A 98,108-nucleotide genomic window follows, 5' to 3' on the forward strand; every position below is an offset into this window, starting at 1 on the left:
GTTGTTGGTGAGCTGTTGGCGGGTTGTCGCGGACAGTGGTTTTTTTATACTTTTTTCTTTCATTTTGTCAAGTATCTCCTTTTGATAATAGAATTATACATCAACTACTGCATTACATTGAATACCGTGGAGACCGTCCGTGTTAGCAGTGAATAATTGCTAGAAAATCCGCTGTAATTATGGGGGTACTTCACTTGTAGGATGCGCAGCAAGCAAACGCTTGCCAATAGAGAAATGCTGATATTATGAGTCCCCGTATCAGCTTTCTCTAATTAGGAATAAATACTATCATTTTATTATTAACTGTTCAAGGTACGGCGTACGAAAGTACAGCAATGCTATGAACAATGCACAAATCGAAAAATTGACATTCTGAATGATAACCGCTACAATAAAAAATCATTTACGAGGTAATCCATGGTGATATTTTTCCGTATTTGTACGGGACTGTCTTTTATTTTTTCACTTTTATTAGTTGTCAATAATATACACGGCTTAGCCATTACGGGGAGCATTGCCGGTATCGTTTTTTCTGCGGCGCTTGTGTATTCGCAATTGCAATTAAAGCGGAAAGGAACTTACATCTCGCTGGTTATCACAAGAAAGCTCTTTGATTACTGGCCGTTTGTTATGATTGCCTGTTTTATCTGCTCCCGTGCACTTGTAGAACATTCACCTTATATGTTGGATGCCATTCTTGCACTGCTGTGGTTCGGTATCGTTATTTTAAAAGCCGTTACCGTTCATTATCTGAAAAATAAAAATTTAAAAAAATATTTTCCGGATATTCAACCCATTCAATTAAAGAAAAAGATGTTTCCACGCAAGGGTAAAAAAGGCGGCGAAATACTAAAATCACTATTCATTGAATTACTCGAATGGGTCGATGCCGCTTTTTATGCAATCTTTTTTGTGCTGCTCGTCAATATCTTTATCTTTCAAGTATACCGCATTCCTTCGGAATCTATGGTGCCTGAATTTATGATCGGCGATACGGTGATCGGCGTTAAAACCCCTTCGGGGCCTGCTTTCCCGCTTTCTTCTTTTAGACTTCCTCAGTGGAAGCACTACAAACGCGGCGACATTGTTATCTTAAATAATCCGAATTATCCCAATACGCCCAAGGCGCGGCTTAAAACTTTTATGTCGCAGCTGGTATATATGCTCACCCTTGCGCAAGTTAATATCAATACTGATGATAATGGCAAACTGAAAGCGGATCCGCTGGTAAAGCGGGTTACGGGGCTTCCCGGCGAAAAGCTGATGCTGGTCGACGGGGTTTTGTACGTTAAACACCGCGGCGATACCGAATTTTTACCGGTAGAAGAAGATAGTCTCTATGCACATTGGGATTTAGCGAGTCTGCCTGAATCGGAGCGCCGTTTAATCAAAGACATATACATCGGCGCCGAAGAACTGCGTGTGCTGGAAGCGGTTGAATCGCAGCGGAAAGAACTCAACTTAGCCGATGCGGTACGGCAAACCGAATCGCTTATTAGACGTCTTGCTCTCTTAAAAGATAATAAGGATACGGCGGCAGCTGCAGATTTCTTGCGAGAATCCGAATATGAAATGAGTGCACTCTTCCGTGCCAACGATACGATAAGCCGCGAAATTTTAACCACCAACGGCGGGCTTGCATGGTTCCGCAGCTTTATGACAGGGTGGGTACCCTATTGGCAAAGCGGCGATACTCAGCACGCTTCATTATACGAAAAACGGTTTGCGCAATTAAATGCGCTTATCAAACTCTGCTTCGGTAAAATCGTTATCCGCAATATCGAGCTATTCCGCGCAAACGCTACGGCGGAGCAATTCATCAACGACGAAGTGCGAAATAGGCTTTTGCAAGAAGCGCAAAATTACGCCTTTTATCTTGTATGGACTAATCAGCGCAATATGAATGTCTTCCCTGCCGGAGCGGATGAGTACATTCCCGAAAACGCATATTTTATGATGGGCGACAACCGGTTCAATTCAACCGATATGCGCCATACCACTGTTTTTAAATTAACTTCTGTTGATAAAAACGATGCGCAATCAATTCGATTTTTAAGTAATATCGAACCGAAATATGTCCCTGCAGAAAAAATACTCGGCACAACAATACTGCGGGTATTTCCCTTCTCACGATTTGGAGCTTTATAAATGCAATTGGAACCCGCACAAGAACAGATTAACGCTTGGTTTAAAAACCTTGGTTTTCCTTCTTTATTGATGCATGAGCCGAAAGCTCATTTTGACTTTACTACTGCCTCTCGCCGTATTCTGGTGGTCGGCCCGATGGGTTCGGGAAAAACAGAATATGCGGGGAACGTATGGCGGGATGCGCAAGTTGCCCGTACCAAAAGCGGCGCCGTGCAAAAACTGACCAGCGGTGCAAACTCTCAAAAAGACTTGTTTGACCCTGCAAGCGGCATCGGTTCGGCGGATAGACGGTACACGTTTTTTGCGCGCTACAGCCTCGATAAAGAACGGTTCCCCGATTATCCTGATGACGCGCTTGCTTACCGCGGCGGTTATCAACGGTGTGGAGAAAATATCGCGACGGTCGGCAATTCGTTTGCGCTTGAAAAACTATTGCAGGAAAACCCGCACATCGGTACGTGGATTATCGACGAGGCGGCTTTCTACGACGAACGGCTTGCATACGTGATTAAAAAGGAAAGCGACCGGCGCGGGCTTGTGTTTGTTATGCCGACCTTGCTATTAAACTTCCGCGGCGAAATCTTCAATGCGACGGCGCGGCTCTTAGTGGAAACAGCGACGGAAATATATCCGTTCTCCGCCTATTGCGAACATCCCGATTGTCTGCAAAACGGCTACAACACCTATCGTTATTATATTGTAAACGGTGTTGAATGTCCCGCACTCTATTTTGATCCGCTGATTATCATCGGCGGAGACCGCAAAAAAGAAGATCCCTTCGAGCCGAATTACTGTACCCGCTGCGACCAGCATCATTTTCTACCCGGCAAGCAATACACGTTCTTTACGTTAAAGCCGCTCGGAATAGAAGCAAGCAGAGGAAATATGCAGCCGCTTATGCAGGAGCTGGCAGCAATTCAAAATGATATGGAGCATTCCGTATTATTCAATACATTTAAGGCTGAATACCTCGACTGTGCCAATCCTTCGCCGGAACGGATCAATGCTCTCCGCGTTCCCTGTATTGCGGAGCGGGCGCTCATCTTCCTTTTTGCCGAACAGAACCTGCTCTCCGCCGATCAAATGCGGACATTAGTAAAAGAGCTGCACTTAAATAAGGAATATCTTGATAAGCGGCTGTCCGATAACAAACGGCCGCTTGTGTGGAACTGAACAGACGGCTCTAAAATTGAAGTCAACCATGTAGATTAAGAGCCGCCTGTTATCCATGTGAAAGGGTTAGTACCTGACGTTTTACGGCTATACACTGCGTCAAGGATGCTGTTTTTATTTTTTGGGAAGGTCGCTGCGGGTTTTAATGACCTGTAAGATCAGCCCGTAAGAGACTGCTTCATCAGCCGAAAGCCAATAGTCACGGTCGGTATCCTTTGCAACGTCCGCTACATCCTTACCGGTTTCTTCGGCGATAAGCGCATTTATTTTTGCACGGATTTTTTCGATTTCTTTTGCATGGATTTCGATATCCGTCGCGACCCCTTTGATGCCGGATAACGGCTGATGGATGAGGTAGTGGCTGTTCGGGAGCCCGAGCCGGTAGTTTTTCGGCGCCGCTAAAAGAATAAGTGCGCCTGCACTGGCTACTAATCCCATACCGATCGTATAAACCGGCGGTTTGATAAACCGGATCATATCAAAAATCGCAAAACCGGCATCAACATCTCCTCCAGGAGAATCGATATACACATAAATCGGTTTTGAAGCGGAATCGGCTTCAAGTATCAACAGCTGACGGATAACCTTTTCTGCCAGTTCTTTATTCACTTCACCCGATAAGATAATTTGACGAGTGTTCAGGAATTTTTGCATCAGCTGCTCATTCGCGCTATCGTTTGTTTTTTCTTTTGATGTTTCTTCCGCGTTATAAAAAGTATTCATTCAGCCGCCCTTTATAAGTTTAAATAAAAATACGGTTACCATAAAAACCGTTGAGGTTCTAACATACTAAAAAAAATCGCTTTAGTACAGCGGCAAACCGGATTAGATTATTCTGCGGAGCTGTTAAAAAAACTCTGATGCGATTACTCTACATTAACTCAGTATTAACGATTTGACACGGCATTTCTATTGAGGTATACTTACTCAACTTATTTGAGGAGGCGCAAATATGCGAAAAATAAGCTTAAAAACAGTACTGGGAACAGCTCTACTGGTATTCAGTGCGTTTGTCATTTGCTCATGTACAAAGAGCGAAGAAACGGCAAAGAAAGCTATGAAAGTCGGTATGGTTACCGACGCGGGGACGATTGATGATAAATCATTCAATCAGGGAACATGGGAAGGTATTATCCGCGCAGAAAAAGAACTCGGCGTTGAAATTAAATACTTAAAGCCGGTCGGGACAACCGAAGCGGACTATGTAAAAGAAATTTCCAACCTTTATGATTCAGGATATAAATTCATCGTGTGCCCCGGCCTTAAGTTTGAAACCGCAATTTTCAAGGCCCAGACAAAATATCCTGATGCAAAGCTCGTTATCATCGACGGTAACGCTCACCCGGCCGATTCTTATGATGCTCAAAACGGACCGAATACCATCGGTATTCTCTTTGCCGAACAAGAAGCAGGCTTTGCCGCAGGACTTGCCGCAGCGCTCCAGTTGCAGGAAGGTCGTTTCGGCTTTATCGGCGGTATGGAAATCCCGGCTGTCCAGAAGTTTAACTGGGGATGGCAGCAGGGTATCAAATATGCCAATGAAAATCTCGGAACAAACATCGAAATGCATCCGGAAGACTTTGTATATCAGGGGACATTCAGCGATATCGCAGCGGGACAGCAGATTGCAGCTTCTATGTTTGACCGCGGCGTTACCTGTATCCACGCGGCGGCAGGCGGTGTCGGCGTTGGCGTTATCAACGAAGCAAAAGCACGTCGTCAGGTTGGAAAAGACGTATGGGTTGTCGGCGTTGACGTCAATCAGTATAACGAAGGATTACTCCCCGACGGAAAATCGATCATCCTGACCTCTGCAATGAAGTATGTCGATCGTGCGTCCTATGATATGATCAAAGATGAACTCGACGGAAAATTCAAGGGCGGAGCCACACTTGTATTGACTGCTAAAGAAGATGCGGTCGGTATTCCTCCTGAAAACCCCAATCTTTCCGATGATGTACAAAAGAAAGTAGATGAAATTTATCAGCAGATCAAATCGGGAGCCATCGTCGTTGCCGACAAGCAGGGCGATTTGTTCCGTTAATCGATAATCGTTTTTTGTGAATCCGAGGCTGTATGAGTGCATATACCTCGGATTTTTCTTTGTTCGTTAATTAGATAAAAGTTTACAGTGTAAATAAAGGAAGGCCTGATCTGTCTGAACAATATGCTATCGAAATGCGCCATATCCGCAAAGAATTCCCCGGTATTGTTGCAAATGATGATATAACATTGCAGGTAAAAAAAGGGGAAATCCACGCAATTCTCGGGGAAAACGGCGCAGGTAAATCCACCCTTATGAGTATCTTATTCGGTTTATATCACCCCGATGCGGGAGAAATCTTCGTAAACGGTAAGCCGGTAGTTATCAATAATCCGAATGATGCCAATGAACTCGGTATCGGTATGGTACACCAGCATTTCCAGCTTGTACATAACTTTACCGTTACCGAAAATATTATCCTCGGGAAAGAAGGCGGCTTTTTTCTTGACCTGCATAAGGCCGAAAAAAAGATTAAAGAATTAAGCGCCCGCTACGGATTACAAATCGATCCGAATGCACGCATTATGGATATAACGGTCGGTATGCAGCAGCGCGTAGAGATTTTAAAAATGCTGTACCGTGATGCGGAAGTGCTGATCTTTGACGAACCGACCGCTGTCTTAACTCCGCAAGAAATTGAAGAACTTATCCAAATAATGAGGAATCTGGTAAAAGAAGGAAAATCCATTATCCTCATCACCCATAAATTACAGGAAATTAAGGACGTTGCAGATCGCTGCACCATCATACGGAGAGGAAAACTTATCGACGTGATAGACGTTGCGACTACTTCCAAAAATGAGATGGCGGCAAAAATGGTCGGGCGTCCGGTTGAATTTAAAGTACAAAAAGCCCCCGCCCAACCCGGTGAAGTAGTGCTTGATATACAACACCTCAAAGTTATCGGGGCAAAAAAAGTACCTGCTGTCAACGATTTTTCGCTGCAAGTACGCAAGGGTGAAATCGTCGGTATCGCAGGTGTAGACGGGAACGGACAAAGCGAGCTTGTTCATGCACTTTCAGGCTTAATGCCGGTCGCGGAAGGATCTGTTCTGCTTTGCGGTAAGGATATTACCCAAACTTCAATCCGCGAACGTAACGAATCAGGTATGGGTTTGGTTCCCGAAGACCGCCAAAAGCACGGGTTGGTTATGCAGTATTCCATTGCCGAAAACACGATTATTAAATCGTACTACAAAGAACCTTTCCAAAAGCACGGCTTCCTGCATAAAAACAAGATGTTCTCATTTGCAGGCGATATCACCAAACAATTCGACGTCCGTTCGGGTGAAGGCGTTTATTCCGCAGCACGCAACTTGAGCGGTGGAAATCAACAAAAGGCTATCCTTGGCCGCGAAATTGCCCTTGACCCCGAATTACTGATTGCCGTGCAGCCTACCCGCGGGTTGGACGTCGGCGCTATTGAAGCAATCCATAAAGAATTGGTAAAGCACCGCGACAGAGGACGGGCAGTTTTACTCATTTCCTTTGAGTTGGACGAAATCTTCAACCTATCGGATCGAATTGCGGTCATGCACCGCGGCGCATTAACCGGTATTGTCCGCCCGGAAGAAACCACAGTCGAAGAAGTAGGCTTGATGATGGCTGGGGACAAGCACAAACATGGAGGCCAACAGTGATGATAAAAAAACACACGGCGCTTGCGGATAATACCCTCGTAATCAGCCTTTCTGCCGTATTGCTCGGTTTAATTGCAGGAGCAATTCTCATCGTTTGTATCGGTGAAAACCCTTTTATTGCCTTTAGCTATCTTTTTCGCGGCGGTTTGATGAACATCGAACGTATCGGGAATACGCTTGCAACGGCAACGACGCTTTTGTTGGTCGGCCTTTCCGTCTCATTTGCATTTAAAACCGGTCTCTTTAATATCGGAGGTTCGGGGCAAATGCTGATCGGCGGATTGCTCGGCAGTATGTTTGCGTTGTCGGCAACGTCCATGCCCCGCCCGCTCTTTTTTATTTTACTGATTCTTATCGGTGTCGCAGGCGGTGCGGTTTGGGGTCTCGTTCCCGGTCTATTAAAAGCTCTGTTCAATGTACACGAAGTCGTTTCCACCATTATGATGAACTGGATTGCCTATTGGTTGGTCTTTTATATCGTACCGGGTTACTTAAAAGCGGAATATCTGGAAACGGAAAGTAAATCCATTGCAGTTGCCCGTTCGCTTCGTACTCCATGGCTTACCAACTTGTTCAGCAGTGAATACGTCAACTACGGTATCTTTCTCGGCATTCTTGCAATGATTCTTCTTAAAATTATTTTGGACAAAACAACCCTCGGCTTTGAATTAAAAGCAGTCGGTTATAACCGCAACTGTGCGGAGTATGCAGGAATTAAAGTAAACCGGAATATCGTTATTTCGATGATGATAGCGGGAGCGCTTTCGGGCTTGGCAGGGCTTACCTACTACACCGGCTATGCGCTGAATATGCAGATCGGCGTAATGCCCTCGCAAGGGTTTGATGGCATCGCAGTTTCTTTGCTCGGCGCAGGGACACCGATTGGAGTTGCACTCAGTTCAATTTTCTTCGGTGTGCTGCACGTCGGCAAAGGCTTTATGAGCGCGAACACTATTGTTCCGCCGGAAATTGCGGATACCATCATTGCGGTTATCATCTACTTTACCGCAACTAGCCTGCTCTTTAAACGGTTCTGGGCCATGATTTCCAAAAAGATACGCACACGCCAAACAGCCGGGCTTTCTGCAGAGGAGGTATAACGTATGTGGCATATTTTAACCTTAATTTTTCCCTATGTAATTGCATACACAATTCCCCTTTTGATTACCTCCCTCGGAGGATTATACAGCGAACGGAGCGGTGTTACGAACCTCGGCCTTGAAGGTTTGATGCTGATCGGAAGTTTTTCCGCAGCGGTAGTCATCAATTTATTGCAGCACTCTGTTCCGGCAGGGATTGTTATTCCAATCGGATTGCTGGCAGCAGCTATAGCCGGTATCCTTTTTTCGTTGCTGCACGCTTTTGCATCGATTACGCTAAAAGCGGATCAGGTTATCAGCGGTACCGCTATCAATATGCTTGCCGCCGCATTGACGATTTATATTGCCCGTACCGTAACGGGATCAGGCAACGTGCGTGTTGCAAGCATCATCCGACAGGACATCCCCGGGCTTTCAAAGATTCCCATACTCGGTCCACTTTTCTTTTCGCAGGCATACTGGAGTACGTGGCTGGTATTGGCGATACTGATTTTATCGTGGATACTGCTGTATAAGACCTCATTCGGATTACGGCTGCGTGCCTGCGGGGAACACCCATCCGCCGTTGCGAGCGCCGGTATCAATGTACACCGGATGCGGTACTTCGCGGTATGTGCGAGCGGTGCGCTTTCCGCATTAGGCGGCGCCATTATCCTCGTAACCTATTCGGGAGAATTTAACGGCAGCGTAGACGGCCTCGGATTCTTGGCTATCGCCGCTTTGATCTTCGGTCAATGGAAACCGTTCGGTATCCTCGGTGCAACCTTCTTCTTTGGATTTGCCCGTACCGTCGCGAATGTTTCGCAGGTTATCCCCGCTTTAAGCGGCATACCGCCGGTGTGGCTCAAGATATTCCCTTATCTCGTTACGCTGATAGCCCTCGTGCTGTTCAGTAAAAACTCCGCCGCGCCTAAAGCAAACGGCGAACCGTATTAAAAAATTATCCCTTTACACCCCGGCGCTCTACGTCGGGGGTGTTGATTGATATAGATTTACAAAGGAATTCAAAATATTACATCTTTTTTCACTTATTGATAACCTCATTTTCTGCCTCTTGCTCGGTTATGGTTTACACCTACATCCTCAACCGCGATGCTCTCGAGGTGCAGATTCCCATAGATAGGCAGTAATTTTTCTTTAACCTGTTTAGTGAAGATAGGCCTAATCCGGCTGTTGATGATGTGTTCCGGTGGATACTATGGAAGAAAGATTAATTGCTTATCTTGTAGCAGTTTAGATTGCAAACGGGTAGTTTTTATGGTATTATGAGGAAAGGTCGAAAAGATGTTAGGTTGATGGCGCAGTGCGCCACTTGCTGTTAGTAAGATAAATCTTCCGACAGATTTTCTCCAAAAAAGGAAATAAAATCATAGGAGGATTTTATGAGAAAACTATTTTTATATCTTGCAATTTTAGCAAGTATTTTTTTTACAAGTTGTGCTACTAGATTAGGAACATTCACTGTTATATCGACCAAAAACATTGAGTGGAGTAGAGCAAATGAATATCAAAGAAATAGCAATAGAGTTCTTGGCGAAGATGTTTGCCATATAGTTGTATTCGTTCCAACAAAAGGGAATATAACTATTGAAGACGCAGTCGATAATGCTTTAGGAAAAGTGCCTGGAGCTGTTGCTTTGGTTGATGCAGTTTTGCGTTCACAGTCCTTTTATATTCCATATGTCTATGGGAAACAAGCATTTATAGTCGAGGGAAGTGCTTTAATTGATCCTAAGTTGGTCGCAAATGATGATAGTAATGAAACAATATACTATCATGGGTATTATGATAAAAACAAGGAGTTTAAGCTATCAAAAATTGAAAAAACTCAGTTTGATAGTATTCAAAAAGATATAGCCCAAAAAGCTTTAGATTAATATTTAGCCAAGTTAATCTTGGCTGAATATTTTGTACGGCGGGGCAATCCCGCCTTTTTTATAATATACTTGTAAACATACTTGATTTTTGCGATAAAATGTTATACTTTTATACTAAGAGGTGCGAAAATGCCGCAATTATCATTGTATGTTACGCAAGAGCAGTTTCTCAAAATTGAAAACGAAGCTCATGCAGAAAAAATGTCGCTTTCAAAATGGGTTGTAAGCAAAATTATGGAAAGGATAGAACCGCATTATCCGGAGGGCTGGGCTGATTTGTTCGGTTCTGTTTCAGATTCGTCATTTACCAGACCGGATCAACCAAAACTTGGAATGCGAGAGGCTTTTTAATGTATTTTGTAGACTCAAACACTTGCATTTACTTTATGAATGGAAAGTATCCGTCTGTTCGAGAAAAATTCTTGTCAGTTTCACCAAAAGAGATAAAAATTTCTTCAGTAGTAAAAGGAGAGCTTTTGCTGGGTGCATTTAAAAGCAAGACAAGAGAAAAGACTACAGAGAAAGTGGAAAAATTTTTAAAGCCGTTTGAAATTGTGGATTTTACAGACAAAATGTCTTACGACTATGCAGAAATCCGAAAAGATTTGGAGCATGCAGGTACACTGATAGGTGCAAATGATTTGCTTATTGCCGCCGCCGCACTGCATGAAAAAGCGACTCTTATTACTCACAATACGAATGAATTTTCAAGAGTAACCGATTTGAAAATTGAAGATTGGGTAGAAGAATGAAAACCTAACACCGTTTTCAAAGCCGACAGCGCAGGCAAGCTGCGTTGCGGTTTAAAACGCAAGTTAGAACGACATATTGCTGACATTTTTCTACAAATTCCTAGATATTATGATAAAATTATGATATTATCTTGATAATGGAGATTCGTATGATGCACATTAGACCTGTTTCAGATCTGCGTAATAAATTTTCAGAAATAGAAAATATAGTTTCAGCAAACAGAAGTCCTGTATTCCTTACAAAAAATGGTTATGGCTCTATGGTTGTGATGAGTCTTGATTTGTACGAAAGCCTTACACATACTATTGAAAGCCAACTTAATGAAGCGGATACTCAAGCGGCATCAACAAATGCTCGTCTTTCGCATGAAGAAGTTTTTTCTCATATCCGTTCCCAAATCAAAATAAGCTGATTGATGGGCAAATATACTTTATGCTACCTTCCTCTAGCCAAGCAGGATTTGAGCGAAATTGTGAATTATATTCAGAATAATTTGGAAAATCCGATTGCAGCAGAAAATACTCTTTCAAAAATTGAAGCAGCTATTCTTGAACGGCTTGAATCTCCTGAATCTTTTGCCGTATGGTAATCAAAAAAACAACGCCCATATCCGTATAGAAAGATTAATGTAGGCAATTATACGGTTTGGTATGTGGTAATTGATCATATAATGGAAGTGAGACGAATTTTATATTCACGGAGGGATGAAGAGACTTTGATTTAAAAATAGCGACTTTACACCGATTGAGGAATAAAATGGACAAGAAACTAATTGAGTTTTTAATAAAAGCTAAACAGAAAACGTATGCAGGAAAAGGATCTGAAACGGTTTCTTCAAGAGAAAAATCACATGACTTAGTATATCGTGAAAATAATTTTATGTATTATGATACCTATCTTGGCGGGGAAAAATTTGCCGGAGAAGAAGCTCTTTGGATTGCAGATAATCCGTATTGGAGCATGAATTATATTGGACGTGTGACTGGAGAAAATTTTAATGTAGATTTTTTGAAGGAAGCATTATTGAATGTTCCTTTTGAAAAACCGTTTAGAGGTCCGGAAAAATATGAAGACGGTAGTTATGAATATAAATGTTCTATAAATGGGAATTTTGATTGGTTTCAAGGGAAAGAAATAATAAGTTTCTGCGGAAAAGAAGTTTATGAATGTTATTTTCATGGCGGGTTGATAAAGTAGAAGCGTTCTAACACCCCCTTCAACGCTGACATTTGTTTTGTCACGAAACTTGCTTGGGCGGTCGCCTCTGGCTCCCTTTTTATGCAACTTTCGCGCCAACTTTGCCGCCGCTTTGCGCGACGGCAAAGGCACAAATGCAGGTTAAGCAGATTTCAAAACTTGTTCAGAGAATCAAAGAGTTATAAGTCCTTCGGACGGTCATAGAGATGTCTTTATTCACGAGTAGTAAAAAATATGAAATATAAATTGCAAGAGGTATTGCCCCAAAAAGGATTTTATGCTATCCGCTGATACGAGCGTTCTTTATACTGCTTTTCTAATATATCGATTGTTTTGACAATCGTTTCCGGTTTCTTATTGGGTATCTTAACTATCAGTTCTTTCCTTGTTACCCGTTCGGTAAGGACTTGCAGACAAGCTTTGCCTTTACCTACCACTTGCATCCATTTCCCAGTGCAAATGCTCACTGAAAAGGTCAGCCTCTGCGCTTTTATTTCTCCTATAGCCGCATCTGGAGAGAACTTATCGTCTGCAATACGCTTCTCTAAATGCTTCAACAGTGCCTGATCGCCTTTAATCTTTAAGTCACGTCCTTTCCATAGTTTCTTGCGCTCAGCATATTCTTGTCCTGTTTTTGCAGAATAAAAGACTTTTTCAAGATAATCGGGTACCTGAGGGTTGCGGCTGAGGTATGCATTTTCAATACGTTTGCGGACGGTGCCCTTTTTTATTTCCCGCTCGATAGTTCTTCTATCCCGCTGTAAGGTCTCTAGCTATTTGTTTTGGCTTGAACTCTTCTTTTAATAAGAGTTCAATACTGTAGCGCTCTCTTTCGCTCAAGTATGTCCGCGTTCTTCTTTTTGTACTACTATCAAGACGGTTCATCTGTTCCTCCTATTATCTTGTTTCACAAACTCATTATAATGGTTTTTCGGTTCAGGTGAACCGTTTTTTTTCTCCTTTTTTGGGCATTTTATTTTACAACTTACCGTAAAAGATACTATACTGTATTTTCCTTGCGATTACACACTATTATGTGTATAATATATGTGTGGAGGTTTAGTATGGCTACGAATCTTGCAATAAGCGAAACACTTCTCGAAACGGCCTATAAGATAGGCGGTTACCATTCAAAGAAAGAAACAGTGAATACAGCCTTAAAGGAGTTTATCCAAAGGCGGCAATCGGAAGAACTGATACAAATGTTTGGCCAGATAGAATATGATTCAGACTATGATTACAAAAAAATGAGAAGCAGATGAATTTTATACTTGTAGATACATCGGTGTGGTCATTGATTCTCAGAAAAAGAGAGCTTTGTCAAAAAGACAAAAATCTTGAATTGTATTTGATCAATCTGATACGAAATGGATGTGTGATAATGCTTGGCCCGATACGTCAAGAAATTTTAAGCGGCATTTCTGATTTAAATACCTTTATAGTTCTGAGGCAGAGGCTTGAAACATTTTCAGACTTTGAAATAACAACAAAGGATTATGAGACAGCTGCTGAATATTTTAATCTTTGCCGGAAACATGGGTTACAAGGTTCTCATATTGATTATTTAATTTGTAGCGTAGCAGTGAATAATAACTTTTCTATACTTTCTTTAGATAAGGATTTTTGGAATTATAAAAAATATATTGATATAGATATTATTAATGAAAATAAATGGGATATAGAAACGTTCTAACACCCGCTTCAACACTGACAAAAGCCTTTGTCATGTAAATTGCTTGTGTCGCTGCGCCGCTAAAGCGGCTACGCTTCTTTTATGCAATTTCCACGCCAAACCCTATACGGGCACGGCAATGCAGGTTCAACGGGCGGTGGAACATCCGCCCGTCGTCAAGCGCACAGCGCCGTCCAACACGCAAATTAAGCTGACGGCGAAGCTCAAAAGCCTTACGGCCTTCTCGCTTCTTGCAGCTTATCCGCCGCCCGTTATGCTCACACGCCTGAATGCGTTGCAGTAATATATGGAGGAATTTGTGTCTGAAAAATTTGATGAAAAGAAAAAAGTTAAAGCAAGTGAAAAATTTGAAGGCTTCAAATCATATCAATATACAGATAATGATTTTGAAAAAGTATTTAAAAATGAAGAAAAGATTAAAGAAAAAGTAAAAAAAGGAAATTTTGGAGAATATGCTGATTATATACCACTTTTCTTTGAAATGTTGAAAGATGTTTTTTCTGGAAAATATAAAGAAGTTCCTGTAGGTGCTATTGCTGCAATAATATGTACACTTTTGTATATTTTATCCCCAATTGATTTAATTTTAGATATTATCCCTGTAATTGGATGGCTTGATGATATTTTTATTTTAGGATTATGTATTCCATTTGTAAAAGGTGATTTGGATAAGTATAAAACATGGAAACAGAATTCGAAAATATTAGACGAAGAATATGCCGAGGAAAAATAGAAATATGGAAATGATCGGAAATAATACTTACCAACTTCCTACTATTCAAGTTTTACCTGATACTGAAGAACGCAAGAATCGAAAAGAAATAGGTTCTGCAAATATGCTTATTAATCAAATTCCCAATATGATTACAGCAGAGCAGTTATCAAAATCTTACAAAGTTATTTTTCCTAAAGGCGTTACAGGAACATTAATGGAAATTAAAAATGGAACAAATGCTGGCTTAAATACAACTAGTATAATTGATGGCTCTGGTAGAATTGTTGGACAAGAGGGATTGCAATCATTATCAAATTTAGTATCTCCGTTAGCAGTTTTTTCAGTGGTTTCAATGATTACCGGTCAATATTTTATGGCTCAAATCAATCAATCGATAAAAGCTCTTACGGAAAATATCGAAGAAGTCCAGCATCAGATTGATACAACACAAGAAGCTTTGATTTTTTCTTCAACAATATTTCTGCAAGAAATAAAAAATGATTAGACTATAATCTTAGAATTAGAGACTTATAGAAATTCTATTATTTCAAATATAATTACAACAATAAACAATCTAACTTCACAAATCTATTATTTTGAAAATAGATTAAATTCAAAAATAAATGAATTAAAAATATTGTTAGAAAGAAATAAAATAGCAGATGGTTCACTTAGAAATGAATTGGGAAGAAATAAAGATTTCTTGAAACTTGCATATGAAACTCGAAGTTGTTTAAAATTGATTGTTCTTTTCTTGTCTTCAAGTATTACAGAAAAAAATGCTGAAGATATAAAGTCTGTATTAAATACAGATGATGATGTTCTCTTTTTAAACACAGTAAAACAGTTAGACTACAAAATTGATATTATAATTCATCAATTAAAAAATGCTTCAAATATAAAAATGCAACAACAAGTAATTGAAATAAAATCAATAATTACAGGTATTAGAGAAATAACTCGGGACAGGTATAATAATTCTATAAAAGCTAATATTGAAAGTACAATCGAAAATATAAGAGAGTTAGATTCTAATGGAAAGATATTTTATATTGAACGTGACAAATTATATATTGAAGAATAGCATAACACCCCTCTTCAATACTGACATTTGTTTTGTCACGAAAGTTGCTTGCTGTGTCTATACGGCACCGCAACTTTCTCGCCAACTTTGTCTTACGCTTCGCGACAGCAAAGGCGCAAATGCAGCTTATCCGCCGCCCGTTATGTGACCAGCCTATCAGCAAGCAGTAATAGATCTATTCAGAATGCTATACCAAAGACGCGATCATGTAGATGATTTAAAAAACTCTATTTTTGCAAGAAAATGAATTATACATCTAAGGAAGTGCTGATTAAAGCGAGGAGCTCATTTACGGCTTATATGCATTCTGTTTGCGAAATTCACTCCATACGAACACTGGAGGAAAGCTCCCGCATCTGAAATATTCCAAGTGGCAGGATTCCTTTTTGACATTCCCCCGATTTCGCTATATACTGAAATCTCATAGGTGACAGAGGTCTCCTAAAAGGGAATCTCTATCGGCATTCTACATTTATTATACATAAATAGGAGTTTTTTATGGTTATTTTGACATTGAACTGTGGCAGTTCTTCGGTAAAGTATCAGGTGTATGATTGGGACAATAAAAGCGTCCTTGCATCGGGCGTTGTAGAGCGGGTAACACAGCCCGGCAGCGGTATTACCCACGAGGCAAAGGGAAAAGACAAATATGTGCTGGAAAGCCCCTGCCCCACCCATACCCATGCGGTTGAACTTATTATCAAAACACTGACGGATTCGTCCGTAGGTGTTATCACCGACATGAATGTGATTAAGGCTGTCGGACACCGTGTAACCCACGGCGGGGATAAGTTTATCAAGTCGGTTATCGTAACCCCCGAAATCCTTAACACGTTCCGTGAAGTACAGGACTTAGGGCCGCTGCATAACCCCGCCAATATTATGGGTATCGAAGCTGCTCAGAAAGTACTGCCGAATGTTCCGCACTGCGCGATTATCGACACAGCGTGGCATCAGACGATGCCCGAAACCAGCTTTATGTACGCCATCCCCCACGAATGGTACGAAAAATATTCCGCCCGCCGTTACGGCTTCCACGGCACCAGCTTCCTCTACACGGCCAAGCGCGCCGCCGTCATCCTCGGGAAAAAGCCGGAGGATACCAATATCGTCATTGCGCATATCGGGAACGGCGCATCGATGTGCTGCGTTAAGCAGGGCAAGTGCTTCGACACCTCGATGGGACTGACCCCATTGGAAGGCTTGGTTATGGGTACCCGCTCCGGCGACTGCGACCCTGCGCTTCCATTCTATATTATGCGCAAAACCGGCATGACGCCGGCGGAAATGGATACCGCCTTGAACAAGAAATCAGGCTTGCTCGGCGTTACCGGACAATATGTTGACCGCCGCGATGTTTCTAAGGCAATGGAAGAAGGCGATAAACGGGCACGGCTCGCCTTTAATATGGAAGTATATCGCTTGCAAAAATACTTCGGCGCCTATATCGCCGCGCTTGGTCAAAAACCGGATGCAATTGTCTTTACCGCCGGTGTCGGCGAATTCGGATTCGATGTACGGCTTGCTGTTTGCGAAGGCTTAACTCATCTCGGCATTAAGATTGATCCCAAGAAGAATGCGCTTGCCCGCACCCGCAACGCGGAAACCTGCATCAGCGCTGATGACTCGCCGGTAAAGATATTCGTTATCCCCACCGACGAAGAGCTCGTTATGACGGAAGATGCGTATGCATTGATGAAGGGTACCTACGACGTGCATACCAAGTTCACCTATTCATTCCAGTCGCCCGATTATGTCAACAAGGCTCGCGCGGAAGGCTTAAAAAAAGACCTTGAAAAGAAACCGGAGCTTGCAAACATCGTCGTAAAGATTCCGGGCACACGGTAAAAAATGTACCGCGCTTTTCCGCCCTATGGCGCAAAAGCGCGAGCAATTTTTATTTCAGAAAAAGCCAACCGTATCAGACAAGTAGATAAACAGCGCAAAATAAGTGAGGTTAGGCGACCATTTGAGCCGCAATGCGGCGAAATTCTGGTTGAATAGCCTCACTTATTTTGCGAGGATATACACAGCAGCCTGATACGGTTGGCTTTGCTAAAATTCGCCATCAGGCAGCGTTCTCCCCTCACTCCCCTTGTCTGTAACCATGGTTCTTTTTAAGCAACCAGAGTTCTTTTTTCATTAAAATTGCTTTATTAAGAAGATTTTTTCTATCATATATGGATAATTGTTAATTGATAATGCGTAATGGGTAATTTGTAATTAAGAATTAAGAATTCATAATTATGAATTACACATTACCCATTACACATTGAATATAGGAGGTTTATATGACAAAATTGAGAATCGGCAAAAAGGCGCACACCTTGAGAGGAGCCGCGGCGCTCATCATAGCTGCATTTTTTACGCTTGCAGCGATGGCTTTTACCGCTTGTAAACAGCCGACGGTGCAAACGGTAACGGCCAAATACAAGGTAACTTTCAACGTAGACGGGGGGGGGGGGGGTACCCTTACCGCAAAGATAGGTGAAACGGAAATAAAGAGCGGTAACGAAGTAGAAGCGAATAAAACCGTAACCTTTACTGCAACGCCTGACACGGGTTACAAAGTAAAGGGCTGGACGCTCGATGGAAAAGCCGTAAACGGAGCCAACGCGTCTTATGCGCTTAAAGTAAGCAAGGCGGCAAACGTAAAGGTGAGCTTTGAAAAGCTGCCTCCCGGCAAAGCCTCGTATACAGTAAAACACTATCAGGAAAAAATAGAAGGCGGCTATCCTGCAGAACCGGCAGAAAGCGAAAATCAAAACGGCACGGTAGGAGCCAACGTCGCATACACGGCAAAAAACTACACAGGCTTTACCTACAAGTCTGCGCTTACCAAAGTAAACAACACCGTACAGACAGAAGGTACGATAAATGCTGACAGCAGCACCGTCGTAGAACTCTATTACGAGCGCAATACGGTGAACGTAACCTTTAAACTTGCAGGCGGCAATGTCAGCGGCAATACGGCCGATATCATAAAAACAGGCAAATACGGAACAGCCTTGACCGCACCCGCTCCCGAACGAGAGGGTTACGCTTTTAAAGGATGGTCTCCCGCTCCGCCTTCCCCTTTAGCATTCCCCGCCATAAATACGGAATACACGGCACAGTGGAAGATAAACAAATACCCCGTAACCTTCAACGTAGACGGCGCCGGAGGCACGCTTAAAGCAAAGGCGGACGGCGTAGCGGAAACGGAAACGAGTCCCATAACCGTCGAGCACGGCAAAACCGTAACCTTTACCGCAGCGCCTGCTGCAGGCTATAGGATAAAAGAGTGGAAGCTCGGCGAAGAGGTCATCGCCGAAGCAGGCACAAACACGGAATACACGCTTACTGTAACAAAGCCTGCCGCCGTCACCGTAAGCTTTGAGCCAAAAAAAGCCCTCCTCACCCTTGCGGCGGGCAAGAACACCGTGAAGGTGAAGGCAAAGACGGCTGACGGCTCTGCGATAAAAGTGGAAGGCTGCACCGTGACCGAACTTGCAAATGACACAGAAACCACACTGACCGTAACAGCCCCAGACAGAAAGCTTACCCTCATAGGGGACATCATCGAGCTTAACTGTAGGGGTGAAGAAACGCCAGGAGGTAACAGACCGCTCATCGCCCTTGACGCCTCAGGCTGTACCGCCTTGCAAAAGCTTGACTGCCGGTTCAATTTTATTACTGAGCTTGACGTGCAAGGCTTAACTGAATTGCAAGAGCTTTACTGCAGAACCAATCAGATACCTGAGCTTAATGTGCACGGCTTAACTGCTTTGCAACAACTTCACTGCAAAGGCAATAAGCTTACCGCCCTTAACGTGTCAGGCTGCACTGCCTTGAAAGAGCTTATCTGCACCAACAATCAGATATCTGAGCTTAACGTGCAAGGCTGCACTGCCTTGTCAAAACTTAACTGTGGATACAATCAGCTCAAGACTCTTAACGTATCAGACTGCGTTGTCTTGAAAGAGCTTGACTGCTCAGACAATCAGCTAACCACCCTCAACGTGCAAGGCTTAACTGCATTGAAAGAGCTTAACTGCGATGAAAATCAGCTTAGCACCCTTAACGTGCAAGGTTGCTCCTCTTTGAAAAGGCTGACATGCTATAAAAATAAGCTTGATGCCGATGCGTTTACAAAGCTCTTTAACGATTTGCCGAAATGGGAAGAAAGCGACGGGGCAAAGGCTATGCTTTACATTGAGAAGACAGGCGTTCCCGAAGGCAACTGCAAAGATTTCACCACTCCCGAAAGCCTTAAAAAAGCCTTTGAGGACGCAAAAAACATAAAGCACTGGAAGATGCAAAAAATAGGTGGAATCGGATTCCCGGAAGACAATTAAGATAATGGGTAATTTGTAATGTGTAATGTGTAATGTGTAATTGATAATTGTGGATTATGGGGTCAGAGGGGAAGCTTTTTCTTTTTATGGAAAAAAAGAAAAAGCTTCCCCTATTCGCTCTCTTTGAACATCCGAGTAAGTTATGCTATACTGCAATAAGTGAGGGAAACTGCTATGAGTACGGCAAACAGAAAGTATAAAGATTCAGTATTCGTTGACCTATTCAGTGAAGATGAAAAGGCTAAAGAAAACTTTTTATCTCTTTACAATGCCTTGCATCATACTAATTTACCGCTTTCCTGTCCTGTAGAAAATATAAGGCTTGATAATATAATGTACATGAACATTGTTAATGATGTTTCCTGCCTTGTAGACGATAAGATTATTGTATTGGCAGAACATCAATCGACAATAAACGAGAATATGCCCTTACGCTTTTTACAATACATCGCAAGACTGTATGAAAAACTGCAAAAACCAACCGACAGGTATTTAAGAACACTATCAAAAATACCGACACCTGAGTTCTATGTATTTTACAATGGCATAGAAGATTATCCGGAAACGATAACGCTCAAACTATCCGATGCTTTTATTACAAAACCTGAACAGGTACCACTGGAGCTGACAGTACGGGTACTGAATATAAATAAAGATAAAGGTGGCGAAATACTCAAGACGTGTAAAACGCTCGACGAATACAGCCTGTTTGTAGAAGAAGTGAGAATCCAAACACAACTCGACCCTGAAAACGGCTTTACTAATGCAGTAAAGATATGTATAGGAAAAGGGATCCTAAAAGAATATTTACAAAGAAAAGCACGGGAGGTAATCAACATGTTAATAGCCGAATATGACTATGATACGGATATTGCAGTGCAGCGGGAAGAAGCAGGCAAAATAGCCTTTGCTCAAGGAATATCTCAAGGAATATCTCAAGGAATATCCCAAGGTTCCCGCCAAAAAGCGCTCGAAACAGCAAAACTGATGAAGCTTGAAGCTTTTGATATTGGTATGATTACAAAGATGACCGGACTCTCGCAAGAAGAGGTAGCAGCGATTAACTAATTGGGTCGTATATATGCGTTTCGCTAAGGAGTTAGGCAAAAAAGTACCGCATGCACGTTAAAAAATATACATCCGTGTATATTTTTTAACTGCGAGTTTAGCCTTACGTCTAAACTCGTTGCTGACTTACACCACGGACATCCGTGTCCGTTCTGATACGTTGAGGATGTTCAGTAGCGGCATCCATGACGGTCCTGAACCGCCTTTTGCAAATAGGCGGAGCAGATGCTAGGAACTTAGCCGAAATAAAGCGGAGACGTATCGGGTATACGTTGAGCATTTATTTCGGCGTAGTGACAACGCAGATGCCCGCATATTTGCGAAAGAGGAGGTAATAAATATTGTTAATAGCCGAATATGATTATGAAACAGATATTGCAGTACAGCGAGCCGAAGAACATGAAATCGCCTTTGCTGAAGGCATTGAACGAGGCATTGAGCAAGGCATTGAACAAGGAATTGAACAAGGTATTGAGCGAGGCTTTTCAGAAGGCTCATACCAAACAAAGCGTGAAACGGCCGTAGCATTTAAGCGCCTTGGAATCGACATTGCTAAAATAGCCGAAGGAACAGGTCTTTCTGTTGAAGAAATCGAAAAGCTTTAGAAGTGCGCAGTAATCAATCGGTGATAGGTAAACAATGGATAATGTGTAATGGAGAATTGTATTTAAGTTTGAAAATGGAGGTGCAGAAAACGTTAGAATCACAGATTATCACTGATGAAGATGAAAAATTACCCAATATTCATCCAGGGGAAATTCTTAAAGAAGATTTTTTAGATGCGATGAACATTTCTGCATATCGTCTGGCAAAAGAAATCAATGTTCCTGAAACAAGAATCTCAGAGATAATTCACGGGAAGCGTTCAATTACTGCGGATACCGCTATCAGATTTTCAAAATTCTTTGGGACGACAGCAGAATTCTGGCTCAATCTTCAGAATCTGTATGATTTAGAAGAAGAAAACAATTGGGAACCTCTAAAAACCTCAGTTTTTTAGAGGTTTTCCTTAGATTTTTTGCGATGTTTTTTGATAAGTCATAACGATGTAAAGACTTATCAAAAATACTCGTCGGGCATCTCTAAAAATCTAACCAAGTTTTTAGAGATGCCCAATAATCATTCCCGAGAATTTGAAACAATAAAAATGCACGCATATGCATAAATTGTCTAACATCCGCTTCAATGCTGACAAACGGGACTATGCCCATTTGCAGATTAAGCGAATGTTAGCAGCCGAATATGACTATGATACGTTGAGGATTTTCAGCAGTGGCACGGATAAATAAGCGCTTCTGAAAATAAACTTTCCGTAAGCCGTTTGAAAATAGACGATGCAGATACGAGGCGCGAGCACAAATTAACCGCAGGCGTATCTATGATACGTTGAGGATTAATTTGTGCGCAGCAACGAAGTAGATGCGCCGTATATTTTCAAACGGAGAAAAGGAGACTAGTATGTACATAAAAAAACTAGTAGGCACCCAATGCTACCTTTCGCCGCTCAATATCGAAGATGCCGAACAGTATGCCGTTTGGCTGAACGACGTAGAAGTCACCGAAAATCTGCAATTAATTTCATCGATTATTCCCGTCGATGGGGAAAGGGAGCTTCTAAAAAAACTCGCTCAAGATCACAATTACGGCATCATCGACAAAGAGACTAATGAGCTGCTCGGCAATGTCGGCTTTATCGATATCAATCACCTTCACCGGACGGCGGAAATCGGTATCTTCATCGGCAATAAGAGCTATTGGGGTAAGGGATACGGGCGAGAAGCGCTGTCGCTGCTGCTGGATTACGCTTTTAAAAAGCTCAACCTGCATAATATTCTGTTACGAGTGTATGACTTTAATCAACGTGCCATTGCCTGCTACGAAAAAGTCGGCTTTAAAAAAATAGGAGAAATCCGTGACGGCTTAATCAGGAATATGGAATATCACAACATTATACTGATGGATATTCTACCCGCAGATTTTTATGAAACAAATCCGCAGTATAAAATTGAAAAATAAGAAAACGCTTGCATAAAGCACAATAACTTCATACAATATCAACTATGCTTGACTATCGATTTATCAAAAATAATTTGGAAGCGGTTAAACAAAATATTATTAACCGCGCTATGCATGCCGATGCAGAGGCTGCCGTCCGCCTCTTTGACGAACGGACTGAAATGACAACTGCATTGCAAGGGCTTCAGGCAAAACGAAACGAAAACTCCCTTGCAATGAAAAAAGCAAAGGATGTCGCAGAACGCAATGCGCTCATCGAAACGGGCAAGGCGATTAAAGCCGAAATCGCGGCTGCCGAAGCAGCTTTAAAAGAAAAAGAAGCGGCACTTGAGGCAGCGATGATGCAGATCCCGAATATGGCGCATCCTGATGCTCCAATCGGCAAGGAAGATACGGAAAACTGCGAAGTAAAACAGGTCGGTACCGTTCCTCAGTTCGATTTTGAACCGAAAGATCACGTGCAGCTGGCGGAAGCGCTCGATTTAATCGACTTCGATGCTGCAACCAAGGTTTCCGGCGTAAAATTCTACTATCTTAAAAACGAGGCGGTGTTTTTGGAGCAGGCGCTGGTGCTGTACGGTTTGAATATTCTGCGCAAGCACGGGTTTACTCCATTTATTACCCCTGACGTTGCAAAAGAAGAAATCCTTCGCGGTATCGGTTTTAATCCGCGCGGAAGTGAATCGAACGTCTATACTATAGAAGACGAAGGCACCTGCCTTGTCGCCACGGCGGAAATTACGCTCGGCGGCTATCATGCGGATGAGATACTCGAAAAGGCAAAACTCCCGTTGATGTATTGCGGGCTTTCACATTGTTTCCGGCGCGAAGCGGGAGCGGCAGGTCAGTTCTCGAAGGGATTGTACCGCGTACACCAATTTACCAAGCTGGAAATGTTCGTATACTGCACCCCCGAAGAATCCGATGCAATCCACGAAAAACTCCGCCTTATCGAAGAAGAAATATTCACCGGTTTAGGCATTGCGTTCCGTGTTGTCGATACCTGCACCGGAGACCTCGGCGCTCCCGCCTACCGTAAATGGGACTTGGAAGCATGGATGCCCGGGCGCAACGGCGGAGAGTGGGGTGAGGTTACCTCCACATCGAATTGTACCGACTATCAGGCACGCCGCCTTAATGTACGGTTTAAAGACGATGACGGGAAAAACAAATACGTGCACATGCTGAACGGTACGGCGATTGCTGTGTCCCGTGCGCTTGTTGCTATTATCGAAAACTATCAGCAGAAGGACGGCAGCATCAAAATACCTGAAGCATTGGTACCCTACTGCGGATTTGATGTCATCAAAAAGAAATAATGCTTGCATAACCCTGTAATTATTTATATAATGAAGGATAATTTACTAAATCTGGAGTATTTATGAGCGGAATAAGTATCGCATTATTGGTGTTTTTTATTATAGTTGCGTTTTTGATTGTCGGACTGGTGTTATTGCAGAATGAAGAAGGAGACAGCTTAGGCGGTCTTTTTTCAGGCGGATCGAATTCCGCTTTCGGCTCACGTTCCGGCAACATATTGACAAGAGCAACGTATACACTGATAACGCTCTTTTTTGTTGTTACGTTCTTCCTTGCATGGTTAAACAAGAGTCCGGGGGATTCCGGTTTACAGCAGGATGCTCAAATACAGCAGGCAGAAACGGCAACAGAATGGTGGAAAGAGGCATCATCCGATGCTAATGGAACCGACAATGCGGAGGATACCGAAACTACTCTTCAATCTTCCGAAGGAACAGCTGCCGAAAACACATCTCATTAAGCAATGTTCTCATATTTAATAACTGTTTAATAACTGTTTCTTGGAATATGTATTCCAATAAGTTGCAACGAGATGAATATAGTGCCATCTCATGTTAGGATTGTTCCTCTGTAAAAGGAGCGTGCGAGTAGGCGTGAAATATTTTATTACATTCGTTAGCATACTTTTTTTAATGGCCGGCTTAGTATTTTGTACGGACTTGGCGCCGCTTTCATTTTATACCGAACCGGCTTTATTCCCCTTTAATGCAGTTGTCGGTGTTGCAGAAGACAGTCAAGATTGTCTGTATTTTGCTACCCGTTCGGGACTCATTAAGTATAACGGAATTACTTGCGAAAAATACGAACACCTTCCCTTTGACAATACCACTATGCGCTCAAGTCAAATTCAAACCATTTATATGGATACTGATGATGTACTTTGGCTTGGTACATACAGCGGATTAGAGCGTTTCGATACCAAAAGCGGAATACTCAAACATTTTCCTGTCAGCGATGATGTCATTACAGCGATTTTTCGCGATTCAAAACGGCAGCTATGGGTAGGGACAATCAACGGATTATACTTTTGCCGCGATGGAAGTTGCAAAAACTTTATACCTTTTAATAACCATCAATATCATTCTTTTATCGGGAACAATACTATCCGATCCATCAGCGAAGACTCTCATGGTATCATCTATGCCTCAACATATAACGGAGTATGGCAATACAACGAATCGGAAGGAGCTTTTGAACCGTGTAGCTTGATACCCGAAGGGTGCCCCGGAAAAAGCGGTGTCGTGTATCACTTTATAGAAGATAGCGATGGTGTGTACTGGCTTTCCGTCTGGGGTATCGGGCTTGTCCGGATTACGCCCGGCGACAACAGCTATGAGGTATACTCGCTGCCGGATGCACGGATATATACGCTCTATAATAATTTTCTTACCGACGAATACATTGCAGTGGGGACATGGGGCGGCGGAATATACATCATCAACAAAAAAACAAAAGAAGTAACCCCATATAAAGCGAATCAAAACCCGGAGGGCTCTTTAACCAATAATGTCGTATATTCATTCTTTATAAATAAATATAACATGCTGTTTGTCGGAACGGCGGATGCACTCAATATAGCGGATTTAAACCGCCTTTCGGGTGATATTGCAGTACCGCTCCATGCCGAATCTTACGCAAGCAAAAAAAAATTATTGCATCTTGATGATAGTATTGCTTGTTTAACCGCCAGTAATAACTATCTCTGGGCAGCCTCCAATAATATTCTCGTTCGATATAGTTTTTATCAGTGGGAAGCGGAAGAGTTCCCGTTCATAGTAGGCAAAAATCAAGTGAACGGCGCACTCATTTATTCTATCAGTGCCACCAGCGATACGGAAGCATGGGTCGGTACCAACAAAGGTCTGTTTTTCTTTGATTCAACCACTGCTTCATTTACGCCTATTTCATTATATAATAACCGGATATCCGATGCTTCAAGTTTTTTGATACGGTCTATCTATCAAGATTCAGATAATACCCTCTGGATAGGCACGTATGGCGCAGGGCTTATCCATTTTTCTCCCGAAAACGGTATTCTAGCACAGTACCGTCATTCCGATGCCCCGCGTTCGTTAAGTAATGACATTATCTTTTTTATCAACCGAGACAGTCGCGGTACGTTGTGGATCGGTACAAACAAAGGTCTATGCCGGTACGTCCCCGAAACACAGGATTTTATTTCGTATTTATATGATGTAAATAAACCGACCGGTATTTCCGCCAACCGTGTCGATTCTTTTTGTGAAGATTCAAAGGGATATCTATGGTTCGGTACAAACGATGGCGGTATTTGCCGGTTTGACCCAAAAACAGAACTTTTCCGTACCTATACAAAGGATATCGGACTCTCCTCCAATCAGATTATCGGTATAACCGATGCAGATGACGACTTTTTATGGATAGCGGGACTCAAATATTTAAATTTATTCGATACAGCCCATCAAACAGCCCAAGCGTATAATATCACGAACATACACCAATACGGTTATTTTTCTTGCCCCCCCATCGCTTTAAAAAATAAGGGGATGTTTTTCTTTGGTACCGATAAAGGCATATTAAAAATCTCTCAAGCAAAACTCTATGCATCCCGTCTCCAATTTATACCTATTAAGATACGGGGACTTACGGTAGACGGACAGTCGGTTAATCTCTATACAAAAAAGCAGCCGTTCATATTTGATTACAAAACAAATGATATTAAAATTTCATTTGCTGCACCCTATTCTTCCCGACGCAAGAAACCGGTCTACGCCTATAAATTAGTCGGCTTTGATAAAGACTGGATTGTTGCATCCGATCGAAATTATGTACAATATACACATCTGCCCCCCGGATCGTATACGTTTTTAGTAAAAAATGCGGCAGAGGATCGGAGTGTCGTACAAGACAGAGTCTCGTTCACCATACGACAAAGTTTTCTCATCTCACCCGTTATGATTTGGTTCTATATAGTAATTATAGCCATTATTATCTTCTTGGCTTACAAGATTCATAAGCTATATTGGCTGCAGCGGTATGCAGACCTGCTTGAGGAAAAACAGCTGGTATTGATTCAAGACAACTTTACCCTTAAAGAGCTTTCCTTGCTCGACCACTTAACCGGCATTGGGAACCGCCGGTATATCGATATGATCGGCTTAAAGATATGGCAAATGGCGGTAGAGCATAATGTTTCGATAGCGGTTATGATGTTTGATATCGACTTGTTTAAAAATTATAACGACTGCTTCGGTCATCAGGCAGGCGATGAACTGTTGCGTTTAATCGGAACGGATTTAAAGAAGCGCATCCGGACGGAAACAGACTTAATCGGTCGATACGGTGGCGAAGAATTTTTGATTGTGTTGTATAACTTGCTTCCCGAAAAGGCAATGCATATTGCGGAAGGAATCCGAAAAACAGTGGAAACGATGCATGAGCGGCATGCCAAAGAAATGGTAGGGCAAACGACCATCAGTATCGGAGTTTTTGCGGGGGAACCTACCGAAAAAGACACTTTTGAACAAATGATCCATAAAGCGGACTGTGCACTCTATCGTGCAAAACAGACGGGAAGAAATAAAGTTGTATTTTATGACACAACGATGGATCAAATAACCGACTGTCACTGATTAAAAAGGAGCAGCACGTGCTTAACACTATGCGAAATATCGGCATCATGGCGCATATCGATGCCGGAAAAACAACAACAACCGAACGTATTCTTTTTTATACCGGAAAAATTCACCGTATTGGAGAAATTGATGACGGAGCTGCGGCAATGGATTGGATGCAGCAAGAACAAGACAGGGGTATCACCATTCAGAGCGCTGCAACGACAACCTATTGGCGTGATCATCAAATCAACATTATCGACACGCCCGGGCACGTTGACTTTACCGCTGAGGTAGAGCGCTCGCTGCGTGTGCTCGACGGCGCGGTTGCCGTACTCTGTGCAGTAGGTTGGGTGCAACCGCAGACGGAAACAGTGTGGCGGCAGGCGGATCATTACAATGTACCGCGCATCTGTTTTGTGAACAAGATGGACAGAATCGGCGCCGATTTTTTTGCGGCGATGGAAGATGTTAAAGAGAAATTCGGCTGCACGGTAATGCCGCTTGAAATTCCTATCGGCAGTGCGGAAAGTTTTGAAGGTGTTATCGACCTGATTACAATGGAAGAAATCCGCTGGGATGCGGAAACGGAAGGGGAAAAATTTACCCGCAGCCCGCTTTCCGCCCAATACCGTGCGGAGGCGGAAAAATACCGCGAAAAAATGCTGGATGTTGTTTCCGCCTATTCCGATACGGTAACGGAGTTGATGCTTGAAGGAGAACCCATTCCGGCAGAACTTATCAAAAAAGAAATCCGTACCGCGGTACTTAAACGGCAGTATATTCCGTTTTTATGCGGAGCTTCGCGGCGCAATATCGGTATTCAGCCGCTCATCGACGCAATCGTAGACTATCTTCCGGCACCCGATGAAGTTGCGCCTGCCGAGGGGATTCAGCTGAAAAAAGGAACGCCTGTTTCCGTTCCCTGCAAAAGCGATGGCGTGCCGCTCGGCTTGGTCTTTAAGATTCAGTATGACCGGGAAGCGGGCGCACTTTGCTATGTTCGCATGTATTCGGGAAAAATAAAGGCAGGCGATCAGGTATATAATGTCGGCAAAAAAAAGCGTGAGCGGATCGGCCGTATCCTGCGGATGCACTCCAATAAATCCGAACCGATGGACAGTGTGGAAGCGGGCGATATTGCCGTATTTGTCGGGCTCAAATTAGCACAAACGGGCGACACGCTCGGCAGCGAGGGGATGCCGATACTCCTTGAATCTATGCAGTTCCCCGAACCGGTTATCTCCGTAGCTATCGAGCCGAAAAGCCTTTCGGAAAGCGATAAACTCAAAGAAACGCTCGCGATTCTATCACGGGAGGATCCTACTTTTATAAGCCGTGAGGATGCGGAAACGGGACAGCTGATTATCTCCGGTATGGGGGAGCTACACTTGGACGTTCTTACAACCCGTATGCTGCAGGACTTTAAGGTGGAAGCCCGTATCGGTAAGCCGCAGGTAACCTATCGCGAGTCCATTACTCAAACGGCGGAACATACCGAGCGATTCAGCAAGGTACTTGCCGGTAAAGAACAGACAGCACAGCTTACGCTCCGTGTAGAACCGCTTGAACGAGGTTCGGGAAACAGCTTTAAGAACACGGTTAAGGTTTCGACGGGCGGCACTCCGCAGGCGCATTCCCTGCCTGAAGATATTATCGAGGCGGTGGAGCACGCGATTCGCGGCGCCTTTAATTCGGGGATTCAATACGGCTATCCGTGCGTAGACATCGGCGTAACCCTCATCGATGCCGAATACGACGAGCTGACTGCGACAACCTTTGCGTTTGAAGCCGCCGCTGCGATGGGTTTTGATGAGGCGTGCCGAAAAGCCGCCCCCGAACTGCTTGAGCCGGTAATGAATGTCGATATTCTCTGTCCTAAGGAATTTGTTGGAGATGCGATGAGCCAGATGACGCAGCGCGGCGGCATAGTACTCGGTATGGATTCAAAGCCGAATATCGATGTTGTTCATGCACAAGCGCCGATGGCAAAACTCTTCGGCTTTTCCACCGATTTACGCTCCGTTACGCAGGGCCGAGCCTCTTTTACGATGAGCTTTAGCCATTTTGAAATTAAAAAAGGCTGTCTCGGCGGTTAATCGCATAGCCGACGAGCCGTTGACGGGTAAAACGGTGTGCGCTTTCCACCTGTCATTAGGTTAGAAAGCTGCGCCGGTCGGTTAACCGGCAAAACAGGTGCCGACATCCCACGCAGCGCGAATCATCGGGTGATCTTCCGGTACTTTTTTGACCTTATCGGCGACCTTACTGAGCGGTACGGCAGTGATACCCCCCTGTTGCAGAGCTGTCATAACGCCGTACCGTTCCTCGGCGGCAAACTCAGCCGCAACGGCGCCAAAGCGTGTTGCCAATATGCGGTCATAGCCTGAAGGAGTACCACCTCTCTGCAAATAACCGAGCACCGTAACCCGCGCATCGGCGCCGGTAGCCGCTTCTATCTCCCCTGCAACCCGATATCCGATCGAACCGACCATAGATTTGCGCGATTCCTTTAACGCTTTTTTGTTCATATCCTTTTCGTTAAACGATACGGCGCCTTCGGCAACTGCCACAACTGAAAAATTTTTTCCTTTTTTACGGCGTTCCAGTAAGTGCTCGGCTATGGCTTCAATCCGGTATGGTATTTCCGGAATGATAATGACATCACTACCCCCGGCAATACCCGCGTAGAGTGCAAGCCATCCCGCCTTATGCCCCATAATTTCTATCACCATAATTCGGTTATGACTTGCCGCTGTCGTATGCAGCCGGTCGATCGCATCCGTTGCAATATCAAGCGCGGTGTGAAATCCGAAGCTCATATCATTATGCACAATATCATTGTCGATGGTTTTAGGAATACCGATGATGTTTAAGCCTTCGTTTACGAGCATATCGGCAGTAGTCTGCGACCCATTGCCGCCGAGAACGGCAAGGCAGTCTAACCGTAAGTCTTTGTAATTTTTTTTGATACAATCCACCGCCCCGCTGCCGTCCGCATTACGCCAGCCGCGGTCTTTAAACGGTTTTTCACGGGAAGCCCCCAAAATAGTCCCCCCGCGCGCGAGGATGCCGGAAAGATCTTGCTCCGTTAATATGTGGTACTTGTTTTCGATGAGGCCGCGGTACCCTTGCTCAATACCGACCACTTCCATTCCGTAACGGTTCATCGCTGTTCGAGCTAAAGCCCTGATAGCAGCGTTTAATCCGGGAGCGTCTCCCCCCGATGTTAAAATGCCGAGGCGTTTATGTGCAGTCATATAAAAAGAATACCCTGCTTTCCCTGCTTATGCAAGCGAAAAAACACCGATAGTAATAGCCATAAAAAACAGCAGATATTAGAAAAAAGATGATGTGTTTATCTTCCTTTCGCACGAAATTTTAGGAAAATTTCGTGCACTTTTATTTCAAAAAAAGGGAAATCGTACCAGACAAATAAAGCAAGAACGCAGAATAATGAGGCTGTGAGACCATTTGAACCGCGAAGAGGTTCAACTCTGGTTGAACAGCCTCATTATTCTGCGGGAATATCAATATAAGCGTCTGGTACGATTTCCCTGTGTTTTACTTCTTCTTCAAATACTTCACGCTGTCGAGGGCGACGGCGGCGATGATGATAAAGCCTTTAAACACGAACTGTAAGTTGGTGTCGATGCCGAGGAAGGTTAAGCAGTACGTTAAACCGGTAAAGATGATAACGCCGAGCACCGCGCCTTCCAGCTTGCCGATACCGCCGTTAAACGAAATACCGCCGACTACGCAGGCTGCGATTGCGTCCAGCTCATACCCCTGACCGGTACCTGCGCTCGCATTCGCTTTAAACGCCTCGAAGAAGGCGCCGAAACCGTAGAAAATCCCCGCCATAATAAACACGCTCATCGTTACCTTGAATACGCTGATACCGCTCACGCTGGCGGCTTCGGCATTACCGCCGACCGCGTACATATTCTTGCCGAGTACGGTTTTATTCCAGATAAACCACGCAATCGCGATGGCGATAACCGCAGGGATAATCAGTTTGGGGAAGGTTACCAATTCGCCGCCCACAACGCCAAGCTCCCACCGGCCGCCGAAAAAGTCCTTAATACCGGCATCGATGGAACCGACCGGCGTACCGCTCGTCCCGAAGAATAAAAGACCGTAGATAATCAGCTGCGTCGCGAGCGTCGAAATAAAGGGATGAATTTTCAGCCATGCCGAAAAGAAGCCCGCAAAGGCGCTGAATATCACACAGAAAATGATGGAAATTCCGAGGGAAAGCACTACCCGTATCGGCATCGCCAGCGCGGTAAAATCCCACGGCCCCATACCGAAGAACGTTACGATGTTCGTTCCCGGATGGAGAATTAAACCGGTAACAACCGCGCCCATCGCGACCATGCGCCCGACGCTCAAGTCCGTACCGGCCAGCAAAATAATTCCCGCAACGCCCAGCGCGTAGAACATACGCACCGAAGATTGTTCCAAAATCGTCAGGATATTTGCAAGGCTCAAGAGATTCCCGCTGCCCGACAGCGGCGCAACGATAATACACACCACAAAGAAGATTACAATCGCAATGTACAATCCGTTTGCCAAAAAGAACTGCGCGGGAGTAAACTTATAGGCGTAATCCTTTAAGCCGAGTTTAAAGTCCTCGGAAAAATCGGTTTTACTGTTGCGCAGATGGATATTTTTCTGTACCCGATCGACATAGACTTGATGCTTTGCATTTTTGCACTTCCACAATGCCGTCTGATACTGATTTTTCGCATCGAAAAGCGCGGACTTAAACGCATTGTTCGCAGCGGTCAATTCCTGCTGCGCTTCCCGCCGTTCTTCCTCGGAGTTTTTCCCCGCAAAAGCGGCGGTAATTTCCTGCTTCTTTTTCTCCGCCGCTTCCGTAATGCTTTGCACCTTCTCCGCGTATTCCTGCTTATACCGCGCCGCCTTTGCATTTTCATTCTTTTTTACTTCCTGCTCAAAAGCATCGGAAAGCGCATTCACCCGCTGTATCGCCTTATGCGTCAGCTCTTTTTCTTCATCTTTATACCGCGCCGCAACGGTCTTAGCCTCTTCAATTTGCTTGCGATAGGTTGCAATCCGGGTGTTTTTTTCCTCGGCGCTTATCAATTTATTTTTGCGTACGGCGGCAATCTCCTGCGTCAGTGCGGAAACCTTGTTCACTCCGTTTTCGCGCAACGCATCAAGCCGTTCCGTATACTCGGCAAGAACGGCATCTTCGTCCAAGAGCTTTGCCGTATCCGCCTGCGCAATTTGTTCCTGCGAGAACGTGTACTGTGTGCTATGTTCAGGTGTATCTTTCATTCTATCCTCCGGTAAATATCCGTGTTCAATCGTATTCAATAGTAGGTGGTTCTAAAAATCCAATCTGAGTTTTTAGAATTACCTCGTTATAGGCTATACATCATAAGTACCGAGCGGAAAGCCGCAGCAACGCTTCCTGATCGGTGGTAGCGGTATCGACAATACCGGCAAGGCGGTAGTTCGACATAACGGCAATGCGATTCGTAATGCCTAAAATTTCCGGCATCTCACTCGAAACAACGATAATCGTTTTTCCCGCTTTCGCCATATTGATGATAAGCTGATAAATTTCGTACTTCGCCCCGACGTCGATACCGCGGGTCGGTTCATCCAGCAAAAGGATGTCGGGCTGGCGTTCAAGCCATTTGCCGATAATCACCTTCTGCTGATTCCCTCCGCTCAACGCGCTAATCAGCTCATCCGCAGAAACACACTTTGTGTGCATCGTCTTTATTTCACGGTCGGCAGCCTCCTGCATTTTGCGGTTTGACAGCACACCGAATGTTTTATAAGTTTCAATGTTCGCAATAACGGTATTAAATTTAATGGACGCTTTGGCGAACATCCCGTTGAACTTCCGCTCCTCGGTTACCAGCGCAAAGTTATAGTCCATTGCCTCTTTCGCATTGGAAAAATGAAGCTTCTTACCGTCCAAGAGCATCTCGCCTGATGCAATAGTGCGAAGGCCGAAGATACTTTCCAAAAGCTCGCTCCGTCCCGCGCCAACCAACCCATACAGCCCGAAAATTTCTCCCTTTTTTACCGTAAAAGAAATATCCTTTAGCTGAGGTTCATAGCGGGTCGTAATATTCCGCACCTCAAAATAATCCTCCCCAACTTCATTATCCACATCGGGGAAGCGCTTTTCCAATGAACGCCCGACCATCGCCGAGATCAATTCATTCATATTCGTATCATTGATATTTTTTGCCAGCGTCAGCCGTCCGTCGCGCAGTACCGCCACCTCGCTGCATATCTGAAAAATCTCATCCATTTTATGAGAGATATATACAAACGATACGCCCTTCTTGCTTAACGACCGTACAATAGAAAACAGTTTAATAACTTCCGGTTCCGTCAAAGAAGACGTCGGCTCATCCAGCACGATAACCTTCGCGTTATACGAAACAGCCTTCGCAATCTCTACCATCTGCCGCTGCGAAACGGACATCGTACGCATAATCGTGCGTGCATTCACATTCATTTTAAGAGACGCAAACAGCGCATCCGCATCCTTTTGCATCTTCACTTCATTCACCGCGCCGAACCGGACAGGATACCTTCCTAAAAAGAGGTTATCCATCACAGTACGGTCAAGGCATTGGTTCAGCTCCTGATGCACCATCGCCACACCGTTTTCCAGCGCATCCTTGGGAGACTTAAAATCGATCAATTTATTCTCAAGGAAAAAGCGTCCTTCGTCCTTCGCATAAATCCCGAACAGACACTTCATCATCGTCGATTTTCCGGCGCCGTTTTCTCCCATCAGTCCGACAACCGCCCCTCTTTTCACCGTCAAACTGATATTTTCCAACACCTTGTTTTTAGCAAAAGACTTTGAAAGATTTTTAATTTCAAGTACCGTGTCTTCCATAGCTATTCCTTACATGGTTTTTTTCAGTTTCGGAGCGCAAAGCCCCCAGTGCAGTACATTCAACAACTTTTTTCTTCTATATATTTATTAATCTTTACTATTATTTTGGGCGTTCCCTGCTTCAAACGGCAAACGAGGTCTGCCGTTTGAAGCAGGTCGGGCTATTCGCTTGTATCTTTTTAGCGCTTCTGCAAAATCCCGCAGCGCTTCTCCTCGCGTCGAAGGCTGCCGTTGCAATACACCGGCGCTAAAAAGGATACCGCTTCTATCCCTACCGCTGTCCAGATTTTGACATCCATGTCAAAATCTGGACGACAAGTTTTACCATTCGGCAAAAACATCGCTTTTCTGACAGGATGTCAGTGGTTCTATACAGAATCGAGTTTTTCATCAGAAAAACTCGAAGTTCAGAAATGAACACGGACGTTCATTTCTGAACGATGGCATCCGTGCCGCTACTGACAGGATGTCAGGAGTTTCCTATTTAATACTTCAGCTTGCCGGTGTAGTCTGCGCCGGAGTTGGTCTTTACCATATTGACTGCGAATGCGTCAAAGTTGTTCAGGTTGGTAAAGCGATCCAAGCAGCTGGACTCGTTTTGTCCGTCGCCCTGTACGATTGTCAGATCGATGTTCAAAAGCGGAGCGTAGTATTTCAGTGCCGGAACATACGAAGAAGAAAGGAAGTTATCGGCAGAGTTGTAGATTGTCAACAATACCTTTTTCTTATCGGCCTGTGTCTGCTTGATGCCCGTGTCGCGGCTGCCGCCGGAGTAGTTCTGCCAGTTTTCGGCATTTACGCCTGAGTTTTCCGCCATAACGGCTTTTACGTCTGCCCAGTACTGTACGGGCGCAGTGATCTTATTACCGTATTTGTCGGCAACGGAGATACCCTTGGTGTATACGTCCTCTCCTGTTAAACCGTCGAGCAAGTTGCGTAATACTTGCAGTGTCGCAGTTGCCTGTGCGTCTACGTTCTGAGAAACGGTTCCCGAAAGTTTGCCGTTTCCGATTGCTTCGATCGCGTCTGCGTTTGCATCATAACCGAAAATCGGAACGCCTGCCGGATAGTTTGAAGCCTGTAAACAGCCCATTGCCATACCGTCGTTGTTGGAAACAACCATGTCGATCTGATCTGCAAATTTGGTTGCCCAGCCGCCCATTGCTTCGGTTGCGGCGTTTGCATTCCATGTGGAACCGTCGGTTCCGGTCATTGCTTTTCCTTCAAGCTCTACGACTTTTAAGGTCTTTCCTGCGATGGTGATTGAACCTTCCTGAACTGCTCCCGGATCGGTGGAACCTGCCCATGTGCCGAGCGCTCGCCTGATACCTTCGGTTCTCGCCTTGGAATCGTTATGCCCGACGTCGCCGATGCACAGTACATAGCCTAACACGCCGTCGCCATTGCGGTCGATCGAAGCGTCAGCCTTGGCAAGGAACTCCACAATCAACGCCCCCTGAACGGCTCCCCCGCCTGCAGCGTCAAAACCGACATAGTAGGTCTTGTCGTTCCAGTTCATCGTCGTCATATCGATTTCACCGGTTGTCGGATCGGACGGCTGCCGGTTAAAGAATACGAGCGGCTTATCCTTGTTGAGCGTTGCGGTGCTTTTTTCTCCGCAGCTTGCAAGAACCAAAAGGCTGCATGCCAGTACAGCCAATACAACTTTGTGAGATACTTTTGAAACATAGTTCATAGATATCTGCCTCCTCAAAATAAGTCGGTATTTAACTTTAACTGTGCTCTTTGAGCGGTAGAAGTTAAATATCCGTACGACTGCATATTATACTATATAAGTGTAAAATTTTCAAAACCTTTTTTTTGAAAATAGGCGGGCATCTGCGTTGTCGCTTAACAAAAAACAGTCCTCGACGTACAAAAAGTACGCCTGCGGGTGTTTTTTGTACGCTCCTAGCATCTGCTCCACCTATTTTCAAAAAAGCTAACAGTGAAAGGCTTTTCAGAACCGACAAGGACGTCGGTGGTTCCATACAGAAGCGAGTTTGCTTGCAAACTCGTAGCCCACGAATGTACACGGATGTACATTCGTGGGCGAGGCATCTACGGCGTTGCTGCGCAAAAATAAATGCTCGACGTACAAAAAGTACGTCTCCGCTTTATTTTTGCTCGCGCCTTGTAGTTTTAGAACGGACACGGATGTCCGTGAAATTAAGCAGCAGCGAGTTTGCCCCGCAAACTCGACGTTGAACAGTGTACACGGAAGGACACTGTTCAACAGCGCCATGGATGGCGGTGGTTCCAAGCAGAATCGAGTTCGCACTGCGAACTCGCAGCTAAAGAATGAACACCGACGTTCATTCTTTAGCGTGCCTGCGGTTAATTTGTACTCGCGCCTTGTAGTTTTAGAACGGACACGGATGTCCGTGGTTATAAGCAGCAGCGATGTTTTTGCACAGCAAAAACTCGTCGTCAGAACGCCCAAGGACGGGCGGGATATTAATCAGAAGCGAGTTTTGTATAAAACTCGTCTTTTCCCGACATACACGGAAGTATGTCGGGAAAAAGTGTACACGGATGTACACTTCCGGACAGGCTATTTGCAAAAAAGCTAATGGTAAAAGGCTTTTCAGAACCGACAAGGACGTCGGTGGTTCCATACAGAAGCGAGTTTGCTTGCAAACTCGTAGCCCACGAATGCACAATGACGGACATTTCTGAACGATGGCATCCCTGCCGCTTCTGAAGATCCTCAACATATCAAAAGTACAAAAAAAGCGGCGGGGCTCTGGATGGTGAAATTACCCTTGTTGATGATGCAGCTGTGTACAAAAATATGTCAGGTAATGAAACAGGCTACGGTTTTTATCGTTTTATCGCTGTTAAACCGAAAAAACTGGTGATTGCTTCGAACGGAGCATGGGGTAAGGACGGACTCATTTCATCGCCTTCGGTGCTTAATAATAAAGATGCGGTCTTTGAATGTGATTTGTCGGACATGATACTCTCGAAACATCTCGCCGTAAGGCTTTTTCTTGTGGTATACTGCCATTATGCTGATTGGAGAAATTCAAACGCCTGTGTCAAATCTGTATGGGGCGGGAAAAACAACTGTTGAACAGCTGAGCCGGCTGGGGGTCTCGACGGTCGGTGATCTACTACGGCTCTGGCCGCGCACATGGGAAGACCGCAGCAGGTATAATACGCTCAGCGAATGGAATGCGTTTCATAAATTGAATGTTCCGGTAACGGTTATGGATCAGCAATGGTTCGGCTACGGGCGTATGAAAACGCTCAAGTTGATTGTCTGCGATTCGGAAGGCACCCGCGGCGAGTTGGCGTGCTTTAACCGGCCTTTTTTAGAAAAATCGTTTCCGGAAGGTACAAAGGCGCTGGTCTACGGAAGTTTTTCCGTTAAATACGGGGCTATCCAATCGAGTTCTTTCGATATAGAAAAATATGATACGGCGGAGCGCCGTATTTTGCCGGTATATCCGCTGACGCAGGGGCTTACCCAGACAAAACTGCGTAAACTCATCGATCAGGCGCTTAACTCGTATGCGCGGGGAATCGATTCCGAGCTTCCCGCCGACGTATTGAACAAATACGGCTACCCCGATAAAAGAACCGTGCTGTTTGCAATGCACCGCCCCGCTTCTATGCAGGAGGCGGAAAATGCCCGCACCGCGCTCATCTTTGAAGAGTTCTTCCTGTACGAGGCGGCTGTCGGTATGCGCGCACTCGAACGGCGCGGTATGCTGCCGCGTACGACGGGGGCAAAAGGGCAGGGGAGCGGCTTCCCTGCCCAGACGGCAAAGGGAGACAGTCAAGCGGTGCCGGAAGCTCATACCGGCGGTGATGGATGCGCCGGAGAGGAAACAGGCGGCCAATCGGCGACGGATACGCTCCAGTACCAGTACGCATACAGCCCGCTGCAAAAGGAGCTGCTTTCACGCCTGCCGTTTACGCTTACTGCAGACCAGCAAGCCGTTACCGCAGAGATTAACGCCGACCTCGATGGAACGGCGCCCGCCGCCCGCCTTATTCAGGGAGATGTCGGTTCCGGTAAGACATTGGTTGCATTTTTAGCCTGCTTAAAAGTGATAGAGGGCGGCGGACAGGCGGCGCTGATGGCGCCGACTGAGCTGCTGGCACGGCAGCATGCCGATAACGCAGCAAAGCTCTTGGAACCGCTCGGCGTACGGCTCGCTTTTTTAACCGGTAACCTCAAGGCGGCGGGACGCTCTCAGCTTTTGCAGCAGCTCGCCTCCGGTAATATCGACCTCATCATCGGTACGCACGCCCTTTTTTCCGCACAAACACTGTATAAAAACCTGCGTATGGTTGTCATCGACGAACAACATCGCTTCGGGGTACTCCAGCGTTCTGCAATTATCCAAAAGGGCATCGACAGCGGAAAAAAGGCTCCGCATTTTTTGATGATGAGTGCGACGCCTATTCCGCGGACACTTGCGCTGTCGATGTTCGGCGACCTCGATATTTCCGTCATCAAAACGATGCCTCCCGGGCGTAAGCCGGTGATTACCTATGTTGCTCCCGAGAGCAAGGCCGAAAAAGTGTATTATTTTATCGGGCAGGATATCCTTGCCGGAAAGCAAGCCTATTTTGTGTATCCGATTATCGAAGATTCGGATACACTCAGCCTAAAATCGGCGGAAGATATGTTCGCGGAGCTGACACGGGATTTCCCCCATCACCGGCTTGCGCTCCTGCATTCCAAGGTGCCGGAGGACGAAGCGCGGGCTATCATGCAGGAGTTTCGCTCAGGTACTATTCATATCCTCGTGGCTACTAGTGTTATTGAAGTCGGTGTCGATGTGCCGAACGCAACTTGTATGGTTATCGAACACGCCGACCGCTTCGGCCTTTCGGCGTTGCATCAGTTGCGGGGCAGAATCGGGCGAGGCAGCGAGCAATCCTATTGTTTTTTACTCTATGGAAAAAATATTACCGAAACCGGCATGGCGCGGCTCAAGGTGATGGCAAGCACGACTGACGGGTTTGTTATTGCGGAGGAAGATTTGAAGCTGCGGGGGCCGGGGGATATCGGCGGCGTTGAGCAGTCCGGCTATTGCGGTTTTGAGCTTGCCGATCCTATCCGCGACTTTGCGCTATTGGAAAAAGCCCGCATCGCCGCCTTCGAAATGCTTGCCGCACAGCGCGTTCAGCGAAGTACATGGACGTACTTCGCTGAACGAGCGACGCAGTAGATGATGTCCTCTCCGTAAGCCTTTTGAAAAGATGTGGCGTAGATCCGAGGCGCGAGAAAAAATTAACCGCAGGCATGTTGAAAAGCGTACTTCCGTGTACGCTTTTCAACGACAAGTTTTTCTAGCGAAAAACTTGCTGCTGCATGGAACCACGGACATCCTCGCCCAAGAATATACATCCGTGTATATTCTTGGGCTGCAAGTTTGCGGGGCAAACTTGTTACTGCGTAGTGCCACCGACATCCGTGTCGGAAATGATACGTTGAGGATTAATTTTTTCGCAGCAACGGCATATCGGAAAACATACTTTCCGTAAGCCTTTTGAAATAGACGATGCAGATGCTAGGAGCTTAGGAGAAATAAAGCGGAGACGTACTGATTGTACGTTGAGCATTTATTTCTCCGTAGCGACACCGCAGATGCGCCGTATATTTCAAAAGGTGCTAGACGTTGAATTTGAAGAACATTATATCCCCATCCTGCACGACGTATTCTTTGCCTTCTTGGCGGTAGCGGCCGGCTTCTTTGATTTTTTGTTCAGAGCCGTATTTAAGGAAGTCGTCAAAACTGTAAACTTCCGCTTTAATGAAGCCTCGCTCAAAATCGGTGTGGATAACGCCGGCTGCCTTGGGGGCGGTATCTCCTGCGTGGATAGTCCATGCGCGGCATTCGTCTTTTCCGGCGGTAAAGAAGGTACGCAGTCCGATTAAATGATACGCTGCGTGAGCAAGAACCGATAAGCCCGAAACCTTGAGCCCGATCTCTTCCAAAAAGGCGGTGCGTTCTTCCGCATCGTCGATATCGGCAAGCTCCGCTTCAAACTTTCCGCAGATAACAACGGTTTCGGCTCCTTCTTGCGCGGCGATTTTTTTAACCGTTTCGATATAAGCATTGCCATTCTTTATTCCGTCTTCATCGACGTTACAAACATACAGCTGCGGCTTCATGGTGATCAGGTGCGTGTCGTACATCACGGCTCGCTCTTCATCGGTCAAATCGGCATTGCGGGCGCCCTTTCCGTCTTGCAGCAACGGCTTGATTTTTGCAATAGCGCTCATCGCAATCGCCGCCTCTTTCTGCATATCTTTACCCATACGGGTTGCCTTATCCGCCCGTTCCGCCCGCTTTTCCAGCGAGGCAAGGTCGGCAAGTGCGAGTTCAATATTGATAGTTTCGATATCCGAGGCGGGATCAACTTTGTTATTTACGTGAACGATGTCGGGATTGTCAAAGCAGCGCACGACATGCGCAATAACTCCTACCTCACGGATATGAGAAAGAAACTGATTGCCGAGCCCTTCACCCTTTGAAGCGCCTTTTACGAGTCCTGCAATATCGACAAACTCGACGGCAGCGGGGATGGTCTTTTTCGGTTCAAAAAATTGCGATAGCTTTGCGAGCCGTTCATCAGGCAGATCGACGATACCGACATTCGGGTTAATGGTACAGAACGGATAGTTTGCCGCCTCCGCAGGGGCACGGGTCAATGCAGAAAAGATGGTCGACTTGCCGACATTCGGCAGTCCGACAATACCGCAGTTTATAGCCATAGGGGAACCTCTTTAATCGATTATATCACATAGAAAGACAGCTAAAATTCCTGTGATCTCACTTCATTTTATCTTATCGGATTGTATACCGAAGCGGGCGAAAAGTCAAAGGATCAGATAAATTCGAGCCATTTTTTGATTACCGGCAAATCGTACGAAGGCACATCTTTCAAAATACCCTGATCAACAAAATCGGTCAAAGAAAATTTGAATGCAATTTCAGGATGATAGGTATCTCTATACAGCTTAAAACTTTTAGCATGGTGATTAATTCCCGCCTTTACTTCGACAGGAATAACATGATCGTCATTCTGAAAAATAAAATCAACTTCTGCAGTGCCGTCTTTCGCCGACCAATAATACGGTGCTATTTCAAACTCACTTATCAATTGCTGGCACACAAATTGCTCGGTAAGGGTTCCCTTAAATTCCGTGAAGAGTCTATTTCCTTCAAGTAAAATCTTTGCACTTAAACCTGTCATACTGCAAAACAAACCTGTGTCTACAATAAAAATTTTGAACGTTCCATATCTTCATACGCTTTCAACGGAATTCCCTGCTTGTTTATGCGGTGCACTTTAAGCAAAAGCCCCGCATTTTTGAGCCAGTTGATAGCGCTTTCGTATTCACGGACTCTGGCACTTTCTTTTACAACAGAATAAAGAAATTTCTTGTTTTCTTTTGCAAGCTGACTTGGAACGGATGCCCATGAGAATGAGCTGTTCTGAGGAACTCCTTTTTCGGTTAGATTTAACGTGATTCAATGCGGGGGCTTGTCATAAATGTATCTATTTTATAAAATGGGAGTGTCAGTATTAAATAAAAAAATGGGAGTGTCAGTATTAAATAAATAGTTCTGTTTTTTCAGAAAAGTTTATGAATTTATTAAAGACGAAGTAAAATGGGATCGGATAATAAGCATTTTATTAAAGTAACTGAAAACGCACTCACTCCTCTCAGTTCTGAACAAAAGGTAGTATTAAATCGGCGCGGTAACCAGCTCTTTAACGAAGGCTTTATAAACGAAGCTCAACGTATTTTTATTACTACCGGCTATTCGGATGGTCTTACAAGAGTAGGCGATTATTATGCTGCAAAAAATAATACGTTAGAAGCGCTTCGTATGTATTGTCTTGCAAAAAATAAACGCAAATCGGAACCGATCATTGATTCGCTTGTTCGGCTTATTAGAGTGTTAATAGATACTGAACCAAAAGGAGTAGAAAATGTTTGAAAGTATTGAAAATGGTTATTCCGAGCAGACCGACTCGTTATTTCCTGCGTCATTAGATTCCGCTCAAGAACTTCATCATGCAGAAGGAACCGATGAGCTTACAAGACTTTCACGTGAGGGTTATCTTTTCTTGAAAGCAAATGAAATTGATCGGGCAGAAACTGAATTTAAAAAAATGTTAGAGCTTGATGAAAATAATAATTATGCTCTTGTCGGACTTGGGGACGCCGCTCGAAAACGGAATAAATGTAAAGAGGCTGCAGAATATTACAGCGAATGTTTACGGCACCATCCGGGGAATAATTATGCGTTGTTCGGGCTGGCGGATTGCTATAAGAATATGAATTTATATGCAAAGGCCATAGAGATTTGGGAACAATATTTGGAACATGATAATGCAAATATTACCGTCTTTACCCGCGTTGCCGATGCATATCGCAAGATACACGATTTTCAAAATTCAAAAAAGCTTTATTTAAAAGTGCTTGAGATCGAGGAGAATAACCCGTATGCACTTATCGGTTTGGGACATCTGCATTACGATTTTAAGAAGTATCGCGAAGCACTTGTTTATTGGCAAAAGATTTTTGATCAAAATCCTGACAATGTCGATATCCGTATCTTAACATCGATTGGAAATTGTTACCGAAAGATGAAGCAATTTGACCATGGCGTTTATTATTTTGAAAAAGCCCTTGAAAAAGATCCCGATAATTTTTACGGTTTGTTCGGTCTTGCGGACTGCTACCGCGGTATGAAGCAGCAGCAGCATTCAATAAAATATTGGGAGGCTATTCTTAATAAAGATCCGAATAATAAGGTTATTCTTACTCGTATGGGTGATGCATACCGGCATATCGGTGATTATGAAAAAGCCGAACATATTTATCAACGTGCACTTGATATCGATTACGATTCCTATGCAATACTCGGTCTTGCAATTCTGTGTAAGATTCAGGGGAAATACGATGAGGCGATAACCAGCTTAACGCATTTGATGCAGGCAGACCGGAAAAATTACCGTATTTATCTTGAGCTTGCAGACTGTTATATTCATACAAACGAGAAAGCAAAAGCGATTGAAGTGCTGCAAGCGTTCCAACAGTACGGCATCAAAAACCAAGCGGTAAGCGATACCCTTTTTTCATTACAAAATTAAGGCGTATTGATTGGAACAAAGCGACAACAACGTTGCAGAAAAAAACGCCCTTTCAGGAATGCTGCCGGAAGAAATTGCTGCGGTATGCAATTTACCGCAACGGTTTCAGTCTATGCAGATTTTCCAATGGATTGCACACGGGTGTTCATCTTTTAAAGAAATGACAAATCTCCCGCTTAAGGAGCGGGAACGGCTTGCCGGTGAATATACGCCGCGCAATACCGTATGCGAAACCGTACTGAAGGATCCTGACGGTACGGTAAAGCTCGGAATCGGCTTGCATGACGGCAGCAGTATAGAAACCGTGCTGTTGTTTGACAAAGCCATGCGGAGAACTGCCTGTGTTTCCTGTCAGGTCGGTTGCCCGATGGGCTGTACTTTCTGCCAAACAGGACAGCTCGGCTGTTTGCGTAATCTTGCTCCCAACGAAATTGTAGAGCAATTTTTACATCTGGAAAACATCTGCGGTAAGCTTGATAATATCGTGTTTATGGGTATGGGTGAACCGTTGTTGAACCTCGATAGTATCGCGAAAACCATTGCCGTTCTCACTCACCCTAAAGGCAGAAATCTTTCGCATCGACGGATAACGCTTTCTACATCCGGTATTTGCAAAGGTATTTATGAACTTGCGAACAGGCAGCTTGATATTCGCCTTGCTGTTTCGCTGACTACTGCGGATGAAGACTTGCGGACAATTTTGATGCCTGTTACAAAGGCTAATCCGCTCAGCGAATTAAAAAAGGCAATCCGCTATTTTAATGATAAAACCGATAAGCGGGTAACCCTAGAGCTTGCACTGCTCAAAGACGTCAATACCTCCTATAAGGCAGCGCAACAAGTGTGCGCTTTTGCCAAAGGTCTCAATGTGCATATCAATCTTATCCCGTGGAATCCAGTGCAGCAATTACCGTATAGCACCCCTTCGGATTCCGAAATACGGTCTTTTTATCAGCATTTAACGGCGGAAAACTTAAATGTAACGATTCGGCAAAAACGCGGAAGAACAATCGGAGGCGCTTGCGGGCAATTAGGGAAAAAGGGAAGCGCCAAATAATGCATAAAAAAGCGCCGACTAATCATTGAGATTAGCCGACGCTCCAATCAACTAAAGGTTTAACTGCAACAGCAAAATACCGTGCACCTTATTAAAACTTTAGCGTACCCGATTTATTGACCGTTTGCAGGAGCTTCCTCGGCAGAAACGGTTGCATTTTCAGCAGGAGTGGTTGCATCCTCAGCAGGAACATTCCATGTTGCAGGTTCGTTTCCATCTCTGTCGATAATCTCTACATCGGATGCAGGAGTAATCTTGTCTACATAGAATTTGTAGGAGACAGGCTCCGATACATTACCGACGTTATCGATTGCTTTTACATCGATATTGTAAACAGTGTCGGAAGAAAACTGAAGCGGCTCAATATATTTGACATAATCGGCATCATTAATTTTGACATACAGAGCGTCAACACCGGAAAGTTCGTCAGTTGCACCAAACGCAACCGATTCCTTTGTAGAAACGATAATGCGTCCTTCTTCATCAACAACATCGTCGCTCGGGAAAATCATGTATGCATCATCTTTATTGATAAGCCGGTCGCTGTTCTCAATGAAAACGGTAGGCGCCGTTGTATCAACAACAACAGAGACTACTTCAAGCGGAGCCAAGTTACCGACATTATCGACAGCCGTGTAATATATCTTTGCAGGACCTTCTTCGCTTACAGAATAATAAGCATCTTCATCTTCTTTTCCATTACCATGGAGCGTTAAAGCATCTAAATCCGTGCCGATATAGGCTCCGGCAGTTCCGGAACCGGTTAAATCGTCGTTCGCCGAAATGTACCATTTTGTTTCTGCAGAACAGTAAGCAGTCAAGCCCTTGTAAAATAACGGTTCAGTTGTATTCAGCTCGGTTTTGGGCGCTGTGTTATCAACAATGATGGAAATGGTTTTTGCAACTTCAAGGTTTCTGCTGTTATCGAAACCGCGATATGAGATATCGTGCTTACCTTCTTCCAAAATCTGGAAAGGATTGTGATATGTCATAAAGTTTGCACCGTCCAATGAGAATTCAACAAAGTCGAGACCCGTTTCTTTATCTGCCGAATTGAGCTTAAAGAATACATCGCTGTTGACAAAATGCTTATCATCGTTGCGGTATTGCATTGCCGCGCGTTGATAATCAGGGGTCATTGTTTCAGGCACTTGTGCCCAAACTGAGAAGCAAAGAGCCGCAAAAGCAGCGGCAAAGAGTGATTTCTTCATAAATCTTACCTCCAAAACTATAAAAGATGACTTAGGCATCTTTTTTAATAATAAATTTCGACTCTGCGGTTGTGTTTCCGTTCGGAAATTTCCGTGTGAGATCCTGCAGGGTGCTCAGCCCCTTCCGCCGATATGGTCATATTACCTGCTTTAAAGGCGCCGGTTCCTTCAAAATACCGTGCAACAGCAAGCGCACGTTGTAACGACAGTCTTTCTTCTTCTTTTGTGCTGTCTAATTTTGCACAATGTCCGATGATTTTTATCTGTGTTACATCCTTCGCTTTCAACAGCTCGGCAATACTGTCCAACTTATGCGCGGTAAACGTATCAATCCTATACATCTTCGGAGCAAAATAAACCGTTGTTTCGTTACCGGTATTATTTTTCTCGCTTTGCTGCGGTTCCGGTGCTTTTTCCGGTTCGGCAGGTTTTTCTTCCGCAGGAGCGGTTTTAACCGGTTGCTGCTTTACAACGGGTTTTTCTTCCTTCGGTTGCTGAGGCTGTGTGGCGCATCCCATCAGAATTGCCGCGATTAGCAACAGAAGAATACCTTTTAGCTTGCTCAAATTTTGACCTCCTTAAAATACACGATGTTTGCGGTACGCAAGCTCGCAGTGTTTTTAAGCGGTACTATCCGTGCCGCTTAAAATAAACCTTCTTTTTAGATTCACTAATACCGTTTCTATTTTAAATTGACGTTTTTTATTGAGATTCAAAGAATATCGGCCGATACTCTTGCCAAGGGATATGTTGTTATAGCGAAATACTCTCCTATCCGCTATTAAGCTTTCTATAAAACCGGTGCTCCTACACCGTAGCTGTCATACTATCATCATCATCATTTTTGTCAAGCCTCTTTACAGCCTCTTTATAGCAAAAGCTGTTCCTCTATGCAGATTTTTTGTGTATTATTTTTGTGTATTATTATTGTACAGAAAACCCGATAATGCGAGGCACTACGAATATGGAATATAAAAAAGAGGTAAAAAAGATTGCAGTGGTAACGGGAGGAACAAGCGGAATCGGCTTTGAAACGGTAAAAGCGTTGAGAGATAGAGACTATCGCGTGTATACCGTCAGCAGACGGATGCTTGATGTTCAAACACCTGAAGGTGAAGGTCATTTTTCAGCGGATGTGACGGATGAATATGCACTGACCAAGGTCTTTGCCGAGGTATGGGAACGGGAAGCTCGATTGGATGTCTGCGTTTGCGCTGCCGGCTTCGGTATTTCGGGGGCTGTTGAGTTTACGAAGCTTGAAGATGCAAAAAAACAACTGGAAGTAAATTTTTTCGGCGCTTTTTTAACGATGAAGATAGCTGCTTCATACATGAGGAAGCAAGGCTTCGGAAAGATTCTTGCGGTGAGTTCGGTCGCAGGAGAAATTGCTATTCCCTTTCAGGCTTTTTATTCCGCTTCCAAAGCAGCGCTTGGAAAATTATTGGAGGCATTTGCCGCGGAAATCTTTCCGTTTGGTATACAGTGTGCGCTTATTATGCCGGGAGATGTTGCGACTCCGTTTACGGATGTTCGTAACAAGTCGAATGCCGGTAATGATGTGTATTTCGGGAGAATTACAAAGAGTATTTCAAAAATGGAGCATGATGAACGGCACGGCATACCGGCTGAAAAGCTCGGTTCTTTTATTGCTTCGTTAGCGGATAAAAAGCGGATTGGCTTCTTTTATCCCTATAACGCTTCCTATGCTCTGTTGATAAGTCTGTATCGCTTACTGCCTCGTAGTTTAGCCCTCTTTATCGTTCGAAAACTCTATGCCTGCTGATAAAAAAATAAGAATTATTCTTGATTTTTCTATGGGAATGATTATATTATTACAACAATTGATGTATCAGCAATGATAAATCCATCATCAATAAGAGCAATAGGAGCTTTATATGAGCAAAACAGGAATTTTTTATGCAAGTAAAGGTGGTGTAACCGAAACTTTTGCAAAACAGATTGCAGAAAAACTGGGAGCCGATGTACACAATATGAAAGACACAACCGTAGATGCGATAGCAGGGTATCAGAACGTGGTGCTGATGTCTTCCAGCTATTTCTTCGGCGCCTTAATGGAAGACTGGGGCGGTAAAGTAAAGCTGCTGCACACCGTTGATTTTTCCGGCAAAAATGTAGCGATCGTCGGCGTCGGAAGCCAAGAGCGCCACCCCGACAGCTTCTGCTCCGGCGCAGCAGACTTCTATGATAAGCTCCGCTTTAGCGGCGCCCGCTTTGTCGGTGATGTATGCCCCTGCGGATATGAATTTAAGTTCTCCCGCATGGAAAGAGGCGGCAGAATGCTCGGTCTGTGCTTGGACAAGGGCGATGCTAAAGTTGCCGAAAAGATTGATGAATGGGTAAAAGCCGTTCAACCGGTATTCGCAAAATAACTTTTGTTTGGGAACCTCTAAAAACGGCAAGCCTATCGGCTTGTTCTGTAAGGAAATTCATTAAGTTATCCGCTTTGCGGACTGCGAATCAGTTTTTAGAGGTTCCTTAAAGTATCTCTATATAGGCTTTTAGATAATCTATTCTTTGATTGCGTATGCTTTCGCTTATTAAATAGTTTACGAGAATTTTTCCCGTTCTATGTCTTTTATGTATTATTTTTAGCTTTTCAGGGATATTGTTTAAAAAATTTCGATTTACAATTTCTTCTACAAGAAAAACAATATAACGCTGTTTTTCAGTTTTTTTCCAAAGAATTTTATCCGTTTTATCGGGATATTGCGTAATAATACCCCTCTCATCATCATTAATATCCGAGCTGTTAATGCAACGTACATAGAGGGAAGGATTATTCGCGTATTGTATTAGCTTTTGCTTGTCTCCGTAATCAAACTTTACAACATAGTTAAAGGGTATATCTTCATACGCATATTCTGTATTTTTTAGCTCTTTTATGTTTTTTATTTGTCGGTTTTTTAAAATAATTTTTTTCAACATTATTTTATAATTGTTTATTTTTGTTTCAAAGTCTGTATAGGCATCATTAAGTATTTTTTCGTAATCATTTAAATTTAACATATTAAACCGGCGCATCTCTTTTATAGGAATACCAAGATTGCGATAAAACGAGATTTCGGCAATATTGACTAAATCTGCAACCGAATATTTTCTATAATTATTCATACCATCTTGATTAACAGGAAAAATATTTTCCTTTTGCCAATACCGTAATGTCGGACAGGAGATATTTAAAAGCTCCGAAACTTCGCCGATTGTTAAGTCCTTATTCATAGAACGAAATAATAATAAAATTTTTGTTGACATTCAAGTTACTTTAAGCTTTATGATGAATCTAAAGAACCGGTTACCTTAAATAAATGGCTATTGGATTTTTTATAAGAGAGCTGCGGATTACCTGCGCTTCTCATTTTACAGGAGGTATTTGTATGTCTGACACTGTAGTAACAAAAAAATGGTTTGAACGTATTAAAGTTCCCCATACCTATGTAATTCTCATAAGTATTCTTATTATTATGACCATCCTTACCCACATCATACCGGCAGGGCAATATGAAAGAGTAAAGGAACCAATATCCGGAAAAATGGTCGTCGTTCCCGGCAGTTTTCAATTTATTGACACTAAAGCTCCAGGATTTTTTGATATATTTCTCTCTTTACAGAAAGGGTATGTCGATGCAGCCAATATTATGTTTTTAATTATATTTGCATACGGATTTGTATATGTACTGGTAAAAAATGGAACGATGGATGCTTCTCTTGGAGCACTCGTTAGACTTGTCGGTAAACATGTACAGCTTATGATTCCGATAGTCATGCTTGTTCTTGGAGTGTTAAGTTCAACAATGGGGATTTTTGAAGAGGTATATGGCCTTTTCCCTGTTTTCGTAGGAATAGCAATAGCGTTAGGTTACGATGCAATAGTCGGTGGTGCAATGGTGTATCTGGGGGTTACGATCGGATATGCCGCAGGTACTTTTAATCCGTATAATGTCGTTATTGCTCAAGACGTAGCAGGCGTTACCGCTTATTCGGGATTAGGATTAAGAATTGCGGTTTTTGTTGTATTTGAAGCTGCTGCAATATTTTATATAATGCACTATGCTGCAAAAATAAAAGCAACTCCTGAAAAATCGATACTATACGGTTCCGATCCTTATATCATAAAAGAGAAAAGTATTGAGGAACTGACAAGTATAAAAATGACCGGAAGGCAAAAAGTTTGTTTGCTTATCTTTTTTATTACCTTAGGTATATTATTATATTGCACGACTCAACTTGGTTGGTATATTGACGAAATAGCAGCCATGTTTCTAATGATGATGATATTTGCAGGCATTGCGAGCGGTTATTCCGCTACGGAAATATGTAAGACATTTATCGAATCTACAAAGTCTATGGTATCATCAATGTTAATTGTAGGATTTACCCGTGGGATTTTAATTGTTATGAAGGACGGAATGATTTCAGATACGATTGTCTATTATTTGGTATCCCTACTTTCGGAAACAAGTAAATATATATCTGCTTTTGGAATGCTCTTCTTGCAGAATATCATAAAATTTTTTATTACGGGTTCTTCCAGTCAAGCGACAATTACAATGCCGATTATGGCTCCTACTGCTGAACTAATCGGTTTAAGCAAGCAAATAGCCGTGTTGGCCTATCAATTCGGGAATGGGTTTGCGGAAATGTTTTGGCCTACCTCTTGTGCTTTAGGCTGCGGTTTAATGGGTGTGCCGATTGATAAATGGTATAAATTTGTTACGCCACTCTTTGTTATCGTGCTGTTGTTGGAAATAGTATTTATGACAATTGCGGTAACTATAGGGTATCATTAATGATAAGGAATTTCTAAAACGTCAGTTTTTAGAGATATTCAATAAGTAACGATATATTAAATAGAGGAGTGGAGTCATTATGCTTATAAAGAATGGAAATGTTTTAAACTTTCAAGCCGGCGGATTTGTTCGGCAAGATATTAGAATTATTGATGGAAAAATAACCGAAATTGCAGAAACATTGGATGCCGATAAAAATGAAGAAATTTGTGATGCTTCAAATAAATATATAACACCGGGACTGATTGACGCACATAGCCATATTTGTATTAGCGAAGAAGGGCGTGGCACAATCGGAGATGATTGCAATGATTATAGTGAAGCAGTTATGCCGTATCTTGATACAATCGATGCAATATATCCCTTCGATTCTGCTGTACAAGAAGCAACTGCTCACGGGGTAACATGCGCTTGTGTATGTCCCGGTAGCGATAGTGTAATTGGAGGAATGAATAGCGTTATCCAATTATATGGTAGAACAGTTGAAGAGATGTTGATAAAACGGAAAGCCGCAATAAAATGCAGTTTCGGCGAGAATCCGAAAAAGGCCGGATATGTTTTTAAGTCGAGAATGGGAAACGCGTACCTTTTGCGTAAATGTATCGAAGAGAGCCTTGATTATAAACATAGAAAGAACGAAGCTTTGAAACGGGGCGATTATTTTAAGCGGGATATAGGAAAAGAAAATATGCTTTTAGCAATAGATAAAAAGATTCCGTTCCATGCTCATGCGCACCGTTGTGACGATATATGTACAGCTATAAGAATATGTAAGGAATACGATATTGAGTTGGTTATCATTCATTGTACCGATGGAGAAGCTATAATCGATCATTTGGCTGCACATAAATATCCTGTTATTCTTGGCCCAACGATGTATCCTCGCTCAAAACTGGAAAGCATGTCCAGAAGTTTTAAAACGGCAGGGATTTTAAATAAAGCCGGCATAAAAATATGTATTACAGCTGATCACGATGTTACTCCGATATATTATTTATCGGTTTATGCAGCGCAGTCCGTTCGCGCAGGCTTGGATGAAATTGAAGGTTTAAAATCTATAACAAAGAATCCTGCTGAAGTATTGGGCATTGATGATAGAAAAGGCGAAATTCTTGTAGGAAAAGATGCAGATGTGGTAATTTGGTCAAAACATCCGTTTGATTATGATACGAATGTTGAAGCCGTATATATTGCAGGAAAAGCCATGGTTGTTTAATTATATTAAGGAGAGTTGCTATGGTACAATTAAAAAATAAACTTCTTAATATTAAAATGCCTCATACTTATGTGATATTAGGTATTATTCTGTTATCGGTTATAGTACTTGCATATATTATTCCGTCTGGAGAATTTGATAGAGTGCTGGATGAAAGTTCGGGGAAAATGATAATTATTCCCGATAGCTTTCATTATGCAGAGGGTATAAAGCCTCATTTCTTTGATATTTTTTTGACGCTTCAAAAAGGGTATGTCAGTGCAGCCGGAATAATGTTTTTAATGATTTTTGCTTATGGTTATGTATATCTGTTGATTGATAACGGAACATTAAACAGTGTGATAAATATTCTTATAAAAGCGTTGGGTAAAAAAACATATTTGATTATTCCTGTCGGTATGCTCATCTTTGGCGTCCTTGGTTCAACGATGGGAATTTATGAAGAAGTATACGGTATGGTGCCTGTCTTTATAGGGATTGTTACTGCCTTAGGATATGATGCCGTAGTAGGAGGCGCTATAGTGTTTGTCGGAGTTGCTACCGGATTTGCTGCAGCTACGACAAATCCGTTTTCAGTAGGTATTGCGCAAAGTATTGCCGGTATCAGTATGTATTCCGGGATTGAATATCGAATTTTAATTTTTATTGTATTTGAAGTAACGGTTATTTTATATCTACTGCAGTACGCAAGAAGAGTAAAAAAAGATCCTAAAAAGTCTATTTTATACGGCGAAGAACGGACGCTTATTTTCCCTTTTAAACAGAAAGAAGCCGTTATAACAGTAAGACAAAAAATTTGTTTGATGTTGTTTGTTTTTACAATCGCTATGTTGCTTTATGGGACAACCAAACTGGGATGGTATATTAATGAAATTGCGGCGATGTACCTTATGATGATGATTATAACCGGAATAACTTCAGGATATTCGACGGATAAAATATGTAAAACTTTTATTAAATCGACTCAAAGTATGGTAGGCTCTATGATGGTTGTAGGATTTACCAGAGGTATTGTATTGGTAATGCAAAATGCAAAAATATCCGACACAATTGTTTACTATTTATCGAGTATTTTATACGGACGAACAAAATATATATCCGCCATTGGGATGCTCTTTATTCAGAATATAATAAATTTTTTTATTACCGGTTCTTCAAGTCAAGCTGCAATTACAATGCCTATTATGACTCCCGTCGCCGATATTATACATTTAAGCCGTCAGACAGCCGTATTGGTTTATCAATTCGGAGACGGTTTCTCAAATATGTTTTGGCCTACAGCATGTGCCGTTGAATGTGGTCTTATGGGAATACCAATAAATAAGTGGTATAAATTTATGGCGCCTTTATTTTTGATTATGGTAGTATTGCAGATTATCTTTGCCGCTCTATCGGTTTTGGTGTACGTTTAAATCTATTGTATACTATTAAATACAACAGATATAAGTCTTATTCCTCGACAGCAAAAGTTGTTCTGCAAATAGTGTGAAAGGGACATCCCATACAATCCTGCCATTGTACGGCTGCCGGTTTTCTAAAGTCTTCCATATCGACCTGCTGTGCGTATTCTTGCGCGGTTTGTAAAAAAGCCTGAATCGACGGTTCGAATTCTTCCCTCGTTTTAGAACGGGAGCTGCCCTGCGGTATTGCCGCCTTATCGTTGACAATGTATTTTATTTCTTCCTTTGTGATACCGAGGAAAAAAGCGTGCTCCGTCTCCTGCTTAAAAAGTTCGTTTTCTACAAGGAACAGATACATCGGCATTTGAAAGTCGCGCATGGCTTCCGGCTGATAATCCGAAGCCGCCGGAATGCTGCCGCTTTTGTAATCAAGGATGACGGCGCGGTCTTCCGCTTCCTGATAGGCGATGCGGTCTACGAGTCCGTGATAGAGGATGTCTCCGCTCCGGTACTGCAGCTCGCCTTCCATCATATACGGCGTATAACCGTCCAGCTTTTCCGCATCGAACGTAAGCACAAAGTCAACGCTTTTTAAACTGCGCTTTTTAATCGATTCGATAAAAGGCGCGGCGAGCGGCCCTCGAAAATCGGTTTGGCTGTGAACGGTCTCATTAAATATCGATTCAGCCCACGTCCTATAATCGGCGAGATGCGCAGAGATAAACACCCTATCGGTTTCCCGTATACGCTGATAGAGCCGCTCCAAAATACGATGACAAATGATACCGATATAGCGCGGGTTGAAAAGTTCCGCATCAGTGTCTTCTTCGTTGATGGAAAGCGCCGACGACAAAAACCATTGAGCCGGACAGCCGGAAAAAAGATGTAAGCCGCTTTGACTGATGCGGAATGCCCCGTCCGTATAGTGTCCGACCTTGAGCTTTTCCGAAAGTACCGGTAGGCTGCCGTTAAAAGGTTCGGTTAAAAAGGAAAAGCCGCGCGCTTGTTTAATACCGGCGAATTGTTCAAATCCCGCTTTTTGAACGGAATACAGCGCTTCCGGCGCAGGTTCTTCCCGTTTAAAGAAGCGATATTCCTGCAAAAGAGAATCGCTGTCATTCAGGTCGGGGCGGGAGGCAAAGGCGGTAAAAATGCCATTGCTGACGGTAAAGCCCGAAAAGGTTTGTTCGGAAACGGAAAAGCGCACGGTGCCGTATATTGCATACACCGCAAAAAAGGCCTGCGTTGCATCTTTTTCGACAACGCCGAGGTCTTCCCGTTTGTCTTTCCGTAAGAAGGGAAGTTTTTGATAGATTACCCTGCTTGCTTTTTGGTTGCAGTTGAGCACAAAGTGATGCGCAAAAGGAGTAGCTGCCGCGACTCTAAACGGAAAGATGCTGACCGCTCTTCCGGTATTTTGCGGTACATAGATTTCGCGGGAAAGTTGAGCGGTAAAAAAGCGATAGGGTTGTGCAGGCAGACAGTCGGCAAAATCCTCTTCAAGCTGTACCAATTCCTGCATCAGTGTGATACAGCGGCCGATGACGGCATTGTCTTCGGCTGAGAAGCCGTCGGGATTCAGATACTGCGCTCTAAAGAGGATGTACTGCCGCCGCATTTCGGAAAAGCTTTGAGCCTGCACGAACCGCTCCGCAGCTTTCATAAAGGGAAGGAGCCATTCTTTTGCCTGCTCTTTTTCGGCTTGCTCCTCCTCAGCACTGCTATGAGGATTATACGGGATAGGGAGTTTAAACGCCTCCTTCCAGACATTTTTATAGTGACCTTCATCCTTCCACGAAACAAGACAGTTGTTTTTTATACCGAAATTGATGAGCGCTTGTATCTGCGCGGGATGCTTCCACGGAATATGAGGATTGAGCAGCAGCGGTTTAAGGCTTTCAAACGAGTAATGTTCCTGTACGCACTGTTCAAGCAACGGAAAGAGCTGCCCCGCCTGCTGTTCGCCGAGTTTAAACCCGAGCCGAAATTCCGCGGGGATATTCCGCAATGCAAACTCCCGCTTGAGATACGGTACGGTATCTTCAATACCGGCAATGCTGAGCGCAATATCATCGGCAGGAACTCCGGTTGCCAAGAGCTGCTCAACTGCGAGCGCCGTAGAGCGAATTTCTTCCCGCATGGTGCCGAATTGGATAAGCGGCGTTGTTTCAGCGTTAAAGGCTGGGGCGGGAAGTATCGACAGTTCAGGCCGTTTTTCCAATAGACTGCGATACTCGTCAAAGTCTTCCATTAATTCGGGATAGAGTAAAATGTACTGTTGTGTATGCGGGATAAATTCCGCCCCCGCCCAAGAAGGTTCAAAGAGCCGGTGTGCGTCCAAAAATTCCGTATATGCTTTTTTCAAAATCCGTAAATCGGAGAACTCGGCGTCTTTACCGGCTTTATGCTGCGCCGCGCGTTTTTCCCAATGATCCAACTGCGGCAAAATACCGGCAATCCATTGCGCAAATATGGCGCCGTCGGCTGCGTAGTCCGCCGGGATGATGTTCTGTAGAAAGGGTTTTTCCGCCGCAGCATTATCGGCTGCAATATGATGCGCAAAGAGCAGGCGGATAATCTGAGACGCCGGGTTTTTATTTTCCGCTTGAGCGATACAGCACTCCGCCTTAAAGGCATCCCATGCAATAAACAGTTCGGCAGGAACCGCTGCAAGGCCGGTCAACGCAAGCGCACGATGCATCCAAAGCCGAGCCGCAATCCGTGACGGAAACACAAAACAGGTGCGGGCGTCCGTACCGTAGCGGCGGATACAGTCTTCTATAGTGGAACAGCCGGATATGATGCGCATAATAACCTCTTAAATATGTGAAGCTTCTAAAAATCTAACCGACTTTTTAGAGATGCCTATGATCTGGTTTCTATCAGCGATGAAAGCTCAATAATGTATTATACACAAAAAAATCGGATTGAGCATCTCTCAAACTCAATAGGAAACCTCATAGATATCAGATAAGGGTAAATATCAGGAAATACAAGTAATGCCAAATTATAAAGCTACGAATGATAAAGCCATACTACAGCGCACTGGGAGATTAAACCGCACGCATAAAAACGCCCGCTAAAACAGATGCGCTTTAGCGGGCGTTCACACAAGAACTTCTTGTTTTCGACATCAGCTAACAGCCGAAACCGTTAGCCGGTCTTTTAGAACACAGTCTGCTCCGTGATGGGTGTTTGTAAGGCTTTTAAGGCTTTTTCGACAAGCGCACGGCGTAGTTCTTTTTCGTCCTTTGCGTTCATCGTGGGGTTTCCGAGCGGGTGAGGAATTGCTACCGCCGGTACAATTCTGTTCGCTCCTACTGTTTTTGAAATCGGGACTACGGTTGCAATATGCACAACCGGTAAAACTTTTTCAATTTCTTTAACCATCGTTGCACCGCAACGAGTACAGGTGCCTCACGTAGAGGTAAGAATGACCGCCTGCACTCCGGCGTTTACAAGCTTTCCGGCAATTTCGGAAGCAAAACGCTTTGCATTCGCAACGCTGGTACCGTTACCGACTGTCGTATAATACAGCTCATGCAGCTTTCCGATTTTGTGCTCGCGTTCCATATCACGCAATACATCGACCGGCAATACACGGTTGGGGTTAGCGTTACAATAGGTGGGATCATAACCGCCGTGCGCCGTTTCACTGTTTTCGGAAGTCAGTTCGGAGATGCCTTTTAGAGAATATTCTCCGTAGTGAGAAGCGGAAGATGCTTCGATATGATCGGGGTTCCCTTTCGGAACAACACCACCTGAAGTTACCAATGCGATAACCGCCTTGGAAATATCGGTGATAGGCGCATGCGGCGGTACGCGATCGAACACCGGCATCGGATATTCTGTAACAAAAGATTCACCCTTGAGTTTTTGTACGAGCATATCGACGGCGCGTTTTGCCCCGCGTTCTTTTGCAAAGTAGTTTTGACGGATTCCGCGCGGCAGTAAACCGTCGGTGGTAAGGTCGATTGCTTCACCGTTTAATACCTTCTTTGCAACTGCGGCAATTGCAGGTACTGCATGGCGCATATCGGCAGCAGAGTTCTTCGTTTTAACGGTATACATAAAGGCTTTGAATACATCGTATCCGGGATTCTCTTCGTATAAACCGGTGATAGCAGGGATACCAAGTGCAGCTGCCGCTTTTGCAGCGCCGCCGCATGCCATACCATAACGGCCGGCGTTAAAACCGGGACCGGCAATCAGCAAGTCTGCTTCATTTTTCTTTAAAACATCTTGAATAAATGCCATACACTCGTCGGTATGGTCGTTAAAATAATTATCACCGCAGATAATCGTCTTAACGATTTTTCCACCGTCGCCGAGCGCTGCTTGAATCCCCATACCGGGGCCGACATTTCCGTCGATTACTTCAATCTTGTAATCGGCAACATCTTCTCCGCCCTTTCCGGCAAAGAATTGGTTGATATAGTGTACAATCTTTTTCATTGTTTACCTCTTATAATCCGCATGCGGATAAATTCCAGAAGCCCAGCTCATTGGTTGCGCCGGTAATAACCTGTAATTCCGCTTCGATACTTCCGTCTTCGTGTAAGCTGCCGTCCCATGCGCCTGCAATAACGTTCGCTTGTTGGGGATCACCGATAACCAAGTCCATCTTAGGCAGTTTGATAACCTGATTGGCATTTCCGTTCGACACAACGGCATCTGCGGAAGGATGAGCGTCCGCAAGTGACTGGCTGGCTCCGTCTTGACCTGCATATTCGTCGGTTAGCAATACGGTTTTAATGCCCTTTGCAGCGATCTTGCGGCAGTTCATCATCAAGTCGGCATCGGGATTCCCGAACCCTTCCTCGGAGATAATAACCGCATCAAGGTCGAGCTGTTCCGCAAGGCGTGCAGTCAGGGAAGAAGAGCGTTCTTTATCGGCAAGCGTTACGTTCTCGTTGGTTACGATAACACCGATAAAGTTATAATCTTTTCCGTGCCGTTTATACAGTTCGTGGATAACGGGGCTGTTTTGATGTACATACGTCGGGTTCTTATCACAGGCGGAAACACAGTTGCCACTTACGACTGCGCCGTCCATCGCTTCCGTCGGATACATAATGGTCGGCACAATCTGCTTAACATCAACACCATAATAGTAGGTATCGTGCAGCAGTCCTTGGCTCTGGAGCGCATATACATAGCCGACTTTCGGAAGATTGGGATACTGCTTGGCCTGTTCAATCGGGTTCAGCGTTTCGTAAACTTCGGTTTCAGCCGGAGCAACGGATTTTGCGGCGTTACCCAAATAGCGGGCGGTTTTAAGCCCCATCAAACGCAACGATTTTTCTTTAACGGCTCGGGTAGTGTCATCTTTAACGGTACCTTTTACCACGAGATTCACCGTGCGGGAAAACGGTGTATATTCGGCGCTGGGCCCGCTCATATCGATAATTCCTTCTTGGAATCCGACAACGGTACCGGTTGTTACAACAGCTGCACCGCGGAGTACGGCAGTTTTACCGGAGCCGACCGTATCTTCTTCGCCGGTGAAGAATCCGGGAAAGCAAACACCGCTGCCTTCAATCTTGCAGCGCGGCTCAATAACATCTTTAACGGAAATAATACGAGTTTTATCGCCCGGTTTTGTAATTGTCAGTGAAACATCAGTGATAAGCGGGTCTTCTTTAATAAGAGAGATAAGCTCATCTTTGTTGATTTCGAGACAAGTTCCTTGGATAGCGGTTTTTGCTGCAAACCGCATCTCATGAATGGGAATAATTCCCAGTTCAAGCTTCATATCGACCTCCTATACTTTTTGAAAGGGGCAGACTACCCCCTAAGTATACTATACTATTTTATTGCAATTAATCTAAGCTGTCAATTTATGCCGGACATCGCTAAAAACTGTAGATTTTAGAGGTTCCCAATAGTCGTTAAATATTTTTTAAATACTTATTATAAAACTCTGAATAGTGATTATAAAAAGGTAAGTTCTTGTTTTCAAGACATCTGCCAATTAAATCTTCAATATAGATAATGTCTATTTTCGCTGCGTATTCAGGTTTACATTTTTTTATTGCATTATCGATTTCACTTCTCAAATTAATTCGTGATTTTAAAAATACAAAAGTAATTGTACCGATATCTACATGGCAGATATTACGCCAAAGCTGATATTTTTTATAAAATTCATCCTCGAAGTCATCGTTTAAATATTTTTCATCACAGATTTTTTTTAGTTGTGGTAAATAATTATTTTTATATTTAGTGCGATACACCTCTGTTGGATTATTAGTATTAATTGATCCAAAATTTTGTTCTGTATATTTTATTTCAAAAAAATATTTTGTATTTGAATCATTAATAAAAAAATCAAAATTTGTATATTCGCCTGAAACTTCAAACGAGGTTTCTTCTATATGTTCAAATTTTCCTATAGCAGATAAAGAAATATTATTATTTACGAAATGCAAATTATGGTCTTTCAGTAACGGATAAAATAAGTTCAAGCAAAGAGCCTGTGACGAATTTAAATGCGAAAAATCTCTATGCAATTTTATCTTACTTTCAGTAATATATTTTTCTAAAGAATCTTTATATCCTAAATCAATGAGATTCAGCATTCTTTTTTCTTCTGGTAAAATATGGCGATATTTTTTCCCTCTGTAATTCATTTGTTCTGGAGTATTCAATACGGAGGCTTTGTAGTTAGATAAGTGCAAAATCAAAGTACAATAATTATATTTTTTTAGTTCTTTTATAACATTCTCTTTTTTTATTTTTATATTGCAATGAATTAAATTATGTTGTTTTCTAGTTAATAAAATTAAATTTTCAGGCGTATTATTGTAGCCATCGTCATTTATATGATGAATATCATAGTCATCATTCGTTCTTTTCCCTAAGAAAGCTCTTCCGATGAGTTCATAAACGTTTATATTGTGATCAACTTCTTTATTGCTTTTAGATAACTTAAGGTAGCCATCTAACTCGTTGTCATCTTGGAGAACAATACTACCTTTATATTTTATACGACCGTAATTACTTATTTCGTAGTCGTTCCACCCAAAAGTTGAACCATTTACCCATTTTTCATCATTTGCATACGTGTCTTCAGAAAAATTATATCGGTTTAAACTTATTCTTTTACTCTCAGCAAGCTGTTCTTTTGTTGGCCAATTAATTCCTCTATGAGGAGTTTTATCCCATAATTGCTCATAATACTCAACAAATTCTTCATCTGTAAGCTTATTCTTTCCCGTAAAATTAATTTTAGTTTCTAATCCTGTCTGGTTCATTTATTTTCAAGCATCTTCCGGTTTTTCAATCCTTTCCCAGTCAATCGGGTTTTTCGTTTTCGTTTACTTTTTCCGGCTATACGGCGTATTTTCCAGCGGCAGTTTGGTTCTAAAGATACCGTCGCGGTTATAATACGCAAGCGCTACCGCAGGAGCCGTCGGGATACTGGCAATTTCGCCAACTCCCTTTGCACCGCATGCAAGCTCATTATCGTTCTGTTCGATAATATCAACCTTTATCGGCGGTACCTGCGGCGCTTTAAACAGGCCGAGCGTACCGAACTTAGCAGTCGGAACACCCTTTTGCAGCGGATAGTCCTCCGTCAGCGCATACCCGAGGCTCATCACAACACCGCCTTCGATCTGCCCTTGCAGCGAAATCGGATTAATAGCCCGACCGATATCATGCGCCGCTTCGATATATGCAAGTTTCCCTTCTTCATCCAAATCGATAAGGTGCGTTGCATATCCATACGCAACATGACTTACCGGATGGGGTTTATCGGATCCTATTTTGTCCGTCGGGAAGGTATATTCCGCAAAAAATTCTTTACCACTGAGGGCGGTAAACAATTCGGGCAGTATATCCTGATGTTCGGAAAGTTTTCCCGTTTTGCCGCGCTTTTGCAGTTCTTCTTCAAGCGCTTTTTTTACATCGGTAGCCGCTATGCGGGTACTTTCGCCGGTAAATACGGTTTGCCGTGAGGCGGTCGTATTCCCCGCATCGGGCGCAAACTTGGTGTCGGGTGTTTCGTAATGCAATAGGCTGCGCGGCAAATCAAGCACTTCGCTGACAATCTGCAACAGAATTGTGCCTACCCCCTGCCCGATACAGGCCGCACTCGAATAGATATGTACGCCGTCCGCCTGAAGCCGCAGAGTTGTGCGCCCGAAATCGGGAATACCGACTCCAAGTCCCGAGTTTTTAATAGCACAGGCAATTCCCGCCTTGGGATGCGCATCGTAATACGGCTTTACCGCTTCGAGGGTCTGTACAAGAGCGGTTGAATCGTCGGCATATTGACCGTTCGGCAGTACCTGCCCGGGACGGATTGCATTCCGATAGCGGATTTCCCACGGACTGATGCCGACCTTTTCCGCCAATAAATTGATGCACGATTCAACGGCAAAGCAGCTCTGTGTTACGCCGAATCCTCTGAATGCACCGGCCGGCGGGTTATTGGTGTACCATGCGCAGCCGAGGATGTCGATATCCTGATAGTTATACGGCCCAGCCGCATGGGTACAGGCACGCTGGAGCACCGGCCCGCCGAGCGAGGCGTAAGCGCCGGTATCCGAGTGAAGCACTGCTTTTAAGCCTGTGAGGTAGCCGTTTTCATCGCAACCGAGGGTAAAATCCATCTCCATCGCGTGCCGCTTCGGGTGGATGATAATGCTTTCTTTTCTACTTAAACTCACCTTGACGGGGCGTCCGGTCTGTAACGCAAGGATAGCCGCATGGTGCTGCACGCTCATATCTTCCTTACCGCCGAAGCCGCCGCCGACCATCTTGGCGATAACCCGTACCTTATCAATGGGTAAGCCGGTAGCCTCTGCGCATTCCCGCTTTGTTTGGTACACGCCTTGATCACCCGAATAGATGATAATACCGCCTTCTCCGTCCGGCTTTGCAACTGCCGTTTCCGGCTCCAAAAAGGCGTGTTCGGTCGGCGGCACGGAATAATGATGCGAGACGACGTATTTTGAATTTTTCAGTTTCTCATCAGTATTGCCGCGCACAAGATGCTCTTTTGAAAGAAGATTCCCTCCTTCGTGGACATGCGGCGCATCTTCTGCCATTGCCTCTGTCATAGAACACACAGGCGGCAGCTCTTCATACTCGATTTTTACCGCTTTTTTTGCAGCTTCCAAAATCTCGCGGCTTTCGGCGGCAATCAGAACGATGGCATCCCCTAAATAATGCGTTTCTTTGCCAAGCGGAATAAGCACATCCCAGTCTTTTTTTAAATGTCCGATTTTTTGCATACCGGGGAGATCTTTTGCCGTCATTACGAGATGAACGCCGTGCATCTTTTCAGCTTCTTCGGTATCGATAGACACAACCTTTGCCCGCGGATATGCAGTGCGCACGGCGCTTCCGTAGAGCATTCCATCCGGATACATATCATCGGTATATTCGGCGGTACCTGCGGCTTTCGCGTATGAATCGACACGAAGCGCGCTGATCCCTACCGCTGTTTCGGTTTTTGCTTCCGGAACAGACGTGTTTTCGCGCAGCAGTTTTGCCGCCAATAAAATAGCCTCTTCAATTTTTACATAGCCGGTACAACGGCAAATATTGTTGCGGATAGCCTGTTTTACATCCGCAGATGAGGGATTGGGGTTTCCGTCTATCAGCGCTTTTGCACAGATAATCATACCGGGAATACAAAAGCCGCATTGCACTGCACCGCAGTGGGCAAACGCATATTGATATACGGCAAGCTCGCGTTCGGGAAAGCCTTCAAGCGTCATGATTGATTTTCCTGCTAATCTACCGGTAACTTGAACACAAGCCTTCATCGGTTTTTCATCTATTAAAACAGTACAAGTTCCGCAGGCGCCTTCCATACACCCGTTTTTAACGGAAGTTAAGTGCAGCGAATCGCGTAAAAAATAGATAAGTTTTTGATTTTCTTCGGCTTCAACAATCCGGCCGTTAACGGTTAATGATACCATAGCATACTCCATCCGGAACGGTATTATATTAAATCTAACGGAAACCGTAGCAGCTTCCGTTAATTGTCGATATCCATAACGGATATTCTAAACTATCTGACTCTACTATATTATGAGTATAAGGGATAAAAATGGAAAAATCAACAATAAAAAAAGAAAATGAGGATACCAAAAAAATAGTTTGATTTTACGGGAATGTAATGCCGGATACAGACCGCACCCGTGATTTGCTCGGCGTAGCTGCTCTGATAGGTGAAGGCAACCTCTCATGTCTGTCTAAAAAGAGGTTTTGGTAATGCGGTAACCACACGGCTCAGCCGCAGCGTCGCCCACTTTTATAGACCGAATAATTTCTCTTTGCCGTGTATAAAGGTAGTAATCAGATCGCAATACGGTGTAGGAATGTGCAGCTCCTTGCCCTTGCGGGAAATATAGCCATTTAAGAAATCAATTTCGGTTAAACGGTGGTTTTTGATTAAATCTTGGTGCATTGAAGGATAGTGCTTTGCGCCGACAAAATCCGGTTGTGTAAATCCATACACATAATCGGTTACGGAATCAACATCCAGCGTAACACCCTGCGTTTTTGCGATAGCGGCAAACTCGGAGATAATACAACGCATCATATCTTTACAGCCTGCAATGCTGCCAAGCTCCAGCATATTGCATTCCATAATTGTGCAGGTACTGTTCATTGCGCCATTAAGCGCGGCTTTCCGCCAAATAGACCACAGGATATTATCGGAATATACTGCAGGCATGGTCGCTTTATTGAGTGCTTCTACAATCATCTCTGCACCGGCTTTCCCTTCCGGTACAATATTCTGAATTTCTGTTTTACCATGACTCGACAGTACCGCACTTCCCGGTCCCTTCATTCCGGCAGTTACCACCGTTACGCCCATAAAGATATTCTTAGGCGCGATAAACTTTTTCAGGGTTTCCGTATGCCCCAGTCCATTCAAAAGACAGAGTATTTTGGTATCATCCCGCAACACATGCTTAATACTGCTCAGCATCGTTTCCAGCTGCATTGATTTTGTAAACACAATGACAAAATCCGCAGTCCCTTTGAACTCTTCCGGTTTATAAATATCGATTTTTGTCGATAATTCCGCAGTACCGTCCTGCAAGTGCAACCCATTTTTCCGGATTGCATCGATATTATCCTGCCAACCGTCCAGCAGTGTTACATCATTACCGCTTTTTTGCAGCATAAATCCAAAGCTACAGCCCATTGCACCTGAACCGGCAATAACAACCTTCATATAACCACCTCTATTAGGGAAACACTAGGGCTGTCCAAAAACTGAAAGCCTATCGGCTTTTTCTGTATCAGCTTTGCTGATGAGGGATGGCGAAAAAGCAACCAACTTTTGAGACATCCCCAGTGTTAACATTAAAATTTCTTGTTTCGTAATAAGTCTCTCTATTTTATAGGTATAGGCAATTACAGACTTATGGAAAACGAAGTCAAGTTTATAAAGCAAACTTAAACGTCTATGTTTTACACATTGATGATAAAATACTCATGTCCGGTGTTTTTGATAAAACGCTGCAAGTCGCCGGAATCGATAAAAACCGTTGCAGTATTTTCATTCGGATGAAAGGTTAGAATGCGGTATTCGTCAAGCATCGCTTTATCAAAGTATACGGTTACGTCATGCGCTGTGTTGTTTAATAGACCGAACGGCGACACCACTCCAGCTGCAAGGCCGAGTTTTTCTGCTAATAATTCTGCTGACGCAAACTTAAATTCTTTTTCTTCAAGCATTTCCGCGCACTTTTTCATATCGAGCCGTTTCACTTCATCCATAATGAGTAGAATGCACCGTTTTTTATTTCTGTTTCGCAGAAAGAGCGTTTTTGTTCGGCACCCTTCTTTGCCTTCGATGTATTTGTCGGCTTCTTCGGTAGTTAAAGCCGGTGGGTGTTCAATTACTTCATAGCTGATACCCATATCCTGTAATGCTTTGTAAACATTTTCAGCTGGTGTCATAAAAATCTCCTTGTACCTTATGAGATTCTTTAAATACTATAACATAAATAAAAGAAAAGACAACACATCCTGTGCGAAATTTTATTCGTGCGGTTTAATACCCCGACGTTTGCGTCGGGGGTGTTGATTTAAAATTTCGCACATTTTTCCGGCAAATGGGTAAACGTATCAGGCAGAGTAGATAAAAATCGCGGAAAAATTGAGACTGTGAGACCATTTGAACCGCAAAGAGGTTCAACTCTGGTCGAATAGTCTCAATTTTTCCGCGGGGATGTTAAAAACGGCCTGATGCGTTTACCCTGTAATTGCGCTGTCGAGGTCTTGCATAAAAAGCTGCATCCGTGTAGGCTTGATAGTGTGCCGTTTTTATGAACAATATTTTTATGTTATGCTGTCTTGAAAAAACGAGTACGCTAAGGAGTGTTTATGAAGAAACTAGTTGCATCGATGATTGGTGCCTTACTGATTCTTGGTACTCTTTCCGCGCAGGAAGAAGGAGCAGAGGAAAAGTCAAAGGTAAAATATTCGACAAATATCAATCTCGCTGTTACCTATCCTTGGGCAGGCAAGCTGAGTGTAACGGAAGTTATTAAAGTTCCGGTTTTGAACTTTAATAATCCGTTTATGCGCGGTAATAATATTAAATTTAAGCTGGGGGCTGAACTTACACCGGTTACTGTGGAAGGAAAGTTTGATATCGTGTGGACTCCGATCGCTTTTTTGGAAGTATACGGAGGTGCAAGTATTGGCTCTGGCTGGACGCTTGCAGGGTGGCACGGTCTTGCGTTAAATCAGAATGTTTCCGGCACAACGCAGAAAGTTCCTATTAACTTTAAAAACGCATTTTACACTGCGAATTTCGGCGCCGCTTTACAATTTGATTTGGGAGCGCTTATCCCAACCGATTGGACTCATATAATCGCAAGGATTGATCAGTACTTTTTATACCGAGGTGTAACAGGGCTTAGCGCGCTTGATTCGTGGGTGTTTCAGAATGATGACGGCGAAAATAGAAACGGCTTTACCTATTGCGCTTCATACGTGCTCGGTTACCAAATGCCGCTGCCGATGAATATGATTGCCTTTAGAGTGGAAACTGAAAAGACCTTTTTTAAAGTCCCCTCTGGCGCCGATAAACGTAATTGGGGCGAAGATCGTTATAATGTCGTGTTTGGACCAATCCTCAGCTTTAAACCTGTCGATCAACTGACAATCCTACTTATTGCACAATGGAAGACCGCTCATAATTATACAGCTGAGGATTTGAAAAAATTTTATCAAACCCGTACAATCGATAAAACTAAGCGGGATACAGTAGTCTTTAAGCGGGTAGGGATAATCTTTGATGTGAATCTCCCCAACAACTAATGGGTATCTCTAAAAACTTGGTTAGATTTTTAGCGATGCCTTGATAAATGGCTTACACCGTCGGGGGTCTGCGCAAGAATGTTTCGATTGTGCGTATGGCTTCGACGGCACGAGCTTGCGTTGTCGGGGAAGGGTCGCGTAGTTTTTCCTTTAACAACACCAATGAGCGTTCAACCATTTCCGGTTCGTATTTCCCGATGATGCGGAATATATCCGGCGCGTGCTCACGTACACCTTCCTTGTCGGGATCGTCCAGCATACGTTCAAATAAGCCGATGTACGGTTTAAAGACGGACGCTTTGGCGTTGGCAATACTTTGACAGGCTTCCAGCATTGCCGCCCGTACTTTGGGTACGGAATCGCAATGTAATTGAATAATTTTATCCAGCCGATTTTTTACCGTGTTGATATCCGCCCTGCCTATGCGACCAAGCGCTAAAACGGCTTGTTCCCGAATTTCCCAGTTACTGTCCTTTAATGCAGCAAAGGCTCCATCTATGAGGTGCATAACTTTTTCCGGTCTGTTATTTCCGATGTGACCGATAGCGGTATATGCCTGCGCAATTACTTTCTCGTTGTTGCTTTTAACGCTTTGAGTAACAAATGCAATATCATCACCGGTTAACGTTGCAGGATTTGTTTGTGCCGTATAGGTAATACCTTGTAAGCGTTCAATAATTTTATTCATCTTTTCTTCCTCTGGGTACTGATACGTGTGTGATAAGATTTATCTGTTTATCATATTTACGTACAAGATACTATAGGGCATCTTCTAAAAACTCAGGTATAGCTTTTAAAGGCTTCCTATAGGGCGCTTCTAAATAAAGAAAGGTCTAGCGCTTGGAAGTCTTCCAGCACTTTTTCCGAATAACTCGGCGGATTAGTGCGTTTTACCCGCTCCATGGCTTGCTCCCATAACTGCAACGATCGGGTATCCAGCGCAGTTCCTTCCGCCAACACCATACTGCGGTACGGCTGCTTGTGCAGCTGAATGTTCCCATACATTGCATGGTTTTGCAGCTTCCAGTTCCGGTGGATATGGTCGCGCACCTGTGTGTACAGTTCGTCCCGCGACGCGCAGAATATCAGTTCAATATCCGCGGTTTCAAGGGTGTTATTTGAGGTATCCGTCTCGGCGCCGCTATTCGAGGTGTTTGCTTTTGTGCTGCTATTCCGTGTTTTACTTTGGCGTTCAATGTATTCGGCAGTTTTAGGGTTGTTGGTAATAATCAGTTGCTTCATGAGTCTTTCCTTTTTATTTTTCGTTTAAGAGCGCAGCTGTTTCCATAATACGATCAAGCTCCTCTTGGGTGTCGCATACGAGAGATGCTGCATAGTACAGTGCAATGGCTGTTTCGGTTGTGAGCATCCCCATCGGTACGGCGCCTTCTTTCCATAAGTCCCGCGCGCTGGCATAGTTGGAAAAGTCGATCGCTTCTTCCTGTTGAGAAGTACAGTAAAACCTGCAGTGCTGTTTTTTGCCGCGTTTCAAAAATTCTTTTAAAGAATATGAGCTGTCTTTCATATTGGCCGTACCGTTTTCGTACAGCTCTAAAAAGAACGTGCGTATATCTTTTTGTAATGAAATAAGCCGCTCGCTCCGAATGCCGGGATAGGTTTTTATCAAAAACATATTGTCGGCAGCTTCGCTCAAGAGGCTTTCAAAAACGAGGCTGTCGCTTTCTTCATAATCCGAAAGCAGTCCTTCACCCCGAAAGAGCGGCGTTTGCATATTCCAGTTTACAAAGCCGATATCGCCGGAATCGACAAACTTGAGATTGAGCGGCGAAAGCACCTTACCGTTAAAAGAAACATAGACGCCGTTTTCTTTTTCCCAAGCGAGCTTGATTGCCGCGTTAAAGTTTCGCCGCGCTTCCTCCGATTCCGAAGGGGCAGTGCCGGATGCAGTCAATACGATGGAGACCGGCGTGTCGGCAAAAAGCCAGTATATCAGCGGCGCGGTATAGACGAGCGTGTCGGTTCCGTGCGTTATCACGATACCGTTGGCTGTCCCCGAAGCGATTTTTTCACAGATTGTGTGGATAAGCCGTGCCCAATCCGCCGGCTCCAGCTCTTCGCTGAAAAGCCCGTCGGAAATGGTCGGCTCGATGCGGATATGCCGCTTTGCAATAGTGGTATCCAAAAGCTCGGACAGAATTTTGGTACTTCCCGCTTTCACCTGTCCGTTTTGTATGGTAGCCGAAATTGCGCCACCCATCGAAAGCACATAGATAATGCGGATATTCAATTCTTCCTTAATAAGCTGCTTTACCAACTGCTGGTCGGCAAATCCTTTTGTCCGCTTCATCACCTGCCCGCACAGGATTTCGAGGTATTTCATCGAACCGGTTTTGAGCAGTTCCGCTTCTTTCGGATGTTTGCTAAGCATCTCTTGCACGAGAGTCCTCAGCGTTGTTTCGTCTGATATCTTTATCCATTCATCTTGAGCAAGCAGGGCTGCGGGGTCAGCGCCGTCGATAATAATCTTTTGCAGCAGGGTGCGGGCAATCGGATGGTTAATTGTTCCCTCCTGCGCAAGCCGCAAAATACGGGCAAAGTATTCAGGCTGCAAAACAAAGGCGTCGATTGTTTTACCGGCGCGCTTCAGCAGCGGGAGAATATCTTCCAGAATCCCGTTTGCGGCGATTTTCGGCTCAATTCCGAATTGCAGCACCGCTTCAAAAAAATCCGCAAGCCGCGCCTCGGTACACAGCGCCCGTGCAATTGGAATGGATAGACCGAAGGATTGAATATAGCGCAGCTTTCGCGATTGCTGATTTTCCGGAGCAGTCTGCAATACCTCTTGCAGCAGCGTATCCGGCGCGGTGTAAAAAGCCTGCTCTTCTACCGGTTTTGTTTTAACATAATCGATAAAATCCCGTGTTTTATACGGTTCGGTACGCTCCATGCGGGCATTCCACAGTCGGCTTTCAGAAATCGGGTCATTCCCCTGTTTGAGCATATCTTCCTGCCGCCGTAAATCTTCGTTTACCGCCTTCCGTACAAAGTTAAAAGAGTTAAGGTTCCGCAGTTTTACATAGTGCTGCGGTGGATTGGGAAATTCGGTAGAAGCAACATAGGCATTGCAGCGGATTTTATGACTACTGTCGGAATCGGTGAGGAGTCCGATGTACCGCAGCCGGTTGTTCAGTTCGGTTAAAAACATCTCCGCTTCTTCGCCCAGTTCAAGATTATTACCGGTGCGTATCCTGATGCTCGGCATTCCCGCGGAGCTGTAATCCATAAAAGCCTTGCCGTCGGCGTGCATAAGGCGTCCCGCATCTTCTTCGATGCGTATTTCCAAAATATCAATCTGCTTTTTGTGTTTGTGAAATTCGATATCAAGCACGCCTTTTTCCGCAATTTTTACCGAAGCGCCGCAGAGCTGATATTCGGAAGGGAGCGTCGGCATACCCGAAGGATATTCATATTGGGCTTTTGGGATAAGCGTGCAGCCGAGACTTTGGGCAAGCCGGTACGCATCGCGGGCAATGCGTTCTTTTAAAAGCGGCGGATATCCCGGTGTGCGCGTACAAATAGGACAGCTGTCGGCAGAGGAGCCTGCTTTGCATGAGCAAAACGCTTTTTCATCCGATAATATTAAAATGCGGATTTCAAGAAAAACAAATGATTGGTACAAGCGTTCCTCCTGCAACACAGAAATGATATTAGCTCTAAAAAAATCGATAGGTTTTAGAGATTTTGATCAGAATATACAAAAAACTGAAAAAATTATACAACTATGCGAAAAAATATGATATACTATATACGCGAAAGATTCGCTCAATTATTTGCATGATTTTTCTCAGTGTTTAACGGGACGGCACTCTTTAAATGGTTACGGTTAAAACTGTGCAAAAATACTAGGAATAAAAGCGGTGGGTTGTTGAGGAGCAGTGGTGAACAAGCGCGATTTTCCAAAAGTTCATTTTTATGATCAGGATTTTGTTGATATTTATGATAGAACGTGGTCGTTTATTCAGGATTTTTTATTCAATATAAAGACCGAAAAAGGAACAACTGAAAGTTTCTTTCTGTATCCCGATAACAATGGATGGTTTTTAAATCAGTATGAAACCATCTTTTCATCGTTCTTTTTTGTCTATTCAAACCGAAACTATAGTGCGAATCAGGGATTGGATTTTTTCTATGCACATCAGGAAGAGTCGGGAGCGATTCGGTCTCGGTATAATGTCGAAACCGGTGAGCCGGTGTTTTCGAGCGATAATCCCGAAGGTGTCGGTATGCCGCTTTTTGCATGGGCGGAATACAATATGTTCCACAAGACGGCGAATAAAAAACGGGTGAAGGATGTCATGCCGGTACTCACCCGCTATATGAAGTGGCTGGATACTTCGTTTAAACAACCGAACGGATTATATACCGTCCCGCTCGCAGCCGTAGAGATGTACAATACGCCGCGCAAGAAAGCCGCATATCTGGTAGACTTTAACGCAGCGGTCGCGGTTAATGCGCTGTATATGTCGGTGCTGGGCGATATTCTTAACGACAAGGAATTGAGTTTTCAGTATAAGCGGGTTTATTTTACACTGAAAACCCGTATTAATAATTTAATGTGGAATGCCGAAACCGGTTTTTATCACGATATCGATGCGAATGAACAGCAGTTACCGCAAAAGACAATCGCCGGTTTTTGGCCGCTGCTTGCCGAAATCCCCAATGAGGATAAAGCCGAACAGCTTTCCGCGCACTTGCTGAATCCCGAAACCTTCGGCTCCGACCATCCCATTCCCAGTTTGTCGCTTGATGACGCTTCGTATAATGAGCGCGGTATGGGAGCCTTAGGCAGTGTATTCCCGCATTTGAACTTTATCGTCATTAAGGGCTTGGAAAAATATGAGCGGTGGGAACTTGCGCGAGAATGCGCTATCCGGCATATCTACTATGTGCTTGACGGCCTTGCTCCCGACGGCAACAGCAAAAAAGGCGCGTTGTGGGAAGCGTATTTGCCGCAAAAAGAAGGCCATGCGCAATGGCCTGACCATGAAAATTTCCCGCGCAAACAATATCTCTTTTCAGCAGCGCTCTCGACCATCACATTGATGATCGAAAATGTGATTGGGCTTTCCATCAGCTTCCCGCGGAAAACCGTCGATTGGATTATTCCGAATCTTGAGGTGATGGGCATCGAAAACTTGAGCCTGAAACGGAACCTTGTTACCATCCTGTCGTCAAAAACGCAGCGGGGCTGGGAAATCCACATGGAAAGCGAAAAGCTCTATTACTTTACCATCAATATCCTCGGACAAAAAAAGAAAACGCTGCCGATACCTTCCGGTAAGTGTTCGATGCTCATCGATAAACTGTAAGCGGAGCTGCCTGCAAGGTTTTGCGAGACCTTCACTATGATGGACTATCTTAACAGGGAACTTTCATGGATCGATTTTAACGAGCGGGTATTGGCGGAAGCGTGCTCTTCTACGGTACCGCTTTTGGAGCGGCTCAAGTTTATCGGTATCGTATCTTCAAATTTTGATGAGTTTTTTATGGTGCGGGTGGCCGGCTTGCAGGAGCTTTATAAAAGCGGGCATTCTCCTGCCGACGCTGACGATTGGCCGGTAGAAACGCTGTTAGAAGCCATCGTGCAAAAAACGCGCGTCTTGTTTGACATTCAAGAAGCAGTGTTAAATACCGAAATTTTACCCCAGCTAAAAGCGCATGGGTTTGCCTATTGCAAGCCGGAAGAATGTTCCGAATCGGAGCGGCATTTTTTGAAAGATTATTTTTACCGGCGCCTCTACCCGATTATTACCCCGCAAGTTTCCGAAAATGAACAGGCACTTGCAGACAGTGTTGCCAATGTGCGGCTGCATGTCGGGTTTTTGCTTTCGGATGATGCAGGCGGACAAGACCGGCTGGCAATTGTGCCGGTGTCGTCGGCTCCGCGCTTTGTCTTTTTGCAATCGGAAGCGGGACATGAACCGCCTAAGAATGAACGGGAATCACTATCAGACAACGAAGGTGCAGTATCGAAGGGTGAACATGAATCGCCGAAACGCGACATTAATTCACCGGTAGACGGCGAAATCAACACCCCTGCAAAAAAGGTTCGGTTCGTACTGATCGACGAGCTGATTCGATATTTCGGCGGTGCCTTTTTTCCCGACTGCCGGATTACCGGAACGGGAATCTTTAAGATTAACCGATCCGCCAGTATGACGGTTGACGATTCCTCCGATGACAGCTTTATCGAAGCGTTGGAAGAAGTTCTTATCAGGCGTCGGCACTCGTTTGTCGTGCGGATGACGAGTACCCATGAATCTCCCGCATTGGTGCGGCGGATGAGCGATTTATTTCAGCTGGGTGAAAAAGATATTTATTTAAGCGAGGCGCCCATTGGGCTTTCCTCTTTTGCAAAAATCACGGAGATAGACGGGTTTAAGCGGCTGAGGAATGAAAAATGGAAGCATTTTGCACACCCTGCCTTTCCCTCTGACGGCACGCTGTGGGATAGCATCAAAGCCCACGATATTCTACTGCACGTGCCGTATCAGTCATATAAACCGGTTATCAGGCTTTTGTCTGACGCCGCGAAAGACCCTGCCGTAACATCCATCCGTATGACCTTGTACCGTACCAGTAAAAGCTCGCCTGTTGTACGCGCGTTGGTAGAGGCTGCAAAGCGGGGAAAACAGGTTACGGTATTTGTGGAATTAAAAGCGCGCTTTGATGAGGAGCGGAATCTCGGCTGGGTAAAGCGGCTGCAAAAGCACGGTGTGCGGGTGGTGTACGATCTGCCGCATTTGAAGGTTCACGCAAAACTTTTGTTGATTATGCGGCGTGAGGCGCACGGTGAGCAGGGCTATCTGCACCTGTCGACCGGCAACTACAACGACACCACCGCACGGCTCTATGCGGATATATCATTGTTTACCGTCAATCCACGGATGATTGCCGATGCGCACATTATTTTTTCGCGTCTGTGCGGCAAATATACGCAAGAGGCTCCCCACGATATCATTACCGCGCCTGACGCACTCAAGCATACCCTGCTGGGATATATCGAGCGGGAAATCGACTTTGCGCGACAGCATAAACCAGCCCGCATTATCGCAAAGATGAACAGCCTTTCTCATCCTGAACTGATTGCCGCCATATACAAGGCTTCGCAGGCAGGTGTCCGTATCGATTTAAACGTGCGGGGTATCTGTATGCTTATTCCCGGGCAGCGTGGCATTAGTGACAATGTCCGTGTCGTCAGTATTATCGACCGCTATTTGGAGCATAGCCGGATATTCTATTTTGAAAACGGTGGTAATCCTGAATGGTACCTTTCCAGCGCGGACTGGATGCCCCGCAATCTTGAGCGGCGAGTAGAGCTGCTGTTTCCTGTTTTGGATAAGCAGAATCAGAAGCTTCTGGAATATTTTTTTAGCGTGTACTTTGCAGATAATGTAAAGGCGTTCAAAATGCTGCCGGACGGAAGCTGGCGTCGTCAAACTCCGCAAGAGGATCAGGCGCCGATTCGGGCGCAAGAAGCCTTGCATCGATTTTTTGAAAGTCAAACTGCCGATGAATAGCTTTAGAGAGCTTTTTGGTCACAGCGATGTTTCAACCACTATGGTTTACACCCACGTCCTCAACCGCGGTGGTTTCGGCGTTCAAAGCCCTATCGACCGAATGTGATTCGTCTTTATATCATTTAGTGAAGATAGGCCTAATCTGCCCGTTAGTGATGTGTTCCGGCTGATGTTATGGTAGAAAGATGATGATTTTCAAACAGGTAAGTTTAGATTGCGAATAGGGTTGTCCTATGATATTATGAGGAAAGGTCGAAAGGGTGTTAGGTTGATGCCGCACAGCGGCACTTATTGTTAATAAGGTAAATCTTCCAACATATTTTCGACTAAAGAAAATAAAATCGTAGGAGGATTTTATGAAACATTTATTAAAAAATGCTGCAATTTTTGTAGCGTTGGTATTAACGGTTGTATTCACCGGATGCAAAAATCCCAGTTCAAATGATGATGGGAACACAATAACTAAACTTGCTGCCCCGACAAATCTGGTTATCAATTCAATTACGGATAACACAATTAGTTGTGATGTTAATTTTTCATTTACATATAATGGAAAAACAGGCATAGATGGCGCATATCAAGCTGTTTTAGGGTATTCAACTACAAATGATTCTTCTAAAGCCGATTATAGTGATACAAATACTTCTGTTACTGTAGAAGCAGGGGAAAATACACGTACCGTAAATTATGTCTATAATATTGCACCTTATTTCAAGCCAACATCTGGGAAAAAGTACTATTTCTGGTTAAAAGTAACAAGTCCTGCATATAATGTTTCTGACAGTGCTTGGAGCAATGTTGCTGAATTTACCTATCCATAATAATTAAATAATCTGGCGGGTCAAGCCCGCCTTTTTCTTCTTGACAAATATTCACTTTAGTTCATATAATAAATTATGTGGAATGTAGATTCATCAGATGAATATGATGCTTGGTTTCTAACATTGGACGAAAAATGTAAGGAAGCCGTATTGCAAAGAGTTCTTTTACTACAACAATACGGGCCAAATCTTTCACGTCCGTATGCAGATGTCCTTCATGGTTCTAAGAAACTTAGTAACCTTAAAGAACTGAGAAACCAGACTCAGAAACATCTTTTGAGAGTTGCCTATTACTTTGATTCTGCTAGAAATGCATTTTTGCTTACTGGCGGAGACAAGAAAGGTAAAGACCGGGATAAGTTTTACAAAGATTTAATAGCCGAATCCGAAGTAATAGTTGAAAGACATGAGAAGGAGTTAGAAAATGAAAGACGCAATCAAAATGATGGAAAGTAATATGTCTCCAGAGGCTGTTCGTCGCACTCACATAAAAGCCGAGCAGGATATTATGACAATTCGTCTTGCACAGCTTCGCGAAGAACAGAATGTAAAACAGTCAGAAATGACTAATTTTACCCAGTCATCTGTTTCTAAAATTGAAAAAAGGAAAGATATAAAAATTTCAACTTTAATAGACTATCTCGACAGTCTCGGAATGGGACTTGAAATTATTACTTATCCAAAACTTGCTTTTTCTAAAAACCAGGAAAAAGTTCTTTTGAAAGTATAAGAAGACCTAACACCCGCTTCAACCTGACATTGCCTTTACGGCAATGCAGGTTAAGCGAATGTTATGTGGACTGCCCTTCGGGCAGCAGTTTAGGAGGAAAAATGTTTGATAGTGATATTTGCAAGAAAAAAGATGGTTCACCCTTAAAGACTATGAATCTGAATATGAAGCTCAAGAAGCTATTGAATATGTGAAAAGACAATATGGGAATGAACAAGTAAGTTATAAATGCTCACGATGTGGTTACTGGCACCTTTCACCAAAAGAGCGTCAGACACCAAATCATATAAGTTATTGCCTTGATTCTAACGGTAAAACAAAGCAAGGCTATCCAACTTATGAAGCGACTAAAAGGAGAGCGGAAATAATTTTTGATGAAAAAGGAATAGAACTTTTTGTTTATCATTGTGATCTGGAGTGATACAATAAAATTATTTATGTAAGAATGGTAAAAGAGGTTGTAGAATCAGAAGAGGCACACAAGGGAAAGGAGAACTGATATGAAAACAATTGATGAATATATGAAAATGCCATATAAACTGGAAATTATTCCGGATTCAGAAGAATCAGGTTTTGTAGCCTCATATCCAGACCTTCCGGGTTGTATAACTTGCGGTTCAACAATTTCTGATGCAGTTAATAATGCAGAAGATGCAAAAAAGGAGTGGTTCTTGGCTGCCATTGAAGAAAATATTGAAATTGCAGAACCAAAAAGTGCTGATTCTTATTCCGGTCAATTCAAACTACGTATTCCAAAATCTTTGCACAAGACTCTTGCCGAAGATTCTAAAAAGGAAGGAGTAAGTATGAACCAATATTGCGTATATCTTCTTGCAAAGAATTCAGAAAAAGAACATATATTATCGCAAGAACAAGCTGTATTCGTATAACACCGTTTTCAAAGCCGACAACGCAGACAAGCTGCGTTGCGGTTTAAAACGCAAGTTAGACGGATGCCTGCGGCACGAATAATAAACAAAATTTGATGATTGATTTTTGAAATAAAAGGGCAGTTATCCTTATTATTAAAATTTTTTAATACTGACAGGAAAATTTGATTATTTAAATCTCGAAATATAGATTTTTGCATAAAATTCAACAAAAATACTGTTATAAATCACGAAAGCAAAGCTTTTAAATGTTATATATTTTATTTATAATCCAGAAACCCTAACTAAGAACAACTTGACTATGTTGTACATATATATTATGATATACATATATGAAAACTTTATCGATAGCTAAAGTAAGAATGAATTTTTCCGCGCTTTTGAAAGAAGTAGAATCAGGTAATGAAATTGGTATTGCCTTTGGTCGAAAACAAGAAACGATAGCCGTGATTGTTCCAATTGACGAGTACAAAAGAATCAAAGCGAGAAAGCTTGGCACATTAGAAGGAAAAGTAAAGGTTGAATTCAGTGAGAACTGGACAATAACAGATGAAGAGTTTATTAATGTATGAAAATCCTATTAGATACGCACTATTTATTATGGGCATTTATTGATACAAGTAAAATATCTAAATCAGTTTATAATAAATTATTAGCAGACGAAAATGAAATTTTTTATAGTCAAGCTAGTTTATGGGAAATATCAATAAAATGTAATATGGGCAAATTATCCCTAAAAGGAATAACTCCTGAAGAATTCTATGAAGAAGTAGAAAATAGTTTTTTTAAATGTAGACCTTTTAAAAATGATGAATTAATTAGTTTTTATAAATTGCCGATAGAACACAAAGACCCATTTGATAGAATTATGATTTGGCAATCAATAAACTCTGATTACTATTTTTTATCTGTTGATACACAGGTTATAAAGTATAAAAAATATGGCTTAAAAATCTTATCCTAACACCCGCTTCAACGCTGACAAAAGCCTTTGTCATGGAAATTGCTTATGTCGCTGCGTCACTAAAGTGGCTGCGCTCTTTTATGCAATTTCCACGCCAAGCCCTATACGGGCACGGCAATGCAGTTTAAAACGATGTTATGTGGACGACTCTGCGAGACGCTTTGGGATAGGAGAGAGCTATGACGCGGGCAAGAAATAAAGATGATTTACTGAAATTCACTACGGAAAATTACTCAAAATTGAGTGGTAAGCTTTTAAAGGATAAAGGATAGTACCAATGCAAAACTATTTTGATTATATCGATGATGATGAACTCTGCGCATTTTTTGCAGGCGCTGTAAAAATTCCCAGTATTAATCCGCCGGGGAACGAAGCACCGATGGTGAAATATATAGAAGATTTTTTACAAGCGAATAAGATTGAATATGAGCGGATTCCGGTTGAAGGAAGCCGCTGTGATATTGTCGCTCGGGTGTGCGGGAAAACCCGTGAAAATAGCATCATCTTTACCGGACACATGGATGTCGTACCGGTTTCCGACGAAGAGCGGAAACGATGGAACTTTAACCCGTTCGGCGCCGAAACACGAGACGGTATTCTTTACGGCCGCGGCAGCAGCGATATGAAAAGCGGACTGACAGCTGCGCTTTATGCAATGTCTGTTTTACAGCGGCACGGTATTGTTCCGCCGACTGATATTATCTTTGCCGCGACAATCGATGAAGAAAACTACATGAAAGGCTCGAAGAAGCTTTTATACTCTCCGCTGTTTGACGGCGCCCGCTCGTTAGTGGTGTGCGAACCAACCGATTTAAAGCTGTGCATAAAAGGGAAAGGGAGAACATGGGCGGATGTCTGTGTACGGGGTAAAACAGCTCACGGTTCACAAGCAGGCGCCGGAGATAATGCGATTTACACAGCAATCAATTTAATAGAAAAGATTAAGCATACCGAGTTGTCGGACTATTCTTCGGCGGAAAACGGGGAGTCCTTTTGGCGGACACTGGCGATACAGGCGGGAGTAGAACCGCAGGTAGTCCCTGATACTTGCATATTTACCGTTGATGCGCGGCTTGCCGTCGGTCATCCCATCGATGCAGTATGGGCGCAGCTGGATAAACTGATTGCATCATTGCATCAAGAAGTTCCTACCGCTCAAGTGTCGTATACCGTTATCGATAGGCGCCCTTCGTGGGCAACGGCGGAAAGCGAACCGTTGGTACAGCGCTGCAAAACAGCGCTGGAAGCCGCCGGCTTACCGTATATCCCGGACATCTTTGCGGGTTCTACCGACGGTAGCATACTAGTAAAGCAGGGACTCGTTCCCGTTATCATCGGCCCAGGCGATCTTGCCGTCGTCCACCGCGAAAACGAGCATATTAAGCTTTCTCAACTTTATCGGGCGGCGAGGTTGTATCTTTCCATAATGCTTACCTTTTGAAAATATACGGCGTATCTACTTCGTCGCTCGTTCAGCGAAGTACATCCCTGTACTTTGCTGAACACAAGTTTGACCAGTGTCAAACTTGTTTCTGCTTAATACGCGCGGCATCCGTGCCGCTACTGAAAATCCTCAACGTATCATTTCCGCTTTTTATAGGCGGCGGCGGAGCCTGCGCTGACAGGATGTTTCTTTCTCGTGTCTTTGTCGCGGAAAAAGGCTTCGCGCCGGTTCCCTTCACGCAGTTTTCGTGAAGGGCTTTTTTTTGCATAACCGGCTGTGTGCGAACTCTTTTCGTTTACGGAATCCGATTTTGTGTCGATGTGGATGTGCGGCATATTTGCTTTTTTCTTTGAAAGCCTCAGTGCCTCGTGAGCAGCGTCGGCCGGTAAATCCGCAAGCGAAAAGCGGTCGAATAATTCGATGCGGTCAACTGCGTGTTCGGGGATGGAAAGCAGCGTGCTGAAAAACTGTGCAAGGCTCCGCTTGCTTGTCCCGTCCTTCCTGCCCAATCCGATATAGAGCCTGATGGTATTCCCGCCGGATGATTTTCCCCGCTTGTCTTCGGTGCGGGGGATTTTGATATTTCTGTAATGGGAAGCAGACAGCACCGAACCGTAGTGCAACTGCAACACGGCGGCAAGTACTTCGGCTCTGTCGATATTCCCTGCGGCGGGGGCAGCGGCAGCCTCATCACCGAAAGCAACGGCTTCGTCAACGTTTGCAGTATTTGCGGCCGCGTCTATGTTATCGGCGGCGTTTATGCTATCCGCAGGGCTGTCAATATTCTTGACGTTGCTTTCGGTATTCTCGGTGTAGGACGCAATGGCGTTTTCCTCAGTGGCGGCGAGGCTTGCTTTATTTCCGGCTAAGAGTTCCCGAGCGAGTTCGATAAAGGGCTTGTTGACCGTATGTTCGGCACGGACGGTGTCCAGCTGACGCCGCAACTCGGAAAAGAGCCGCTCCTGTTTTTGTGCGAGAACTTTCTCTATTGAAGGAATTTTTCCTTCCTGCAACTCGCCTCGTGCATGACGTCGCAAATAGTCAATCCTGCGCCGCTCATTCGGGCGGATAAAGCTTACCGCCGTCCCTTTCGCCCCCGCCCGTCCGGTTCTACCGATACGGTGCGTGTACGTGGGGCCGTCATACGGAATGGAATAGTTGACAACGTGCGTAATCCCCTCGATATCGATACCGCGGGCGGCGACATCGGTTGCAACGAGAATACGGGTTTTCCCCGCCCGAAACCGGCTCAAGATTTTTTCGCGCTGCCCCTGCGGGATGTCTCCATGTAGAGCGGCGGCTTCGTAATGCCGCTCATCAAGCTCTTTCGCAACCGCATCGGCGTCAACCTTAGTTTGGCAAAAGACCAGCCCGTAAAAGTTTTCGGCGGTGTCGATCAGGCGAACCAATGCCTCGGTTTTATCTTCTTCCCTCACCATCCAAAAAAACTGTTCGGTAAGCGGCAGCGGTTCTTCCGACGCCTCTTCTTCTACAATTTCATATTCGCCCATAAAGTCGGCAGCGATTTTCAAAATCTGCTTGGGCATCGTTGCCGAGAACATCAGCACCCGCGAATCGGGATTTGCCTTTTTGAATATCGTTTCGATATCTTCGATAAAGCCCATGTTCAGCATTTCATCAGCTTCATCTAAAATAAAATATTCGATACTGTCCAAATTCAGTGAGCCGCGCTCCAAATGATCGATAACACGGCCGGGGGTTCCGGCAACAATTTCGCATCCGCGCTTTAAGTTTCGTAATTGTTCGACAATCGACGCGCCGCCGTATACGGTGGTGATACGGGGATGGGGTCCTTCCTTAAACGATTCTATTTCCGAAGCGACTTGCAGCGCAAGTTCGCGAGTAGGTACCAGTACTAACGCACGCGGTTTTTCCCGCGGTTCCCTCAATTCCTGTACAAGCGGCAATCCGTAGGCGGCGGTTTTACCGGTACCCGTTCTCGCCTTTGCAATAACGTTCGCATCGCCGTTTAAGAGGCGCGGAATTGCCAACACTTGAATGGGAGTCGGCTCTTCAAATCCTTTTGCCGCTACCGCATTCAACACGGACTCATCGAGTCCCAAATCTCTAAAAGATATATCCATAATCGGTGCGAGTATATCAGATACGACGATAAGTTCATAGCCTACTTTACAAAAGAAACTTAATATGCTAAAGTATCCCCTCGAAAGCCGGCGTGGTGAAATTGGTATACACGATAGACTCAAAATCTATTGGGGGCAACTCCGTAAGGGTTCAAGTCCCTTCGCCGGCATGTTCTTCAATTCACCACTTGTTAATCCACCGGTCTTCAATCTATCAAAACTACTAAAAATGAAATATGGAACGAAAAGACGCAGAACTTGCATTTTTATTGCAATACGAAAATGTCGCATGGTATGAAAAAGGACGTGTCAGAATCCTTGACCGGCGCATCTATCCCGAAAAAATAACGTATGTTGAATGTTCTTCGTGGGATGAAGTCCGACAGGCGATTGCCGATATGGTAACCCAGAGCGCCGGACCGTACACGGCTGCCGCTATGGGGATGGCGCTTGCCGCATATCAAGTACGGAATGAAGGGGCGGAAAAGCAGCGGCACTTTCTTGAAGAGGCGGCGCAGGGGTTGGCTCATGCCCGACCGACGACGGCAAACAGAATGGGGCAAATTACTGCAGGCAGTCTTGCTGTGGCTGAAAATGCCTTGAATGCGGGGCAAGATGTAGTAACCGCCCTTTTTAACACTGCAATAGATTCGCTGAATCGGCGTTACGGTATAATGGAAAAGGTTGGAAACTACCTTGCAGAGCTTTTCCCGCAAGGGGGTGGCGTTCTTACCCAGTGTTTTGGAGAAACGATTGTCGGGATGATGCTGAAGGCAGCCCGCGCGCACAATAATCCCGTTAGAATAATCTGTGCCGAAACGCGGCCGTTTCTGCAAGGCGCCCGCTTAACTGCAAGCTGCGCCGCCGATATGGGGTTTGATACCACCGTTATTACCGACAATATGGTTGCATATACGATGCAGCAAGGGCAAGTCGATCTTTTTACCTCGGCAGCGGATACCATTACGCGGGACGGGCATATCGCGAATAAAATCGGCACGTTTCAGATAGCCCTGCTTGCAGAACGGTTCGATATACCGTACTATGTAACCGGCATACCGGATGCAGATAAGAAAAGCGCCGCCGATATCCGCATCGAACAGCGTAACCCTGAAGAAACGCTTTCGTGCCATGGAGTACGGCACACTCATCCTGCGGTAAAAGGTATCTACCCTGCATTCGATATTACACCGCCTCAGCTTATTAAAGGAATTGTAACCGATAAGGGAATATATCATCCCAAAGAACTCGGTGCGTATTTCGATATGCCGCAGGATAGGTTTTATTAGATTATCGGGCATCGCTAAAAAACTTTTCGAGATACTCGATCAGATAGTTATTAGGTTATTACTATGGATATACAAAAAGTTCCTTATACCCGCATTATTACTCCGGCTCCGCGCCGCCCTATCGAAAATGGGGTACCGCTCTTCGGGTCGTACTCGGGGATGTTCCATACCTTTGACATACGGGGCGTCAAGAAGCCGTTTGGGGATTTACCGCTTCCTACTTTTCTTACGGATATCCGTGTAACCGATACATTGCGGCTCCTCTTTTGCGATGATAACCTTATCGGCGAAATTGAATTTTTTTACGGCGGATATTTTGCTTTTATGGAAACAACGCTGTGGAACCGCCAGACGAACCGCTTGCTTGCCTACCGGCAACTTTTGCCGCTGGGGTTTGTGCATCTGCCCAAATACATTGCGTACAGCGTTGCAACATGCCGCGTTAAACGGCGGTACGTCCGTATCTTTTCCCGTCTTTCCAAAGGGCTGCTCTATGCCGATTTCGATTTTCTTGCTGCCAACGACCGGCCGTCATGCGAGGGCAGGCTTGATTTTGATTCGCGTTCACCGCAATGCACCGACTATTCTGCTGTCATTCCTGCTTTTGTGAGCCGCCGGTGCCAAGCCGTGTATTTCCGATCATTTGCCGTAAACGGCTGGGTTACGTTTGGACATAATCAAGATATACAATTAAATAAAACAACCGCGGTCGGCTTTTTGGATTTTCGAAAAACCTATACATCCCCCCGTACAAAGCGGAGCGTCGTTATCGGGCTGGGTATTATTGATGGCGCTCAAGTTTCCTTCCATTTAAGTAATTCCATCGCTCCCGACAGCTACAGCTATAACGACAATATTTTATTTTACGGTGGAAAACGCATCCCGTTGCCGCCGGTACGTATCACCTATCCGTTCGGCTCTTCCAAGAATTGGATTATCCAAGATACCGAAAGCATGGTCGATTTAACCTTTACCCCAAGCGCAATCTCTCAGCGGAATCTGGATATCCTCGTTTGGCGGCGGGACTATAAGACCATCTGCGGCACTTTTGAAGGCTCTTTTTTAATTGAAGACGGTGTAGAGCTCAAATTAAAAGGGTTCCCCGGCATCGCAAAAAAAGTTAGGATGAGAATGTAAAGGACATCGGCAGGTGTCTACCGCAGTTTTTCTCCTTTAGTTTTGTGCTTAGTTCTGTACTTCCGGAAAACGATAGATAAAATCGGCAATAGGTTCCAATCCGTTTTGAATATGCATCGTGTCAATTTTCTCTTCTATAGAATGCAATAAGGAATCGTCGGCGATTATCTCTTTTACTTTTTTTATTATTTTTCGCGGGTGAGGAATATACCAGCCGAGGTTATTGTTTACGACGTAGAGCATATTTCCCAGTTCTTGTCCACGCACATAGCTTGCAAGGATTAATGGCTTTCCAACTGACAGTGTTTCCATAACGGTAGCGGGTCCGCCTTTGGTGATGACACAATCGGATACATTGATTAAATCGGGCATAAACGAAACAAAACCGAATACCTGAATATTGGTAATGTTCGTAGTTTTAAGCAGAATTTCCAGTTGCGTTTTTAACACTTTATTCTTGCCGCAGATAACAATTAAATGTGCGGGGCATCGCTGAAAGATAAAAGCGTTGACAATCGCAAGTGTCGATTTTAAGCCTTCCCCCCCGCCGACAACCATTACGATTTTTTTATCAAGCGGTATGCCATGCCGGTGTTTCGCTGCAATTTTTTCCGCGGCCGTATACCGCCGGTCAAAATTCCGCGAAAGCATAATAGGAAATTGATGAACCTGTTCCGGTTTAAAGCCATAGTGTGAGATCGCTTCTTTTTGCAATTTCTGGGAAAAAACAATAAGCTCAGTATTTTTTGCATAAAACCATGACGGATGTGCGGTGAACGGATCCATCACGATGGAAATTAATGGGATACTGGGATTCACCCTATCGATTGCAATCCGTGCAAGCGGGATAAGTATTTCGTGCAGGCAAATCAGTTTGGTGATTTTTTCGGCTTTAAGAAATGTTACCAGATTTTTTACAATAAACGGACGCAGTAGCCATCTACAAAATGTTAAAATCTTTTTCGATTTTGTTAACTGATAGAACGCAACGTAACCGGGTTCAAAGTAGTTTGAAGTTGCAAGATAGCCTTTTTCAAAAAAAATACGCGAAATCCGATTGGAGCCCTTGAAACCGTTTTGCGGAATATATTCGGCATTATTCGGATATTTTTCCTTTAAGCATGCAATCAAGGCGTTAGCGCCGGAAATATGCCCGCCGCCTGTTTTTAGATATAAAAAGCCGATACGTTGTTTCATTGTTAGCACTATACCAAAAAGAGGTTACAAGCGTAAAGATGATGAGTTGATGTGGTGTAACTGCATTTTTCTGCCGCCGTCATAATAGGTCGATTTAGCAACTGTTGACGGCTTGACAAACTACACATTTTGCCGATAGCATAAATGAGTGTTTGTAAATAACACTGAAAGATGCCCGGTGGTATCTAAAATGAGGTGAAAACTATGCATTTACATAAAAAAACAATTGCGGTGGTAATATTTGCTGTCGCCGCTATCCATTTATATGCATTTGATTCCGGTTTTACGCTGGGACTAAAGGCAAATTTAACCGGCTCTCTTACCGATCCTCGGATAAATAAGAAGGATATGGACTACTTAGGCGGCAACGGAATGAAGGGAATGCTTGGCTATATTACTACCGGCGAAGCTGATTTAACCTATCTTTTTGATTCGATACGCTACTTTCGCTTGCAAGATAACTCGGTATTCGGCGGCTTGGGATGGAGCTTTGCGCTTGGACTTGGGCAAGGCTTTTCGGGACAGATATCCGGTCAATTTAATGATAAGCTGAATGGGGGTAAAGGAAAACAAATCGATGTTTTTTGCCGTGTGCACATGACGCCGGTGCTGACCCTTACCTCAGGGGTTCGTTCATATTTTTTGCGCAACCGTCTGTCATTAGGCTTGAACACCGGCATCAGGATGCCGCTTGATCCGCAGCCTATCTATGAATTGTACACAAACCTTACGCCGGATGAAGTGGAACAATTAAGAGGAGAAGGCATAGATTTTTCCAACGAAACGGGAACGCTCTTAATTACGCAAGAACAAATGAAAAAGATTAATCCTGTCGGCTTTACTTTTAAAGGCTTTATTGAGTACAATCAACCATTCCTTTCCAATATGGAAATTGTATTAGGCGGTTTCTTGTCATATACCATATATAAGCCGAAATATGTAACAATGCCGCAAAAACTTATCGATGCGGCAAAAGCTGGTGGAGCGGCAAAAGGTATCACGGTTGATGTGGTAAATACCCCTATTAATTCATTTTATATGAATTCACTCGATTTTGGTATAACAATCGGGTTGACGTTTAAAGTATAAGGAGGAGTTCTTATGCGTTTGTCTAAAAAGATTATAAATACGCTTACTTTAATACTCTGTGCCGTTGCTGCGGTGTGTGAGTTTTCAGCATGTAAACCGGCAATCGGGACGCCGTGGTATCCGCGGTCGGCATCCTCCTCTTCCGCCGGTTTTGTTATTACCGGCATACAGGTCAAAGGATTGGATGTCGTCCCTGTTCTGGCGGAAACTCCGGCCGACGATGCGGATAAAATAAAGAAATTTTCGGAGGCAAACAGCTATGTCGTTACTGTTCCTGCCGATGTTACGGAAATAACGGCCGAGAACATAACGGTTACGGCGATCGCATCTCTTTCTCGAAAGGACGCTCTTTCAGTAGAGGTAAAGCTGAACGGCGGCAGCGTTCCGTTAAGCGCGGGGCAGACTGTGCCCGTTACCATAAAAATAGCGGATCCTGACGGGAAATATGCTGTTCAGGAAAAAGTAATAAATATAACACAACACGAACCATACGAATTGGAATTAAAACGCCTTACCGTTTGCGGTATCGACGCAATGGCAGGAAGCGTTACGGTTCCTTATAAAGAAAACGTTATTGTTGCTTCCAAAATTCAGGCTGAATTTTTATACGGTGAAACCCAAACCGTAATACCGGTAGAAGTGAAAGACGCCCCCGTGTCTTTAAAGGAGAACGAAGAAACCGAAATCAAACTGTTTGTTAGGGAACTGAAGGGGCAATATAAAGATTTTGAGCATGTTATCAGCGTAACCAGAGCTGAAAAACCGGAGAACGGAGGGGAAGCCTTAGAGCTTGAAGCCGTATATGTACGGGGTGTGCCCGGCAATATCGCCGGTAGTATAAGCATACCGGAAAATACGGAGAAGCTTACCGCGGACGATATAATCTTATCGTTTAAGACATTCGGCTATATAGCTGCGGAAATGACGCCGCCGGAACTGGTATTTAAGGGAAAGACCGCATCCGCAAAATTTAAGATTTCTGCAAAAGAAGGAAAATACGAAGAATGGGAGCGCGAGTTTACATTTAAAAAAGACGCTGCGGCGGTATATAATCCGCGGGATAAACACGGCAACAAAAAGTACATTGTAAAGGTTACGACCGTAACCGAAGAAGTCAATCCGTTTGATCATTACGATGAAAATTATGAGTTCCCCGCGTCCAAATTCGACGAATGGGTTCTGCATATGCCTTCTATGTCGGGTATTATCGCTTCGTATAAATTCCGCGCGGGCAGCTGGAGCGGAAGTCCCGAAATGGTTGAAAACATTCCTTCAGGAATCGGTTCGGGGTTTAAAGCAATTTCCAATGTAAAAATCTACCGGTATAAAACTAGAAAAGACCGAGGGAGTGCACACGGTACTGATAGCGAACTTGCAGCCAATCCTCATGACAACCGATTCTATTTTTACCGGTTTACCGCAGATGCTTCAATGGGGATAAAAGCCGACAATTCCATGTTCTGTGTAGACCGGTACTCAAAGTTCCTTTTTTATTATAGTGATCCGGCTAAGATAAAAAGTATTGCCGGCAGCAAGCTCCCTACGGAATGGACTGACTATGCTGCTGCTTCTATAGGAGACCACATCCAATTTGCAGAACCGTTTTATATGAGCGATCCTGTCGGATATGTAAGGGAAGACGGTTCCGTTGTTATGTACCAATGGATAAAGGACAATATAAATGCGGCGAATTACCATGCGCAGAAAAACCCCGCTTATGACAAACCTGCCGGTAAAAGTCCGGGAAAAGCGGGCTATTCGCCGTATCGAAAGAATATCATAATAAAGAAGACGGAAGTTACGACAGAGGTAAACCCTCATTATACGGTATCGGAACCGGTTATCGTAGGGCAGCCTGTTTCCGTTTATGCGCGGGTGGGAGCTGCCGTATCGCTTGAAGTAAAGGTTTTACCTGCTCCGGAAGGAGAGGCGCTTTCATATCAATGGTATAAAAAAGATAAGGAAAGCGGCAGTGTAGAAGAAATTTCCGGGGCAAATGCAGCCGTTTATACGCCGGATACCTCCTCTGAAATAAACGCATATTGTTATTGTACCGTAAAGAATACGAATTCCGCTAACGGACAGATTGCCGAGGTACAATCGGAAGACGCACGGTTGTGTATTTTAAGCGGGACGGGGCCGATAAGCGTCGATGCCGAGCCGCCTAAAATAACAAAGCAGCCGCAGCCTAAGACCAAAACCGTTCCGCTGAACGTCACTACCGAAATAGAGCTCAGTATGGAAGCGGTTTCGGTAGACGGTGGTGCGCTTTCATATCAGTGGTATAAGACCACAAACCCCGCAGAGGAAGGAGCCGCCGTAAGCGAACCGAGCGATCAAGCTGCGTACCTGTGTGAACCCGATACGTCTTCCACCGGTACTGCATATTATTATTGCCTTGTTACGAACACAAACAATAACGCTGACGGAAACAAAACCGCAACACGGAAAAGCGACGTCGTGACAATTGAAGTTGAAGAAGCGTATAAGGTTATCTTTACCGTGGACGGAAACGGCGGCTCTCTTACCGCCCTTTATGACGGAAAGGTAATAGATTCGGGTTCTTACGTAAAAAAAGGCGGTGTGGTTAAATTTATCGCAACCCCCAAGCCCCGGTACATTGTCAAAGAATGGGCAGGTATTACGCCTGAGGCTTCACTGCCGGATAACACCTTGGCGTTATTAACGGTCGGGAACGAAAATGTTACCGTTTCGATTTCTTTTGAGCCGAAGATGCGCCTTACCGTAACGCCTAAGATTTACAATGAAAGTTTACAGTCTTGGTGTACGGCAGACGGCGATCACTTCAGCCATAAATATATTGGCGGCGCTCATTTTGCTCATGATCTTGCCGTTACGGTAAATGCAAATGGCGGTACGGATAACATACAATGGAAATACGACTTTCCTATTGAAGGATCAGATGGCTTGTTCACAGGAATCACAAACGGGGGACACGGTGAATATGTGAAAGAGAACGATTACATAAAACTAGAGAAGTATAAGGAAGACAATAATGTTGTTGTGCTAGCTAAGAATTTCTCTGATTTTTCAGAAATGGATATTGTATTTAAAACCTATCTGATAAAATCAAACAGACATGATTTTTGGCGTACTGAAAAGATATGGGCAGGCGGTGGACCGGTATACCCCAAGCAGCCCTTAGACAATAACAGCATCATTAAACTTGTCTACAACGAAACTACCGGAACATGGCGTTTAGATGCAACTGCACTACAACTTAATCAGCCGGAACGTGTAACGATCTCCTATGACGAAAACTTTACCCTTGCCGATGGCGAAGAAAAAGACTTTGTTATTACGTATACGGTTAATAACAACGGCTATAAACATGACGAAGACAAAAAATATAAAAATATGGACGATGGTGGAGAGAATGAAGCTAGTACAAGATCAAAGGGCACGGTAAAAGTAATTTACACCATTGGATGGAAGTTAGGTAATAATTAGTGAATTAAGAATTCATAATTAAGAATTGAGGAAAAGCCGTTTTATGTTGAAGAAATTCTACATAGAACGGCTTTTTTTAATTAAGAATTAGTAAATCAGTTTATCGCTTCTACCTCTGCTTGGGTAAGACCGGTCGCTTGCGCTATCTTTTCCCGCGAAAGGCCGAATTGCAAGAGATTTTTTGCCGTTTCGACTATGAAATCGTCACTATGCGTAGCGCAAGCCGCTGTAACAGTGACAAATTCAGTGGCTGCCTGAGCATTCTGCAAGATTCCTGATTGGTAGTCATGAGAAGTTACACAATTTCCGAAATCTCTGAAATTGTCGCTATGCGTAGCACACCCCCCCCCCATAACGCCGATACCTTCACCAACCGCCTGAGCATTCTTCATGTTGCCGATAATTTGATTACCTGCTTCAATAACCGGCTGAAGATTTTTATCCTTACTCAGAGCATTTTTCTTAATTTTTTTATTCATATTCTCATGCTCTTTCCAGATTTTTGATTGATCTTCACAAGAAGCATCAGTTGCATCTGCAAATCCAAAGCAGATAAATGCGGTAAGCACCACAAGCCCCATAAACATCTTTTTCATAAGATTCTCCTTAAAATACTATTGGTAATCGCTAAAAAACGAAGCTTTTAGAGATTCCTTGTTATCTTCAATACTGAAGACTAATTAATAATAATACACAACACTTACTATTGTCAAGTTGATAATACCTACTTTTATCGTAATATTTTACTATGACTCAAATAGAATTACGGGGATATCTTTCACAAAATATAAAAACATACAGAAAACGACTTGCATTAACGCAAGAAAAATTAGCTGAAAAAACGGGGCTTTCTACGCAAACTATTAATGATATAGAAGGATGCAGAACGTGGGTAAGCGATAAGTCTCTTATAAAAATAGCAGAGATATTGCATACCACGCCTGCTGTGTTACTTTTCCCGAAACAAGAATCCGCACGTACAACATTTAGTGAAAACGATATAGAAATAGCAAAAATAAAAGCAGAGCTGACCGCAGCGATTAATGCGCAAATTCAAGAGGTGTTTTTACCGTATCAAAAATGAACCTTTGCGACATTATACTTACTGCGCCAAACGTCTTACACCCGTTCTGTATCTTTTTTGATGCAGTTGTCTTGCTAATAATATAATTGGAGATTTGTTAAAAAATAAGATAGCAAAAATTGATTCCGATTCATTCGCACTCGGTGTGATCAATATTTTCTATACGCCCGAATCGAATTTTTATACGAACTAATTTGGAGGACACGATGAGTCTCAATAAACAGCCGCTGACGGCACGGCAGCAGAAATCGCGGAAAACGAGAATTATTGTTATTGTATGCATAGCGGCGTTGGTAGGCGGCTGGTATGTTTTTATGAAGCCTAAAAATACAAAAACAGGTGATTTGCCGCCTTTAACGGTAAAAAAGGAAATCGAACATAATCAAATTGAGGTGTCCGGTTATATCGAAGCGGCACAAACGCAGGTTTTAGAAGCGCCCGGCGAGGGGTTTATCGAACAGGTTCTGGTAAAAGAAGGCGACAGGGTGAAAAAAGGCGCATTGCTTTTTGCGCTTGATACCGACAAACAGAGTTATGCTGTTGCAGAACATGCTTTTGCGATAAAACGGGAGCAAATTAACGGCGCCTCGCAAAAGCTGAGCTTGATGGAACAGGAACAGCGGCTTTTGGAAAAACAGCTCGCCGACCGCAAAGTGTATGCCAAATTCGACGGCATCGTTGCGGCTTTCACGATTTCGCAAGGGCAATACGCCAAGGCAAAAGATACCTTCGGCACACTGATTGACCGCAGTTTTCTTAAAGCCACGGTCGAAATTGCCGAAAGCGATGCGTCCCGCCTTGCAGTCGGACAAAAGGTTGATATGACATTCCCCGCCGAACCGGATATTAAAGTGCAGGCGGAGGTTATCTCCTATCCGGCAATCGCACGCTTAACCAGCCTTGGGCGGACGGTTGTCGATACGCTGATCCGGCTGGATAATCCGCCGGAAAAAATTCTTCCCGGTTATTCTTTTAATGGAACCATCGTAACCGGCGCCGACTCCGAAGTGCTTATAGTAGAGCAAGATGCCATCCGTTATGTGGAAGGGAAGCCGTTTGTCGATAAAATCGATGGCAATACCACACAGGAAATTCCGGTAACCGTCGAACCGTATATTAAAGGCTTTGTGAAGATTCTCTCCGGTGTGCAAGAAAACGATGTGCTGAAAAATCAAGCAAAACTGAACAACGATAGAGATTTCTAGGAGACGCATAGTGAAAACAGGGATGATTGTCTCCCTTGATTCGGTGGTAAAAACCTTTTTTATGGGAGAAAACGAAGTACATGCCTTGCGCAGCGTCTCGTTCGATATACCGGAAGGGAGCTTTGTTTCGCTTATGGGGCCGTCCGGTTCAGGTAAAACGACGTGTATGAATATGATCGGCTGCCTTGACCGCCCGACGGCAGGGGCAATCTATGTTGACGGAGAAAACACTGCCGAAATGACCGAAAAAGATTTGGCATTTTTGCGGAATAGAACGATCGGGTTTGTCTTTCAGCAGTATTTTCTTCTGCCCACGCTTACCATTCTTGAAAACGTGATGCTACCGCTTCGGTATCAGGGGCTGCCTGCCTCCGAACGGAAGAAGCTTGCCGCCGAAGAGCTGGACAAAGTAGGATTGAGCAACCGCCTCAAGCACCGTCCGAGCGAGCTGTCGGGCGGACAAAAACAACGTGTCGCTATTGCCCGCGCCCTTGTAACCCGTCCTAAACTGATTCTTGCCGACGAGCCGACCGGAGCGCTCGATTCCGAAACGGGTCAGTCCGTACTCGATCTTTTTTTTGACATAAACCGGCAAGGCACGGCGGTTATCATTGTTACCCATGATCCGGACATCGGTGCAATGGCGCCGCGCTCCATTCACCTTAAAGACGGAAAAATCATTTCCGACACGGCGGATAATTTTTGAGAAATGGACAAGGGAAGAATTATATCGTGTCTAAAATATTTATTGATACAAATATACTCGTTTATACCCTTGCTTCAACTTGGCCTTGCTATGCACTTTAACCGCTTCCTGTAACGCTATTTTTCCTTTAGCAAAGAATTTGACCGATAGATATTACGAATTTTTTAGGAGAACCTATGAGATTACATATACAACACATACGGGACGGAGCCCATGTTTGAAGATATCCTCTCAGCCTTGCAAAATTTCCGGCACAATAAGATGCGCACGCTCCGATGCTCATATTGTTATGGGTATTATCATCAAGTAAAGAAAGTTTTACAAAAACGCTTGATTTTGTAACAATATACTGTTACAATTTAACCATGAATAAAAAAGAATACGTTTTATATACGGGAGAAAAATTCACTGTAGAATGGTATTTTACAATAGAAGGTAAAAGTCAGCCCTTTGATTATTTCAATGAACTTGATTCCCAGCAGCAAATGAAATTGTTATATTTGGTAAAACGTATGGGCGATTTTGGAAAAATTGCAGATAAAACGAAATTCAATTTTGAGCATGATGGAATTTGGGCATTTAAACTCAATCCGGACAGATTTCTTTCATTTTTCACAAGCGGAAAGAAAATCATTATAACAAATGCTTTTGAAAAGAAATGTGACAAATTACCACGTACAGAAAAAGCTAAGGCTGAAAAGTGCAGAAAGGATTATGAACTGCGCGTAAAAGGAGGAACTTACTATGACAACATTTGACAGATTAATGCAAAACTCAAAATTTAAAGCTGAGTTTGAAAAAGGCTACAATGAGTTTTTAATTTCAGAATTCATGATTGAAAAAATGGAAGAAGAAAATATTTCCGTCAGAGAATTGGCAAAACAAGCAAAAGTGTCTCCCACCACAATCCAAAACTTACGCAGTGGAAATGCAGAAACAGTAAAATTCAAGACACTTTCAAATATTATGCAAAAATTAGGATATGTATTACAACCTGTGAAGGTGGTAACATTACAACAGAAATAAAAGACATAGGAAATAAGCGAAAACAGCTAACGCCCGCTTCAACATGGCCTTGCCTTTGGCAATGCAGATTATGCAAATATTAGGCGGGACGTTTTCTAGGAGAACCTATGAGATTACATATACAACACATACGGGACGGCTCTCATGTTTGAAGATATTCTTTCAGCCTTGCAGAACTTCCGGCACAATAAGATGCGCACGCTCCTGTCGCTTTTAGGAATTATGATTGGGGTATGCTCGGTTGTTATTACGATGAATTTGAGCCGCTCGCTGGAAGCAAGCGTTGCTTTGGTGTTTAAGGATTTAAGCAGTTCGATGGTCGCCGTGTGGCCTTCGTCGTGGCGGAATGCTGCTATTACATTTAATGACCGTTATGCTGATATGCTGAAAAAAAAGATACCGCAGATAAAACGCGTTTTTTGGTTTGATTCGTTTAATGCTGCGGTCATGCGCGGCCGACTGAATGCCGGATCTAAAGAATGCTATGGTATAGAATACGGGTACATGGAAGCGCAGAAATGGCATCTTGACTACGGTATGGGTTTTACCGCTTCGGATTTTATGACCGGTGCGCAGAAGGTTATTATCGGGGAAGATATTGCCAAAGGTTTATTCCCTGAAGGAGGCGCCGTCGGCAAGAAGCTGACGTTATCGGTAAATAACGGAAATGCTGCGCCGCTGCTTTTTACGTGTACGGTTATCGGTGTGCTTAAAACAAAAGAAACGGCAATGGGACAGATGCAGCGGTATGTACTGATACCGCGTTCGTTTATGGCAATGCAGCTTGGCCGCAAGAAAGCTGACTCGGTTGATGTTGAGTTGTACGATACTGTAATGGATATCGAAGCGGTTGAAGAGGCAATTAAAGCAGCATCCGACGAATGTGGGCTATCCCCAAGACTAGGAATTACAAGAAGCCCCAAAAACCCCAATTAAATCCATACACCCTATAAACTTATCCAATCTACCACCCCGAAAAATTCCCCCGCAAAAAATAAGAAAAAATGCGAAAAAACGAGAAAAAATGAGAGTTTTTCGAGAGAACCCGCTAAAAACACAACATCCCTTCAAAAGCCTTAAAACCCATTAAAACACCCTCTAAGTGGTAATATTTCCCTATTTTAACCCCGTTTTATGCGCACCAGTGGAAAAACAGCCCAAAAAACATCAAAATTCACAGAAAAAGCCGTATCCCTAAAACCCCGTGATTCTGCCGAAAGCGGGACATGAAAATTCCTAATTTGAAGAAAGCGGGACATTGGTTGTAAGTATATATTATATAGCTATTTAGATAATGTATTTAATTATAAATATTAGAAAGCGAGACACAATTATATGTCCCGCTTTATTCTGCTAAAGTGGGACATTAGCATTAAAATTTTACGCCTTATGCAAACTCTGATTACACGGATGAATCCAATATAAAACCCTGCCAAATATTGTCAATCGATCTGCACTGCTCATATCCCGCATATCAAGTGTTTCCATCAATTCAGCCTTCTCCAAATCCAAATGCCGGACGGAAAATATCTTTATCTTACGCATATCAAATTCAAGCCGTTTACAGTAAACATCGCCGTCAAGGGCAAAAACATAGATTCCATCCCGTACTCGCTGATCCGTTGTGCCGTCAAAAAGGACATAATCACCGCTTTGAATACCTGCTCCTATCATAGAGGTACCCTCAACTCTAAGAGCAAACAGCCGGTTGATTTTTACTCGGGAGATATTAAAAATATCGATATAATCAATAATATTATCTTCGCTTTCCCAATCTTGTCCCGGACCGCATGAAACCCTTTGCCGTAATAACGGGATTTTAGTTGCAACGTTATTTTGATTGAGTACGGGTAAATCTTTTGAAGCCGTTGATAGTATCATATCTCCTACGCCTGTATGATACCAATGCAAATTCAAACCTAATTCTGATAGTTTTAGAAGAACTGAATCAGGAACCGATACATCTCCATTTTCATATCGCGACCAATTGCGTTGATGGATACCGATCTTTTGAGCGATACCTGTCTGATTCAAGTGTAAATATTCTCTAAAAATGACCAACCTATCATTTTTATCACTCATTTTACATCCTTTTTATAAAAATAAGGCATAAAATGTCTTGACTTTAGACACAAAACGTCTTATAGTATAACTATCGGTACTAAATAGAACCGACATAACCAAAAAAAAGAAATCCGGTGCATACGGATTTCTTAAAAACAAAGAGGCAAACCTGTGGCAAACAGAATTACCAAACAGATGGGATGCTGGATACAGTACCAGCTCAAGCTCAACGGCTATACCCACGATGCAGTAGCGCTTAAAGCAAACCGCTCCTCAAATATTGTATCACAATTTTTGAACGGTCGTAAGGGGTCTATTCCGACACAAAAAGCGCTCTGCGAAGTGCTTGGATATGCCGATTTTAACGCACTTATCGCCGCAATACCGGCAGAATGCAAAACCGAACCGCGCAAAGGCGCGTAAAAAAAGCGAGGTACAATATGGAAATCAATATCTGCGTATATCACGACTACTACACAAAAGCTGAACAGCAAATACCCGAAATAGTTTCACTGCTGCGAACGCTGAATGAACGTGCTCCAAAAGGAGATCATTATAGCATTGGAGCCGCCCCCTTTTATTTTTCCACTCTCGAATACATTTTAACCCGCGATGACTATGACTTCTGCATATTTTTTACGCTTAATCCATCTATCGTCGCCTTAATGCAGCAGGTTCCCTATATGTCGCATATCGTTGTCCTTGAAGATTTTTCTGCGTGTCCCGAGCTTTTCTCCGGATGGGAGCAGCTGCCGAGTCCGGCAGGTTCGCAGCAATGGCGCCCTGCTGCTTGGAAGAACAGGGATACAACCGTGCTGGTAACGACACCGGAGCGGTTAATTGAAGATGCATTCGCCTTTTTCAAACAGAAAGGCTTGTCTTTCAACCCCTAAAAGAGCGGGGCGTATGCGGTAAGCGAGGTAACGGTATGGTCAAAAGATGGATTTCGTCAGAAGAAATAGCAAATATCTTAGGAATAGCAAAACGGAGCGCGAACAGACGCGCAAAGACCGAGGGGTGGACTGGTCGCAAGTTGCAAGCTCGGGGCGGGTCTTATAGCGTATACTTTGTGAGCACCCTCCCTGACGATATCCAGCGGGCCTATGCAGCCAGCCTTTCAATGGATTTACAGGCGCTTAAAACGGCATTAAAACCCACATCTGAGGCAGAAAAAAAGGTACTTATCATCTCGTATAACGGGCGTGGCGCGGTAACCAAAGCGATAAAACCGCTTGAAGCGTCAAGCGAAGCAGGCTTACGCATCGCAGCCATGCGCGTCAAACTTATCGAAGCCTATTCACAATCGGGGCTTTCGGCAAAAGCCTTTATTGCCGCCTACGAAGCCGGAGAAGTCGCTGCCGATCTCCGTGAGCGGCTCGGACGCTGGGGCAACATCCATACCCAGTCTAACTTTTATAAGAACTGGCTTGCCGTCTATCAAAAACACGGCATTGCAGGGCTTATCCCGCAATATGACCGTAAGCGCGGCGGGGCGGGCGCGAGCTTTGACGAAAAAGCAAAAGAGATTATCAACTCGCTCTATCTCGATTTACGCAAGCCGAGCGCAGCATCCGTCACCCGCGACTTAGCGCAGTTCGGCTACGATCTCAAATACGTTACCGTCAATCGGTACATCAAAGAAATTCCGAACTCGGTCAAAGTCTTTTATCGGGAAGGGCAAAAAGCCTATCACGACAAATTCGATCCGTACATCGAGCGCGATTATACGCTCTTTAAGGCGATGGAATGGGGCTGCGGCGACCATCATATCTTCGATTTTGTCATCATTCACGAAGGGCGCATCTTCCGGCCGTGGGTTACGCTTTTTATGGATATGAGGAGCCGCACCATTACCGGCTGGTGGATTGATGTAGTGCCGAATACCTTGACGATTATGCGGGCATTTTCTCAAAGCGTTGAGCAGTATGGACTTTTTGAAAATATGCTCGTTGATAACGGTAAAGACTTTAGAAGCGAATGGTTTGCCGGAAGCGAGTGGAAACAGCGGAGGACAAAGCCTGAAAAAGAAACGCTTGAGCTCATTGAAGGGGTACTGCAGGACTGCAAAACGAACGTCCACTTTGCTACTCCCTATCGGGGACAATCAAAGCCGGTTGAACGCTTTTTTAGAAGCGTCTGCGAGCTTTTTTCAAAGACACAGGATTTTTATGTCGGCTCCAATACGGTTGACGCTCCGGAAGATAAAAAACTGTTCTGGGGACGCATCAATGGACGGGACAAGATACAAGTAACCTACACATTAGAGCAATTACGGCGCGATTTTGCGCAGTTTGTAACGTGGTTTAACTCAAGCTGGCAGCACTCAGGGCAAGGGATGGACGGTAAAACACCGGATGCAGTGTTTGCCGAAACCTTTGACCACAAGCGCGAGCTGCCGGAAGAATACCGCAAATACATCTTTACGGTACGGGAAAAGCGGGTTGTCCAGCGCAACGGCGTATCGATAGACGGTATCAGCTACTACAATCCTGAAATGGTTCGGCTTATCGGCGAAAAAGTAGAAGTCAGGCGCGACATAAACGACATCGGTAAGGCTGCT

At 44.0% G+C, this 98,108-nt stretch carries 86 protein-coding genes, 1 tRNA gene and 3 pseudogenes; 63 read left to right on the plus strand and 27 right to left on the minus strand.

Annotation, left to right across the window (positions count from 1 at the left end; translation table 11 throughout):
• Window positions 1-417: 417 nt before the first annotated feature.
• Window positions 418-2,148: a signal peptidase I gene (lepB, locus tag HGH47_RS09065; RefSeq protein ID WP_212565960.1), complete on the plus strand. Its 1,731-nt coding sequence runs from the start codon at window positions 418-420 to the stop codon at window positions 2,146-2,148.
• Entirely contained in the window at window positions 2,149-3,321 is a 1,173-nt protein-coding gene (locus tag HGH47_RS09070) for a thymidine kinase (RefSeq protein WP_212565961.1), read from the plus strand.
• A gap of 114 nt (window positions 3,322-3,435) precedes the next feature.
• On the opposite strand, the gene HGH47_RS09075 is transcribed toward HGH47_RS09070, so the two are convergent.
• Window positions 3,436-4,044, minus strand: coding sequence for an ATP-dependent Clp protease proteolytic subunit (locus HGH47_RS09075; RefSeq protein ID WP_432911910.1), 609 nt, complete (start codon window positions 4,042-4,044; stop codon window positions 3,436-3,438).
• Between the two features lie 229 nt (window positions 4,045-4,273).
• On the opposite strand from HGH47_RS09075, the gene HGH47_RS09080 reads away from it, so the two are divergent.
• The 10 genes and pseudogenes from HGH47_RS09080 (at window position 4,274) to HGH47_RS09125 (ending at window position 11,932) form a co-directional block, all read left to right on the plus strand.
• Window positions 4,274-5,365, plus strand: coding sequence for a BMP family lipoprotein (locus tag HGH47_RS09080; RefSeq protein ID WP_432911912.1), 1,092 nt, complete (start codon window positions 4,274-4,276; stop codon window positions 5,363-5,365).
• Between the two features lie 134 nt (window positions 5,366-5,499).
• Entirely contained in the window at window positions 5,500-7,005 is a 1,506-nt protein-coding gene (locus tag HGH47_RS09085; RefSeq protein ID WP_432911914.1) for an ABC transporter ATP-binding protein, read from the plus strand.
• On the plus strand, window positions 7,005-8,105 hold the full coding sequence (locus HGH47_RS09090; protein WP_432911916.1) for an ABC transporter permease: 1,101 nt from the start codon (window positions 7,005-7,007) through the stop codon (window positions 8,103-8,105). Before HGH47_RS09085 ends, HGH47_RS09090 begins: the two co-directional genes overlap by 1 nt.
• Before the next feature lie 3 nt (window positions 8,106-8,108).
• A complete protein-coding gene (locus tag HGH47_RS09095) occupies window positions 8,109-9,041 on the plus strand; it encodes an ABC transporter permease (RefSeq protein ID WP_016670449.1) in 933 nt (310 codons plus the stop codon).
• 446 nt (window positions 9,042-9,487) lie between these two features.
• Window positions 9,488-9,982: a hypothetical protein gene (locus tag HGH47_RS09100; protein ID WP_212565966.1), complete on the plus strand. Its 495-nt coding sequence runs from the start codon at window positions 9,488-9,490 to the stop codon at window positions 9,980-9,982.
• A gap of 129 nt (window positions 9,983-10,111) precedes the next feature.
• Window positions 10,112-10,333 (plus strand): hypothetical protein, encoded by a 222-nt coding sequence (locus HGH47_RS09105; RefSeq protein ID WP_212565967.1) that lies wholly within the window; start codon window positions 10,112-10,114, stop codon window positions 10,331-10,333.
• Entirely contained in the window at window positions 10,333-10,734 is a 402-nt protein-coding gene (vapC, locus tag HGH47_RS09110; RefSeq protein WP_162662476.1) for a type II toxin-antitoxin system tRNA(fMet)-specific endonuclease VapC, read from the plus strand. The genes HGH47_RS09105 and vapC (HGH47_RS09110) overlap by 1 nt, the downstream gene beginning before the upstream one ends.
• Window positions 10,735-10,883: 149 nt before the next feature.
• Window positions 10,884-11,147 (plus strand): type II toxin-antitoxin system Phd/YefM family antitoxin, encoded by a 264-nt coding sequence (locus HGH47_RS09115; protein ID WP_432911922.1) that lies wholly within the window; start codon window positions 10,884-10,886, stop codon window positions 11,145-11,147.
• Window positions 11,148-11,150: 3 nt separating this feature from the next.
• A pseudogene (locus HGH47_RS09120) lies at window positions 11,151-11,459 on the plus strand (type II toxin-antitoxin system RelE/ParE family toxin).
• Window positions 11,460-11,491: 32 nt separating this feature from the next.
• Window positions 11,492-11,932, plus strand: a complete 441-nt coding sequence (locus tag HGH47_RS09125; RefSeq protein ID WP_212565969.1) for a DUF5680 domain-containing protein — start codon at window positions 11,492-11,494, stop codon at window positions 11,930-11,932.
• A 299-nt stretch (window positions 11,933-12,231) separates the two neighbouring features.
• On the opposite strand, the pseudogene HGH47_RS09130 reads toward HGH47_RS09125, so the two are convergent.
• Window positions 12,232-12,633 (minus strand): annotated as a pseudogene (locus tag HGH47_RS09130) (hypothetical protein); the annotation flags it as partial.
• A 363-nt stretch (window positions 12,634-12,996) separates the two neighbouring features.
• Here HGH47_RS09130 and HGH47_RS09135 point away from each other — a divergent pair.
• The 16 genes from HGH47_RS09135 to fusA all read left to right on the plus strand — a co-directional run bounded on the left by HGH47_RS09135 (window position 12,997) and on the right by fusA (window position 29,857).
• On the plus strand, window positions 12,997-13,194 hold the full coding sequence (locus HGH47_RS09135) for a type II toxin-antitoxin system VapB family antitoxin (protein ID WP_212565971.1): 198 nt from the start codon (window positions 12,997-12,999) through the stop codon (window positions 13,192-13,194).
• Entirely contained in the window at window positions 13,191-13,625 is a 435-nt protein-coding gene (gene vapC, locus HGH47_RS09140; protein WP_212565972.1) for a type II toxin-antitoxin system VapC family toxin, read from the plus strand. Before HGH47_RS09135 ends, vapC (HGH47_RS09140) begins: the two co-directional genes overlap by 4 nt.
• A gap of 43 nt (window positions 13,626-13,668) precedes the next feature.
• Window positions 13,669-13,908, plus strand: coding sequence for a hypothetical protein (locus tag HGH47_RS09145; protein ID WP_432911927.1), 240 nt, complete (start codon window positions 13,669-13,671; stop codon window positions 13,906-13,908).
• 15 nt (window positions 13,909-13,923) lie between these two features.
• On the plus strand, window positions 13,924-14,358 hold the full coding sequence (locus tag HGH47_RS09150) for a YkvA family protein (RefSeq protein ID WP_016522667.1): 435 nt from the start codon (window positions 13,924-13,926) through the stop codon (window positions 14,356-14,358).
• Between the two features lie 4 nt (window positions 14,359-14,362).
• Entirely contained in the window at window positions 14,363-14,845 is a 483-nt protein-coding gene (locus HGH47_RS09155; RefSeq protein ID WP_212565974.1) for a hypothetical protein, read from the plus strand.
• A 132-nt stretch (window positions 14,846-14,977) separates the two neighbouring features.
• Complete coding sequence (locus HGH47_RS09160; protein WP_212565975.1) at window positions 14,978-15,424, plus strand: hypothetical protein; 447 nt, start codon at window positions 14,978-14,980, stop codon at window positions 15,422-15,424.
• Between the two features lie 498 nt (window positions 15,425-15,922).
• A complete protein-coding gene (locus tag HGH47_RS09165) occupies window positions 15,923-17,272 on the plus strand; it encodes an acetate kinase (protein ID WP_432911932.1) in 1,350 nt (449 codons plus the stop codon).
• Window positions 17,273-17,715: 443 nt separating this feature from the next.
• Window positions 17,716-19,761: an InlB B-repeat-containing protein gene (locus HGH47_RS09170; RefSeq protein ID WP_432911935.1), complete on the plus strand. Its 2,046-nt coding sequence runs from the start codon at window positions 17,716-17,718 to the stop codon at window positions 19,759-19,761.
• A 174-nt stretch (window positions 19,762-19,935) separates the two neighbouring features.
• Complete coding sequence (locus HGH47_RS09175) at window positions 19,936-20,829, plus strand: Rpn family recombination-promoting nuclease/putative transposase (protein ID WP_432911938.1); 894 nt, start codon at window positions 19,936-19,938, stop codon at window positions 20,827-20,829.
• 341 nt (window positions 20,830-21,170) lie between these two features.
• Window positions 21,171-21,434, plus strand: a complete 264-nt coding sequence (locus HGH47_RS09180) for a hypothetical protein (protein WP_432911941.1) — start codon at window positions 21,171-21,173, stop codon at window positions 21,432-21,434.
• A gap of 74 nt (window positions 21,435-21,508) precedes the next feature.
• The gene (locus HGH47_RS09185) at window positions 21,509-21,829 is read left to right on the plus strand and encodes a HigA family addiction module antitoxin (RefSeq protein WP_212566516.1); all 321 of its coding nucleotides are present in this window, start codon (window positions 21,509-21,511) and stop codon (window positions 21,827-21,829) included.
• Window positions 21,830-22,287: 458 nt separating this feature from the next.
• Window positions 22,288-22,845, plus strand: a complete 558-nt coding sequence (locus HGH47_RS09190; RefSeq protein ID WP_212565981.1) for a GNAT family N-acetyltransferase — start codon at window positions 22,288-22,290, stop codon at window positions 22,843-22,845.
• A 44-nt stretch (window positions 22,846-22,889) separates the two neighbouring features.
• On the plus strand, window positions 22,890-24,164 hold the full coding sequence (gene serS, locus HGH47_RS09195) for a serine--tRNA ligase (protein ID WP_212565982.1): 1,275 nt from the start codon (window positions 22,890-22,892) through the stop codon (window positions 24,162-24,164).
• A 62-nt stretch (window positions 24,165-24,226) separates the two neighbouring features.
• Window positions 24,227-24,625, plus strand: coding sequence for a preprotein translocase subunit SecG (gene secG, locus HGH47_RS09200; protein ID WP_212565983.1), 399 nt, complete (start codon window positions 24,227-24,229; stop codon window positions 24,623-24,625).
• A 172-nt stretch (window positions 24,626-24,797) separates the two neighbouring features.
• Window positions 24,798-27,776, plus strand: a complete 2,979-nt coding sequence (locus HGH47_RS09205) for a ligand-binding sensor domain-containing protein (RefSeq protein ID WP_432911946.1) — start codon at window positions 24,798-24,800, stop codon at window positions 27,774-27,776.
• Window positions 27,777-27,793: 17 nt separating this feature from the next.
• Window positions 27,794-29,857 (plus strand): elongation factor G, encoded by a 2,064-nt coding sequence (fusA, locus tag HGH47_RS09210; RefSeq protein ID WP_212565985.1) that lies wholly within the window; start codon window positions 27,794-27,796, stop codon window positions 29,855-29,857.
• Between the two features lie 81 nt (window positions 29,858-29,938).
• On the opposite strand, the gene HGH47_RS09215 is transcribed toward fusA, so the two are convergent.
• From HGH47_RS09215 to HGH47_RS09235, 5 genes are all read right to left on the minus strand, one after another.
• Window positions 29,939-31,018 (minus strand): 6-phosphofructokinase, encoded by a 1,080-nt coding sequence (locus HGH47_RS09215; protein WP_432911949.1) that lies wholly within the window; start codon window positions 31,016-31,018, stop codon window positions 29,939-29,941.
• A gap of 304 nt (window positions 31,019-31,322) precedes the next feature.
• Window positions 31,323-33,065: an ABC transporter permease subunit gene (locus HGH47_RS09220; protein ID WP_432911952.1), complete on the minus strand. Its 1,743-nt coding sequence runs from the start codon at window positions 33,063-33,065 to the stop codon at window positions 31,323-31,325.
• 100 nt (window positions 33,066-33,165) lie between these two features.
• Window positions 33,166-34,659, minus strand: coding sequence for a sugar ABC transporter ATP-binding protein (locus HGH47_RS09225; protein WP_432911955.1), 1,494 nt, complete (start codon window positions 34,657-34,659; stop codon window positions 33,166-33,168).
• A 484-nt stretch (window positions 34,660-35,143) separates the two neighbouring features.
• Entirely contained in the window at window positions 35,144-36,355 is a 1,212-nt protein-coding gene (locus tag HGH47_RS09230) for a substrate-binding domain-containing protein (RefSeq protein ID WP_212565989.1), read from the minus strand.
• A 761-nt stretch (window positions 36,356-37,116) separates the two neighbouring features.
• The gene (locus HGH47_RS09235) at window positions 37,117-37,332 is read right to left on the minus strand and encodes a hypothetical protein (protein ID WP_212565990.1); all 216 of its coding nucleotides are present in this window, start codon (window positions 37,330-37,332) and stop codon (window positions 37,117-37,119) included.
• A 109-nt stretch (window positions 37,333-37,441) separates the two neighbouring features.
• Here HGH47_RS09235 and HGH47_RS09240 point away from each other — a divergent pair, with 109 nt between their 5' ends.
• The gene (locus tag HGH47_RS09240) at window positions 37,442-37,735 is read left to right on the plus strand and encodes a hypothetical protein (protein WP_212565991.1); all 294 of its coding nucleotides are present in this window, start codon (window positions 37,442-37,444) and stop codon (window positions 37,733-37,735) included.
• Window positions 37,671-39,848, plus strand: a complete 2,178-nt coding sequence (gene recG / locus HGH47_RS09245) for an ATP-dependent DNA helicase RecG (protein ID WP_432911960.1) — start codon at window positions 37,671-37,673, stop codon at window positions 39,846-39,848. The genes HGH47_RS09240 and recG overlap by 65 nt, the downstream gene beginning before the upstream one ends.
• Window positions 39,849-40,068: 220 nt before the next feature.
• Here recG and HGH47_RS09250 read toward each other — a convergent pair whose 3' ends face one another.
• From HGH47_RS09250 to HGH47_RS09260, 3 genes and pseudogenes are all read right to left on the minus strand, one after another.
• Complete coding sequence (locus HGH47_RS09250; RefSeq protein WP_432911963.1) at window positions 40,069-40,242, minus strand: hypothetical protein; 174 nt, start codon at window positions 40,240-40,242, stop codon at window positions 40,069-40,071.
• Window positions 40,243-40,291: 49 nt separating this feature from the next.
• Window positions 40,292-41,398: a redox-regulated ATPase YchF gene (gene ychF / locus HGH47_RS09255; protein ID WP_212565993.1), complete on the minus strand. Its 1,107-nt coding sequence runs from the start codon at window positions 41,396-41,398 to the stop codon at window positions 40,292-40,294.
• A 113-nt stretch (window positions 41,399-41,511) separates the two neighbouring features.
• Window positions 41,512-42,158, minus strand: a pseudogene (locus HGH47_RS09260) (DUF4143 domain-containing protein).
• 141 nt (window positions 42,159-42,299) lie between these two features.
• On the opposite strand from HGH47_RS09260, the gene HGH47_RS09265 reads away from it, so the two are divergent.
• The 3 genes from HGH47_RS09265 to rlmN are packed head-to-tail and all read left to right on the plus strand — an operon-like array spanning window position 42,300 to window position 44,848.
• Complete coding sequence (locus HGH47_RS09265) at window positions 42,300-42,632, plus strand: hypothetical protein (protein ID WP_016522184.1); 333 nt, start codon at window positions 42,300-42,302, stop codon at window positions 42,630-42,632.
• Window positions 42,625-43,791: a tetratricopeptide repeat protein gene (locus tag HGH47_RS09270; RefSeq protein ID WP_212565995.1), complete on the plus strand. Its 1,167-nt coding sequence runs from the start codon at window positions 42,625-42,627 to the stop codon at window positions 43,789-43,791. The genes HGH47_RS09265 and HGH47_RS09270 overlap by 8 nt, the downstream gene beginning before the upstream one ends.
• A 58-nt stretch (window positions 43,792-43,849) precedes the next feature.
• Window positions 43,850-44,848, plus strand: coding sequence for a 23S rRNA (adenine(2503)-C(2))-methyltransferase RlmN (rlmN, locus tag HGH47_RS09275; RefSeq protein ID WP_212566517.1), 999 nt, complete (start codon window positions 43,850-43,852; stop codon window positions 44,846-44,848).
• A 113-nt stretch (window positions 44,849-44,961) separates the two neighbouring features.
• On the opposite strand, the gene HGH47_RS09280 is transcribed toward rlmN, so the two are convergent.
• Window positions 44,962-46,059, minus strand: a complete 1,098-nt coding sequence (locus HGH47_RS09280; protein ID WP_230974562.1) for an OmpL47-type beta-barrel domain-containing protein — start codon at window positions 46,057-46,059, stop codon at window positions 44,962-44,964.
• 44 nt (window positions 46,060-46,103) lie between these two features.
• Window positions 46,104-46,625 carry an OmpA family protein gene (locus tag HGH47_RS09285; RefSeq protein WP_253676191.1) on the minus strand — a complete coding sequence of 174 codons (522 nt, stop codon included), beginning with the start codon at window positions 46,623-46,625 and terminating at the stop codon, window positions 46,104-46,106.
• 398 nt (window positions 46,626-47,023) lie between these two features.
• Here HGH47_RS09285 and HGH47_RS09290 point away from each other — a divergent pair, with 398 nt between their 5' ends.
• Window positions 47,024-47,842 carry an SDR family NAD(P)-dependent oxidoreductase gene (locus HGH47_RS09290; protein WP_212565997.1) on the plus strand — a complete coding sequence of 273 codons (819 nt, stop codon included), beginning with the start codon at window positions 47,024-47,026 and terminating at the stop codon, window positions 47,840-47,842.
• A 112-nt stretch (window positions 47,843-47,954) separates the two neighbouring features.
• Window positions 47,955-48,449: a flavodoxin domain-containing protein gene (locus tag HGH47_RS09295; protein WP_432911971.1), complete on the plus strand. Its 495-nt coding sequence runs from the start codon at window positions 47,955-47,957 to the stop codon at window positions 48,447-48,449.
• A gap of 106 nt (window positions 48,450-48,555) precedes the next feature.
• On the opposite strand, the gene HGH47_RS09300 is transcribed toward HGH47_RS09295, so the two are convergent.
• On the minus strand, window positions 48,556-49,332 hold the full coding sequence (locus HGH47_RS09300; RefSeq protein WP_432911974.1) for a MerR family transcriptional regulator: 777 nt from the start codon (window positions 49,330-49,332) through the stop codon (window positions 48,556-48,558).
• A gap of 122 nt (window positions 49,333-49,454) precedes the next feature.
• Between HGH47_RS09300 and HGH47_RS09305 the strand changes: the two genes are divergently transcribed.
• The 3 genes from HGH47_RS09305 (at window position 49,455) to HGH47_RS09315 (ending at window position 53,495) form a co-directional block, all read left to right on the plus strand.
• A complete protein-coding gene (locus HGH47_RS09305; protein ID WP_212565999.1) occupies window positions 49,455-50,867 on the plus strand; it encodes a YfcC family protein in 1,413 nt (470 codons plus the stop codon).
• Window positions 50,868-50,946: 79 nt separating this feature from the next.
• The gene (locus HGH47_RS09310; RefSeq protein ID WP_212566000.1) at window positions 50,947-52,083 is read left to right on the plus strand and encodes an amidohydrolase family protein; all 1,137 of its coding nucleotides are present in this window, start codon (window positions 50,947-50,949) and stop codon (window positions 52,081-52,083) included.
• Between the two features lie 20 nt (window positions 52,084-52,103).
• Window positions 52,104-53,495 (plus strand): YfcC family protein, encoded by a 1,392-nt coding sequence (locus HGH47_RS09315; RefSeq protein ID WP_212566001.1) that lies wholly within the window; start codon window positions 52,104-52,106, stop codon window positions 53,493-53,495.
• Between the two features lie 37 nt (window positions 53,496-53,532).
• On the opposite strand, the gene HGH47_RS09320 is transcribed toward HGH47_RS09315, so the two are convergent.
• From HGH47_RS09320 to HGH47_RS09350, 7 genes are all read right to left on the minus strand, one after another.
• Window positions 53,533-56,292 carry a PD-(D/E)XK nuclease family protein gene (locus HGH47_RS09320; protein ID WP_212566002.1) on the minus strand — a complete coding sequence of 920 codons (2,760 nt, stop codon included), beginning with the start codon at window positions 56,290-56,292 and terminating at the stop codon, window positions 53,533-53,535.
• Window positions 56,293-56,648: 356 nt separating this feature from the next.
• Window positions 56,649-57,938 (minus strand): glycine reductase complex selenoprotein B, encoded by a 1,290-nt coding sequence (gene grdB, locus HGH47_RS09325; protein WP_230974563.1) that lies wholly within the window; start codon window positions 57,936-57,938, stop codon window positions 56,649-56,651.
• 10 nt (window positions 57,939-57,948) lie between these two features.
• Complete coding sequence (locus HGH47_RS09330; protein ID WP_212566004.1) at window positions 57,949-59,238, minus strand: glycine/sarcosine/betaine reductase component B subunit; 1,290 nt, start codon at window positions 59,236-59,238, stop codon at window positions 57,949-57,951.
• A 136-nt stretch (window positions 59,239-59,374) separates the two neighbouring features.
• A complete protein-coding gene (locus HGH47_RS09335; protein ID WP_212566005.1) occupies window positions 59,375-60,739 on the minus strand; it encodes a PGN_0703 family putative restriction endonuclease in 1,365 nt (454 codons plus the stop codon).
• A 63-nt stretch (window positions 60,740-60,802) separates the two neighbouring features.
• Window positions 60,803-63,418 (minus strand): selenium-dependent xanthine dehydrogenase, encoded by a 2,616-nt coding sequence (gene xdh, locus HGH47_RS09340; RefSeq protein WP_212566006.1) that lies wholly within the window; start codon window positions 63,416-63,418, stop codon window positions 60,803-60,805.
• A gap of 335 nt (window positions 63,419-63,753) precedes the next feature.
• Window positions 63,754-64,686, minus strand: a complete 933-nt coding sequence (locus tag HGH47_RS09345) for a 2-dehydropantoate 2-reductase (protein WP_253676201.1) — start codon at window positions 64,684-64,686, stop codon at window positions 63,754-63,756.
• Between the two features lie 239 nt (window positions 64,687-64,925).
• Window positions 64,926-65,417, minus strand: a complete 492-nt coding sequence (locus HGH47_RS09350; RefSeq protein WP_212566007.1) for a prolyl-tRNA synthetase associated domain-containing protein — start codon at window positions 65,415-65,417, stop codon at window positions 64,926-64,928.
• Between the two features lie 426 nt (window positions 65,418-65,843).
• Here HGH47_RS09350 and HGH47_RS09355 point away from each other — a divergent pair, with 426 nt between their 5' ends.
• Complete coding sequence (locus HGH47_RS09355; protein ID WP_432911984.1) at window positions 65,844-66,785, plus strand: hypothetical protein; 942 nt, start codon at window positions 65,844-65,846, stop codon at window positions 66,783-66,785.
• A 52-nt stretch (window positions 66,786-66,837) separates the two neighbouring features.
• On the opposite strand, the gene HGH47_RS09360 is transcribed toward HGH47_RS09355, so the two are convergent.
• The 3 genes from HGH47_RS09360 to HGH47_RS09370 form a co-directional block, all read right to left on the minus strand.
• Window positions 66,838-67,473: a HEAT repeat domain-containing protein gene (locus HGH47_RS09360; protein ID WP_212566009.1), complete on the minus strand. Its 636-nt coding sequence runs from the start codon at window positions 67,471-67,473 to the stop codon at window positions 66,838-66,840.
• A gap of 116 nt (window positions 67,474-67,589) precedes the next feature.
• Complete coding sequence (locus tag HGH47_RS09365; protein WP_212566010.1) at window positions 67,590-68,027, minus strand: GrdX family protein; 438 nt, start codon at window positions 68,025-68,027, stop codon at window positions 67,590-67,592.
• Between the two features lie 13 nt (window positions 68,028-68,040).
• A complete protein-coding gene (locus HGH47_RS09370; protein ID WP_230974565.1) occupies window positions 68,041-70,425 on the minus strand; it encodes an asparaginase domain-containing protein in 2,385 nt (794 codons plus the stop codon).
• A 259-nt stretch (window positions 70,426-70,684) separates the two neighbouring features.
• Between HGH47_RS09370 and HGH47_RS09375 the strand changes: the two genes are divergently transcribed.
• The 10 genes from HGH47_RS09375 to HGH47_RS09420 all read left to right on the plus strand — a co-directional run bounded on the left by HGH47_RS09375 (window position 70,685) and on the right by HGH47_RS09420 (window position 79,172).
• Window positions 70,685-72,115 carry an MGH1-like glycoside hydrolase domain-containing protein gene (locus HGH47_RS09375; protein WP_212566012.1) on the plus strand — a complete coding sequence of 477 codons (1,431 nt, stop codon included), beginning with the start codon at window positions 70,685-70,687 and terminating at the stop codon, window positions 72,113-72,115.
• Window positions 72,116-72,151: 36 nt separating this feature from the next.
• On the plus strand, window positions 72,152-74,326 hold the full coding sequence (ppk1, locus tag HGH47_RS09380) for a polyphosphate kinase 1 (protein ID WP_432911991.1): 2,175 nt from the start codon (window positions 72,152-72,154) through the stop codon (window positions 74,324-74,326).
• A gap of 356 nt (window positions 74,327-74,682) precedes the next feature.
• Window positions 74,683-75,147: a hypothetical protein gene (locus tag HGH47_RS09385; protein WP_212566013.1), complete on the plus strand. Its 465-nt coding sequence runs from the start codon at window positions 74,683-74,685 to the stop codon at window positions 75,145-75,147.
• Between the two features lie 75 nt (window positions 75,148-75,222).
• Window positions 75,223-75,603, plus strand: coding sequence for a type II toxin-antitoxin system RelE/ParE family toxin (locus HGH47_RS09390; protein WP_206182355.1), 381 nt, complete (start codon window positions 75,223-75,225; stop codon window positions 75,601-75,603).
• The gene (locus tag HGH47_RS09395) at window positions 75,572-75,877 is read left to right on the plus strand and encodes a helix-turn-helix domain-containing protein (RefSeq protein WP_206182354.1); all 306 of its coding nucleotides are present in this window, start codon (window positions 75,572-75,574) and stop codon (window positions 75,875-75,877) included. Before HGH47_RS09390 ends, HGH47_RS09395 begins: the two co-directional genes overlap by 32 nt.
• 118 nt (window positions 75,878-75,995) lie before the next feature.
• The gene (locus HGH47_RS09400) at window positions 75,996-76,298 is read left to right on the plus strand and encodes a hypothetical protein (protein WP_212566014.1); all 303 of its coding nucleotides are present in this window, start codon (window positions 75,996-75,998) and stop codon (window positions 76,296-76,298) included.
• Window positions 76,299-76,377: 79 nt separating this feature from the next.
• Window positions 76,378-76,767, plus strand: a complete 390-nt coding sequence (locus tag HGH47_RS09405) for a toxin-antitoxin system HicB family antitoxin (protein ID WP_212566015.1) — start codon at window positions 76,378-76,380, stop codon at window positions 76,765-76,767.
• A 332-nt stretch (window positions 76,768-77,099) separates the two neighbouring features.
• Window positions 77,100-77,339: a type II toxin-antitoxin system Phd/YefM family antitoxin gene (locus tag HGH47_RS09410; RefSeq protein ID WP_212566016.1), complete on the plus strand. Its 240-nt coding sequence runs from the start codon at window positions 77,100-77,102 to the stop codon at window positions 77,337-77,339.
• Window positions 77,336-77,731 (plus strand): type II toxin-antitoxin system VapC family toxin, encoded by a 396-nt coding sequence (locus tag HGH47_RS09415; RefSeq protein WP_212566017.1) that lies wholly within the window; start codon window positions 77,336-77,338, stop codon window positions 77,729-77,731. Before HGH47_RS09410 ends, HGH47_RS09415 begins: the two co-directional genes overlap by 4 nt.
• A gap of 277 nt (window positions 77,732-78,008) precedes the next feature.
• Complete coding sequence (locus tag HGH47_RS09420) at window positions 78,009-79,172, plus strand: M20 family metallopeptidase (RefSeq protein ID WP_432911999.1); 1,164 nt, start codon at window positions 78,009-78,011, stop codon at window positions 79,170-79,172.
• A 140-nt stretch (window positions 79,173-79,312) separates the two neighbouring features.
• Here the strand turns inward: HGH47_RS09420 and HGH47_RS09425 are convergent, their stop codons facing one another.
• Entirely contained in the window at window positions 79,313-81,280 is a 1,968-nt protein-coding gene (locus HGH47_RS09425; RefSeq protein WP_432912002.1) for a DEAD/DEAH box helicase, read from the minus strand.
• Window positions 81,281-81,366: 86 nt separating this feature from the next.
• Between HGH47_RS09425 and HGH47_RS09430 the strand changes: the two genes are divergently transcribed.
• The 3 genes from HGH47_RS09430 (at window position 81,367) to HGH47_RS09440 (ending at window position 83,706) form a co-directional block, all read left to right on the plus strand.
• A tRNA-Leu gene (locus HGH47_RS09430) sits at window positions 81,367-81,450 on the plus strand.
• Between the two features lie 66 nt (window positions 81,451-81,516).
• Window positions 81,517-82,569, plus strand: a complete 1,053-nt coding sequence (locus HGH47_RS09435; protein WP_432912005.1) for an S-methyl-5-thioribose-1-phosphate isomerase — start codon at window positions 81,517-81,519, stop codon at window positions 82,567-82,569.
• A 63-nt stretch (window positions 82,570-82,632) separates the two neighbouring features.
• A complete protein-coding gene (locus HGH47_RS09440) occupies window positions 82,633-83,706 on the plus strand; it encodes a DUF2804 domain-containing protein (protein WP_432912007.1) in 1,074 nt (357 codons plus the stop codon).
• 48 nt (window positions 83,707-83,754) lie between these two features.
• Here the strand turns inward: HGH47_RS09440 and HGH47_RS09445 are convergent, their stop codons facing one another.
• Entirely contained in the window at window positions 83,755-84,903 is a 1,149-nt protein-coding gene (locus HGH47_RS09445; RefSeq protein WP_432912010.1) for a glycosyltransferase, read from the minus strand.
• Between the two features lie 204 nt (window positions 84,904-85,107).
• On the opposite strand from HGH47_RS09445, the gene HGH47_RS09450 reads away from it, so the two are divergent.
• The gene (locus tag HGH47_RS09450; RefSeq protein ID WP_432912013.1) at window positions 85,108-85,992 is read left to right on the plus strand and encodes a hypothetical protein; all 885 of its coding nucleotides are present in this window, start codon (window positions 85,108-85,110) and stop codon (window positions 85,990-85,992) included.
• A gap of 12 nt (window positions 85,993-86,004) precedes the next feature.
• On the plus strand, window positions 86,005-89,463 hold the full coding sequence (locus HGH47_RS09455) for an InlB B-repeat-containing protein (RefSeq protein ID WP_432912016.1): 3,459 nt from the start codon (window positions 86,005-86,007) through the stop codon (window positions 89,461-89,463).
• A gap of 95 nt (window positions 89,464-89,558) precedes the next feature.
• On the opposite strand, the gene HGH47_RS09460 is transcribed toward HGH47_RS09455, so the two are convergent.
• Window positions 89,559-90,059: a hypothetical protein gene (locus HGH47_RS09460; protein ID WP_432912039.1), complete on the minus strand. Its 501-nt coding sequence runs from the start codon at window positions 90,057-90,059 to the stop codon at window positions 89,559-89,561.
• A 152-nt stretch (window positions 90,060-90,211) separates the two neighbouring features.
• On the opposite strand from HGH47_RS09460, the gene HGH47_RS09465 reads away from it, so the two are divergent.
• The 6 genes from HGH47_RS09465 to HGH47_RS09490 all read left to right on the plus strand — a co-directional run bounded on the left by HGH47_RS09465 (window position 90,212) and on the right by HGH47_RS09490 (window position 94,420).
• Window positions 90,212-90,547 carry a helix-turn-helix domain-containing protein gene (locus HGH47_RS09465; protein ID WP_212566023.1) on the plus strand — a complete coding sequence of 112 codons (336 nt, stop codon included), beginning with the start codon at window positions 90,212-90,214 and terminating at the stop codon, window positions 90,545-90,547.
• A 206-nt stretch (window positions 90,548-90,753) separates the two neighbouring features.
• Window positions 90,754-91,752 (plus strand): efflux RND transporter periplasmic adaptor subunit, encoded by a 999-nt coding sequence (locus HGH47_RS09470; RefSeq protein ID WP_212566024.1) that lies wholly within the window; start codon window positions 90,754-90,756, stop codon window positions 91,750-91,752.
• Window positions 91,753-91,774: 22 nt separating this feature from the next.
• Window positions 91,775-92,458: an ABC transporter ATP-binding protein gene (locus tag HGH47_RS09475; RefSeq protein WP_253676581.1), complete on the plus strand. Its 684-nt coding sequence runs from the start codon at window positions 91,775-91,777 to the stop codon at window positions 92,456-92,458.
• A 365-nt stretch (window positions 92,459-92,823) separates the two neighbouring features.
• Entirely contained in the window at window positions 92,824-93,216 is a 393-nt protein-coding gene (locus HGH47_RS09480) for a type II toxin-antitoxin system RelE/ParE family toxin (protein WP_230974568.1), read from the plus strand.
• On the plus strand, window positions 93,203-93,484 hold the full coding sequence (locus tag HGH47_RS09485) for a helix-turn-helix domain-containing protein (RefSeq protein ID WP_212566025.1): 282 nt from the start codon (window positions 93,203-93,205) through the stop codon (window positions 93,482-93,484). Before HGH47_RS09480 ends, HGH47_RS09485 begins: the two co-directional genes overlap by 14 nt.
• Before the next feature lie 144 nt (window positions 93,485-93,628).
• On the plus strand, window positions 93,629-94,420 hold the full coding sequence (locus HGH47_RS09490; protein WP_432912022.1) for an ABC transporter permease: 792 nt from the start codon (window positions 93,629-93,631) through the stop codon (window positions 94,418-94,420).
• Window positions 94,421-94,864: 444 nt separating this feature from the next.
• On the opposite strand, the gene HGH47_RS09495 is transcribed toward HGH47_RS09490, so the two are convergent.
• Window positions 94,865-95,566 (minus strand): LexA family transcriptional regulator, encoded by a 702-nt coding sequence (locus HGH47_RS09495; protein WP_432912025.1) that lies wholly within the window; start codon window positions 95,564-95,566, stop codon window positions 94,865-94,867.
• Window positions 95,567-95,719: 153 nt separating this feature from the next.
• Between HGH47_RS09495 and HGH47_RS09500 the strand changes: the two genes are divergently transcribed.
• The 3 genes from HGH47_RS09500 to HGH47_RS09510 form a co-directional block, all read left to right on the plus strand.
• Window positions 95,720-95,971: a hypothetical protein gene (locus tag HGH47_RS09500; protein ID WP_432912028.1), complete on the plus strand. Its 252-nt coding sequence runs from the start codon at window positions 95,720-95,722 to the stop codon at window positions 95,969-95,971.
• Between the two features lie 17 nt (window positions 95,972-95,988).
• Entirely contained in the window at window positions 95,989-96,441 is a 453-nt protein-coding gene (locus tag HGH47_RS09505) for a hypothetical protein (RefSeq protein WP_432912031.1), read from the plus strand.
• A 35-nt stretch (window positions 96,442-96,476) separates the two neighbouring features.
• The coding region (locus tag HGH47_RS09510; protein WP_432912034.1) for a transposase domain-containing protein at window positions 96,477-98,108 on the plus strand (1,632 nt) is incomplete at its 3' end.

It is taken from the genome of Treponema sp. OMZ 805, from assembly GCF_050937395.1.
Lineage (GTDB): Bacteria > Spirochaetota > Spirochaetia > Treponematales > Treponemataceae > Treponema.

Coding starts and splice junctions, on each gene's coding strand:
- lepB (WP_212565960.1), top strand. CDS start 418: ATGGTGATATTTTTCCGTATTTGTACGGGACTGTCTTTTATTTTTTCA.
- HGH47_RS09070 (WP_212565961.1), top strand. CDS start 2,149: ATGCAATTGGAACCCGCACAAGAACAGATTAACGCTTGGTTTAAAAAC.
- HGH47_RS09075 (WP_432911910.1), bottom strand. CDS start 4,044: ATGAATACTTTTTATAACGCGGAAGAAACATCAAAAGAAAAAACAAAC.
- HGH47_RS09080 (WP_432911912.1), top strand. CDS start 4,274: ATGCGAAAAATAAGCTTAAAAACAGTACTGGGAACAGCTCTACTGGTA.
- HGH47_RS09085 (WP_432911914.1), top strand. CDS start 5,500: ATGCGCCATATCCGCAAAGAATTCCCCGGTATTGTTGCAAATGATGAT.
- HGH47_RS09090 (WP_432911916.1), top strand. CDS start 7,005: ATGATAAAAAAACACACGGCGCTTGCGGATAATACCCTCGTAATCAGC.
- HGH47_RS09095 (WP_016670449.1), top strand. CDS start 8,109: ATGTGGCATATTTTAACCTTAATTTTTCCCTATGTAATTGCATACACA.
- HGH47_RS09100 (WP_212565966.1), top strand. CDS start 9,488: ATGAGAAAACTATTTTTATATCTTGCAATTTTAGCAAGTATTTTTTTT.
- HGH47_RS09105 (WP_212565967.1), top strand. CDS start 10,112: ATGCCGCAATTATCATTGTATGTTACGCAAGAGCAGTTTCTCAAAATT.
- vapC (WP_162662476.1), top strand. CDS start 10,333: ATGTATTTTGTAGACTCAAACACTTGCATTTACTTTATGAATGGAAAG.
- HGH47_RS09115 (WP_432911922.1), top strand. CDS start 10,884: ATGATGCACATTAGACCTGTTTCAGATCTGCGTAATAAATTTTCAGAA.
- HGH47_RS09125 (WP_212565969.1), top strand. CDS start 11,492: ATGGACAAGAAACTAATTGAGTTTTTAATAAAAGCTAAACAGAAAACG.
- HGH47_RS09135 (WP_212565971.1), top strand. CDS start 12,997: ATGGCTACGAATCTTGCAATAAGCGAAACACTTCTCGAAACGGCCTAT.
- vapC (WP_212565972.1), top strand. CDS start 13,191: ATGAATTTTATACTTGTAGATACATCGGTGTGGTCATTGATTCTCAGA.
- HGH47_RS09155 (WP_212565974.1), top strand. CDS start 14,363: ATGGAAATGATCGGAAATAATACTTACCAACTTCCTACTATTCAAGTT.
- HGH47_RS09165 (WP_432911932.1), top strand. CDS start 15,923: ATGGTTATTTTGACATTGAACTGTGGCAGTTCTTCGGTAAAGTATCAG.
- HGH47_RS09170 (WP_432911935.1), top strand. CDS start 17,716: ATGACAAAATTGAGAATCGGCAAAAAGGCGCACACCTTGAGAGGAGCC.
- HGH47_RS09175 (WP_432911938.1), top strand. CDS start 19,936: ATGAGTACGGCAAACAGAAAGTATAAAGATTCAGTATTCGTTGACCTA.
- HGH47_RS09185 (WP_212566516.1), top strand. CDS start 21,509: ATGGAGGTGCAGAAAACGTTAGAATCACAGATTATCACTGATGAAGAT.
- HGH47_RS09190 (WP_212565981.1), top strand. CDS start 22,288: ATGTACATAAAAAAACTAGTAGGCACCCAATGCTACCTTTCGCCGCTC.
- serS (WP_212565982.1), top strand. CDS start 22,890: ATGCTTGACTATCGATTTATCAAAAATAATTTGGAAGCGGTTAAACAA.
- secG (WP_212565983.1), top strand. CDS start 24,227: ATGAGCGGAATAAGTATCGCATTATTGGTGTTTTTTATTATAGTTGCG.
- HGH47_RS09205 (WP_432911946.1), top strand. CDS start 24,798: ATGGCCGGCTTAGTATTTTGTACGGACTTGGCGCCGCTTTCATTTTAT.
- HGH47_RS09215 (WP_432911949.1), bottom strand. CDS start 31,018: ATGACTGCACATAAACGCCTCGGCATTTTAACATCGGGGGGAGACGCT.
- HGH47_RS09220 (WP_432911952.1), bottom strand. CDS start 33,065: ATGAAAGATACACCTGAACATAGCACACAGTACACGTTCTCGCAGGAA.
- HGH47_RS09225 (WP_432911955.1), bottom strand. CDS start 34,659: ATGGAAGACACGGTACTTGAAATTAAAAATCTTTCAAAGTCTTTTGCT.
- HGH47_RS09230 (WP_212565989.1), bottom strand. CDS start 36,355: ATGAACTATGTTTCAAAAGTATCTCACAAAGTTGTATTGGCTGTACTG.
- HGH47_RS09235 (WP_212565990.1), bottom strand. CDS start 37,332: ATGTCCGTCATTGTGCATTCGTGGGCTACGAGTTTGCAAGCAAACTCG.
- recG (WP_432911960.1), top strand. CDS start 37,671: ATGCTGATTGGAGAAATTCAAACGCCTGTGTCAAATCTGTATGGGGCG.
- HGH47_RS09250 (WP_432911963.1), bottom strand. CDS start 40,242: ATGCTCAACGTACAATCAGTACGTCTCCGCTTTATTTCTCCTAAGCTC.
- ychF (WP_212565993.1), bottom strand. CDS start 41,398: ATGGCTATAAACTGCGGTATTGTCGGACTGCCGAATGTCGGCAAGTCG.
- HGH47_RS09265 (WP_016522184.1), top strand. CDS start 42,300: ATGGGATCGGATAATAAGCATTTTATTAAAGTAACTGAAAACGCACTC.
- HGH47_RS09270 (WP_212565995.1), top strand. CDS start 42,625: ATGTTTGAAAGTATTGAAAATGGTTATTCCGAGCAGACCGACTCGTTA.
- rlmN (WP_212566517.1), top strand. CDS start 43,850: ATGCTGCCGGAAGAAATTGCTGCGGTATGCAATTTACCGCAACGGTTT.
- HGH47_RS09280 (WP_230974562.1), bottom strand. CDS start 46,059: ATGAAGAAATCACTCTTTGCCGCTGCTTTTGCGGCTCTTTGCTTCTCA.
- HGH47_RS09290 (WP_212565997.1), top strand. CDS start 47,024: ATGGAATATAAAAAAGAGGTAAAAAAGATTGCAGTGGTAACGGGAGGA.
- HGH47_RS09295 (WP_432911971.1), top strand. CDS start 47,955: ATGAGCAAAACAGGAATTTTTTATGCAAGTAAAGGTGGTGTAACCGAA.
- HGH47_RS09300 (WP_432911974.1), bottom strand. CDS start 49,332: ATGTCAACAAAAATTTTATTATTATTTCGTTCTATGAATAAGGACTTA.
- HGH47_RS09305 (WP_212565999.1), top strand. CDS start 49,455: ATGTCTGACACTGTAGTAACAAAAAAATGGTTTGAACGTATTAAAGTT.
- HGH47_RS09310 (WP_212566000.1), top strand. CDS start 50,947: ATGCTTATAAAGAATGGAAATGTTTTAAACTTTCAAGCCGGCGGATTT.
- HGH47_RS09315 (WP_212566001.1), top strand. CDS start 52,104: ATGGTACAATTAAAAAATAAACTTCTTAATATTAAAATGCCTCATACT.
- HGH47_RS09320 (WP_212566002.1), bottom strand. CDS start 56,292: ATGCGCATCATATCCGGCTGTTCCACTATAGAAGACTGTATCCGCCGC.
- HGH47_RS09330 (WP_212566004.1), bottom strand. CDS start 59,238: ATGAAGCTTGAACTGGGAATTATTCCCATTCATGAGATGCGGTTTGCA.
- HGH47_RS09335 (WP_212566005.1), bottom strand. CDS start 60,739: ATGAACCAGACAGGATTAGAAACTAAAATTAATTTTACGGGAAAGAAT.
- xdh (WP_212566006.1), bottom strand. CDS start 63,418: ATGGTATCATTAACCGTTAACGGCCGGATTGTTGAAGCCGAAGAAAAT.
- HGH47_RS09345 (WP_253676201.1), bottom strand. CDS start 64,686: ATGAAGGTTGTTATTGCCGGTTCAGGTGCAATGGGCTGTAGCTTTGGA.
- HGH47_RS09350 (WP_212566007.1), bottom strand. CDS start 65,417: ATGACACCAGCTGAAAATGTTTACAAAGCATTACAGGATATGGGTATC.
- HGH47_RS09355 (WP_432911984.1), top strand. CDS start 65,844: ATGAAGAAACTAGTTGCATCGATGATTGGTGCCTTACTGATTCTTGGT.
- HGH47_RS09360 (WP_212566009.1), bottom strand. CDS start 67,473: ATGAATAAAATTATTGAACGCTTACAAGGTATTACCTATACGGCACAA.
- HGH47_RS09365 (WP_212566010.1), bottom strand. CDS start 68,027: ATGAAGCAACTGATTATTACCAACAACCCTAAAACTGCCGAATACATT.
- ppk1 (WP_432911991.1), top strand. CDS start 72,152: ATGATGGACTATCTTAACAGGGAACTTTCATGGATCGATTTTAACGAG.
- HGH47_RS09385 (WP_212566013.1), top strand. CDS start 74,683: ATGAAACATTTATTAAAAAATGCTGCAATTTTTGTAGCGTTGGTATTA.
- HGH47_RS09390 (WP_206182355.1), top strand. CDS start 75,223: ATGTGGAATGTAGATTCATCAGATGAATATGATGCTTGGTTTCTAACA.
- HGH47_RS09395 (WP_206182354.1), top strand. CDS start 75,572: ATGAAAGACGCAATCAAAATGATGGAAAGTAATATGTCTCCAGAGGCT.
- HGH47_RS09405 (WP_212566015.1), top strand. CDS start 76,378: ATGAAAACAATTGATGAATATATGAAAATGCCATATAAACTGGAAATT.
- HGH47_RS09410 (WP_212566016.1), top strand. CDS start 77,100: ATGAAAACTTTATCGATAGCTAAAGTAAGAATGAATTTTTCCGCGCTT.
- HGH47_RS09415 (WP_212566017.1), top strand. CDS start 77,336: ATGAAAATCCTATTAGATACGCACTATTTATTATGGGCATTTATTGAT.
- HGH47_RS09420 (WP_432911999.1), top strand. CDS start 78,009: ATGCAAAACTATTTTGATTATATCGATGATGATGAACTCTGCGCATTT.
- HGH47_RS09425 (WP_432912002.1), bottom strand. CDS start 81,280: ATGGATATATCTTTTAGAGATTTGGGACTCGATGAGTCCGTGTTGAAT.
- HGH47_RS09435 (WP_432912005.1), top strand. CDS start 81,517: ATGGAACGAAAAGACGCAGAACTTGCATTTTTATTGCAATACGAAAAT.
- HGH47_RS09440 (WP_432912007.1), top strand. CDS start 82,633: ATGGATATACAAAAAGTTCCTTATACCCGCATTATTACTCCGGCTCCG.
- HGH47_RS09445 (WP_432912010.1), bottom strand. CDS start 84,903: ATGAAACAACGTATCGGCTTTTTATATCTAAAAACAGGCGGCGGGCAT.
- HGH47_RS09450 (WP_432912013.1), top strand. CDS start 85,108: ATGCATTTACATAAAAAAACAATTGCGGTGGTAATATTTGCTGTCGCC.
- HGH47_RS09455 (WP_432912016.1), top strand. CDS start 86,005: ATGCGTTTGTCTAAAAAGATTATAAATACGCTTACTTTAATACTCTGT.
- HGH47_RS09460 (WP_432912039.1), bottom strand. CDS start 90,059: ATGAAAAAGATGTTTATGGGGCTTGTGGTGCTTACCGCATTTATCTGC.
- HGH47_RS09465 (WP_212566023.1), top strand. CDS start 90,212: ATGACTCAAATAGAATTACGGGGATATCTTTCACAAAATATAAAAACA.
- HGH47_RS09470 (WP_212566024.1), top strand. CDS start 90,754: ATGAGTCTCAATAAACAGCCGCTGACGGCACGGCAGCAGAAATCGCGG.
- HGH47_RS09475 (WP_253676581.1), top strand. CDS start 91,775: ATGATTGTCTCCCTTGATTCGGTGGTAAAAACCTTTTTTATGGGAGAA.
- HGH47_RS09480 (WP_230974568.1), top strand. CDS start 92,824: ATGAATAAAAAAGAATACGTTTTATATACGGGAGAAAAATTCACTGTA.
- HGH47_RS09485 (WP_212566025.1), top strand. CDS start 93,203: ATGACAACATTTGACAGATTAATGCAAAACTCAAAATTTAAAGCTGAG.
- HGH47_RS09490 (WP_432912022.1), top strand. CDS start 93,629: ATGTTTGAAGATATTCTTTCAGCCTTGCAGAACTTCCGGCACAATAAG.
- HGH47_RS09495 (WP_432912025.1), bottom strand. CDS start 95,566: ATGAGTGATAAAAATGATAGGTTGGTCATTTTTAGAGAATATTTACAC.
- HGH47_RS09505 (WP_432912031.1), top strand. CDS start 95,989: ATGGAAATCAATATCTGCGTATATCACGACTACTACACAAAAGCTGAA.